The 115343-nt window shown below is 60.7% G+C and carries 94 protein-coding genes and 1 tRNA gene (1 of these 95 running past the window's edge); 54 read left to right on the top strand and 41 right to left on the bottom strand.

The features are described 5' to 3' along the window. The 9 genes from EI290_RS16045 to EI290_RS16005 all read left to right on the top strand — a co-directional run. Positions 1-653: the 3' portion of a hypothetical protein gene (locus EI290_RS16045; RefSeq protein WP_125432453.1), read on the top strand. 1537 nt of this gene lie to the left of the window's left edge; only the last 653 of its 2190 coding nucleotides appear in the window; its start codon lies beyond the left edge, outside the window; the stop codon is at positions 651-653. After that, entirely contained in the window at positions 653-2464 is a 1812-nt protein-coding gene (locus EI290_RS16040; protein WP_125432451.1) for a hypothetical protein, read from the top strand. The genes EI290_RS16045 and EI290_RS16040 overlap by 1 nt, the downstream gene beginning before the upstream one ends. Before the next feature lie 5 nt (positions 2465-2469). Next, positions 2470-5343, top strand: a complete 2874-nt coding sequence (locus tag EI290_RS16035; protein WP_125432449.1) for a fibronectin type III domain-containing protein — start codon at positions 2470-2472, stop codon at positions 5341-5343. A 140-nt stretch (positions 5344-5483) separates the two neighbouring features. After that, entirely contained in the window at positions 5484-5762 is a 279-nt protein-coding gene (locus EI290_RS16030) for a hypothetical protein (RefSeq protein WP_125432447.1), read from the top strand. Positions 5763-5774: 12 nt separating this feature from the next. Continuing rightward, positions 5775-6473, top strand: a complete 699-nt coding sequence (locus EI290_RS16025) for a hypothetical protein (RefSeq protein WP_125432445.1) — start codon at positions 5775-5777, stop codon at positions 6471-6473. After that, on the top strand, positions 6470-6862 hold the full coding sequence (locus EI290_RS16020; protein ID WP_125432443.1) for a hypothetical protein: 393 nt from the start codon (positions 6470-6472) through the stop codon (positions 6860-6862). The genes EI290_RS16025 and EI290_RS16020 overlap by 4 nt, the downstream gene beginning before the upstream one ends. 1 nt (position 6863) lies before the next feature. Beyond that, on the top strand, positions 6864-7421 hold the full coding sequence (locus EI290_RS16015; protein WP_125432441.1) for a glycoside hydrolase family 108 protein: 558 nt from the start codon (positions 6864-6866) through the stop codon (positions 7419-7421). A 19-nt stretch (positions 7422-7440) separates the two neighbouring features. Continuing rightward, on the top strand, positions 7441-7830 hold the full coding sequence (locus EI290_RS16010) for a hypothetical protein (protein WP_125432439.1): 390 nt from the start codon (positions 7441-7443) through the stop codon (positions 7828-7830). Then, complete coding sequence (locus EI290_RS16005) at positions 7830-8387, top strand: hypothetical protein (RefSeq protein ID WP_125432437.1); 558 nt, start codon at positions 7830-7832, stop codon at positions 8385-8387. The genes EI290_RS16010 and EI290_RS16005 overlap by 1 nt, the downstream gene beginning before the upstream one ends. A 77-nt stretch (positions 8388-8464) precedes the next feature. On the opposite strand, the gene EI290_RS16000 is transcribed toward EI290_RS16005, so the two are convergent. From EI290_RS16000 to EI290_RS15985, 4 genes are all read right to left on the bottom strand, one after another. Next, positions 8465-9778, bottom strand: a complete 1314-nt coding sequence (locus tag EI290_RS16000; protein ID WP_125432435.1) for a site-specific integrase — start codon at positions 9776-9778, stop codon at positions 8465-8467. A gap of 340 nt (positions 9779-10118) precedes the next feature. After that, a complete protein-coding gene (locus EI290_RS15995) occupies positions 10119-11726 on the bottom strand; it encodes a SulP family inorganic anion transporter (RefSeq protein WP_125432433.1) in 1608 nt (535 codons plus the stop codon). A 187-nt stretch (positions 11727-11913) separates the two neighbouring features. Beyond that, positions 11914-13320 (bottom strand): sensor histidine kinase, encoded by a 1407-nt coding sequence (locus EI290_RS15990; RefSeq protein WP_125432431.1) that lies wholly within the window; start codon positions 13318-13320, stop codon positions 11914-11916. Between the two features lie 99 nt (positions 13321-13419). After that, positions 13420-14097 (bottom strand): response regulator transcription factor, encoded by a 678-nt coding sequence (locus tag EI290_RS15985; RefSeq protein ID WP_125432429.1) that lies wholly within the window; start codon positions 14095-14097, stop codon positions 13420-13422. A 342-nt stretch (positions 14098-14439) separates the two neighbouring features. Here EI290_RS15985 and EI290_RS15980 point away from each other — a divergent pair, with 342 nt between their 5' ends. From EI290_RS15980 to EI290_RS15915, 14 genes are all read left to right on the top strand, one after another. Continuing rightward, on the top strand, positions 14440-15156 hold the full coding sequence (locus tag EI290_RS15980) for a polysaccharide biosynthesis/export family protein (RefSeq protein ID WP_246008975.1): 717 nt from the start codon (positions 14440-14442) through the stop codon (positions 15154-15156). A 55-nt stretch (positions 15157-15211) separates the two neighbouring features. Then, on the top strand, positions 15212-17605 hold the full coding sequence (locus EI290_RS15975) for a GumC family protein (RefSeq protein ID WP_125432427.1): 2394 nt from the start codon (positions 15212-15214) through the stop codon (positions 17603-17605). A gap of 274 nt (positions 17606-17879) precedes the next feature. After that, positions 17880-19499: a lipopolysaccharide biosynthesis protein gene (locus EI290_RS15970; protein ID WP_185817029.1), complete on the top strand. Its 1620-nt coding sequence runs from the start codon at positions 17880-17882 to the stop codon at positions 19497-19499. 2 nt (positions 19500-19501) lie between these two features. Then, on the top strand, positions 19502-20659 hold the full coding sequence (locus EI290_RS15965) for a glycosyltransferase family 4 protein (RefSeq protein WP_125432425.1): 1158 nt from the start codon (positions 19502-19504) through the stop codon (positions 20657-20659). Further along, a complete protein-coding gene (locus tag EI290_RS15960) occupies positions 20656-21948 on the top strand; it encodes an O-antigen ligase family protein (RefSeq protein WP_125432423.1) in 1293 nt (430 codons plus the stop codon). Before EI290_RS15965 ends, EI290_RS15960 begins: the two co-directional genes overlap by 4 nt. 39 nt (positions 21949-21987) lie before the next feature. Further along, on the top strand, positions 21988-23016 hold the full coding sequence (locus EI290_RS15955; RefSeq protein ID WP_185817028.1) for a nucleotide-diphospho-sugar transferase: 1029 nt from the start codon (positions 21988-21990) through the stop codon (positions 23014-23016). 104 nt (positions 23017-23120) lie between these two features. After that, positions 23121-24416 (top strand): glycosyltransferase family 4 protein, encoded by a 1296-nt coding sequence (locus tag EI290_RS15950; RefSeq protein ID WP_125432421.1) that lies wholly within the window; start codon positions 23121-23123, stop codon positions 24414-24416. 29 nt (positions 24417-24445) lie between these two features. Beyond that, a complete protein-coding gene (locus EI290_RS15945) occupies positions 24446-25285 on the top strand; it encodes a glycosyltransferase family 2 protein (RefSeq protein ID WP_125432419.1) in 840 nt (279 codons plus the stop codon). A 52-nt stretch (positions 25286-25337) separates the two neighbouring features. After that, a complete protein-coding gene (locus tag EI290_RS15940; protein WP_125432417.1) occupies positions 25338-26540 on the top strand; it encodes a hypothetical protein in 1203 nt (400 codons plus the stop codon). A 597-nt stretch (positions 26541-27137) separates the two neighbouring features. Then, positions 27138-30590 (top strand): Ig-like domain-containing protein, encoded by a 3453-nt coding sequence (locus EI290_RS15935; protein ID WP_125432415.1) that lies wholly within the window; start codon positions 27138-27140, stop codon positions 30588-30590. 231 nt (positions 30591-30821) lie between these two features. Further along, positions 30822-31934 (top strand): GDP-mannose 4,6-dehydratase, encoded by a 1113-nt coding sequence (gene gmd, locus EI290_RS15930; protein ID WP_125432413.1) that lies wholly within the window; start codon positions 30822-30824, stop codon positions 31932-31934. Positions 31935-32062: 128 nt separating this feature from the next. Further along, positions 32063-33019 carry a GDP-L-fucose synthase family protein gene (locus tag EI290_RS15925; protein ID WP_125432411.1) on the top strand — a complete coding sequence of 319 codons (957 nt, stop codon included), beginning with the start codon at positions 32063-32065 and terminating at the stop codon, positions 33017-33019. Positions 33020-33079: 60 nt separating this feature from the next. Further along, positions 33080-34324 (top strand): glycosyltransferase family 61 protein, encoded by a 1245-nt coding sequence (locus EI290_RS15920; RefSeq protein ID WP_125432409.1) that lies wholly within the window; start codon positions 33080-33082, stop codon positions 34322-34324. Between the two features lie 27 nt (positions 34325-34351). Then, positions 34352-36313, top strand: coding sequence for a glycosyltransferase family 2 protein (locus EI290_RS15915; protein ID WP_125432407.1), 1962 nt, complete (start codon positions 34352-34354; stop codon positions 36311-36313). Positions 36314-36532: 219 nt separating this feature from the next. Here the strand turns inward: EI290_RS15915 and EI290_RS15910 are convergent, their stop codons facing one another. The 10 genes from EI290_RS15910 to EI290_RS15865 form a co-directional block, all read right to left on the bottom strand. Further along, positions 36533-37909, bottom strand: coding sequence for a glutamate-1-semialdehyde 2,1-aminomutase (locus EI290_RS15910; protein ID WP_125432405.1), 1377 nt, complete (start codon positions 37907-37909; stop codon positions 36533-36535). Between the two features lies 1 nt (position 37910). Continuing rightward, complete coding sequence (locus EI290_RS15905; RefSeq protein WP_125432403.1) at positions 37911-38843, bottom strand: hypothetical protein; 933 nt, start codon at positions 38841-38843, stop codon at positions 37911-37913. Positions 38844-38882: 39 nt separating this feature from the next. After that, a complete protein-coding gene (locus EI290_RS15900; protein WP_221766270.1) occupies positions 38883-40208 on the bottom strand; it encodes a DUF4910 domain-containing protein in 1326 nt (441 codons plus the stop codon). Between the two features lie 57 nt (positions 40209-40265). Continuing rightward, a complete protein-coding gene (locus EI290_RS15895; protein WP_125432401.1) occupies positions 40266-41609 on the bottom strand; it encodes a class I SAM-dependent methyltransferase in 1344 nt (447 codons plus the stop codon). A gap of 49 nt (positions 41610-41658) precedes the next feature. Beyond that, entirely contained in the window at positions 41659-42999 is a 1341-nt protein-coding gene (locus EI290_RS15890) for an NAD(P)H-dependent oxidoreductase (protein ID WP_125432399.1), read from the bottom strand. Between the two features lie 105 nt (positions 43000-43104). Then, positions 43105-43659 carry a dTDP-4-dehydrorhamnose 3,5-epimerase gene (gene rfbC / locus EI290_RS15885; protein ID WP_125432397.1) on the bottom strand — a complete coding sequence of 185 codons (555 nt, stop codon included), beginning with the start codon at positions 43657-43659 and terminating at the stop codon, positions 43105-43107. A gap of 50 nt (positions 43660-43709) precedes the next feature. Further along, positions 43710-44804: an NAD-dependent epimerase/dehydratase family protein gene (locus tag EI290_RS15880; RefSeq protein WP_125432395.1), complete on the bottom strand. Its 1095-nt coding sequence runs from the start codon at positions 44802-44804 to the stop codon at positions 43710-43712. Between the two features lie 143 nt (positions 44805-44947). Continuing rightward, complete coding sequence (rfbF, locus tag EI290_RS15875) at positions 44948-45841, bottom strand: glucose-1-phosphate cytidylyltransferase (protein WP_125432393.1); 894 nt, start codon at positions 45839-45841, stop codon at positions 44948-44950. Positions 45842-46104: 263 nt separating this feature from the next. Beyond that, positions 46105-46887 carry a WecB/TagA/CpsF family glycosyltransferase gene (locus tag EI290_RS15870; RefSeq protein WP_125432391.1) on the bottom strand — a complete coding sequence of 261 codons (783 nt, stop codon included), beginning with the start codon at positions 46885-46887 and terminating at the stop codon, positions 46105-46107. A gap of 143 nt (positions 46888-47030) precedes the next feature. Continuing rightward, positions 47031-48434, bottom strand: coding sequence for an exopolysaccharide biosynthesis polyprenyl glycosylphosphotransferase (locus EI290_RS15865; protein ID WP_125432389.1), 1404 nt, complete (start codon positions 48432-48434; stop codon positions 47031-47033). Between the two features lie 356 nt (positions 48435-48790). Here EI290_RS15865 and EI290_RS22875 point away from each other — a divergent pair, with 356 nt between their 5' ends. Next, a complete protein-coding gene (locus tag EI290_RS22875) occupies positions 48791-48916 on the top strand; it encodes a hypothetical protein (RefSeq protein ID WP_262706461.1) in 126 nt (41 codons plus the stop codon). Positions 48917-49413: 497 nt separating this feature from the next. Continuing rightward, the gene (locus tag EI290_RS15860) at positions 49414-49839 is read left to right on the top strand and encodes a Fur family transcriptional regulator (protein WP_125432387.1); all 426 of its coding nucleotides are present in this window, start codon (positions 49414-49416) and stop codon (positions 49837-49839) included. A 238-nt stretch (positions 49840-50077) separates the two neighbouring features. On the opposite strand, the gene phbB is transcribed toward EI290_RS15860, so the two are convergent. Continuing rightward, positions 50078-50824: an acetoacetyl-CoA reductase gene (gene phbB / locus EI290_RS15855; RefSeq protein WP_125432385.1), complete on the bottom strand. Its 747-nt coding sequence runs from the start codon at positions 50822-50824 to the stop codon at positions 50078-50080. A 227-nt stretch (positions 50825-51051) separates the two neighbouring features. On the opposite strand from phbB, the gene purU reads away from it, so the two are divergent. Both purU and EI290_RS15845 read left to right on the top strand, forming a co-directional pair. Continuing rightward, on the top strand, positions 51052-51885 hold the full coding sequence (gene purU / locus EI290_RS15850) for a formyltetrahydrofolate deformylase (protein ID WP_125432383.1): 834 nt from the start codon (positions 51052-51054) through the stop codon (positions 51883-51885). Between the two features lie 142 nt (positions 51886-52027). After that, positions 52028-54577 (top strand): alpha-amylase family glycosyl hydrolase, encoded by a 2550-nt coding sequence (locus EI290_RS15845; protein WP_125432381.1) that lies wholly within the window; start codon positions 52028-52030, stop codon positions 54575-54577. Positions 54578-54762: 185 nt separating this feature from the next. Here EI290_RS15845 and EI290_RS15840 read toward each other — a convergent pair whose 3' ends face one another. From EI290_RS15840 to EI290_RS15825, 4 genes are all read right to left on the bottom strand, one after another. After that, a complete protein-coding gene (locus EI290_RS15840) occupies positions 54763-55038 on the bottom strand; it encodes a hypothetical protein (protein WP_125432379.1) in 276 nt (91 codons plus the stop codon). Positions 55039-55084: 46 nt separating this feature from the next. Continuing rightward, positions 55085-55426 (bottom strand): hypothetical protein, encoded by a 342-nt coding sequence (locus EI290_RS15835; protein WP_125432377.1) that lies wholly within the window; start codon positions 55424-55426, stop codon positions 55085-55087. A 37-nt stretch (positions 55427-55463) separates the two neighbouring features. Then, positions 55464-55730 carry a hypothetical protein gene (locus EI290_RS15830; protein ID WP_125432375.1) on the bottom strand — a complete coding sequence of 89 codons (267 nt, stop codon included), beginning with the start codon at positions 55728-55730 and terminating at the stop codon, positions 55464-55466. Positions 55731-56033: 303 nt separating this feature from the next. After that, positions 56034-58592: an excinuclease ABC subunit UvrA gene (locus tag EI290_RS15825; RefSeq protein ID WP_125432373.1), complete on the bottom strand. Its 2559-nt coding sequence runs from the start codon at positions 58590-58592 to the stop codon at positions 56034-56036. A gap of 126 nt (positions 58593-58718) precedes the next feature. Here EI290_RS15825 and EI290_RS15820 point away from each other — a divergent pair, with 126 nt between their 5' ends. The 3 genes from EI290_RS15820 to EI290_RS15810 all read left to right on the top strand — a co-directional run bounded on the left by EI290_RS15820 (position 58719) and on the right by EI290_RS15810 (position 61364). After that, entirely contained in the window at positions 58719-59714 is a 996-nt protein-coding gene (locus EI290_RS15820) for a PDDEXK nuclease domain-containing protein (protein ID WP_246008974.1), read from the top strand. A gap of 382 nt (positions 59715-60096) precedes the next feature. Then, the gene (locus EI290_RS15815) at positions 60097-60771 is read left to right on the top strand and encodes a hypothetical protein (RefSeq protein WP_125432369.1); all 675 of its coding nucleotides are present in this window, start codon (positions 60097-60099) and stop codon (positions 60769-60771) included. Continuing rightward, entirely contained in the window at positions 60768-61364 is a 597-nt protein-coding gene (locus tag EI290_RS15810; protein ID WP_125432367.1) for a hypothetical protein, read from the top strand. Before EI290_RS15815 ends, EI290_RS15810 begins: the two co-directional genes overlap by 4 nt. Before the next feature lie 12 nt (positions 61365-61376). On the opposite strand, the gene EI290_RS15805 is transcribed toward EI290_RS15810, so the two are convergent. The 3 genes from EI290_RS15805 to msrB all read right to left on the bottom strand — a co-directional run bounded on the left by EI290_RS15805 (position 61377) and on the right by msrB (position 64232). Further along, complete coding sequence (locus EI290_RS15805) at positions 61377-62102, bottom strand: hypothetical protein (RefSeq protein ID WP_125432365.1); 726 nt, start codon at positions 62100-62102, stop codon at positions 61377-61379. 61 nt (positions 62103-62163) lie between these two features. Beyond that, on the bottom strand, positions 62164-63666 hold the full coding sequence (locus EI290_RS15800; protein WP_125432363.1) for an NCS1 family nucleobase:cation symporter-1: 1503 nt from the start codon (positions 63664-63666) through the stop codon (positions 62164-62166). A 119-nt stretch (positions 63667-63785) separates the two neighbouring features. Beyond that, positions 63786-64232 carry a peptide-methionine (R)-S-oxide reductase MsrB gene (msrB, locus tag EI290_RS15795; RefSeq protein WP_125432361.1) on the bottom strand — a complete coding sequence of 149 codons (447 nt, stop codon included), beginning with the start codon at positions 64230-64232 and terminating at the stop codon, positions 63786-63788. Positions 64233-64322: 90 nt separating this feature from the next. Between msrB and EI290_RS15790 the strand changes: the two genes are divergently transcribed. Next, complete coding sequence (locus tag EI290_RS15790) at positions 64323-64715, top strand: hypothetical protein (protein ID WP_125432359.1); 393 nt, start codon at positions 64323-64325, stop codon at positions 64713-64715. 144 nt (positions 64716-64859) lie between these two features. Here the strand turns inward: EI290_RS15790 and EI290_RS15785 are convergent, their stop codons facing one another. Continuing rightward, the gene (locus EI290_RS15785) at positions 64860-66467 is read right to left on the bottom strand and encodes a protein adenylyltransferase SelO (protein WP_125432357.1); all 1608 of its coding nucleotides are present in this window, start codon (positions 66465-66467) and stop codon (positions 64860-64862) included. 232 nt (positions 66468-66699) lie between these two features. On the opposite strand from EI290_RS15785, the gene EI290_RS15780 reads away from it, so the two are divergent. Further along, positions 66700-67545, top strand: a complete 846-nt coding sequence (locus EI290_RS15780) for a universal stress protein (protein ID WP_125432355.1) — start codon at positions 66700-66702, stop codon at positions 67543-67545. A gap of 212 nt (positions 67546-67757) precedes the next feature. Here the strand turns inward: EI290_RS15780 and EI290_RS15775 are convergent, their stop codons facing one another. Together EI290_RS15775 and EI290_RS15770 are read right to left on the bottom strand one after the other, a co-directional pair. Then, positions 67758-69566 carry a M61 family metallopeptidase gene (locus EI290_RS15775; protein WP_125432353.1) on the bottom strand — a complete coding sequence of 603 codons (1809 nt, stop codon included), beginning with the start codon at positions 69564-69566 and terminating at the stop codon, positions 67758-67760. 120 nt (positions 69567-69686) lie between these two features. Continuing rightward, positions 69687-70469: an XRE family transcriptional regulator gene (locus EI290_RS15770; protein ID WP_125432351.1), complete on the bottom strand. Its 783-nt coding sequence runs from the start codon at positions 70467-70469 to the stop codon at positions 69687-69689. Positions 70470-70662: 193 nt separating this feature from the next. Here EI290_RS15770 and EI290_RS15765 point away from each other — a divergent pair, with 193 nt between their 5' ends. The 8 genes from EI290_RS15765 to EI290_RS15730 all read left to right on the top strand — a co-directional run bounded on the left by EI290_RS15765 (position 70663) and on the right by EI290_RS15730 (position 82358). After that, the gene (locus EI290_RS15765) at positions 70663-71076 is read left to right on the top strand and encodes a CesT family type III secretion system chaperone (RefSeq protein WP_125432349.1); all 414 of its coding nucleotides are present in this window, start codon (positions 70663-70665) and stop codon (positions 71074-71076) included. 152 nt (positions 71077-71228) lie between these two features. Continuing rightward, the gene (locus EI290_RS15760) at positions 71229-71933 is read left to right on the top strand and encodes a PspA/IM30 family protein (protein ID WP_125432346.1); all 705 of its coding nucleotides are present in this window, start codon (positions 71229-71231) and stop codon (positions 71931-71933) included. A 73-nt stretch (positions 71934-72006) separates the two neighbouring features. Then, positions 72007-72666, top strand: coding sequence for a hypothetical protein (locus tag EI290_RS15755; RefSeq protein ID WP_125432344.1), 660 nt, complete (start codon positions 72007-72009; stop codon positions 72664-72666). 228 nt (positions 72667-72894) lie between these two features. After that, positions 72895-75054 carry a flotillin family protein gene (locus tag EI290_RS15750; protein ID WP_246008973.1) on the top strand — a complete coding sequence of 720 codons (2160 nt, stop codon included), beginning with the start codon at positions 72895-72897 and terminating at the stop codon, positions 75052-75054. Positions 75055-75216: 162 nt separating this feature from the next. Beyond that, positions 75217-75726 carry an endonuclease domain-containing protein gene (locus EI290_RS15745; RefSeq protein WP_246008972.1) on the top strand — a complete coding sequence of 170 codons (510 nt, stop codon included), beginning with the start codon at positions 75217-75219 and terminating at the stop codon, positions 75724-75726. Between the two features lie 93 nt (positions 75727-75819). Next, positions 75820-80826, top strand: coding sequence for a DNA repair ATPase (locus EI290_RS15740; RefSeq protein ID WP_125432342.1), 5007 nt, complete (start codon positions 75820-75822; stop codon positions 80824-80826). A gap of 12 nt (positions 80827-80838) precedes the next feature. Beyond that, complete coding sequence (locus EI290_RS15735) at positions 80839-81264, top strand: DUF3592 domain-containing protein (RefSeq protein ID WP_185817027.1); 426 nt, start codon at positions 80839-80841, stop codon at positions 81262-81264. A gap of 668 nt (positions 81265-81932) precedes the next feature. Continuing rightward, positions 81933-82358, top strand: coding sequence for a DUF3592 domain-containing protein (locus EI290_RS15730; protein WP_125432338.1), 426 nt, complete (start codon positions 81933-81935; stop codon positions 82356-82358). A 234-nt stretch (positions 82359-82592) separates the two neighbouring features. Here the strand turns inward: EI290_RS15730 and EI290_RS15725 are convergent, their stop codons facing one another. Together EI290_RS15725 and EI290_RS15720 are read right to left on the bottom strand one after the other, a co-directional pair. After that, a complete protein-coding gene (locus tag EI290_RS15725) occupies positions 82593-82934 on the bottom strand; it encodes a DUF5615 family PIN-like protein (protein ID WP_125432336.1) in 342 nt (113 codons plus the stop codon). A 6-nt stretch (positions 82935-82940) separates the two neighbouring features. Continuing rightward, positions 82941-83174 carry a DUF433 domain-containing protein gene (locus EI290_RS15720; RefSeq protein ID WP_125432334.1) on the bottom strand — a complete coding sequence of 78 codons (234 nt, stop codon included), beginning with the start codon at positions 83172-83174 and terminating at the stop codon, positions 82941-82943. Between the two features lie 101 nt (positions 83175-83275). Here EI290_RS15720 and EI290_RS15715 point away from each other — a divergent pair, with 101 nt between their 5' ends. Both EI290_RS15715 and EI290_RS15710 read left to right on the top strand, forming a co-directional pair. Then, positions 83276-83812 (top strand): pyridoxamine 5'-phosphate oxidase family protein, encoded by a 537-nt coding sequence (locus EI290_RS15715; RefSeq protein WP_125432332.1) that lies wholly within the window; start codon positions 83276-83278, stop codon positions 83810-83812. Between the two features lie 210 nt (positions 83813-84022). Beyond that, complete coding sequence (locus EI290_RS15710) at positions 84023-85108, top strand: fatty acid desaturase family protein (protein ID WP_125432330.1); 1086 nt, start codon at positions 84023-84025, stop codon at positions 85106-85108. Positions 85109-85146: 38 nt separating this feature from the next. Here the strand turns inward: EI290_RS15710 and EI290_RS15705 are convergent, their stop codons facing one another. Next, the gene (locus tag EI290_RS15705; RefSeq protein WP_125432328.1) at positions 85147-85494 is read right to left on the bottom strand and encodes a DUF3140 domain-containing protein; all 348 of its coding nucleotides are present in this window, start codon (positions 85492-85494) and stop codon (positions 85147-85149) included. A gap of 156 nt (positions 85495-85650) precedes the next feature. Here EI290_RS15705 and EI290_RS15700 point away from each other — a divergent pair, with 156 nt between their 5' ends. Further along, the gene (locus EI290_RS15700) at positions 85651-86970 is read left to right on the top strand and encodes a flavin monoamine oxidase family protein (protein WP_185817026.1); all 1320 of its coding nucleotides are present in this window, start codon (positions 85651-85653) and stop codon (positions 86968-86970) included. Positions 86971-87262: 292 nt separating this feature from the next. On the opposite strand, the gene asnA is transcribed toward EI290_RS15700, so the two are convergent. From asnA to EI290_RS15665, 7 genes are all read right to left on the bottom strand, one after another. Beyond that, positions 87263-88270: an aspartate--ammonia ligase gene (gene asnA, locus EI290_RS15695; RefSeq protein ID WP_125432324.1), complete on the bottom strand. Its 1008-nt coding sequence runs from the start codon at positions 88268-88270 to the stop codon at positions 87263-87265. A gap of 442 nt (positions 88271-88712) precedes the next feature. Then, on the bottom strand, positions 88713-89429 hold the full coding sequence (locus tag EI290_RS15690; RefSeq protein WP_125432322.1) for a PD-(D/E)XK nuclease-like domain-containing protein: 717 nt from the start codon (positions 89427-89429) through the stop codon (positions 88713-88715). 427 nt (positions 89430-89856) lie between these two features. Then, positions 89857-90837, bottom strand: a complete 981-nt coding sequence (locus EI290_RS15685) for an NADP(+)-dependent, decarboxylating phosphogluconate dehydrogenase (protein ID WP_125432320.1) — start codon at positions 90835-90837, stop codon at positions 89857-89859. 217 nt (positions 90838-91054) lie between these two features. Next, positions 91055-91678, bottom strand: coding sequence for a cyclase family protein (locus EI290_RS15680; RefSeq protein ID WP_125432318.1), 624 nt, complete (start codon positions 91676-91678; stop codon positions 91055-91057). Between the two features lie 213 nt (positions 91679-91891). Next, complete coding sequence (locus tag EI290_RS15675) at positions 91892-94534, bottom strand: MGH1-like glycoside hydrolase domain-containing protein (RefSeq protein ID WP_125432316.1); 2643 nt, start codon at positions 94532-94534, stop codon at positions 91892-91894. A gap of 108 nt (positions 94535-94642) precedes the next feature. Further along, positions 94643-95461, bottom strand: coding sequence for an SDR family oxidoreductase (locus tag EI290_RS15670; protein WP_125432314.1), 819 nt, complete (start codon positions 95459-95461; stop codon positions 94643-94645). Positions 95462-95623: 162 nt separating this feature from the next. After that, positions 95624-95696, bottom strand: a tRNA-Lys gene (locus EI290_RS15665). A gap of 176 nt (positions 95697-95872) precedes the next feature. On the opposite strand from EI290_RS15665, the gene EI290_RS15660 reads away from it, so the two are divergent. Beyond that, entirely contained in the window at positions 95873-96490 is a 618-nt protein-coding gene (locus EI290_RS15660; RefSeq protein ID WP_125432312.1) for a hypothetical protein, read from the top strand. A gap of 156 nt (positions 96491-96646) precedes the next feature. Here the strand turns inward: EI290_RS15660 and EI290_RS15655 are convergent, their stop codons facing one another. From EI290_RS15655 to EI290_RS15645, 3 genes are all read right to left on the bottom strand, one after another. After that, the gene (locus EI290_RS15655) at positions 96647-97072 is read right to left on the bottom strand and encodes a luciferase domain-containing protein (RefSeq protein ID WP_125432310.1); all 426 of its coding nucleotides are present in this window, start codon (positions 97070-97072) and stop codon (positions 96647-96649) included. A gap of 354 nt (positions 97073-97426) precedes the next feature. Then, on the bottom strand, positions 97427-98338 hold the full coding sequence (locus EI290_RS15650) for a helix-turn-helix domain-containing protein (protein WP_125432308.1): 912 nt from the start codon (positions 98336-98338) through the stop codon (positions 97427-97429). Then, a complete protein-coding gene (locus EI290_RS15645; RefSeq protein WP_125432306.1) occupies positions 98335-99306 on the bottom strand; it encodes an NADP-dependent oxidoreductase in 972 nt (323 codons plus the stop codon). Before EI290_RS15645 ends, EI290_RS15650 begins: the two co-directional genes overlap by 4 nt. A 238-nt stretch (positions 99307-99544) precedes the next feature. Between EI290_RS15645 and EI290_RS15640 the strand changes: the two genes are divergently transcribed. Continuing rightward, a complete protein-coding gene (locus tag EI290_RS15640) occupies positions 99545-99976 on the top strand; it encodes a (R)-mandelonitrile lyase (protein ID WP_125432304.1) in 432 nt (143 codons plus the stop codon). A gap of 76 nt (positions 99977-100052) precedes the next feature. On the opposite strand, the gene EI290_RS15635 is transcribed toward EI290_RS15640, so the two are convergent. The 3 genes from EI290_RS15635 to EI290_RS15625 all read right to left on the bottom strand — a co-directional run bounded on the left by EI290_RS15635 (position 100053) and on the right by EI290_RS15625 (position 102209). Then, positions 100053-100541, bottom strand: a complete 489-nt coding sequence (locus EI290_RS15635) for an SDR family NAD(P)-dependent oxidoreductase (RefSeq protein ID WP_125432302.1) — start codon at positions 100539-100541, stop codon at positions 100053-100055. 20 nt (positions 100542-100561) lie between these two features. Further along, positions 100562-101317: a TerC family protein gene (locus EI290_RS15630; protein ID WP_125432300.1), complete on the bottom strand. Its 756-nt coding sequence runs from the start codon at positions 101315-101317 to the stop codon at positions 100562-100564. 85 nt (positions 101318-101402) lie between these two features. After that, positions 101403-102209 carry an SDR family oxidoreductase gene (locus EI290_RS15625; RefSeq protein WP_125432298.1) on the bottom strand — a complete coding sequence of 269 codons (807 nt, stop codon included), beginning with the start codon at positions 102207-102209 and terminating at the stop codon, positions 101403-101405. A 216-nt stretch (positions 102210-102425) separates the two neighbouring features. Here EI290_RS15625 and EI290_RS15620 point away from each other — a divergent pair, with 216 nt between their 5' ends. From EI290_RS15620 to EI290_RS15580, 9 genes are all read left to right on the top strand, one after another. Further along, positions 102426-104669, top strand: a complete 2244-nt coding sequence (locus EI290_RS15620) for a GEVED domain-containing protein (protein WP_125432296.1) — start codon at positions 102426-102428, stop codon at positions 104667-104669. A gap of 72 nt (positions 104670-104741) precedes the next feature. Next, a complete protein-coding gene (locus EI290_RS15615) occupies positions 104742-109352 on the top strand; it encodes a T9SS type B sorting domain-containing protein (RefSeq protein WP_125432294.1) in 4611 nt (1536 codons plus the stop codon). 94 nt (positions 109353-109446) lie between these two features. Then, positions 109447-111759 carry an erythromycin esterase family protein gene (locus tag EI290_RS15610; RefSeq protein WP_185817025.1) on the top strand — a complete coding sequence of 771 codons (2313 nt, stop codon included), beginning with the start codon at positions 109447-109449 and terminating at the stop codon, positions 111757-111759. A gap of 105 nt (positions 111760-111864) precedes the next feature. Next, on the top strand, positions 111865-113274 hold the full coding sequence (gene rlmD / locus EI290_RS15605) for a 23S rRNA (uracil(1939)-C(5))-methyltransferase RlmD (RefSeq protein WP_185817024.1): 1410 nt from the start codon (positions 111865-111867) through the stop codon (positions 113272-113274). Positions 113275-113282: 8 nt separating this feature from the next. After that, positions 113283-113651, top strand: coding sequence for a hypothetical protein (locus tag EI290_RS15600; RefSeq protein ID WP_125432290.1), 369 nt, complete (start codon positions 113283-113285; stop codon positions 113649-113651). 19 nt (positions 113652-113670) lie between these two features. Continuing rightward, on the top strand, positions 113671-114030 hold the full coding sequence (locus EI290_RS15595) for a hypothetical protein (protein WP_125432288.1): 360 nt from the start codon (positions 113671-113673) through the stop codon (positions 114028-114030). Between the two features lie 48 nt (positions 114031-114078). Continuing rightward, complete coding sequence (locus tag EI290_RS15590) at positions 114079-114612, top strand: hypothetical protein (RefSeq protein WP_221766269.1); 534 nt, start codon at positions 114079-114081, stop codon at positions 114610-114612. Between the two features lie 4 nt (positions 114613-114616). After that, positions 114617-114820: a hypothetical protein gene (locus tag EI290_RS15585; protein WP_125432284.1), complete on the top strand. Its 204-nt coding sequence runs from the start codon at positions 114617-114619 to the stop codon at positions 114818-114820. A gap of 8 nt (positions 114821-114828) precedes the next feature. Then, entirely contained in the window at positions 114829-115203 is a 375-nt protein-coding gene (locus EI290_RS15580; RefSeq protein WP_125432282.1) for a hypothetical protein, read from the top strand. The last annotated feature ends 140 nt before the right edge of the window (positions 115204-115343 follow it).

Here is a 115343-nt window from a genome sequence, read left to right as displayed (position 1 = left end):
ACGCCACCCGCGAATGGGCACTCCCCCTGGTGCAGCCGCAGGCCACCTACGATGCCGTGGGCAACTACATTACGGCTGGCTTTTACCTGGAAAGCACCCGCCGGCAGCGCTACGATGCCACCGCTACCACTGATACCGGCAGCGACAACGAGAACTTCCTGATCTGCCTGCTGCGGGCCCCGCTGGGTACGTTTCAGACCGAGCGCAACCAACTGTTTGCCGAGGTGTCGGGGCTGTATTCTCCGGATACCGCCTACAACCTACGCCTCTCCCCCGCCCGCATGTTGCGCCGCCACGGCCCTGCTCTGGCCGCCGGACTGCGCTACCAGCAGGGCCGCCGGCTGCGCTTCAGCTTCGGGGAAGGCAACAACACGCTCAGCACCCGCTTGCCGGGCGAAACAGCAGTAGCCGAACACGCTGACATCCCGGTAGCCGCCCTCGGCGAGCCGTTGTGGCGGGCGCAGTCCTGGGAGTTTACCGCGCCCTGTACACGGGCCCAGGCCGCCGCTGTGCTGGCTAATCCACGGGGCCGGGTGCGGTTCCAGGATGAGCGCGGGCAGTGGCAGGAAGGCTGGCTGCTGGATTTCAAACACACGCTGAGCCGCGAGCAGGCTGATTTTACCCTGCTGCGCTGCCATACCCCTTCCGCGTAATGGCTTACAAACGCTACCGCACCGCCTACACCTTTGATCAGGTCGTGCAGGACCCGGACCCGCAGATTTCCTCCGAACTCTACTTCGTCGAGACGTGGGACTTCGATACGGTTACGCGCACCATACTGTACCGCGACGGCAGCCAGAACCCGCGGTTTTCCCGCTATACCGGGCAAGGTAGTACCGACCCGATTCCGGAAGATGTTGAGGTGCTGGGCGAGGTACATGCGGAATGCTTCGGCACCACCCGCCGGGCCTATATCCACGTAGGCGGCGGCCTCATCACCCCGCAGGATACCCCGAACGCCACCGAGTGCGGCTTCGGCGCGCTGGCCTGGGAACGGGTAACGCCGTTTTCGCCGGCTCCAGGCCAGACCACCGGCCGGGTGCAGCTGGACACCACCGGCGGCACGGCCCCGCTGAATTACGAAATCATTGGCCCCGGCCCGGCCCGCACCGGGCAGCTCAACAACGACGGGTGGGTAGAAGTAACCGGCCTGACCGCGCCGGCCACCTACCTGGCCCGCGTAACCGACAGCTCTGCCCCGGCCCAGATCCTGGAACAGGAATTTCGGCTGGTAGCCGCCGTTGTCGGTGGCTGCACCGACCGGGCCGCCAACAACTTCAACCCAAACGCCCGCTACGAGGATGGGAGCTGCACCTACGCCCCGCCGGTACGCAAACCGGTCTTCAGGGTGCCGCGCCTGAACCCGCTCCGGTTCGTGCTGGAGCAGGCTACCGATACCTGCGCAGTGTTTGAGACGCTGGATAATACGCTGTTCTGCCACCAGACCCGTCCTGGCCAGCAGCTGCGGCCGTTGTTCCGGCAGAAAGTACAGTTCTGCGACCTGCTTGCCCTGCAGGTGCACACCGATTTTACGGCGGTTCAGGCCGAAATCTACCGGCCCCAAACCGGCCAACTGGTGCGTACCCAGCCGCTGGTACTGGTACAGCGCCTGACTGGGCTGTCTGATCCATTGGCTGTATCGCTGCGCGAGTATAGCGGTGGGCTCACCGCATTGATAGCCGAAGCCGGGGCGCTGCCGCCGTCGTTGCGCCGAGCCGGGCGGCTTACGCTCAACGGTGGTGCATCGGGCACCTACCGCGTGCGGGAAGTAGCTTGGCTGGATGGCGAGCAGGTGTTGGTGCTGACTCGCCCATGGGCACCGGCCGCCGGCGACATCAGTGCCCGCTGGCAGCTGGACATTGTGGACTTCAACGTCTGGGAAGCGGTGCTGAACCTATCCGGGCTGGCCGCCGGCGACTACCAGGTAAAGCTGCGGGGCACCGATGCGACCGAAGCCGACGTAGTAGCCGTCTCCGAACCGCTGCACCTGGCTGCTGAGCACCACAACACGGTGGTAGTAGAGTACCGCAACCGCGACAACGCCTTCGGTATGGTGTGGACAACCGGCATGCAGGGCCGGTTGCGGCTGCCGGGGACCTTTTTCCGCCGCAAGCCGGCCAGCGACGCCACCGTGCACCGCTCCAGCAGCGGGGTACCGACGATGCTTTCTTCCGCGGTGCGACGGCAGCTGGTGCTGGAAACGGCCGGGCTGCCAGACTGGCTACATGAGCAGCTTACGCTGGTATTCCGCCTGGATGAGGTGCGGGTGCAGGGTCGGGCCGTGCTGGCGCCCGATGCCTATGAGGCCACCGAACTGCGCAACTACCCGCTGTCGGCGGGGCAGGTCACACTGGAACTGCTCGACGGCTTCGGCACGGGCAACAGCACCGATAACGGGGCGCTGCCAACCACAGATGATTCCTTACTGGAGCTGCGCCAAGGCGGGTTCCTTAAACTCCATTAAGAACCATGGCCAATCAGTATCTGGATTCTCTTGCTCCGTGGCCTCTCAGCACGCCCTTGCCGGACGATGCTGTTTTTATGATGGGCGTGCCATCGGAGGCAAAAGAATACCGTATCGACAAGTCGCAGTTGCTGGCCGGCGCCGCTACCGCGGGTACGCAGGCGGCTCCGCTGTATGTACAGGCCAGTCGCACCGATTTGCTGGAAGCCGTTGATGCAGGCAAGCTTACGCGGGGCACCACCTACCAGGTAACCGGCCGGGGCGTGGGCAAGCTGCCGGTGGTGCTGCAGGCCGTCAGCCGCACCCAGCTGGCCGCCATTGGCACCCGGCTGGAATCCAATGGCTCGGTAACAGCTATTGCCTATAACCTGGTTACGGATACTGATACCGCCATTGGAGCGGGCGGGGCGGAACTGACGGCACAGCTGCTTAATGCGGTAGTGGAGGCTGGGTCGGGTATCACCATTTCGGTAGTCAATAATAAGCTGCGGATTTCGGCTGCCACAGTAGCACAGCCGGAAGCTCCGCGCAATCCGCAGACGGACGATGTGAGCAACATCTTCTCGCACTCGCTGGTCGCTGGTTTCCCGTCAGCATCTGAGTATGAGCTGGAAAAATCAACGGAAGCAGCTGGCTATTCGGTTCGCATCGATGCCTACGTGCAGAACGGCCGGGTGTATTTCCCCGGCATTACCGGCCCGCATGGGGTTGGCACGGTGCGCAGCCGGGTGGTGGCCAGCGGCAGCCGGCCAGCTGGCTTCAGTGTGAGCAATGCAGTGGCTTTTACCGGTCCGGCGGAACCCGCCGCTACCGCCCCAAGCGCGGTGACGCAGCTCGACACCGCAGCTGGCAACGGGCAGGTAGTGGTGACCGTAGAGGCCCCGGCCAACGGCGGTTCCCCCATTCTGAGCTACCGCTACGAGTACCGCCCAACTGGCGCGACCAGCTGGAGCGTGGCCGGTACCACGGCGAACCTCAGCTTCCCGATTACGGGCTTGACCAACGGTATGCCGTACCAATTCCGGGCGTTTGCCACGAACAGCATCGGCACCAGCCTGGGCGGTACGGTGGTAAGTGCCACGCCACAGGCAGCGGTAAAAGATCTGCAGTTTATCGTCGATGGCAACAGCATCAGCACGGAAGACTACGCAACCGGGTGGCATGCTGATTTCGAAGCGAAGGTTGCTAGTGCCCTGGCTGCCAAAACCCCGCAGCAACTAGCCGCCGCCGGCCTGAGCGGCGGCCTGTCGTTTGACTGGAACGGGATTAGCGGCCAGACCAGCGACGAGATGAACAGCGTCGCGCAGGACATCGATACGCAGTTTGATGCGACCAAACGCAACGTGGTGCTGACCATCGGTGAGCCGTTCAATATCTTCCGCCCGCCGTACGCAACGACCACCGCGCAGCAGGGCGCGGATTCATTCAATGCCTACTGCCTGAACCGCAAAGCCGCGCATCCCTCCCTGGGCATTGTAGCCCTGCTGGGCTTTCCGGACAACTTCCGCGACTCCACCAACGCCACGTACTACCCGCCCCGGGCCGATTTTCCGCAGGTCATGGCCGAATGCGTGAACATTTTGCAGGCCAAGAAAACTGCGGGCACGGCGGGGTTTGACGTGCTGACGCTGGTTGATCCGGCGTATGATGCCACCAACCCTGAGCTGTCCGGCGACGGGGTACACCCCACCGTCGCCGGCTACGGCGCGGGCGGAAATCTGATCAACCGGCTGGTAGCCGGCATTATGCAGTACCTGTTCGGTACCGCCCAGCCGTCCCCGGTGCAGCCGCCTGCTCAGGCCGGCAACTATGCGGCTGGTGCCCAGGCGGTCACCTACCCCACCCAGGTAAACCAGGTGATTCAGGCCGGCGTGATTACCTCGGCGGCTACGGCGGCGGGCTACGGGGCGACGGGCCTGTCAGGCTACAAACTGCCCGCTGGTGGCACCGGCTGGGTAGGTAGCAAGATTACCGCCGGCGCACAGGATGCCATTGTGGGCGTAAACACGGATAACAGCCGCGTGGGCTATGCCGCTATGGAGGCGGCGGTATGGCGCAGCAGTGACGGCAAGATATACGTAGTCGATAATGGCGGTGCCGCGACTGATACCGGCTTTACTGTTGCAGTCGGAAATTTTCTTCGCCTGTATCGAAACGGCACGGTGCTGAAAGCCCAGAAATCCACCGATGGTAGTAGCTGGACGGATGTTTACACCTACACCTATGCCAGTGCTGCCGACCTGTACCTGGTATCCGATATTGAGAAAAGCGGCAAGCTCACCTATCCGCAGGGCGCGGGCCTGGTGCTGGCCACCTCAGACACTAACGTAACGTTGATACCGGGTGCTACGGCGTTATCGGCATCGAGCACCTTCGTACAGCAAACGGATGCCAAAATCGTCGCCACCACCGGCAAACCGTTCGGCTTCTACGGCGGGGCAGGCCTGACCAATATGAAGATGGTAGGCGACGGCTGGGTAGCAATGAAATTGAGCCAGCCGGATGCCTTCGACGCTGTATTAGGTTTGAAAACCACCAACACCATTGAGTTTGACAGCAACGGAAACTTTTACACCAACTTCCAGGCAGGTATCTGGAATGCCAGTTACGACGCGGGCGGCGGGGATGGGAAGTTCCTGTACGCCTTCGATGGCGGCAATGGTGTTGCGCTAAACCAGTCGGGTTCTCTGGGCCTGTTCGCGCGCCTACGGCGAGCCGGCTCGGTTATTTACTCAGAAATCTCAGTGGACGGGGGTAGCTCGTGGGTGCTGAAGCGCACCCATACCAGCAACAGCTCCAACATACTGTATGTAGCAGTGGATATAAGCGGCCCCGGGGCCATGTATCACCTCCAGGGAGTAGGCCTCACACCAGCGTAATACACAACTGCCTCGCCCATCTAACAGGGCTTTTGCTTTCCTCAACTTATTGTATGTATTTTACATACAATATTATCAGCTTGATACGCCGCCGATCCTCCATGCCCGCTGAACAAAAACCCTCTTTTCCGCCGTGGATCATGCCGCTATTGAGTCTGCTGGCAGGTGTCATCGGCTCACTGGCCACTTTCTCCTACAAGTACGGAGCCCTGGAAGGCAAAGTAGCGGCCAACGCCGACAAGATTGAAACGCTCCGCACCGACCTGAACGCGCTCCGCACCGATTACCAGGCCGATAAAGCCAAGCGCGAAGCCGAAGCTGCTGCCAGGCTCGCCTCCTACGAGCAGGCCCGCGCCGCCAAACTGGCCGAAATGGAAGCCCAGATCGACCGCCTGCAAAAGATTCCTGCGCCCCGCTAACCAACACCTGCCATGCAACGACTCCTCCTCTTCTTCGCCTTCCTGCTGCTGCTTGGCAGCTGCTCACCTGAAACGCGCCGGCTTCGGCAGTGGAACAAGTATTTGAAGGACCTCAAACAACAGCCAGTGGTGCCCCCGGATACCAGCACCGGCCGCTACGCGCCTGGGGTGGAGCTGGACGTACTGGATCAGCTGCTGCGCAAGTACCCCGGCCGGGCACTTACCCGCACCATCACCCGCACTGAAACCAAAGAGATACCTGGTAAAACGGTGTATGTCGAGGTGCCAGTGCAGGCAGATACCGCCCGTAACCGTATCGAACGGGATTCGCTGCTCCAGGCCCTGCAGCTGCTGGTGCAGTCGGAAAAAGCGGATAGCGAGCTACGGGCGGAAGTTGCCCGGCTCCGGGCCAAAGTGCTCCAGGCCTTCAATGCCCGGGCCTGCCTGCCGGATACCCTGGTGAAGTTCCCCGCCTACGGCATCACTTTCAAGATTGAGCGGGGCGCCACCGGCAAATATGGCTTCTCTATCGTCGAAGCCCCGCAGAAAGTGGAATACCCCTCGCATGTCACCGAGAATGTACACGAGCGGCTGGTCTACCTCGATAGCAAATTCTGGCAGTTCTGGCAGTTCTGGCTGGCCGTGGTAGTGGCCGGCCGGGGGCTGCTGTGGAAAGCAATTCTTCTCCTTAAATCCTTGGTATTTCCATGAGCATCAACCTGCCTACCCTACCCGATTCCTTCTTTCTCTATGCGGTGCGGCTGCTGGTTGTCCTGCTGCTCTGGCTATGGCTGCGCAAGGAGCTGACACCTAAGAAATTTCTCAGCATCTGGGAGACCAACAGTGTACTGAGCGCCCGGCAAATTCTGGCTTGGGTGGTCGCGCTGTTCGGCCTGTTTATGCGGGCCGCCGACCGCATCGATAACGATGCCCTCTCCCACTGCTTTGAGTGCAGCTTTATCCTGTTCGGTATCGGGGGCGCGGTGCAGCTGGCCAGCAAGATCAAGCCGGCTACGACCGTGAATGCCAAGGTAGATGCGGAAAACCTGAACGTCGGAACTACTCCGGAGGCTGAACAACCAGCACCTAAAGTCTACTGATATGGCTGATTTCAAGATTGCCCACGCTATTACCGCCAAGAATGAAGGTGGCTACGCCAACAACCCCGCCGACCGGGGTGGCGAAACTCACCTTGGCATTGCCCGCCGATTCCATCCGAATTGGCCTGGCTGGCAGATTGTAGACACGCTGAAAAAGCAGGTAGGCTTCCCCGGCACAGCCAACAACAGCGCACAACTTAAAGCCTTAGCGGCCAACTTCTACAAGGTCCAGTTCTGGGATATATTGAAACTGGATAGCGTAGCAGATCAGCTGCTGGCCAACGCCGTGTATGACTTCGGCGTGAATGCCGGGCCCGGTCGGTCGGCTACGCTGCTGCAACAGGCAGCGAATGTGACCAACCGTAACTCTGGTACCAACCTAGTAGTGGACGGAAAGATTGGCCCGGCTACCGTGGCCGTATTGAATGCCCACCCTACTCCGGCCCTGCTCCGCAAAGCCTTTGCCATCAAACGCGGCAGCTTCTATCTGACCCTGGCCGAAAATAGCCCTACGCAGGAAGTATTTGTGGCCTCTTGGCTTTCCCGCATTACACTTTAACCACTTACTACTTACCGCTATGAAAGACTGGTTTGCCCGTATTTCTCTGTTTTTGCTACTCGTTGCCGTTGGTGCGTGGTGGCACCATGCTGCCCAGAGCGAATACTACGGCTCGATAGAGCAGACGTGGTACCTCGTCGGTTTCCTGTTCGTACTGGCTATCAACGTGGTCAATGCGGTACTCGACTACCGGAAACGCCCGAAAACGCTGAATGACAAAGCTGGACAGAACCGTACTTACTCTGTCATATTGCTGCTGATGGCAGCGAGCCTGGCCGCTGTAGCGTGCCGGAATACGCCAAGTACGGCCGTCAGTCCCGACCCCGAATACCTATTCCCTACCCCGCGTATGGTTACTGACTCCAACGGCTGGGAAGTAGTCGATACCGCACTGGTTGCCCGCCGCTGATGCTCTGGCTGCTACTTACTCACCCGCTGGCTTGGCTGCTGACGTATCTGCACCCGCGCATCTGGGTAACACTCGATGTGCGCCGATTCATCAAAGCCGGGGCCGTCGATACGCTGCTGCGCACTTTCCACCGGCAACGCGCTACCTGGCGTGGTATCGTCATGGTGCTGATTGCGGTGCTGGCCAGCTTGCCCGCCTGGGGCTATTGGCTGCCGTTCGGCCTGAGCGTTGCCGGCCTACTTATTCTGCAAGTAGCCTACTGGCTCTACGACTTCAACCCGCGTCTGAATAAGGCCCGCAACCTTCCCTGGGTGGGCAAGTACCACGTCAGCTGGAATCCCAACGCCGCCTACTTTCCGGACCGCTACGTATGGCGACGGGCCTGGGAACAGGTTCGCGCCCCGGATGAAACCGCGCCGCCGGCCTACGAAGACCGGCAGGTGGTGGAAGCAGCCGGTCCGCTGCTGAAGCAACTACTACAGAACCTATTGGTGAATGGCTGTGTGACCTATCTGCTCACCCTGATCGGCATTGGTGTATGGGCGTGGTTAAGTTAAAGCGACGGGCCCGCCCCGGCTGGTACCGGATTCGCACCTAAAGAAAAATCCCCGACCTGTCAGCAGGCCGGGGATTTTTATACCAGATCAGTATCGTAAAACTCGCCCAGCACCTTTTGCCAGGCCTGCAGCAGCAGCGGGGCAATGCGGCGGGCCTTGTCCTTTGCGTAGATACCCGTAGTTGTACCCTGCACGTGCCCCAACACGTAGGCGGCCAGCGACTCATCCCCACCGGATACTTCCAACAGCAACGAGCCGGCGGTGTGGCGGGCGGTGTGGGTGCCGATGATTTCCCAGGCTGGCCGGTAGTTATCGGTCACCTTGCCCCCACTGATTTTCGCATCGTTGAACAGGCGGGTGATGCCAGCGGCTTTGGCTACCTGCTTGAGCAGTACGTTGCGCTGCCGGTTGCCCATGGCCGGCAGTTGCCAGTTCCACCGCTCCCCAATCCGGATAGCCAGCGGAGGGAGTGGTAGCAGTACTTCCGTAGTTACTTTCTGCTGATGGTGGCGCAGCGCCGGTACCCGGCTGCCGTCTTCTATGGTCAACTCCGTAAGCTGCTCCGGACGTAGTACGGTCAGGTCAGAATAGCGGCGACCGGTGAGCAGCTGCATCATCCACCGGTCGCGCTCCTGCTGCAGCCGTTCGTCGGCTCCCAGGTCTGCCCGCAACAGCGCGTGCAGCTCATCCCGGGTCAGGTCCAGTTGCGCCGCGTTTACCTCCTTGTATTTGAGCCACGGCAGTTTGGGATTCACCCCGATACGCCCGGCCAGAGTGCGCAGCCATTTGAAGGAATTGGCAATGGAGCCGTCGGCGGCTTCCTCGCGTACCAAATGCTGCTGCCAGGCCCGGACCATCTTTTCTGTCAGCAGCTCCCCTACCGGCAGCTTCGGCTTCCAGTCGTGCAGTTGCCCGCTCAGGTATTTGGCCTGCTTCAGATACGACGTCGATAAAATACCCTCGTTTTCAGCCGCCCACTGTGCGTAGTGTTCTAGCACCGTCAGTTGCACCGGCTCTACTACGACAACAGGCGCGGCGTCTTTTGCCAGCATCTTCTTCCACATCGCATCACTGGTTACCTGCTGCTTGCCCAGCGGCCCGGCCAGTGCGTGAAACGCTTCTGTAATATCCGTCTCGCACTTCAGCAGCTCCGCATTGATAGCGGCGGCGTTCGGATGCGCATCGGTTACGCGCCGGGTTTTCGGCTCCCACAGCTGGACCAGCTTCCGGCCCACTTTCTGTTTAGGCAGAATCAGGATACCAGGTGAGATGGAAAATTCATCTCCATGAAACCGGGCAATCAACCGGACATGGTAATACCCGTCGGCATTGGGCCGGCGCAGATACGCCCGGATCGTTAGTTTATTATGGAAGGTAGAGCTAACAGGCATAAGCAGGCTGGGAATATACTGTGAGGTTTTTGGACATGGTTTTGGGCATAGTTTTACCTGAATTCTTTCCAAAAGCGTTAAAATTCGGATGCGTATACACGCAAAAAACCGCCCTACCCAATGGATAGGACGGTTCCACACATCGAAAGCGCACTCCCCTCAGACTACGCCCGATGATATTGCGCTACAGCAGGTTAAAGAACCTACGGCAGCACTGGTTTCTGCTTATAAGCCGTGACTGCCTTTCCTGGTAGCCATACAGCGTTGGGTATGTATGTAGTGGTTAGCTCCCTTATGCAGAGCGCTGCCTCATATCAGGAAGGCACCCCGGCAGGCTGGGTTAATGTCCCAGCACCTGCACCTGCGGAATATCCCGTAGCTCCAGCCGAATGCCTCGCTCGGGGGCAGCCAGCCGGAAGTTTTCAATAGCCTCCAGCACGTCATAGTCAATGAACGAAGAGTTGGTACCATCAATGAGCACCTGCGTATCGTCGGGCAGTTCGTCGAGCACTTTCACAATGCTGGCTTTATTGAGAAAGGTGACCTGCTCCGAGAGCTTGAGGTGAATAGGCCCGGCCTGCATGGCCGCGGGCTTGCTCAGGTAGTAGGCCGACTCGTAGTTGGCCTTGAGAATGTAGAAAATTCCAATGGCCAGCCCTACGGATACGCCCTTCAGCAAATCAGTGAACAGAATGGCCAGGATGGTAATGATAAAAGGCAGAAACTGTTGCCAGCCCAAACGCCATTGGGTAACATACAGCGCCGGTTTGGTGAGTTTATAGCCCACCACCAGCAACACAGCCGCCAGCGCCGAATATGGTACTTGGTTGAGCACCGACTCCAGAAACAACAGGCTCACCAGCAACAATATACCGTGAAAAAAAGCCGACATGCGCGTTTGACCGCCGGAGTTGATATTGGCTGAACTGCGCACAATAACGGCCGTAATGGGCAGGCCACCCAACAAGCCACTAACAATGTTGCCAACCCCCTGAGCAATCAATTCCCGGTTGGTGGGCGTTACGCGCTTATGCGGGTCGAGCTTATCCACTGCTTTTACGCTCAGCAACGACTCCAGGGAGGCTACAATGGCAATAGTAAACGCCACCGATACAAAGCCTGGTCGTTGCAACGCGCTCCAATCGGGCCGGGAAAAAGCCCCGATAAAATCCTGCCAGGAGGTAATATCGGGCAGATTGACCAAGTGCTGCGGCCGGATACGCAATACCGGGGCGGCGTTGTCCAGCAGATTATTGAGGCCAATTGAGAGCAACACCACCACCAGTGCGCCGGGAACCAGCCGCAGAAAACGGATGCGCTTGGTCACGGTCTGGTCCCAGAAGAGCAGAACCCCCAGTGACACCAGCCCTACCAGGGCCGAACCGGCCCCGATACCTCCTAGTGCTTTCTCGATGGCCGAAAATGTGTTTTGTCCATCGAATTGCAGGAAGGTCATATCCTCAAAATAGTCGGCATCAGCCCCAACCAGGTGCGGAATCTGCTTGAGGATAAGCGTGAGGCCAATAGCGGCCAGCATACCCCGAATAACAGAGGTGGGAAAGTACATGCCCACAATACCCGCTTTCAGCACGCCCATTAGCACCTGAATGGCCCCAGCCACCACCACCGCCGCCAGTACTGCCTGAAACGATTGAAGTGTTGCCAATGAAGCCAGCACAATGCTGGTAAGGCCAGCGGCCGGACCGCTTACACTCAGGGGAGAATTGCTGACCCAGGATACCAGCAGGCCGCCCACAATACCAGCAATAACGCCAGCAAGCAGCGGAGCGCCGGAGGCCAAGGAGATGCCCAGGCACAGCGGTAGTGCCACCAGGAACACCACCAGACCAGCAGGCAGATCTTTACTGAGGTATTTCCAGGGCGAGGAAGGCACCCCTACCGGGGTGCGGGCCGTGGAGGTTGCGGCAGACTCGGCAACTTCTAACATACAACGAGGGGAGGTAGGGAAGGACAGGCACCCGCCGTAGTGCACATGCACCCGCCGGATTATCTGCAATGCTACACTCGCCTCGTTAAGACCTAATTAAAAGAAAATTAAAAACTAATTAAAAACACAATTATCTGATAATCAATTTACTACTTAATCACAAATTTCACTTTGCAAAGGCAACGCCTTAAACCGTAGCCGTGGGCAGGCTCAGGGTTACGGCCGTGCCCTGGGCCAGTTCACTCTCAATGGTGATTTCGCCCTCGTGGAGCTCCATAATTTTGGCCGTGAGGGGCAACCCAATGCCGTGGCCGGGCACCGTGCGCACGGAGTCGGCCCGGAAAAATGGCACGAACACCTGCTGCCGGTCGGCCTCGCTCATTCCCAGCCCCCGGTCGCGCACGGTAAGGCGGACCCGGGTGCGGGAGGTAGTGAGAGTGGCCACCACAGGAGCGGGCGAGCCGGCCGAAAACTTGCAGGCATTTTCCAGAATATTCAGAAACGCCGAGAGCAGCAGGGCTTCGTTGCCAAGCACCCCATAGGGTACGCGGCGCGGCGCATCCGGCGCCTCACCAAAATCCAGGTCGATGCGGCAGGTGGGGTGGCGGCGGTGCACTTCCTCATGGGCCAGCAGCAGCAGCTCGTCGAGGCGCACCAAGGTGCGCGGCACCTGGGAGGGGTCGTCGGAGGCACGGGCAATCTGCAGCAGGCCATTGGTAAGATCTTTAAGCAGCCGGGCTGCATCGAGGGTGCTCTGCAGTACCCGGCGGTATTCCTGGGGGCTGCGCTCCTGTTGGAGCAGGGCCACTTCCAGCTGCCCGATAATGGCCGCCAGCGGGGTCCGGAGCTCGTGGGAGGCGTCGCGCACGAACGTCCGCTGGCCGGCAAAGGCCGTCTCGAGGCGGTTAAGCAGGCTGTTGAAGCGCTGGGCCAGCAGCGACACCTCATCCTGCCCATCAGCCTGGGAAAGACGGCGGTGCAAATCGGAAGCCGTGATGCTGTCTACTTCCTGAATAATGCGCTTCATGGGCTTGAGGGCCTGCCCGGCGAAAAACCAGCCCCCAATACCCACTATCACAAACGAAGCCAGCAGCCCAAAGGAAAGCACCGTAAGCAAATCCTGCAGCTTCTGGTGGCTATCGGCATCCACGGAGGAGGCAACTACCACAAAGTCGCCCCGCACGGCGTCGCGGTAGCGCATACCAATGGTCTGGCGGTAGTTGTCTTCCAGCACTACCTCCCGGCCGTCGGTGCGCACGGCCCGGAGCAGGCTCAGGGGCACAGCCTCGCGGCCGGCCAGTCCTTCCTCAAATACTACTTGGTTGCGGGCGTCAAACACCCGTACCTCTTCTTCGGGGAGCGTACGATAAAACTGTCGCAGGTAGCGGCGGTACGTAGCCCGGCTTGCTTCGTCGCTGCGACGGGTGCCATCCAGGTACACGTGAGCCACAATGCGGGCCCGCGCAAACAGACTTTCACTGAACGCCTCCCGCCGCGACTGGTAGGTAAAAAAGTAAATCACGGCCGCAAACAGCAGCAGCGTCACAACCAGAATAGCCACGAACTGCAGCGTCAGGCGGGTGCGGATGGACATTGTTTAGTTGCTAGTTGCTCGTTGCTAGTTGTCAGTTGCTGGCTGTCAGTTGTCAGTATAGTTCTGACAACTGACAGCCAGCAACTGACAACTCATTCCCTATTCTTCCTTCATCACGTAGCCCATGCCTACCAGGGTATGAATGAGCTTGGGAGTAAAGTCTTTGTCGAGCTTTTTGCGCAGGAAGTTGATGTACACGTCGATGACGTTGGAGCCGGTATCGAAGGATGTTTCCCAGACGTGCTCCAGGATATCCACCCGCGACACCACCCGGTTCTGGTTGCGCAGCAGGTACTCCAGCAGGGCAAACTCGCGGGCCGTGAGCTGAACGGTTTGGCCGGCGCGCTGCACCACTTTCCGAATGGGGTCGAGGGTGAGGTCGGCCAGGCGCAGCACGGCATCGGCGGAGGGCGACTCGTGGCGGCGGCGCGTGAGGGCTCGGATGCGGGCCAGCAGCTCCTGAAACGCAAAGGGCTTCACCAGGTAGTCGTCGGCGCCGGCATCCAGACCCCGGATTTTATCGTCGGTTTCACCCAGGGCCGTGAGCATCAGAATAGGTACGCTGGTATCCTGGGTGCGCACCTGCCGACATACTTCCAGCCCACTCAGCCCCGGCAGCAGGGTATCCAGAATAATCAGGTCGTAGGTATTGGATTGCGCCAGCCGCAGCCCCAGCAGCCCATCGGCGGCTAAATCGACGGTGTGGTGCTGCTCGGTGAGGCCCTGATGCAGAAAGGAGGCCACTTTCGGTTCGTCTTCAACCAACAGAATCTTCATGGGTGGGCAATACACTGGTTCAACGCTGCCAAGGTAGTGCGCCCCGCCTGATGTAACAGGGTTTCGGCAGAAAACCTTGCTGACTGCCAGAAAACCGGCATCCTTCTATCAATGCAAATAAATATCCGAATAATTTAAAAATAACTTGACTTTGCGGCTTCAATCCAATACGTTTATGGAAATATTCAATACAAGTGCGTAGGTAGCGACATGCCGTGCTACCCACTTTCTGGACTTCTTCCACTGAGTTCATCAGTTGCTCTGCTCCGCCCTATGGTCCTGTCTCGCTTTTTCCGTTGTGTGCTGTTGTGGTTGCCCGCGCTGCTTGCCCTGGGCAGTTGTGTGTCGCAGAGAAACCTGCCCTACCTGCAAGGCCAGAGCTATAACACCCGCACAGCGGTACTGGTCGACAACGCCCGCCAGCAGTACCGCATTCAGCCCGGCGACGTGCTCAGCATTCGGGTGCAGAGCGTACAGACCCAGCTCAACGACATGTTTAATACCGTGGATGCGCGGGCCGTATTCAACGGCGACCCGGGTAACCTGTTCCTGACGGGGTACTCCGTGGACGAAACGGGATTCATTAACCTGCCCACGGCGGGGCGCCTGAAGCTGCAGGGCCTGACCGTGGAGGAAGCCCAGGTGGCGGTGCAGCAGCAGGTGAGCAAGTTTGTGCGCGACGCGAATGTGCTGGTAAAGCTGCTCTCCTTTAAGGTAACAGTGCTGGGTGAGGTACGCAGTCCGGGCCGCTACTTTGTGTACAACGCGCAGTGTACGGTGCTGGAAGGGCTGGGCCTGGCCGGCGACCTGACCGAGTTTGGCAACCGCCAGAACGTGAAGCTGATTCGCCAGACGGCCAAGGGCTCGGAAGTAGTGCTGCTGGACCTCACTGACCCCGGTCTGCTTACTTCTCCCTACTTCTACCTACTACCCAACGATGCCCTGTACGTGGAGCCCATGCAGGCCCGCACAGCCCGGGGCAATGCCACCAACCTGGCCCTGGTGTTCTCCGGCATATCGGCCGTGGTGCTGGTGCTCAACTACCTGAAAGTACTCTAGCCTGCTTATCCGCCGCCGTTGCTTTTGCCCTCATCCTATTCAAACGCCTATCGGAATGGAACAACGCCCTCACCACTCTCCCGACGAACTTGACCTCCATGAGCTGTTCTTCCGGTTGCGGCACCGCTGGCCGCTGTTCCTGATTTCGTTGCTGGTAGCCGGGGCCGCCGCCTTCTTTTACCTGCGCGTGAAGCAGCCGGAGTATGCTTTCCGCTCCACTATGCTGCTGGGCGACCAGGGCACCGGCTCAAAACAAGCCCAGGAGCTGCTCAAGATTTTGGAGGTGAAGGACAAAGGCACGAAGATGGAGGATGAAATTGGCCTGATTACCTCCGCCGACATGGTGCAGCAGGCCCTGCGGCGGCTGCCCTTTGCCACCGCTTACTATGCAGCCCCAACCACCTGGCTAAACTCCCTGAAAGATATTCAGGTGGAGGAGCGGCCAGTGGGGGCCGTACCCTTCCGGCTGCTACCGGACCTGAACTCGCCCCAGCTCACCGGCGTGCGTATTTATGTAGAGCCCTTACCCGATGGGCGCTACCATGTGCAGGCCGATGCCGACAAAGGCAAGCTCTATAACCTGACCAGTGGTGAGCTGGTCCGGGAAGTGCGCAACCCCCACATTAACGAAACGGTACGACCCGGCGACACCCTGCGCACTCCCCTGCTCACGGCGGTGGTGCAGCAGGAGCCCGGCTACCCGGCTCAGAATGCGCTGGAGCGGTATTTTGTAACCCTACACGACCAGAATAGCCTGATTGGCGAGTACCAGCAGCACCTGGCTGTGCGCCCCATCGACCGGGAGTCGCGCATTATTGAGCTGACCAGCAAAGGCAAGGTACCCCAGAAGGAAATTCAGTTTCTGGATACGCTGATGCGGGCATACGTGGAGAATGACCTGCACGATAAAAATGTAACGGGTCAGAAAACAGTGGCTTTTCTGGACAAGGAAATCGGGCATATGTCGGACTCACTGCGGCGCTCTACGGCGGCCCTGAGCTCGTTCCGGGCGGCGCGCGGGGTGGTGGATGTGGGGGCCCAGTCGGCCAGCGGCATTCAGCAGCAGGGCGAGCTGGAAATGCTGCGGGCCAAGGTGAGCACCAACCGCAAGTACTACCAGAACATGCTGGCCTACCTCCGCTCCCACCAGGGCGCGGGCCAGCTGGCCGCTCCCAGCAGCATTGGTATCGAGGACCCCGTGGTGAACAACCTGATCCTGCAGCTTACCGACCTCAACAGCCAGCGGGCCGCCCTGGGCGTGAATGCCAGCCTGGAAAATCCCATGGTCACTATTCTGGACGAGCGGATTCGGGTGGCCAAGGAAAGCCTGACCCAGACCCTGACCAACATGACCCGGGCCGCCGACATTGCCCTGCGCGACCTGGACGGCCAGCTGGGCAAAGTGCGCGGCACCATGAGCCAGCTGCCCGAAAACGAGCGGCAATTGGCCACCCTGAAAAGTAAAACCGATTTCAACGACAAGAATTATCAGTTTCTGATTGAAAAGCGCGCCGAAGCCGCCATTGCCCTGGCCACCAACGCCACCGATAAGAAAGTGGTGGACGTAGCCGCCATGAACGGCGACGGTCCCACGGCCCCCAAGCCAGGCGTGGTGGTACTGATTGCGCTGGTAGCCGGCCTCACGCTGCCGCTGGGCATTTCCCTGCTCATGGACAAAGCCAACCGCCGCATCCAGAGCAAGGAGGACCTTTCGCGCATTACTACTATTCCGATGCTGGGTGTGGTGGCCCACGGCAGCAAGCACGATAAGGAAACCATGCTCACGGACCCTAAAGGCCCCATTGCCGAGTCGTTCCGCTCTATTCGGGTTAACCTGCAGTACCTCTCGGCCGGCCTCGACAAGAAGGTAATTGGCGTAACCTCCTCTATACCGGGCGAAGGGAAATCATTCTGCGCGGTGAACCTGGCAGCTGAAATGGCTCAGAGCGGCCGCAAGGTGCTGCTGCTGGAGTGCGACCTGCGCCGCCCTACGGTGGCCAGCTACTTTGGCCTGCAGGCGGCCTGCGCCGAGCATGGCCTGAGCAGCTACCTGATGGGCCTGAGCACCTTTGAGGAGTGTCGCCACCCTTCGCTGGTGCGCAACCTGGATGTACTCTGCTGCGGCCCCATTCCGCAGAATCCCACTGAGCTGCTGGAAGGCTCCCGCATGGAAGAGCTCATGCAGCGCCTGCGCGGGGAGTATGACTACGTGCTGGTGGATACCCCGCCCACCGGCTACGTAGCCGAGTTCTTCATGCTGCTGCGCCACCTGGATGCCAACGTGTACGTGGTACGCCAGAACTATACCGATAAGGGCCTGATCAGCCAGATCAATGAGCTGCACCAGCAGCAGAAGGTGAAGCAAATCTACATGATCATCAACGATATGCACTTCACCAAAACCTACGAATACCGCTACAAGGAAAAGGCCTACACCTATGGGTATTAGGTAGTTGGATAAAGGATAAGGGATGAGGGATAAGGGATAAAGGATGAGGGACGGTCTGCCGGAGCTTGTTCGGAACTCCCTTCAAAACAGCCTCTGCTATCCTCTGCGCATCCCTCCGCGAACCTCTGCGAGAAAGCTCGTCGCACTGGCAGCGGGCCCTTCGCCAGCCCAGCATAACCGTCCCTCATCCTTTATCCTTCATCCTACTACCTACTACCCAAAAATTCCCCGCTCTACTTCTTCTGCCTTTGCACCTTTTTACCCGGATGGCTTCATGGCATCTTCTGCTCCTAACCTGACAACTGCCGCCGTGCACGGCGTAAAGTGGACCACGGCGGCCACCCTCATCACGGCCGTGCTGCAAATGGGCTACACTGCCACTATGGCCCGCCTGCTGAGCCCGGCGGCGTTTGGCCTGGTAGCCCTGGCCGGGGTAATTCTGCGGTTTGGCTCCTACTTCGCCCAAATGGGTATGGAGCAGGCCATTATTCAGAAGCCGGAGCTGACCCGCGCCGATATTCGGGCGGCCTTCACCTCGTCGGTGGCCCTGGGGGTGCTGTTTGCGGGTTTGCTGGTGCTGGCGGCGCCGCTGGCGGCCGGCATAGTGCGCCAGCCCGAGGTGGTGCCGGTGGTGCGGGTGCTGGCCGTGGGCCTTTGTCTTACCGGCCTCAATGCCACGGCTCTGAGCCTGCTGCGTCGGCACATGCGCTTCCGTACTTTAGCCATTATTGAGCTGGTTTCTTACATTCTGAGCTACGGCGGGCTGGGCATTGTACTGGCCTTTCAGGGCTGGGGGGTATGGAGCCTGGTGGCCGCCACCATTGGCCAGGGGTTGCTGACTACCTTACTGAGCTACCTGGCCGAGCGGCACGCGGTGCAGCCTCTGTTTCATTGGGAAACGTACCGGCCTCTGGTTGCCTACGGCAGCCGCATGTCGGCCATCAGCTTTCTGGAATTTGTAACGGGCTCCCTGGATACCCTGCTGATCGGGCGGCTGCTGGGGGCGGCGGCGCTGGGCATTTACAGCCGGGGCTGGATGCTGATTGGCCTGCCGGTGTACCTGCTCACGACCAGCGTATCCAAGGTGGTATTCCCCTCTTTCAGCCAGGTACAGGCCGACCGGCCCCGGCTGCGGGCCGTGTACCTGAGCAGCATTACGCTGATTGCGGCGCTGGTTATTCCGATTTGTGCGGGGGCCGCCGTGGCTGCACCCGAAATTGTGCGCGTAATGCTGGGCCCCGACTGGGGAGCGGCGGTACCCATTCTGCGGGTGGTGTGCGCGGCTTTTGGCATGAGCATGGTAACCATGTTTGCGGGCGTGGTGTGTGATGCCACGGCCACCCTTACGCCCAAGCTCTGGCTGAACCTGTTTTACGCGGTGCTGCTTACCGGCCTGTTTTACGGCTTGAGCCGCTACGGCCTGCTGGGTGTGGCCGCCGCCGTGGTGGCCGGCGAAGTAATCCGCACGGTGTTGTACCTGCTGCTGATGCGCCGGGTGCTGGCCGTAGCTACGGCCGAAGTAATGGGGGCCTATGTGCCGGGCCTGCTGGCCGGGGCACTGGTGGCAGCGGGCATTGCGGGCACCCGCCTGCTGCTGCCGCCGGGCACCGTACCCGCCGCGGCCCTACTGGTAACTGAAATGCTGGCCGGTGGTCTGCTGCTGGCAGGCTTTACGGTGGTAGCGCCACCAACCCGCCTCCGGCAGGTGCTGTTGCGCCTGCTGGGCCGCCTCCACGAAGGCAACGCCGCGGCCGGCCCGCTGGCTACCCTGCTCACGGCCTTTTCTGCCCGGCTGGCTTACCTGAACCGTGACGCTGCTCCCGCCTTCCCCGCTCCTGCAATCCGCCGTTCCCACCCTGCCCTGCTGCCCGATCCTGAAACTGAACTGGTATAGTCATGCGCGTGCTGTACGACCATCAGGCCTTTACTCTCCAGGACTTTGGAGGAGTATCCCGCTACCATCATGAGCTGCTCTGTCACGCCAATTGGCAGTCGGAGCTGGCGGTGGCCTTGAGCAACAACCTCTACCTGCGGGACCGGCAACACTCCCGGCACCACACCTTCCTGCCCGATTCGTCGTTGCCGGCCCGCTGGCGCGTGATTCGGTACTTCAACCAGCGCGCCTCCCGCCGGGCGCTGCAGCGCGACAACTTCGACGTGTTTCACCCCACCCTGGCCGACGACGACTACTTTCTGGAGCTGCTGCCGGCCGGCCGCCCCCTGGTAGTCACCATCCACGATATGATTCCGGCCTTGTTTCCGGAACATTACCCAGACCGGAATGGGGCCGTGCTCAACCGTATCGTGCAGCGGGCTACCCGCATCATTGCCGTTTCTGAGCATACCCGGGCCGATTTACTACGACTGTTGCCGGTGGCTCCTGAAAAAGTGCGGGTAGTGCACCACGGCTACACCGAGCGGGAGTTTACCGCGGCGGGTCCGGCCCTGCCAATGCCCGAGCGGTACGTGCTGTTTACGGGCAGCCGGGCACTGTACAAAAACTTTGGGGTGCTGGCGGAAGCCCTGGCCCTGCTGCCGCCCGCCCTCGGGCAGGACCTGCACCTGGTATGCGCGGGTGGGGGGCCATTTACTGCCGCCGAGCGGGAGCTGCTGGCCGCTACCGGCTGGGCGGCACGGGCTCACCAGTTCGGGCCGGTATCCGATGCCCAACTCAACCAGCTCTACCGGCACGCGCAGGCTTTCGTCTTCCCTTCTGAATACGAGGGTTTTGGCTTACCCATTCTGGAAGCCTACGGCCAGCAGTGCCCGGTGCTGCTGAGCGAAGCTTCCTGCTTTCCGGAAATAGCCCGCGAGGCGGCGCTGTACTTCCCGGCCACCCAGCCGGGAGCCCTGGCCGAGCAGCTGGCCCGCGTGCTCACCGACGCGGCTCTGCGCCGCAACCTGATCCGGCTGGGCCAGCTGCGGCTGCTCGACTTTACCTGGCAGCACACTGCCCGCCGCACCCGCGCCGTGTACGAGGAGGCCTGCCACACCACTCGTATGCACCCGCTGCCGACTCAGCCCGGCCCGTATATACCCGCCCTGGAGCTATGAAAATAAGTTTCCGCTTCCGCCATGTGCTGCCGCTGCTGCTGGTTCTGCTCACCGACCGGGCTTTTACCGAGTTTGTTATCAAAGATGACGACGACCCGGCCCTGGGCCTCTACAACTACGCCATTACCGGCCTGGCCTTGCTGCTGATAACTTGTTACTTCCGCTACCTGAGCCCTACCATGCGCAAGTGGCTGCTGGTGGTAGTGAGCGTAACCGGGGCGCTGGCGCTGGAGTCGTACAACGGGTGGGGCACGGCCTTCGTGTACCCCCACGTATTCGCGAAGCTGCTGGCCATTCTGCCCGTGTTTGCCATGTACGCCTACTACCGCCGCCACCCACTGCCCATGGGCCTGCTGATGGTTCTGGTGCTGACGGGGCTGGCCCTGAGCATGGCTCTGTACCACCCCGATGCGCTAAGCCTCACGGCCTTTCTGGAAACGGAGCGGGGCTTCAACGTCACGTCGGCGTATATGCTGATGCTGCCGGCCTTATACTACTTCAACCAGTACATGACGCGGGGTGGCCTGCTGCGGCTGGCGCTGTTTTTCGTAATTCTGGCCCTGATAGTATTCCTGCAGCACCGTACCGTATGGCTCACCATGGCGCTGGCACTGGTGGTTAACGGCCTGTTTATAGGCCTGGGCCGGGTAGAGGGCACCCGGGTGCATTTCAACCGGTTGCTGCCGGTTCTGCTGATGCCTCTGCTGGCCGGGCTGCTGGGGGGCACGGCCCTGGTGCTGGACAACCCCCAGGTGCTGCGTAAGCTGGAAACCAACGTGGAGGACATCACCCACGCCGACAAGCAGGGTACTGGCAGCTGGCGCCTGAAGCAGTGGGAAGCTTACGAGTCGTTTGTGCAGGAGTATCCGGTGGCGGGTATGCGGCTGGAAGGCTTCGAGCTGCCCATGCAGTTTTACGGGGATGGTGACCACCCGGTGTGGGCCGACCGCACCGGCCACCACTTCCACAGCTTCTACCTCGACCGGCTGTTCTACTTCGGTATTTTGGGGGTGCTGCTGGTAGTGCTGGTACCGCTTTGGCAGCTGCTGAAGCGGGCATTCCAGCCGGTGCCATTTAGTGCCGCCACTGCTGTGCTGGTCAGCTTCACCAGCACGGCCCTGCTCTACGGCATTTCCTACGACTGGCCTCCGTACCTGTATGGTATCGTTGGCATTACACTGGCCGTAGCGGCACCCCTACCCGTGGCCGCTGCTCCCCCACGGGCACCTACCCCGGCCGCCCCGCCACCCCTGCCGCTGGTGCCCACTACGCTGGGCATATCCGCCTGATGTTCCTGTCTTCTCCCGGCCCTTCCATTTCGCCATAGTATGCTGTCCTCTTCTGCTCCTGCCAGTACGCCTCCCTTACGTACGGCAGTTCTGCTGCTCATCTTCAACCGCCCCGATACGACCCGGCGCGTGTTTGAGGCCGTGCGCCGGGCCCGCCCGCCCCGGCTTTACATTGCCGCCGATGGCCCCCGCTCCTCCCACCCCGACGACCAGGCCCGCTGCACCGCCGCCCGTGCCATTGTGGCCGACATTGACTGGCCCTGCGAAGTATTCACCCTGTTCCGGACCACCAATCTGAACTGCGGTGTGGGCCCGGCCTCGGCCATTGACTGGTTTTTCCGGCAGGAAGAAGAGGGTATTATCCTGGAGGATGACTGCGTGCCGGCCCCTTCCTTCTTTCGCTTCTGCGAGGAGCTGCTGGCCCGCTACCGCACCGATACCCGCGTGATGCACATCGGAGGCAACAACTTCAGCCGGGAGGCGCAGCGGCCTCGCCCCGTGGCCGCCGAGTCGTACTACTTTTCCACGCAGGTGAATAGCTGGGGCTGGGCTACCTGGCGCCGGGCCTGGCAGCTCTACGATTTTCAGCTGAGCCAGTATCAGGAGCTGCGCGCCCAGGGCAAGCTGGCTGGCCTCTACAGCAGCTGGCTGGAAACCCGCTACCGCCTTGGCAAAATCGAGAGTGTGCTCGACCTGCCCCAGCCGCCCGATGTGTGGGACTACCAGTGGCACTTTACCATTGTGGCCAACTCGGGGCTGTGTATTGTGCCGGCCACTAACCTGGTAGGTAACATCGGGTTTGGCGAACAGGGCACCCACACGCTCAATGCCACCGACGAGTTTGCCAACGTGCCAACTACCAACCTGGCGTTTCCGCTCTGTCACCCTGCCACGGTGCTGGCCGACCGCCGCCGCGACCAGCGCCGCTTCCGCGAGTTTCTGTGGGGGCGGGTGGTGGCCAAAATCCGGCAAGTACTCCGGCGGGCCCACCCGGCACCCCGTACTGCCCGGACCGCTGCCCCGTTTACCGCCCCGGTACCGGCATTTTCACCGGCCACGCACGCCTGAAGGTGCCCTCTTGCCTCAGTACCCGCTCCTGATTATCCGCTAATCTTTTTTTCACCTCGAGCCCAGCTGCTCCCGCCCGCCGGCGCTTCCCTTCTTTTCTGCTCATGAACGTTCTGCTATCAGCCTACGCCTGCAACCCGGCGCACGGCGGCGAAGATGGTTTCGGCTTCAACTGGACCTGGCAAACCGCCCGGCAAGGTCACCGCGTGTGGTGCATTACCAACCCCGACGGCCGCAACGGCATTGCAGCCTTCCTGGCCGAACATGGTCAGGAGCTCAGCCCCGACCAGCTGCAGTTTGTATTTGTGGCAGTGCCGGCCTGGGTACAGTTTCTGCACCGCTGGCAGTTTGGCGTGTACCTGCACTACATGGTGTGGCAATACCTGGCCTGGAAAGAAGCGGCCCGCATCAGCCGGACCGTAGACTTTGACTACGTGCATCATGCCACCTACGGCAGCCTGCAGATGGGCTCTTGGATGTGGCGTCTGGGAAAGCCCCTCATTTTTGGGCCCGTTGGCGGTGCCCAGCGCGCACCCCGCGCCTTCCGGGCCTTCATTCCCGACTGGTTTAAGTCGGAAACCATGCGCAACGTTGTGGGCTGGCTACTGCTCACGTTTGACCCCAACGTGCGCCAGACGCTGCGCCACGCGGCCCTGGTGCTGGCCACCAACTCCGAAACCGCCGCGCTGGCCCGCCGCCTGGGCGCCCGCCGCGTAGAGCTGTTCCTGGATTCAGGCCTGCCGGATTCGTTTTTCCCTCCCTCCTTCCCGCAGCGGGAGCCCGCGCCCACTTTTCGCCTGCTCTGGCTGGGCCGCCTGTTTCCGCGCAAAGCACTATTGCTGGCCCTCGATGCCCTGGCCCGGGTGGACCAGCAGATTCCTTTTCATTTAACCATTGTGGGCGACGGGCCACTGGGGCCGCAGCTGCCGGCCATTATTGCCCGCCACGGCCTCCAGGATCGGGTTACCTGGCGCGGGGCCGTATCCTGGCAGGAGGTGCGGGCCGCCTTCCTCTCCCACGATGCCTTCCTGTTTGGCAGCCTGCGCGACTCCTTTGCCTCCCAGTTTCTGGAAGCTATGGCCACTGGCCTGCCCATCATCACCCTCGACCACCAGGGCGCCCACGATTTTGTTCCGGACACCGCTGGCTGTAAGGTGCCGGTAACCACCCCGGAAGCTACGGCTACGGCTTTGGCTAGGGCCGTGGAATATTTCTACCATCAGCCGGATGCCCGCCTGGCTGCCGGGCAGGCAGGCTACCACTTTGCCTGCACTCAAACCTGGGCCAGGCGTACCCGTCGCCTGCTGCAGTTGGTACAGCCCCTGCTGCCGCCGCCGCTTACCCGCCCCCTGCGGGTTCCGGGCCGGGAGCCCGCCGTTGCTACTCTGGCTCAGGTGTAGTTTCTCCTCATAATTCACACTGCTTGGCTATGCTCTACATTGTTATTCCTGTTTTCAACCGCAAGGAATTCACCCGCGCCTGCCTCCAGTCGCTGCAGCAGCAAACCGTCCAGGGGTTTCGGGTGGTGGTAGTGGATGATGGCTCCACGGATGGCACCGGCCGTATGCTGCGGGAGGAGTTCCCGGAAGTGCGCATTGAGGAAGGCGACGGAAACCTGTTCTGGACGGCCGGGGTGAACCTGGGCATCCGCCGGGCCCTGGCCGAAGGAGCAACCCATGTGATGACGCTCAACAACGACGTGCTGGCTGCCCCCGATTTTGTGGCCCGGATGCTGGCCAGCGCCGAACAGCACCCCACGGCCGTACTGGGCGCGCTGGAGCTGGATGCAGAAACCAGCCTGCCCGTGTACGGAGGCGAAACCCTGGACTGGCGCACCAATACCCGCCGCGACCTGCTGGAAATCCTCCCCCCCGAGCGGCAGCAGGGACTGCACGCCGTTACGTACCTGCCCGGCCGGGGTCTGCTCATTCCGCGGCAGGTGCTGGAAACCATCGGCCTCTTCGATGAAAAGCGCCTCCCCCACTACCTGGCCGACTTCGACTACACCAGCGTGGCCCGCCGCCACGGGTTTCCGGTGTACTGCAATTACGACGCCCGCCTGAGTACCTACCCTGAGGAGAGTGGTCAGGAAATAACCCGCCGCCAGCGCAGTCTGCGGGGCTACTATCAGCATTTGTTCGGCATTCGGGGAGGCGGTAATCTGCGCAACTTCACCTGGTTTGGCCTTAAAAACTGCCCCCGTCCTTACCTGCCTTACTTCCTGCTGAATGGGTATGCCCGGCGCCTGGTTGGCTACTTCCTGCACTAACTGTAAGGGGGTAGCCTCGGAATAGCTCCTTAATTTTAACCTCCGCCCGACTATGGCCAACTTTACGCTGCTGCACGCCCTGCTGGGGGGTGCCACTCTGCTGATTAGCGCCACCTGTGCACTGCGCCCGGCCCAGGAGGCTGTGCTGGTTATCCGGGAGGGCGGCACGTATTCCGGCCGCTACGAAAGCGTCAGCTCCGACCAGGCCTGCATCCGGGTAGAAACCACCGAGCCGGTTATTCTGGATGGCTGCGAGCTGAGAGGGCCGGGGCCGCTGATAGATGCTACCACCGGCGGAAGCCAGCTTATTGTGCGGAACTGCCGGGCCTATGGCGCTTCCCCAACTGCCGACAACCGGGCCCAGGGCCGGTTTTTAGAAGTGAATGATGGCGTGAGCCTGCTGGCCGAAAACAATTACCTGGAGCACACGGCCGGAATACTGGTGTACCGCTGGCAGGGCGATGGATCAGCGGGCCAGAGCATTACGGTACGGCTCAACCAGGCCCGCAACATAGATGGCCGCTTCCGCAACGGCGGGGGCGCGAAGGTGAGCTTTCTGCAGCTTAACGAGATTCATGGTTTGGGCAACATTGATATCAGCTGGAATGAAGTCATCAACGAGCCCGACCAGAGTTTGGTAGAGGACAACATCAACCTGCATAACTCCTCCGGTACCCCCAGCAGCCCGTTGCGCGTCCACCACAACTATATCCAGGGCGCGTACCCGGTACCGGCCACGGCCCCCACTTTCACCGGTTCCGGCATTACAACCGATGGTGATGCCACATCGGCCCAGCTAACGACTGCCTACGTGGAGGCATTTGCCAACACGGTGGTAAGCACCGGCAACGCTGGTATGAACATTGCCGCCGGCCACCACAACCATTTCCATCATAACCGCATCGTTACCAGTGGGTTGCTGCCCGACGGCAGACGCCTACCCTCCAGCTACGCCGGCACGGCCATATTCAATGGGTACCGTAAGCCGGCCACCGTATTTTTTGCGAACCGCATGACGGGCAATACTATTGGTTTCGTCAGCTGGGGCCGCCGCAGCCCGTTTCCGGACCGCCACGACCTAAGCACCGATGCCTGCAGTACCTGTACGGGTACCATCCATCTGCCCCCGCCCGTTACACGCCAGACCGAAACCCGGGAGTACGCTGCCTGGCAGCAGCAGGCGCGTGCTGCCACCCGGCGGCCAGGTCCCGAAAAGATGCTCCGCGCTACTACCACCGTGAGGCTAACTAATTGACCAGTAAAGCGTACATTATTTTGCCATTTGCTTCAAGCAGCAAAACTGCCCGTCAGGTTCTGACGGGCAGTTTTGCTTTTGGCCATTCCTAACAGTTAGAAGAATAATACTATTTCAAATTTTTTCACCTGACTTTGCATATTCAACTCTTTTTATACATTTGCAATGAACCTCAGGCATCAATCTAGTACTTTTCTTAGTTATAGATTGATCAGGTCACCCACTTATCTTTCCATACGCCTCAGTTTACAGGATTTGGATAGGATGGAAAAGGGAACCGATAGTTCAGTGGGTTGTGTACAACCCCTGGTGGCTGCAGATGGAACAGTGCGGAGCGATAAACAGGTTTGCCACAAGCTTTTAGGCCAGTTCTTACTATCCAACATCTTCGTTGGCGGTGGAGCATACAACCGGAAACAGCCAGATGCAAGGTGCCATGCACTTGGCTCGGACGGCCTACAAGCACTTCCTCAGGAAGACAGAACAGCAACTTTCATCAATAGCATAAATTTTATCCAGCCATCTGGAACAAATTGACTTAGGGATGTGGTTAGCGTCATATTCCTATATAGTTTTTTTCTTTTAAAGGCTCACAGAATGCAAAAAGCCCTCAGCACTACGTTTCACCTGATGACTAAAAGCACCCGCTCTGGCGCCCGCCTGCTGTCGTTGTCGGCAGCCATGATTTCCTTTTTCGGTCTGCTACCTGCCACTTCCCAGGCCCAGGGCCAGTACCCCACCAACATCACGTACTCTGCCCCCATTACCATCACGCAGGGGGGAACGTATACCGGAAACTTCCGCAGCACCGATTCGAACACGCCCTGCATCCGGATCCAGACCACGCAACCGGTTACAATTACGGGTTGCACGCTGGTAGGAGCCGGCGACCTGATAGACGCCAAAAATGGCGGTTCCACGCTGGTGATTACCAATAATAAAGGATATGGTACCCAGCAAAGCATTGATAACCGCCGCCACGGCCGGTTTCTGGAGGTAAACTCCGGCCGCTCGGTGCGCGTGGAGAATAACTACTTTGAGCACACCTCGGGCATTGCTGCTTACCAGTGGAGCGGGGATGGCTCGGCCGCCCAGACGCTCACAGTCCGCTACAACCAGGCCAAAAACATCGACGGCCGCTTCCGCAACGGTGGGGGCGAGTACGTGCAGTTCTGCGGCCTGAACCAGGTGCGCAACGTGGGCAACATCGAAATTGCCTGGAATCAGGTGATCAACGAGCCCAATAATAGCCTGGTAGAAGATAACATCAACTTCTACAACTCGGGAGGAGTGCAGCAGAGCCCCGCCCGCGTGCACGATAACTACGTGCAGGGTGCCTACCCCTACCCGGCCAACGGAAATAAGTTTACCGGCACGGGTATGACCACGGACGGCGACGGTTCGTCGGCTTCCACCACGGCTGCCTTCATTGAGGCATATAACAACCAGTTCATCAGCACGTGTAACGCAGCCATGAACATTGCTGCCGGCCACGACATCTACTACCACGACAACCGGGAAGTTACCAGTGCCCTGCTGCCCGATGGCTCGGCTCTGAACGCTACGTACGCCGCTACGGCTGTGTTCAATGCCTACCAGCAGCCTGGCTCGGTGTTCTATAACAACCGGATTGCCAACAACACCATTGGGTTTGTGAAGAATGGCTACAACGTTCCGTACGCCAACCGCCACGACCTGAGCACCGGAGCCTGCTCCTCCTGCACCGGCACTAACCACCTGCCCAACCCGATTACGCTCCAGACCGAGCAGAACGAGTTTACCCTTTGGGGGCAGAAACGCCAGCAGAACAACATCACCATTGGTGCCGGGGGCACCAACACGGGTGGCACTACCACTACGCCTACCACGCCCACTACCCCCACGCAGCCGGTAACTACCAGCCCGTTGCCAACGCCGGCCAATGCTACGTTTGTGCGGGCTATCAACCTCAACGGGGGCGCAGCTACTATTGATGGCAAGAGTTGGGAGGCCAGCAGCGGTGCTAGCGGCTTCCAGATCAATGGTACGCCATTTGCCAACCAGGGTATTGCCCTGAACCCTGCTACCGATGCCGCCCGGGCTGACCTGATTCGCTCCTCGGTGTATGGCAACGCGCTGACGGCTACTGTAACCGTAGCCAACGGCACCTATCTGGTGTACACCTACGTGTGGGAAGACAACAACCCCGAAACCTACAGCCTGGCGCTGGAAGGCCAGACGGTGCAGAACAACTTTAACAGCGGCTCGGCCGGCAGCTGGAGCCGCCTCGGCCCCTTCACGGCCAACGTAACCGACGGTAACCTCACGCTGGTTTCCTCGGGTGGTACTATCAACCTGTCGGGCATCGAAATCTGGAAGTCGAATACGGCTGCCCAGAACCAGGCCCCGACGGTGAGCCTGTCGGCAGCCAGCTCCTCGGTCACGGTGAATACGGCCCTGGCCCTGACGGCCACCGCCGCCGACGGCGACGGCTCGGTGAGCAAGGTGGAGTTCTTCAACGGCTCGACCAAGCTGGGCGAGGACACCTCGGCTCCCTTCCAGCTGAGCTGGACGCCCACGGCCACCGGCCCGGCCTCGCTCACGGCCAAAGCCACTGACAATGCCGGCGCCGCCACTACCTCCGCCCCCGTTACCGTTACTGTGAATCCGGCTACTACCACCACGCCTTCGCCTACCTTCACTGGTCCGGCCAACGCTACGTTCTTCCGGGCTATTGACCTGGGTGGGCCGGCTTCTACCCTGGATGGCCACAGCTGGGAGGCTTCGGCCGGCGCGGCTAACCTACAGGTGACCGGTATGGCCTTCAGCAACACCTCCACCACGCTGCAGCCCAGCACCGATGCGGCCCGCGCTGCCATGCTCACCACGGCCCTGGGCGGCACCAATGTGGGCGCTACGCTTAGCAACGTGGCCAACGGTACGTACAGCGTGTACGCTTACATCTGGGAAGATAATGGCCCGGAAACGACCAACATTGTACTGGAAGGCCAGACGGTGCGTGCCAACTACAACACAGGCGCGGCCGGCCATTGGGAGCGACTGGGGCCGTACCAGGTTAACGTAACCGATGGCAACATTGTACTGGCTACGTCGGGTGGTCATCCGAACCTCTCGGGTATTGAAGTGTGGAAACACAATAGCACCACTCAGAACCAGGCCCCGACGGTGAGCCTGTCGGCAGCCAGCTCCTCGGTCACGGTGAATACGGCCCTGGCCCTGACGGCCACCGCCGCCGACGGCGACGGCTCGGTGAGCAAGGTGGAGTTCTTCAACGGCTCGACCAAGCTGGGCGAGGACACCTCGGCTCCCTTCCAGCTGAGCTGGACGCCCACGGCCACCGGCCCGGCCTCGCTCACGGCCAAAGCCACTGACAATGCCGGCGCCGCCACTACCTCCGCCCCCGTTACCGTTACTGTGAATCCGGCTTCGGCTGCTACCGCCACGTTCTATCGGGCCATCAACCTCAATGGGGCTGCCACCTCCCTGGATGGCAACGCCTGGCAGGCTAGCACGGCGGCCAACTACAGCACCAACGGCACGCCCTTCGCTAACCAGGGCGTTACTCTGAACCCGGCCACCACAACGGCCCGTGCGCAGATGATTCGCTCCTCGGTGTATAGCCGTAACCTGACCTTCACGATGACCAGCGTACCCAACGGAACATACGAGGTGTACGCATATATCTGGGAAGACAATGCGGCCCAGACGGTGAGCATTGCCCTGAACGGCCAGACCGTACTGAGCAATTACAACACCGGTTCGGCCGGCAGCTGGAAAAAGATTGGCCCGTACGCTGTTACGGTTACCAATGGCTCCATTCAGCTAACCAGCAGCGGCGGCGACCTGAACCTCTCCGGAGTGGAAGTATGGAGCAAATCGGGGGGTACGGCTTTCCAGCCCTTCACGCCCTTCCAGCCAGCCGCTTCGGCCATGGCCGCGGTACTGAACCCAGCAACGGGCGCTACTTCGGCTCCGGTGGCCCTGCGCCCCACTCTGGTTGCTGCTCCGGTTTCAGTTGCGCGTCAGCGCGTGGCTACCCGCCTGATTTAAGCAGTAGAATAACCAACTCGCAGCGTCTGGCTGCAGTAGGGTAGAAAAGCCCGGTTTCTTCGGAAGCCGGGCTTTTTTGCGTTTTTGCTTGTTTTTACTTATTCAATATTAAAAATAAATATTTTTATAGATAGGGTTGGAATTATAGTTTATAATACAATAATTTGTCGTAAAAGTTCTACACGCGGCTACCGCGTGCTCTCTGCTGTATCACTCCTCACTTCACTTCTTATGAAGCGCGCACTTATTACAGGCATCACGGGCCAGGACGGCTCTTATCTGGCCGAGCTTCTTTTGAGCAAGGGCTACGAAGTACACGGTATCAAGCGCCGCTCTTCTATGTTCAATACCGAGCGGATTGACCACCTCTACCAGGACCCCCACGAGGAGCACGTGCGCTTCAAGCTGCACTACGGCGACCTAACCGACTCCACCAACCTGATCCGGATTATGCAGGAAGTGCAGCCCGATGAGGTGTACAACCTGGGGGCCATGTCGCACGTGAAGGTGAGCTTCGACACGCCCGAGTACACGGCCGACGTGGACGGGGTGGGCACGCTGCGGCTGCTGGAAGCGGTGCGCATTCTGGGCCTCACGCACAAGACGCGCATCTACCAGGCCAGCACCTCGGAGCTCTACGGGCTGGTGCAGGAAGTGCCCCAGCGCGAAACCACGCCCTTCTACCCCCGCTCGCCCTACGCCGTGGCCAAGCTCTACGGCTTCTGGATTACGGTCAACTACCGCGAGGCCTACGGCATGTACGCCTGCAACGGCATCCTGTTCAACCACGAGAGCCCGCAGCGGGGTGAAACCTTCGTGACGCGCAAGATTACCCGCGCCGCTGCCCGCATTGCCCTGGGCCTGCAGGACAAGCTGTATCTGGGCAACCTGGACGCCCAGCGCGACTGGGGCCACGCCAAAGACTACGTGGAAGCTATGTGGCGTATGCTCCAGCAGCAACACCCCCGCGACTACGTGGTGGCCACCGGCGTAACCACCACCGTGCGCGAGTTTGTGCGCCTGGCTTTTGCCGAGTTAGGTATTGAGGTGGGCTTTAGCGGCAAGGGCGTACAGGAAACCGGCGTTGTGGTAGCCTGCCACCATCCTGATTTTCAGCTGCCCCTGGGGCAGGAAGTAGTAGCCGTGGACCCCGCGTATTTCCGGCCAACCGAAGTAGAGCTGCTTATCGGCGACCCTACCCGCGCCAAGACCGAGTTGGGCTGGGAGCCTCAGTACGACCTGCCCGCCCTGGTACAGGATATGGTGCAGGCCGATTTACGCCTGTTCCGCCGGGACGCCGTCTTGCTGGAAGCCGGCCACCAGATTATGTACCACGATGAGTAAGCGGTAACAGGGTGAGGTGGTGAGTTTAACGGGCTGTTTGCGCCACTTGCGCCACTTGCCCTGATATGACCACCAGAACATCAAACTCACCACTTCACCACCTCACTATTTCACCTATTCTCTCCCTCATGGAACACAATGCCAAAATATACGTGGCCGGCCACCGGGGCATGGTGGGCTCGGCCCTGCTGCGCCGGCTGAAGCGGGCCGGCTACCACAACCTGGTAACGCGCACCTCCCAGGAGCTGGACCTGCGCGACCAGGCTGCCGTGGAGGACTTCTTCGCCCTGGAAAACCCGGAGTATGTCCTGCTGGCCGCCGCCAAAGTAGGCGGCATTGTGGCCAACAACACCTACCGGGCCGATTTCCTCTACGACAACCTGATGATACAGAACAACATCATCAGCCAGAGCCAGCAGCATGGGGTGCGCAAACTGCTGTTTCTGGGTTCCTCCTGCATCTACCCCAAGCTGGCCCCGCAGCCCATCCGGGAGGAGTACCTGCTCACCGGGCCGCTGGAGCCCACCAATGAGCCCTACGCCATTGCCAAAATAGCCGGCCTCAAGCTCTGTGAGGCTTACCGCAGCCAGTACGGGTGCAACTTTATTTCGGCCATGCCAACTAACCTCTACGGCCCCGGCGACAACTACGACCTGCAAAACTCGCACGTGCTGCCGGCCTTGCTGCGCAAGTTTTCCGAGGGCGTGGACCGGGGGCTGCCTCGGGTGCAGGTGTGGGGCACGGGCACACCGCGCCGCGAGTTTCTGCACGTGGATGACCTGGCCGATGCCTGCCTGCATCTGCTGCTGCACTACAATGGGGCCGAGCCCGTGAACATTGGTACCGGCCGCGACATCAGCATTCAGGAGCTGGCCGACCTGGTAGCCGAGCTAACGGGGTATGCCGGTGAAATTCTGTTCGATTTCTCCAAGCCCGACGGCACCCCACGCAAGCTACTGGACGTGACCAAGCTACGCAGCCTGGGCTGGCAGCACGCCATTGGCCTGCGCGAAGGTATTATGAGCGTGCTCCAGTCGGCGGAGTGGCAGCAGGCCACCCGGCTGCCGGAGCCGCAGCTGGTTTGAGCAGGGTACGGCCAGCCAAACTGCTTGCTGAGGTAGTATTACTTAAACCGACTGGGGGTTATGCATGATGCCTTACTCAGAGCCCGCCGCAAGGCAGGTCGCCTGCTCCGCGAATGGGTGCCTTTCAATAGCCAGTACCGGCCCACCGGCGTGCATACTAGCAGCTGGGTGCTGGCTACCCTGCCGGGCAGCACGGCCGCTTACTACGGGGTAGTACCGCCTTACATTTCGCGTTTGGTGGTGCCCAACGATTTTTACGAGCAGGCCTCCGTGTACGAGGGCCTGCACGATAAGCCTCACCGGGAAGAGTCGGTGCCGGAGGCATTTGTGGTAGCCCTGCGGGATGGACGGGTGTATGCCGATAACTTCAACAGTGTTGCCATTATTGCGGCCGATAATAAGCTGGTGGGGGATGCATCCTTCCAGTACAGCAAGCAGCATTGGGACCTTACAGCCCCCCAGGACAACAACATTTTTCAGCAGCGGTATTTTGTGCCCCCGCTGGATGTACCGGGCACGGTGTGCAGCCTGCTTTCGGGGGGAGGCGCGGCCAGCGGCAACTATTACCACTGGCTTATCGACTCCCTGCCCAAGCTGTACCTGGTGCGGGAGGCCGGCCTCCTGGACACGGTCGATTATTTTCTGGTCTACGACAAATCGAAGCGGTTTGTCGTGGACTCGCTGGCGGCGCTGGGCATCGGGCCCGAGCGGATCCTGGATATCAGCACCACACCCCATATTCGGGCACGCAGGGTATTGGCTACCTCAGGAGTACGAGGGCGGCTTACGCACACGCCCACATGGGCCTGTGATTTTCTGCGCAGCATTCTGCTCCCACCCCCGCCCGTGCAACGCTCCTTCGGGCCCCTGCTCTATATCAGCCGCCGCGATGCACCGGGCCGGCATGTTCTCAACGAGCCTGAAGTGGAAGCACTGCTGCAGGAATACGGATTCGAGACGCATGTTCTCACGCCGTACACCCAGGACGAGAAAACTGCCCTGTTTGCCCAGGCCCGCATTATTGTTTCGCCGGTGGGAGCCGGTCTGGCCAATATTGTGGTGAGCCCACCCGGAGCCGAGCTGATTGAGCTGTTTCCAACCAGCTTCGTGGTGGCCGATTACCTTGAGTTCACGTCCCGCCTGAGCATTCAGCACCAGTATCTGGTATGTGAAACACCCCACGCCAGCACCACGCGCACCAATGCCCAGCGCGACGACCTGCGGGTGGATACGGCGGCGCTCCGCCATTTGGTTGAGAAAGCCCTCAGCCGGCAGGGGGCGGCAGTGGTAACCTCTGCTTCCTGACTCACTCGTCTTCTGATTTGATTTGCCATGCCTACTGCTTTACTTTCCCTGGTAACCTGGAATAGTGCCGAGAGCATTGAAGCCTGCCTGGCATCTGTGCTGGCCCAATCATACACCGATTTTGAGGTGTGGGTGGTAGATAATGATTCGTACGATGATACGTGCAGCCGGGTGGCTGCCCTGGCCGCCACCGATGCCCGCCTGAGTCTGCACCAACTGCCCCGTAATACGGGTTTCTGCGGAGGCCATAACTACTCCCTCGACCGCACCACCCATGAGTTGGTATTGCTGGTAAACCCCGATGTAGAAATGGCCCCCGATTATCTGGAGCGGGCGGTAGCTGCCATCCGGCAGCATGAGCAAATTGGCACTGTGTGCGGTCTGCTGCTGCAAAGCTCCGAGGAAGACCCCCGCATTGATAGCGCTGGTATGCAGGCGCTGGCAGATGGCCGCTTCGGCCTGCGCCTGCACGGCCGGCGCCTGAGCGAGGTGGGGGCCCTTGCGCAAGCGCACGTGGATGGCGCCGACGGTGCCCTACCGTTGTTTCGGCGCGAATTTATTGATGACTTGCGGGTTCAGGGCGAGTTTTTTGATGCGCGCTTTTTTGCGCACAAGGAAGACTGGGATATTGCCTGGCGTGGCCGCCTGTACGGGTGGAAAACCTTGTTTGAGCCCGCTTGCCGGGCCCTGCACCCCCGCCAGTTCCTGCCGGCCAACCTGCGCCTGCGCCGCCGCCTGAGCGGGGCCATTCGCACCGATGCCGTAAAAAACCAATGGCTGCTGCTGCTGAAGAATACCACCTCTCGGCAAGCGCCTGGTTTGCTGCTCAGAGCCCTTCCCCGGCAGCTGGCTATTTTGGGCTATGCGGCCCTGGCCGAGCGGGAATCGTTGCAGGCAGTACGCTACCTCTGGCAACACTGGCGCGATGTACAGGCTACCCGCCAGCTGGTGCAGCTTCGGGCCCGGCAGCCCTGGCTTCCGCCAGCCCAACCAGCGGGGGTTACTCCGCTGCTGAGCATCTGCGTCCCTACCTACCACCGGCCGGAACTGCTGGCCCGCGCCCTGCGCTCTATTGGTCCGCTCCCGGCCGAGGTGGAGGTTATCATTTCTGATAACTCCACCCACAACGACTTCAGCGAAAAGGTTAGCGCCCATGTGCTCCACAACCAGCCCGGGGGGCGCTGGCGCTATTACCGTAACCCCGCCGGCGGCAGTGCCGCCACCAATTGGGTAGCCTGCGTGGAAAGAGCCCGGGGGCATTACATTCTGATGCTCCACGATGATGATTATCTGCTGCCCGGCGGCCTGTTAACCATGCTGCACACGCTACGCCGGGTACGCCAGCAGCAACATGCGGTATTGTTTGGGGTAAGCGTAGTAGATGGCAACCGCCAGGAGTTGCAGCGCCAGGTGCCCCGGCACACCACGTACTTACCCCCCACCCAGGCCGTAGAGGCCCTGCTGACCGACTCAGCCCTGGTGCGGATACCGGCGCTGGTGGTGAGCCGGGAGGCTTACCTGCGCACAGGCGGCCCCGACCCCACCCAGCGCGACACCGACGACACGGACCTGTGGCTGCGGGTATTTGCCTACGGGGGCGTGCTCCAGGTACCAGCCGTAACGGCCGCGTACTCCGTGCACGACGGGGCCCTGACTACCGGCATGTTTCAGGAGCAGAACATTCAGCTGCTGCTACGCATTTTCCAGAAGGCCCGTACTCATAATCTGCTGCCTGAGTCGCGCCTGCGGCAGGCCGAGTCCCACTTCTTCCATCAGTTTGTGCTGGCTGGTGCCTACCGGGCCCTGCGCCAGCATGATGCCGCCGGGGCGCGCAAGGTGCTGCAGCTGCTGCAGTTGCCCGCCCTGCGCCACTTGCCGGTTTCCCTACGCTGGCTTCCCGTGCGCTGGGGCCTGCACCTGCTAACCCTAGTCAGATGGAGCCCTCCTACCCCACCCAGGCTTGTTTCCTGGCTTCGGCCCAGCCTGTAAGCCCGTGTACAAGCCCATGAGCAGGTGCTCTGCTTAGCAGTAGCACCGGCCTGTTGGCCACCCCGGAAGCAACCGTAGCCCGGCCGTCCCTCCTCCCTGGCATTGCCAACAGGAAGGGGCGGCCGGGCTACCCGTTACGGCACCCGTTGCCGGTTTCCGCTTCAGTACCAGAGCTGGCACCATGCCCTCTGCTTGCCGGTGATTCCCTGGCAAGCGACGCTAGTTGTAGCGCCGGTACACAATTTTGAGCGGGCGGCCGGTCAGGTAGTTCTCCACTCCTTCATCCAGGGCCCGGCGGTAAATGGCCAGCACCTCGAACAGGCTGTCGATGGTCTGGTCGATGATGTCGTTGGTCATGGAATAGTTGGTCACGAAGGACGGGCACAGGATACCGCGGCGGGTGGTTTCCTGCAGAAACAGGGCCCGCATGGCCTGAGAAGGAATTCCATCCTGGTCGCGGGTGGCGTAGGTGAGGCAGCAGGGCTTGCCCAGCAGTTCCACGTAGGGCTGCAGCTCGTACTGCGCTACGGCCTGCCGGAAACCAACCGCCAGCCGCTCCCCCAGCGCGTGTAGCTTTTCTACCACCGGCTCCTCCTGATAAATCTGCATGACGGCGCGGGCGGCAGCCAGGGCGTGGGTTTCGGCCCCGTACGTGGTAGAGAGCAGAAATACCCGCTCGTGCGGGTGGTAGATGCCGCCCCGCTCCATCAGCTCGCGGCGCCCCGTGAGGGCCGCCAGGCTGAATCCGTTAGCAATGGCCTTGCCGAAGGTAGATAAGTCGGGCTGAATGCCGTGCCGGTACTGGGCTCCGCGGTTGTCCCACCGGAAACCGGTAATTACTTCGTCAAAAATCAGGATGACCCCTTCCCGGCGGCACAGCGCCTGTACACCGGCCAGGTAGCCGGGGGCCGGTTCCTGGTCTTTTTCTACTTCCATAATCACGCAGGCCACCTTACCCGCGTGGGCAGCCAGCAGGGCTTCCAGCCCTGGCAGGTCGTTGTAGCGGAATTTCAGGCTCAGGGCCTTGGTAGCTTCCGGAATGCCGCCCTGCACGGGCGTGGTGCCCATAAACCAGTCGTCGACGGAGAAAAACGGATGATCCTGGCACAGCGCTACCAGGTCGCGGCCGGTGTAGGCCCGGGCCAGCTTGATGGCGGCACTGGTTACATCGGAGCCGTTTTTGGCAAATTTCACCATTTCGCCGGCCTGGGTGCAGGCCAGAAACTCCTCGGCCACCTCCAGCTCCAGCAGGGCCGGCCGGCCGAAGTTGGTGCCCAGCTCCATTTGCCGCTGGGCAGCCTCCACCACCGGGGCATAGGCGTGGCCCAGCGTAACGGAACGCAACCCGGCGTTAAACTCCACAAACTGGTTGCCATCCACGTCCCAGACGTGGCTACCCTTACCCCGCACGATGTAAGGGGCCATAAACTCCGGAAACTGGTCGTCGCCTTTGGCATACGTGTGGCCCCCACCCGGAATTACCTCGTTAAACCGGCGCTTCAGCAGATTGGAGCGGGTAAAATTGCGGGGCTGATGCGCAAATGAGGTGGCCGGGGCAAGAGGGGCAAGAGGAGCAACAGTGGAGTCGTGCAGCATATCAGAGGGGCTCCGACTGGAGCGTTTGGGGTGCGTAGGTAACTGATTCGAGCGGCGTGCCGGCCTCATATTCCGCAATCAGCTCCGGCGGGAGCCGGCGGAGGTCGGCGAGGCGGTAATAGTCGGCCAGGGTGGTGCCGGTACAGGCGGAGTCGTAGTTGGGAGCGCCACGGTGGGCCAGCAGGTCGTCCAGGTTCACGGTTCGGAAATCAATGCTGAACCGGGTTTTTCCGGTGTGGTTGGGCACGGTGGAGTGCATCTGGGCGGCCGAAAAGACCGTAATACCGCCCACCGGGGAAATTACCCGCAGCTGCGGATCGAGGCGCAGGGCCTGCACCGGCTGGGGCCGCTGCCGCCGGTCGGGTACGCCGGGGTTCTGCGCCAAGCGGGCGCCTTCGGTGTACCACTCGTGGCAGTTGTAGCCCTCGGAGCCGTTGGGCACGGGTTGCGCCCAGTACTCGGGGTGAAAGGCCATGGTATTGCCCGATTCGTGCTCATAAATCGGGAACCACCAGTTCACTTGGCACAGGGGTCCGGAAAACCAGGTGTCGCGGTGCGCCTCGAACGAATAGGCAATACCCCGGCTCAGAAACTGGTTGCTGGTAGCCGTGCGCATGCGGGGCACATCGAAATAGGTTTTCTCCGGGTCACACCCCATTTCCAGCAAAATGGCCTGCACCAGCTGCTTGGAGCGTGCATGGTTGATGAACGCCGGCTTGAAGCTGTTGAGCAGGGCCTCATACTCGGGGGCCGTGAGCTGATGCTGGGCCGTTACGGGGTCCAACTCGCCGAAGGCTTCCTCAATCATAAAGCGGGCAAACTCTACCAGCGCCAGCGCAGCGGGCCCCGGAGGGTAGACGCAGATCTGGCCATCAAACAGCCGTTTCCGGCGTTCATCATCGGAAAGAGCAGGATCAACATAGAGCGTATTCATACAGCATAAAATTGAGGGGAGAAGCAGATGATATTCGGATCACGAAGCGTGCAGCAGCCCTACGCCTTCCAGTGCCACGGCGGCCCGGTGCAGCAGCGGTACGGGCAGGGCTGCCTGCTCGGCAATGGCAAGCAGGCTGTGCTGCCCATCAGAGAGGTTGAGCACCCAGAGCAAAGCCAGCTGCCAGTCGGCCCCTTCCTGCCCCCCGCCCACACCCTTGTACAATCCCCGGCGGCCCAGTTGCGGCTCCCCGTAGGGTTGCAGGTTGCGGTAGGTGCGGTTGCTTTCCAGGGTCAGGCACAGGGCTTCCAGTACACTCAGGCTTTCGGCCAACTGCTCTGGCGCTACAAAATCCAGGTTATCAGCGGAGGTATGGTACTCGGCAAACTCCCCGAAAGGGGTACGCGAGAAGCAGCCCACCGGCAGGTTAAAGCCCGGAGAGCAGTACTGCCGCTCATCGTAGCCATAAGGCAGCCAGGGGCGCAGGGCGTGGGGCACTTGGGCATCACGCAGCACCAGGGCCATGGCGCGGTCCACCTCGGCAGTGGCGCGGCGGCTTTGCTTGTAGGTAAAGTGCCCGGCCCCACCCAGCAGCGTGAGCACCAGCCCGTGCCGGATCAGGCCCACCGTGTCCTGGTGGCGGCTCAGCCATACAATGGACCCGATGGTGCCGGGCACAAACACAAACCGGTAAGTGTAGCGCCGGGGCGTGCGGGCCAGCTCGCGGGCCAGGAAAGTGGCCACTACCAGCCCCGACAAGTTGTCGTTGGCCAAGGACGGATGGCAGCAGTGGCAGGACAGCAGCACCTCCTCCTCGGAGGTACCTGCCAGCACCAGCTCCCCGTAGGTGAGGGTGCCGTGCTCGTCCAGGGTGCTGTCGATGCAGACCTCGTAGTACTCATCCTGGAGTTGCTGGCGCTGCTGGTGGCTGAGGCAGAAGCCCCAGTTAGGCTGGTAGTAGCTGGTGCGGTACGGAATGAGGTGAGGCTGCTCGGGCAGGGAAAACAGATGATCCTCCAACTCCTGGCGCGAAAACCACCCGTGCACCGGGGTGCTGTACTGTAGTATATGCAGGTTGTGCTGGCGGAAATCAATGACCCGCTCCCCGGCCGCATTTTTCACCCAGGCGTCGCGGATGTTCCATTCGGCCGGCACCGTCCAGTCGAGGGCTGGGGTGCCGCTGGGCACCTCGTGCACCCGCAAAGCCGGCAGATACTCGCGCAGGATGGCCAGCGTCTGGCGTACTCCGTTGCCCGTGAGGCTGCGGCAGATGGGGTAAAGCCGCTCCATCAGCGCGTGCATGGCCGCCCCCGGCGTGGGAGCCGCCAGCGGAGCGGACGTAACGGGCAAAGTAGCAGCAGGCATAAGCGAAAGGCAGGAGCACAGGAAGGGTTACTAGCCAGCGAGGATGGTGGGCAGGCACTACTCGTACACCTGCACTTCCGGAATGGGTACCACAAAGCGGCCGCCCCACTCCCGGATATCCTGCATCTGCTCCATAATTTCCTCCCGCAGGTTCCAGGGCAGAATCAGCACGTAATCGGGGCGGGTCTGCCGGATCCGGTCGGGGTGACAGATGGGAATGCGCGTACCCGGCAGGAAGTTGCCCTGCTTATGGGGACTGACATCCACGGTATAGTCCAGAAAATCGGTACGGATGCCGCAGTAGTTGAGCAGGGTGTTGCCCTTGCCGGGGGCCCCGTAGCCCACCACCGTTTTGCCGGCCCGCTTGGCCTCCACCAGGAATTCCAGCAGCTTACGCTTGGTTTCCTTGGCATTCTCCTCAAAATCGGCGTAGTACGCCAGGTCGGTTACGCCGGCGGCCAACTCCCGTTCCCGCAGCTCCCGCACCCGGCTGGTTACGGGGTGGGTAGCATCGGCGGCGTGGCGGGCAAAGATGCGCAGGGAGCCGCCGTGGGTCGGCAGTTCATCCACATCAAAGAGGGTAAGCCCGTGGTGGGCAAAAATGCGCTCCACCGTGTAAAACGACAGGTAGCTGAAATGCTCGTGGTAGATGGTGTCGAACTGGTTGCCCTCCATCAGGCGCAGCAAGTGCGGAAATTCCATCGTAATCACGCCGTCAGGCTTGAGCAGGATGCGCATCCCGGCCACGAAGTCGTTGATATCGGGTACGTGGGCCAGCACGTTGTTGCCCAGCAGCAGGTCGGCCTGCCCGCTCAGCTCGGCCACGTAGCGGGCCGTATCGCGCCCGAAAAACCGCACCAGCGTGTTAATGCCTTTGGCCTGGGCGTAGCCGGCCACGTTGGCAGCCGGCTCAATGCCCAATACCGGAATTTCCTTTTCCAGAAAATACTGCAACAGGTATCCATCATTGGAGGCCACCTCTACCACTAAGCTATCCTTGTGCAGGCCAAACCGCTCGGTGGCCATGTCGGTGTAGCGGCGGGCGTGGCGCAGCCAGGAGGCCGAGTAGGAAGAGAAGTAGGCGTAATCGTTCTGAAAAATTTCCGCCGAGGTAACAAACTCATCCAGCTGCACTAGAAAACACTCCCGGCATACCCGGGCGTGCAGGGGGTAAAAGGCCTCGGCCCGGTTGAACTGGTGCGGGCGCACATGGTCCTGGCACAGGGGCGAGGTCCCCAGGTTTACAAACGTGAAATCGAGGGGAGTGCCACAAAACCGGCAAGGGCTGGCAGGCGGCTCCACCGGGTGGCGCTGCAGCTCCGTAACGCCAGCTGCTAAATCGGGTTGCACACTGATTTCAGCCAGTGAAGAGGTGGGCGAGAACGAGGACAGCTGTTCCATAGCCATATTAGGGAGAAGTAGATAGAAGGTCGGATCAGGCGGAATGCGCTCAAACCACGGCCTGGGTGGCGGTATGTGCCCCAGCGGGGTACGCTACGCGGAAATACTCTTCCTGCTCGCGGCGCAGCCGGTCAATCAGCCGGCCTTCGGGCAGCAACACGTCGTCGTAGGTAAGCACCTGGTCCTGGGGCACATCGTGGCGCAGGATGCAGCCCTCGGCTACCCCAATGGGCAGCAGGTTGTCGAGGCGGGTGGTATCGGCGTTTTCGGCCAACCCATACGTATGGTAGTGCCCGATGCCATCCAGTACCTGGCCGGCATGCAGGGGCACTTTGGCGGCCGTTACTACCTCCACGCACATAGGCCCGGCCGGGGCTAGGGCCGCATCCTGAAACAGCACGGCCCGCGCCACAGTAGTGGGCGTTTCGAAGTGACAGAGGTGGTAGGGAGTGTAGAAGCAGTACAGCGGCCCGGGGCCCAGCTTATACAGCTTGAGGTAGTGCTGCTGCACCGGGTCGTCGATGGTACCCAGTACGAACACGCCCGGCCCGGGCTCGGCGCCTACCACGTAATCCACGATACCGGGGCCACCGTTGAGCAGCAGTTCCTGGGGGTACCACTCGGCCGCTTTGGTAACGGGCGTGCCCGGCGCCACGGTGGGGCCCAGCATCCCGCGCCGGGCTACCTGCATACCCAGGGCATTGGCAATTACAGCCTGCTCGAAGCTGATTTTGCTGCCGTCGGCGAAGCTGGTAACCATGCTGGGATTCTGGCCCCACTGCCGGGCAAACCCTTCCTGAGTGGTAGGGTTGCGGTAGGGGTCGTGCAGGCCTTTGATGTTGCCACAAAGCACCGGCTTTACGCCCAGCCCCTTCACGAAGCGGGCCAGGTTGAGTGTCACGCCCGGCTGGTCGCCATCGGCCACGGTGTATACCACCCCGGCGCGGTCGGCGTACACCTTCAGAATGGGACCCACCGTACCGTCCAGCTCGGCATTGAGCAGAATGATGTGCTTGCCGTGCCGGATGGCCTCCAGTACTACCTGGGCCCCGTGCTCCACGGCCCCGGTTACCTCAATTATTGCCTCAATACCAGCGGCCCGGCTCAGTAGCAGAGCATCGTCGGTAATGGCCGGGCGCCCTTGCTCCAGGCAGGCCTCCAGCTGGGCCACGGTACCTACTTCCACCACATCGGCCACGCCGGCTTCGGCATAAATAGCCCGGGCCTTTTCGGGGGTACGGTTGGCAATGGCTACCAGCTCCATGCCGGGCACATAGCGGCAAATCTGGCGGGCTACGCCCCGGGCCATAAAGCCGGCCCCCACCATGGCTACCCGGATAGGCCGCCCCTCGCGCTGGCGTTTCTGTAAGGCAGTATCAATAATCAGCATGAGCTTCAGGGTTACAGAGTGAGTTGGCAGCGCCGCGGGGTAGTGGTGGGTGAAAGGGAGGAGTTTTTGCCTCCCCGACTACTCCCCGGTACTGGCCGGGCTGGGCTAGCCGCCTACTTCCATGGGCACCTTCAGGAAGAAATCCGGGTGCTGCTGGTCTTTGTCTGAGATGAGCGTGGGCGCAATAGGCCATTGAATCCCAATGGCGGGGTCGTTCCAGCGCAGGCCCCGCTCGTGGCCGGGCGCGTACTTGGCCGATACCTGGTAGCAGACGTCGGTATGGTCCTGCAGGGTAAGAAAGCCGTGGGCAAAGCGGCCGGGCACAAACAGCATCCGGAACGAGTCGGCCGTTAACTCCACGCCCAGCCACTGTCCATACGTGGGCGACTCCTCCCGCAAATCCACAATTACATCGTAAATGGCACCCCGGGTGCAGCGTACCAGCTTGGTTTCCTCGTAAGGAGGGAGCTGAAAATGCATACCGCGCAGGGTGCCGCGACGGGGATTGGAGGACACGTTGGCTTGCAGAGGTGGCATCAGAATGCCGTGCGCCGCAAACTCATCTTCGCACCAGGAGCGGGCAAAGAAACCTCGCTCATCGGCCATGCGGTCAACATCGATAATGAAGGCGCCGGCCAGTTCGGTTTCGGTAAAAATCATAGTGGTAGCGGTTGGAGTGGTCGAACGGTGGATACAGGGCAGGCAATAGGCTAGTGCAGCGCCGGCACGGGCACCGCGGCGGCTCGCAGGCCGGCGGCCCGCGTCCAGCCCAGGTCGTCGCCCAATTCGTGGGAGTCGCGCAGGGCCGTTAGCACCCGCAGGCGCATCAGCTCCGAGGAGCGGAAGGCCGCATCCCGGAAGTTCATGTTCAGCAGCCCGTCGCGCAGCTCCACAATGGCATCGGCCAGGGTCCGGCGGGGCTGGTGGGCAGGTGCCAGCTCCTGATACAGGCTAAAATCGACGCGGTAGGAGCGTTTGTCCGGAGGTGCCTCCGTGTTCAGCGTCACGCGGGTGCCGGGTAGCGCTTCGGCCACGGCGTAGGCCAGGTCGCGCACCTGGTAGTTCCATTGGTCGGAGCCCGTATTCACGGCCAGGAAGTTGCCACCTACCTCCGTCGGGCGGCCAATGGCCCACTCAATGGCCCGGGCCATATCCTGCACATGAATAAGCGGCCGCCAGGGCGTACCGTCGCTCAGAATACTGATTTCGCCGGCTGCTACAGCACCGGCCACAAAATCATTCACTACCAGGTCCAGCCGCAGCCGGTCGCTCCAGCCGCAGGCCGTGGCAAAGCGCAGGCAGGTTACTATAAAGCTGTCATCGGCCAGGGGGCGCAGGTCCAGCTCGCTCAGCACTTTGGAGCGGGCATAGGCCGTGAGGGGATTAAGCTGGGAGCTTTCGGTTTTAGCTCCTTCGCCCCCAGCCCCATACATACTGCAGGAGGAGGCAAACACGAAGCTGCTCACGCCGGCCGCTTTGGCCTGACGGGCCAGCTCGAGGTTGGCCCGGTAGTTCACGTCCAGCGTCGCTTCCTCATAGGTCTGACCCATGGGGTCGTTGCTGATGGCGGCCAGGCTCACCACGGCATCAATACCATCGAGTAAACCAGTGGGCAGGTGGCGCACGTCGCCAAAAATCTGGCGGTCCAGGCGCGACTCGGGCAGGCGCCGAGCCCCGGTGAGGCAGTGCGCAAAGTAGCCCATATCATAGCCAATCAGCTCGGCCTGTGGAAACTGCTGCCGCAGGTGGCGCACGACGCCGGGCCCCACGTAGCCCATATTACCCGTGATAAGAATGCGTTGCATACGGCGAAAGGTGAATTTGTGAAGTGGTGAAATGGTGAGTTTGCTGTTCGGTGGTGGATCGGGCATAGTCTAGGGTTGGAACGACGTACATGGGGTAGCCTGCGCGGCAAACTCACCATTTCACCACTTCACAAATTCACCGCTTAGTCGGCGGGCATGATGGTGGGGGCGGCCACCCGCTCGGTGGGTGGGGCTACCAGCGGGGAGGCCAGAATTTCGGCCAGCACGGGGTCGGGCTCCACGGGCTCCGGGGCGTTGTCCCACACCTTCCATTTGGCGCGGCCCTGCTGCCACATTTCCTCCAGCATATTTTTGTCGCGCAGCGTGTCCATGGGTTGCCAGAAGCCGGTGTGGCGGAAGGCAGCCAGGCGGCCCTCGGCGGCCAGGCGCTCCAGCGGGGCCTTTTCCCACACGGTATCGTCGTCGGTGATGTAGTTGAGCACTTCGGGCTCCAGCACAAAGAAGCCCCCGTTAATCCAGGGCGTTTCGCCACCCTCGGGTTTCTCCGTGAAGCTGCTCACGCGGCTGCTGGCCTCGGAGAGGTTAAACACCCCGAAGCGGCCGGGCTGGCGCACCGCCGTGAGAGTTGCCAACGCGCTCTGCTGGCGGTGGTAACGCACGGCCGCCCGAATGTCCACGTCCCCTACCCCGTCGCCGTAGGTCAGGCAGAACGGCTCACCCGGCGTCAGGTAGTCGCGCACCCGGCGCAGGCGGCCGCCGGTCATGGTTTCCTGGCCGGTATCCACCAGTGTCACGGTCCAGGGCTCGGCGTGGTTGCGATGAATCTGCATCTCGTTGCGGTCCATGCGGAACGTCACGTCGGAATTGTGCAGAAAGTAATCGGAGAAGTACTGCTTAATCATGTGCCCCTTATAGCCGCAGCACACCACAAAGTCGCGGATGCCGTGGTGGGCATAAATTTTCATGATGTGCCACAGTATGGGCTTACCTCCTATTTCCACCATGGGCTTAGGCCGGACGCCGCTTTCCTCACTGATGCGGGTGCCATAGCCGCCCGCCAGAATTACTGCTTTCATAGGGGTCAGAAGTTGAGAGTTATGCTACCAGGAGAAAAGATTGACAGAGAAGCTCAATTCACGTTTCTGGGGCACATGCACGTTGAGCTAAGGTTTCTGAAATGTAGCAATTATTATAATCTTGTCAATATTTTTTATTACTATTTTTTACAATAAGTAAAATTTAGATTCTTATTATCCTGTAATTTCAACACGCGCACCTGACCGGCCATAAAATGGTTGCTTAACGAGGTACAGAAGGAACGGTGGGAGGCAGACGGGGCCTAAACGGCCGTGCGGGGAGCGGGCCGGCCGGCTAGTTGGGCTAGCACGCGGCGGCCCAGCAGGTACACAAACCGGGTATTGGTAACAAGGTAGCGGCGCCACAGCCGGCGGGGCTCCAGCCAGAGCCGGTAGGCCCACTCCAGCCAGAGTCGGCGGGCCCAGGCCGGTAGCCGGCTTTCCAGGCCAGCGTACACTGGGAATGCCTGCCCTACGCCCAGCATACAGGCCCGGATGCGGCTCCGGTGGGCAGCCATCCACCGCTCCTGGCGTGGACAGCCCAGGGCCACAAACAGCAAATCAGGGTCGGCAGCGTTGATGGCAGCTACTTCGGCAGCATCTTCCTCGGGAGTAAGCGGGCGGAACGGTGGGGAGCAGGTGCCGACAATGCGCAAAGCCGGTAGCTCGCGCCGGGCCCGGGCCACCATAGCCGCCAGCACCTCGGAAGTGGTACCATAGAAGTACACCGACTGCCCACTGGCCGCCGCGCCTTCCAGCACAGCCGGCAGCAAATCCATGCCGGCTACCCGGGGCTGGGGAGTGGGAGCCTGGTTCAGCCACTGCACGGCAGCCGCTACGGGGCTGCCATCGGGGGCTACCAGGGCCGCCTCGTCCAGAATGCGGCGGAAGCTGGCATCCTGCTGGGCCTCCACCACCATGTGCACATTCGCAAAACACACGTACGCCGAGGTGCGCAAGGCACCAAGCTCCAGAATAGCGGCCACAAACTCCGCCACAGTGCCAGTCGAAATCCAGGAATCCAGAACGGGTAGCTTGGGGAGCATAGAGCAGCTGAGTAAGGGAGTACCTGAGTAAGGCGAGTAACTGAATAAGGGAGTAGCTGAGTAAGGGAGTAACCGTTCGGGCGGTACAAGCGGCACCAGCAGCCCAGAACAATTACTCAGCTACTCAGGCTCTCAGCTACTCTTTAGTAGGCGTTTTTCTCGCCGCGCACCATGTTCCATACGGTCAGCCCGATAATTTTCATATCGAGTCCAAACGACCAGTTCTCCACGTACTTCAGGTCATACTCCACGCGCTTCTCCATGGTCCCGGCCTCGCGGGTTTCACCCCGGTAGCCATTCACCTGGGCGTAGCCCGTAATACCGGGCGTTACGGCGTGGCGCATCTGGTAGGTACGAATGTGCTTGCTGTACTCCTCCAGCTGGGAAATCATATTGGGGCGCGGCCCCACCACCGACATGTGCCCCAGCAGCACGTTAAAAAACTGGGGCAGCTCATCTAGGTTGTACTTGCGTAAGTACTGGCCCACCCGGGTAATGCGCGCATCGCCTTTGGTGGCCTGCAGCTCCGTTTGGCCGTGGTTGGTGCGCATGGTACGCAGCTTATAGCACGGAAACAGCTGGTTGCGCTTGCCCGGCCGCATCTGCTTGAAGAAGACGGGACCCGGCGAATCAAGCTTAATCAAGATAGCCAGCAGCGTCATCACCACCGGAAAAACCAGCAGAATTACGGCCAGCGAGAATATAATATCGAACACCCGCTTCACGGCCAGGTTGGCCCGGATACCCAGGGGCTCGTGCCGGATAGTAAGAATGGGCAGGTGGTCGTAGAAGTACACGTTCACATCTTTGCGGACCGTGCCGCGAAAATCAGGTACTATTCGGAAGGACAGAAAATGGTCGTCGGCAAAGCGCGAGAGGTCTTCAATCAGCTGGCGCCGGTCCAGGGGCATGGCAAAGTAGATTTCGTCGATCTGGTTGTGTAGGCAATACGTTTTCAGGTCGGCCAGGCGGCCGTGTACCAGGGGTCGTAGCTCCAGGGGCAGGGTGGCTGGCGTATCGGTAAAAAAGCCCCTGAACTGGTTGGCAATGGGGTCGTGCGACTCCAGGAAGCGGTACAGCTCCTGGCCGCTGGGGCCGGCACCTACTATCACGAAGCGGCTGTGCGGCCGGGCCAAATGCTGGTGGTAGGTGCGGTACAGGAACGTTATTAGGAAGCGCCCCGCTACCACTGCAGTTACGGCAAAGCTATACACCGCAAACAGGTACTCGGCGGGGGGCCAGTACAACTGTAGCACCGGAATAGCCAGCAACACTACCCCGGCGTGCAACACAAATGTGCGGATAAGGTAGAGCAGCTTTTCCGGGTAGGTAATCAGCCGGTCGGTGCGGTATAGGTTGGCAAACTGCCCGGACAGGATCCACCAGAGCAGGGCAAAAATGGCGTAGAAGAACGGGTAGTAGCCCCCAAACTCCCAGTTGCCCAGCTGCTGGTATCCTGCCAGCCGGAAGGCGCCAAAAATAAGCAGCACATCTACCAGAGGCAGAATGATGCGGGAGGTGTCAGTGTAATGCCGGTAACGTTCCATGTGGCAGGATGTGAGGTGTGCGCAGGAAACTCAGACAAGGCAGGTGGGAACAGATCAGAGCGTGGCAACTTTCGTTTCTACAAAGGAAGCATAATCTATGTTTTAAACAATAATTTATATGACTATTTTAAATAAAAATTCTAAAATTCATCAAAATGATACATTAAACAAGGTTTAGCTACCGCAGCGGAAGCAGAAACCCATCATTCTAACTAGGGTGCGTACCCAACCCGGAATGCAACCTTCCTACTACTTGCTACAAAGGGGCTGTTTATCCATTAAGTAGGTTTTGGCTGGTGATGCTCCTGGACTCTGGCAAATTGGGCTGCTTACCGCACAGAGAATTACCCACCCCGATGCCCAGGACACCCAAATTTGGCCTTATCAAGCCGCTCAACTCCCTGAATCAGGTAGATAAGATGTTGGCTACCTATCAGGCCATTCTAAGAATCGATGAGCAGAATACCCAGGCAAACTACTGAATGGGTGTCATCTACCTCAACCGAAAGGCCTACACTCAGGCTGCCCGCTATTTTGAAAAGTGGTGAATCTGTATCCGTTCGATTACGATGCGAATGTCTCCCTGGCTTGAACGTATCTGAACCTGGGCAGGAAAAATGAAGCTCGGGTGCTGTATAGCAAGGCCCTGTTGATTCGGCCAAACGATGTTACCGCCACGGCCGGCCTAAAACGAGCCCAGTAAGGCGCGGTATTCACGTTAAACATTCACTACTCCGTACACGTCTGACAATCAGATTATAATAAATTTCTTTAATGTATTTTATCCGGATAATACAACGTTCTGACGAGGTTTTACGTAGCTTCGTCTTGCCAGGCAGTTACAGGTGTGTGTCTGCCGGCAAGAGCTTCCTATTGCAACACAAAGCCCCGGCTGACGAGTCGGGGCTTTTCTGTGGCCACCCGGCCCAGGAATCGGCGTAGTGTGTAGGCGGCCGGCAACCCCGTATCTTTGCCCTCTATGGCTAGCCCCGACCGTATTTCACAAACGCTTACCCGGCACAAGCTGCGCCACACGCCCGTACGCCGGGCAGTGCTGCAGGTATTGTCGGCCTCTCCCTTTGCGCTATCAGGCCACGAGGTTGAGCAGCAGTTAAGCGGCGACCTGGACCGGATTACGCTGTATCGTACCCTGAAAACCTTCGAAGAAAGCGGCCTTATCCACCGCGTAATCGATACAACCGACACGGTGCGTTACGCGGCCTGCACCATGGAGTGCACTGCCCATGGTCACTTCGACGACCATGTGCATTTCAAATGCACTACCTGTCAGCACATTTACTGCCTCAATCAGGTAGCTATTCCGGCCGTTACGCTGCCCGCCAACTTTCAGGCCCAAACCCGCGACTATCTGCTGGCGGGCGTTTGTGAGGACTGCCAGCGGTAATTCCTGCGGCCTGCATTGGCGGGCGCTAGAAAATGCCTGGCCGCTCCGGCTGTACTGATGCGGGGTGTGGCCGGAATGCTACAGTGCTTCGCGCTGCATCGTTCAGCAAGTACGTTGCCTGGGTGGCTACTAAATACTGCCGATAATCCACGACCTGCAAACCCACATAAAAACGCCCCGCAACTTATGCTGCGGGGCGTTTTGTACAGTAGCCTTAAATAATTGGCGCGGGCCTGCCTTACGACATATGCTGCCCGCCGTTGATGGCCAGGTTGGAACCCGTAATGAAGCCACTGGTATCGGAAATAAGGTAGGCAACGGCCTCGGCAATTTCCGTAGGACCACCTAACCGGCCTACCGGAATCTGGGCAATAATCCGCTCCCGAATGTTTTCCGGCACGGCCATTACCATTTCCGTTTCAATGTAGCCGGGCGAAATGGTATTTACCGTAATGCCATATTTAGCCACCTCCAGGGCCAATGACTTGGTAAAGCCGTGCATACCTGCTTTAGCCGTGGAGTAGTTGGTTTGACCGTACTGGCCCTTCTGCGCATTAATGGATGAGATATTGATAATCCGGCCAAACCGCCGTTCTACCATACCCTGAATTACGTGGCGCGTGCAGTTGAATACGCTGTTGAGGTTGGTATTGAGCACTTCATCCCAATCAGCTTTGCTCATCTTCACGAAGGATGTGTCGCGGGTGATGCCCGCGTTGTTGATGAGGATATCGATGGGGCCGATAGTTGATTCTACCGTTTGCACCATCTCGCCCACGGAGTCGAAGTTGCTTACATCGCCATGTACCAGCTCAATATGGTGGCCGTCTTTGTCCAGCTCCTGTTGCAACAAAGCCGCTTTTTCCTCATTACGGAAGTTGCCAACCACCCGGTAGCCGGCCTCACTTAGCTTGCGACACAAGGCGGTACCTATGCCGCCGGTGCTTCCCGTAATCAGGGCAATACGCTGGTTTTTCTGGTTCATTTGCTGAAATAAGTTGAGAAAAGACTGGTTCTCGCCCCACCCAAACCGGGGCGAATAACCTTATACAGGAGGTAACACCGGCCGTACTGGACTGCCGCCGCTTTTGCCGCCCAAAGAACGAACAGATACTGCAGCTTTCATACTATAGTTCCGGGCTTCCGGCTAATTTCCGGCTTGGCCGCGCCTTTGCCCGTATCTTGCACCCCGTATTTTTCTACCCCACCCGCATGGTTCATTTTCTGTTGATTGACTGCCCCGATGAGCCGGGGCTGGTGTACCGTATTACGGAGGTGCTGTACCGCCACGGCCTGAACGTGCTGCGCAATGGCGAGTTTGTGGAGCGGGAGGACAGCCACTTTTTCATGCGCACCGAGTTTGAGGGTCCCTGTGAGCCCGAGGCCTTGCTGCACGACCTGCGGGCGGCCCTGCCCATAGCGGCCCGCATCCGCCTGCGCGACAGCCGGGCCCGGCGCATAGTAGTATTGGCCACCAAGGAGCACCACTGCCTGTCGGAGTTGCTGGTGCGGCATTTCTTCGGGCAGCTGCAGGCCGATATTCTGGCCGTAATCAGCAACCACGACAACCTGCGCGAGCTGACCGAGCGCTTGAATGTGCCCTACCATCACATCGGCGCCGAGAGTATTTCCCGGGAAGCGCACGAGGCGGCGGTGCTTCGGCAAATTGCGCTCTATGACCCCGAGTTTGTAGTATTGGCCCGCTACATGCGGATTTTGTCGCCGGAGTTTGTAGCTCATTTCCCGGAGCGACTCATCAACATTCACCACAGCTTTCTGCCGGCTTTCATTGGGGCCAGCCCCTACGCCCAGGCCTATGCCCGGGGCGTGAAAAGCATCGGAGCCACGGCCCATTTTGTCACGGATCAGCTCGACCAGGGCCCCATTATTGCCCAGAGCGTCATTCCCACGGACCATACTCAAAATGCCCACGACATGGCCCAGGCCGGCCGCGACGTGGAAAAGCTGACCCTGGCCCGCGCCCTTACCCTGGTATTTCGGGAGCAGGTGGCAGTACACCGCAATAAAACAATCGTGTTTGAGTAGGCAACCGCAGGCGCACTCGTCAGCTGCAAAGAAGCCCACTTGGTACCGGTAAACTACTGGTGCCGGGTGGGCTTTTTTTTTGCGGCTAGCCAACCTGGTTTACTGGTATCTTTACAATCTTTCATTTTTTGCTATTCCCCGCATGAAACACCTTTTACTCTTTGCCCTATTGCTCAGTAGCCTGGGGTCCCGGGCCGTGCAGCTTACCTTCCGGGTGGATATGCGCCAGCAGACGGTGGCCGCTGGCGGGGTGCACGTAGCCGGCAACTTCCAGGCCGCCGCCGGCTACGCGGCCGACTGGAACCCGGCCACCACCCTGCTCACGGACCCCGACAACGACCGGGTGTATGAGGTGACGGTGAACGTGCCGGCGGGTACTTACCTCTACAAATTTGTGAACGGCAACGCCTGGGGTGGAGCCGAGTTACCCCCCGCCAGCTGCGGCGTTACCGATGGCAGCGGCAACGTGAACCGGCAGGTAGTAGTGGGCGGCAGCACCCTGCGCCTGCCCAGCCTGCTGTTTGGCGGTTGCAATACGCAGGTGCGCTTTGCCGTGAACATGCGCGGCCAGACCGTGGCCCGGACCGGAGTACACGTTGTCGGTAATTTTCAGCCCCTGGCCGGCTACGGCCTGGAGGGCGACGCCACCGCCCTGCCCCTCTCCGACGACAACGGCGACGGGGTGTACGAGGTGCAGATTGCCCTGCCGGCTCCCGTCCGGTTTCAGTACCGCTTCGTAAATGGCAACGCGCTGAGCGGCGTGGAAACCGTGCCGGCTACCTGCGGCACCCCCGATGCCAGCGGTGCGTTGGCCCGCGTATATGAGGCCACGGCCGCCACCAACACCATGCCGGCCGTGTGCTTCGGCAGCTGCCAGACCTGCACGCCTGGTCTCACCGACTACACCACTCACTGGTGGAATGATGCCGTATTCTACGAGGTGTTTGTGCGCAGTTTTTATGACAGCAATGGGGATGGCAAGGGCGACTTTGCAGGCCTCACGCAGAAGCTCGATTACCTCAACGACGGCAACCCCACCACTACCACCGACCTGGGCATCACCGGTATCTGGCTGATGCCCATGATGGAAAGCCCCAGCTACCACGGCTACGACGTGACCAATTACAAAGCCACCGAGCCCGATTATGGCACCATGGCTGAGTTCGAAGCTTTTCTGACGGCAGCACACGCCCGGGGTATCCGGGTGATTATTGATCTGGTGCTAAACCATTCCTCCGACCAGCACCCCTGGTTTCAGCAGGCGGCCAGCGGGCCCGGCAATACCTACCGTGACTGGTTTCGGTGGTCGAATACGGTGCCGGGTACGGGGCCGGGCGGCAGTACGGTGTGGCATCCCCGCAATGGCAGCTACTTCTACGGCGTGTTCTGGAGCGGCATGCCCGATGTGAACTGGCGCAACCCCCAGTTGAAAGCCGCCATGTGGGATGCCTCCCGATTCTGGCTGCGCAAGGGCGTGGATGGCTACCGGCTGGACGCGGTGAAATACCTGGTGGAAAACGGCAACACCCTGGAAAACACGCCCGAAACATTGGGCATTCTGGAAGAATTTCACGACTCGGTGCGGGCTGTAAACCCCAGCGCCTTTACCATTGGGGAAGCCTGGACGAATACGGCGGCCGTGGTGCCCTACGTGCTGAACCAGCGCCTCGATGCCTGCTTTGAGTTCGATCAGGCCGCGGCCATCATCAGCAGCCTGAATGCCGGCAACCCCGCCGCCCTGCGCACGCAGCTGGCCACCGTGGACCGCTCTTACCCCAAACTGCAGTACGGCACCTTCCTCACCAACCACGACCAGGACCGGGTGCTCGATCAGCTGGGCGGCAACCTGGCCCGCATGAAGCAGGCCGCGGCCCTCTACCTCACGTTACCTGGGGTACCCTTCCTGTACTACGGCGAGGAAATAGGTATGCTAGGCGCGGGGGTAGATGAGAACAAGCGCAAACCCATGCAGTGGACGGCCGGCTCCCAGGCTGGCTTTACTACCGGTTTGCCCTGGCGCGCCGTTAATAGCAACTACGGCCAGTACAACGTGGCTACCCAGCAGGCCGACCCGGCCTCCCTACTTAATCACTACAAGCAGCTTATCCGCCTGCGCAACACCCACGAAGCCCTGCGCAAAGGCTACCTGCTGCCTGTTTCTGCCGCTGGCAGTGTGCTTGGCTATGCCCGCGTACACCAGCAGCAGGCGGTGCTAACGGTAGCCAACCTGGGCACCTCACTCAGCCCGGCGCTTTCCTTACCCCTCTCCACCCTGCCCGCCGGCGTATACCAGGCCACGGAGCTCCTCACCGGCCAGCCAGCCGGCACCGTCACCCTCGATGCCCAGGGCGGTTTCAGCAGCTGGACGCCGGGCCTGGGGGCACTGGGCACCAACCAGACCTGGCTGCTCCAGCTCGTCCCCACTCAGATAACGGCTACCGCTACTGCCACCGCCGAGGCCACGCTCCGGCTCTATCCTAACCCCACCACCGGGCAGGTTACGCTGGCACTTTCAACAGCCGAGCCGGCCCAGATACTGGTATACACGATGCAGGGCCAGCTGGTGCACAGCGTGTCGGTAAGTGGCCGCCGCCCCACCCTCGATACCAGCACCTGGACCACTGGTACCTACCTGGTACGCATTCAGGTTGGAACTACCGTAACGGTGCAGCGGCTGGTGGTAGCCCACTAACTCCTGATGCAACTTTGCCGGAACGCGCACTACCCCAGTTGTATTCGCAACTGGGGTAGTGCGCGTTCCGGCAAAGTTGCATCAGGAGTTAGTGGGTGGGTACAAATGAGTCCGGTTACCGATGCGAGCTGCGCCTCTTCCGGAAGAGTCGGCAGGGCTGGCTGAAGCCAGTCCTGCCGACTCGATCAGGGCCGGATAGAAATGTAATGTTCGTCAATAGCCCTATCCAACTCCTGGCGAAAGGTCAGCAGCAAGCGGCTACGCTCCTGCTCAGGCATGCTTTGCAAAGCCAGCTCGAACGTGAGGCGGTACACGTGGGCCATGAAAGCAGCCCCATAGGTAGTAAAAAACCCATCGTGCACCTTAGCAAAGGCCTCTTTTTCAGCGGAGGAAATTGACAGGGAAAGCGCTAGCCACTCCTTGGCATTATTGGCCAAGCTTACTTGTAAATCGGTATCCATGAATGAATTAGAAAAGACAGTGAAGGTAGATGCAGATGGCTTCGCGTTACAGCTTGCGCCGAAAGGGGCGGAATACATTGGGAACAGCACGAGGGGCGGCCACCCCTACCCCACCGTGCGCCGTGAAAAACGCCTGAATAGCCGCTTCCAGCCCCGGCCGGTCGTGCAGGTTCACGGTGGCGGCGATATCTTGGGTTGCTAATGGTGCCGCCAGCAGGCTGAGCCGGCAAGCATCAATACCCAACGGATGCTCAATAAACAGGCGGCTACCATCGTTGGCCAGGCTGTCGTGCTGGTAGCGCCAGGCCTGAGCAAAGGCCGGACGCTGAGCGCCCTGGCTGTCGTCGGTGGTCGTAAAGCCGAGGCTTCGCAAGTAAGAATCGGTCATGAGTGAGAAAAAGGCAGAAAAGGATGAAGGGGAATATTCAGGCGCGCTGTACTTCAGCGGGCCAGTTCACTTGCCGCAGCAGCACACGCAGCTCCGCCTCCGAGGCTAGCCGCCCCTGAAAGCAGTATAGCAGCTGGCCATTCACGGCTTCGAGCAGCGTAAGCTCTCCGTCGGTGTAGAGCACTATAGTTTCCTGGCCGCACTCACTGGGGCGGCTGTAGCGCACCTGCCCCGCCGGAGAGGCAAACTGCGTGAAGCCAAACGCCTGTAACAGCGGGGCTTCGGGCTGATAAAACGAGGACATGGAAGAAACCCGTGAGTGGGACGCCGGACCGGAAGGCGGGGCGGAGTGCGCAGCAGCTGTCAGCCGAATAATTGAACGGCGCAAGGCCGCCTTGGCAAAGCTGGAGCCCTGGCAGAAGCAGGGCTTTTCTCCAAGGTACGATTTATTATGCCGACAATAGCCAGCCTACCCCGGCCCACCAGCCCCCATCAGCCCTGGAACCAATACGGGCACATTTTTCACCACCAGTTCACGGTTCGTTGTGATGATGGCCCGATGTCGTTGCAGCCGGCACGGGGTGTACCGCCTGCCAAGCAGGCGCTCCTACCCCGCCAAAAACCGCCGCAGAAACGGAGCAGTTTTGCTGTTCTGGTTGGCCGCTACCTTGGCGGGCGGGCCCTGCACTACTACCTGGCCACCTTCGTCGCCGGCGCCGGGGCCCATGTCCAGCACCCAGTCGGAGGCGGCTACCACGCGCATATCGTGCTCTACCACGATGACGGTGTTGCCGGCGTCGGTGAGGCGCTGCAGCTGCAGCAGCAGGCGCTCCACGTCGGCGGGGTGCAGGCCGGTGGTAGGCTCATCGAGCACGTAGAGGGAATTGCCCCGGCCGGGGCGTTGCAGCTCGGTGGCCAGCTTGATGCGCTGGGCCTCGCCCCCGCTCAGTTCGGTGGCCGGCTGGCCCAGGCGCAGGTAGCCCAGGCCCACTTCGCGCAGCACCGTGAGGGCCCGGTGCACGGCGGCATCGTCCTGGAAAAACTCCCAGGCCGCGTCCACGGTCAAGTGCAGCACCTCGGCAATATTCTTCTCCTGATATTGGATTTCCAGGGTTTTGGCGTTGTAGCGGGCCCCGTGGCACACCGGGCAGGGCGCGTACACGCTGGGCAGAAACAGCAGCTCCACCATCACAAACCCTTCGCCCTGGCAGTTCTCGCAGCGGCCCTTGGCCACGTTGAAGCTGAAACGCCCGGCGTCGTAGCGCCGCTTGCGGGCCTCGGGCGTGGCCGCGAACAGCTTGCGCACGTGGTCGAAGAGGCCGGTGTAGGTAGCCATATTGGAGCGCGGCGTGCGGCCAATGGGCTTCTGGTCCACCCGAACCAGCCGCCGGATGCTCTCCAGCCCCGCCACAATCCGGCCCTCTGTGGAATGAGCAGGGAGCAATGAGGAATTAAAAATGTCTTCGTCAGAGTCATCCACCTCAATTTTTAATTCATCATTCTTCATGTTTAATTCCTTTCCCACCAGCTCCACCAGCACCTGACTCACTAGGCTGGATTTGCCGGAGCCCGACACGCCCGTGACGGTAGTGAGCACGCCCAGCGGAAACTGCACGTCGAGGCCGGCGAGGCTGTTGCGGCTGATGCCTTCCAGCCGCAGCCAGCCCGCCGGCTCCCGCACGGCGCGGGCAGCGGCCGGCCCGGTGGCGGCCGGGTACAAAAAGCGGCGGGTCTGCGAGTTTTCCACGCTGGCTAGCCCCGCCGGCTCCCCGCTGTACAGAATCTGCCCGCCCAGTTCCCCGGCCGCCGGGCCCACATCCACCAGCCAGTCGGCCTGGCGGATAACGTCGAGGTTGTGCTCCACCACGAACAAAGAGTTGCCGGCCTGGCGCAGTCCGGCCAAAGCTTTTAGCAGCGCCTGAGTATCGGAAGGGTGCAGGCCAGCCGAGGGCTCATCGAGCACGTACACCACCCCGAACAAATTGGAATACAGCTGGGTAGCCAGCCGCAGCCGTTGCAGCTCCCCCGGCGACAACGTGGGCGTGCTCCGCTCCAACGACAGATACCCCAACCCCAGATCCAGCAGCACGGCCAAGCGGGCGCACAAGTCCTGGGTGATGCGGCGGGCTACCTCGGCTTGCTCAGGGTGGTCCTGGTCGTGGGCCTGGGGTTGGGCGTGGCCCTCGGCAAAGGGCCGGATGAGGGCCTCGACCCGCTTGAGCGGCAGCCCCGAGAAATCAGCAATGTCCAGCCCGGCAAACGTCACGCTCAGCGACTCACGGCGCAGGCGCTTGCCCTGGCAGGTGGGGCACTGCTGGCTGAGCATGTACTGCAAGGCCCGCTTTTTCATGAGCGGACTTTGGGTGGTGGCGAAGGTGTGCAACACGTGCCGCCGGGCGCTGGTGAAGGTGCCCATGTAGTTCGGCGGCTCCTTGCGCTTGAGGGCGCGTTGGGTTTCCTGGGGCGAGTAGCCGGGGTACACGGGCACCACGGGCTGCTCCTCGGTGAACAGAATCCAGTCGCGCTGCTGTTGGGGCAGCTCGCGCCAGGGTACGTCCACGTCGTAGCCCAGGGTCACGAGGATGTCGCGCTGGTTCTGGCCGCCCCAGGCTTGCGGCCAGGCGGCAATGGCCCGCTCCCGGATGGTGAGCGAGGGGTCGGGCACCATGCTGTCTTCCGTCACTTCGTACACCCGGCCCAGGCCGTGGCAGGTCGGGCAGGCCCCTTCGGGCGTGTTCGGGGAAAAAGCTTCGGCGTAGATGATGCCCTGCCCCGCCGGGTAGTCGCCGGCCCGGGAGTACAGCATCCGCACCAGGTTGGAAAGCGTGGTGACGGAGCCTACTGAGGAGCGCGTGGTGGGCGTGCCGCGCTGCTGCTGCAAGGCCACGGCCGGCGGCAGCCCGTCAATGGACTGTACCTGGGGCACGGCCATCTGGTGAAACAGCCGCCGCGCGTACGGCGACACTGACTCCAGGTAGCGCCGCTGGGCCTCGGCGTACAAGGTCCCAAACGCCAGGCTCGACTTCCCCGACCCCGACACGCCCGTAAACACCACCAGCGCATCCCGGGGAATGTCTACGTCCACGTTCTGGAGGTTGTGTTCCCGCGCCCCGCGCACCCGCACGAAGCCGTTGAAGTTGGGGGTTGGTTGAGTGGAATCGGGCATAGGAAAGCGGGGAAAATTGGCTAAGTATACGGAGCCGGCGGGCAATCCGACGACGCGACGTGAGGCATTCCGGTTATCTTCGCTCATGCCCAACCTCTCTCCCCGGCCCCGCCGCTCTTCGCCCATGTGAAGGCCCTTATCGATGCCTCCCGCCAGCGTCTGGCCATATCCGTCAACGCCGAGCTGACGATGCTGTACTGGCAGATTGGCTGGGCCATCAATACCGATGTACTGCAACAGAGCCGGGCCGACTACGGCAAGCAAACCGTGCTGGCTTTGGCCAGGCAGCTGAGTGCCGAGTACGGCGGCAGTTTCAGTGAAAAGAATCTTCGTCGGATGATGCAATTCGCCGATGTTTTTCCAGAAAAGGAAATTGTCGTATCACTGATGCGACAATTGAGCTGGACTCATTTGCTGGCGTTAATCCCCATCAAAGACCCGCTGAAACGCGCATTCTACGCCGAAATGTGTCGGCTCGACCGGTGGAGCGTGCGGGCGTTGCGGCAGCATATTGATGCCATGCTTTACGAGCGCACGGCCGTAAGCCGCAAGCCCGAAGCGGCTATTGCCCAGGATCTGACTACCCTGCGTGAAACTGACCAACTCACCCCCGATTTGGTTTTCCGCGACACCTACGTGCTGGATTTTCTGGGGCTGCCGGCCGCGCATTCCGAAGCCACCCTGGAAAAAGCCGTTGTGGGGCGGTTGCAGGAATTTATTCTGGAAATGGGCCAGGGCTTTTCGTTTCTGGAGCGGCAGAAGCGCATTTCCGTGGATGATACCGACTACTACCTCGACCTGCTGTTCTACCACCGCAAGCTGCGCCGCCTCGTGGCCATCGACCTGAAACTGGGCAAGTTCCGGCCCGAGCACAAAGGCCAGATGGAGCTGTACCTGCGCTGGCTCGACCGGTACGACCGGCAGGAAGGCGAACTGCCGCCCATCGGCCTGCTGCTGTGTTCCGAAGGCAACACCGAGCACGTAGAGCTCCTCCTACTCGACCAATCCGACATCCGCGTGGCCCACTACCTTACCGAGCTGCCCCCGAAAGAGTGGTTTGAGCAGAAGCTCCACAAAGCCATTGAGCTGGCCCGGCAGCAGCTTGACCAGCACAGCCTCTAGCCTGACGGTTAGAATCCGTCACACATCCTCATTTCAATACACCCGCATGAAGCCGGTGTGTGTTGGGGGAGGGTGAGAGGCTTCAGACAAATCGGGCGCATGCTTTCTTTGTAGCGGGCTTATACTTCCCATGACTATGCGCTTCGTGTTTCTCCTTGCTATCAACATATTAAACGGCTGCTTACCTGTTCGGCGGCTGACTTCCACGCTTACCCATACAAACGCAACCCGTTCAGAGCCAATCAGTGGCTACGTGCTTGATTCGCTCACGCGGCAACCGGTGCCGGGGGTGCTGGTATGGCCCAGGGCGCTTACCGACCAGCAGGGGCATTTTTCAATACTTGGCAAAAGCCTATACCCAGCAGGGCCGTACCACCTATCTGTGTCAACGCTGGCTTATCGGGGCCACACCCTCGTTACGGATGATATAGCCCAAAATGTAACGCTACTGGTAAGCCGGCGGCAGCAACCGTATCAGGCTCGCCCCGACAGCTGCCGGTCGGCAGCTGATGTGCGGCGCACTAATCCATATGCCACTCCCACGCTGGCCGATGGAATGCCGGGCACGATGTACGCCATTTTTATGCAGAATGGCCACCGCTCCGCCGCGGCCACCATCCGGGCAATAACCATTCGCCCGGCAGAATTGCGGCAATACATGTCTGATCCTGGCTTTCCCTTCCGATTACGGGTTTTCTCCGTGGATAGCCTTACGCAGCAGCCTGCGCAGGACTTGCTGGAGGAAGCGGTGATACTGTGTCTTTACAGGAAAAATCAGACCAGCACCATCGACCTGAGCCAGTATGCCATATCAGTGCCCCGTCAAGGGTTTTACGTGGCAGTTGAAATGCTCGTACAAGGTGACCCTTTCTACACTTGCCCGGATGAAATACCCGATTACCGCCCGGTTGGTCCCCTCCTACGTGGCCCTTGTGCCTTTTCCAATTCTCACAGTTGGCAATATGTATATCCGGAGTACAAATGGATACCTACGCCGCCCGCCGAAAACTGCTGGCCGCTGTACGAGGGCCTGTTTGAAGTGGAAGTAACGCCATGAATCTGCGGCCACTCTTCCGCCGGTGGTGGCTGTTGCTGCTGCCCCTCGTGCTGCCGCTGGCAACGGGTCAGGCCCAACAGCGAACCACGGCGGCCACCCAGGTGCCAGCCTATACTGCGCCAGACTGGCAGTTTGCCTTCTGGGTAGAAAATCCCGCGCCGGGAGTTACGCGGCAACTGCGGGCGGTTCGGCTGCGCGTGGGGGCGAAGGGCCTCCCCAACTGTCCCCTACGGCTGCGGCTCTATGAGGCGGCCGGGCCCCGGCAGGCACCAGGGGAGGATATTCTGACTGAAAACGTATTCATCTGTCCGGCACGCTGGAACGGGTGGTACTGGTTTGATGTGCAGCCCTACCAGCTGAGGGTTCCGGCCCAGGGCTTTTTTGTGGCGCTGGAGCCCGTTCTGGGCAGTGACAACTTCCATTGCTTCCCCAGCTCGCCCGCCTACCAGCCCACCGGCCCGCTGCTGAGCCCGGAGCAGCCGGGCGCTGCCTGCTGGGCCAGAACCACCCGCACCGCCTGGCAGTACCTACCCGATTCGACCAGTCGCCCCCGGTACGAGCAGTTCGTGCAGCTGGAAGTAGCCGGTCAGTAAGCAGTGGAGCCTTTATTTCAGTGTCACGTCGAAATACAGCCGCTTGGGGGCGGGCACTTTACCGTCGGCCAGAACGTCCTGCAACCTGGCAATTTCCAGTCGCACTGTTTTGGGAGCAATCCAACCGCCGCTTACCACGAAGTAGTTCTTCAACCGTGCCTCTTTAATGAGCTGGAGCACCCCTTTATTGATGCGCCACAGCTGGAAGCCGGGGTAGCAGTCTTCAAACATCATGTAACACTCATTTTGCTGGGCAAAGAGCAGGGTGCTGGTTAGGTTAAGCTGGGGCTCGTTAGCTATTTCAACTTCTTTGCCGGTAGCCTCGCTGATCAACAGCGTCTTGGTTTCCTCGTACAGCTGCCGGGTTACCCAAATCAGCTGGTTACGCCAGTCCGTGCCCCGGTAGCGGTAGGTAGACACACCCGTTTCTTCCTGCTCGGCACGGTCGTTCCGCAGCACCAGCAGCCGCTTGTCATCCAGGCTGATGTGGACGCCCGCGGCGGTTTGCTTTACTCCGGGGTTGAGCTGGCTGAAAGCAGCCTGCTGAAACGCCGCCGCGCCTTTCGCCGGTACCGCCGTAGCCGTTGTGCCCAGGGCCTGCCGCAGCTCGGTTAACGCGCCAGCCGCGGAAACTGCGGCTTTTTGGTGACTACCGGCGGCAACAGGCTCCTGGCCCACTGCCAGCGTGATGGTGAGAATAGCCAGGAAAAACGTGGACGTAAAACGGAGTATCGGCATACGGGTGAATGAGCCGGGAAACTACAGCTTCTCCGGCTCATTCACTTGCTTATTTACCAGCTCAGCGCACAACCTCCGGCAACATTCTCCCACTCACCGCCCGCCGCATGAGCAGCACGTAGAGCCCGCCCGCGAGGAAGAAGCCCACGAACCAGGCGTAGCTGTAAAGGCCGGCCAGCCAGGGCCACACCGCGCCGGCCGGCACTGCCCCCACGGCCTGCAAAAACCCTGGAATATTGGGTAGAATCCCGATGACCAGGGCCAGCACGGCCCGGCGGTTCACGCCGTTCTGGTAGGTGTAGCGGCCTTCGGTGCGGTAGAGGTCGGGCACATCGAGCTGCTGCTGGCGGAGCAGGTAGTAGTCGGCTATGAGGATGCCGCCGATGGGACCCAACAGGGCCGAGTAGCCCACCAGCCAGGTGAAAATGTAGCCCGAGGGGTCGGCAATAAGCTTCCAGGGGAAAATGAGCAGGCCGAGTACGCCGGTAATGTAGCCGCCGGTTTTGAAGCTGATGCGCTGCGGATTCAAATTGGCGAAGTCGTTGGCGGGACTGACGATGTTGGCGGCAATGTTAGTAGCCAGGGTGCTCAGGGCCACGGCCAGCATGGCCACGCTCACCAGGCCCCGGCTCTCGAACCGGGCCGCCAGCACCACCGGGTCCCAGATAGTTTGCCCGTAAATCACCAGCGTAGCCGACGTAACTACTACACCCACAAACGAAAACAGCGTCATGGACGAGGGCAGGGCCAGGGCCTGTCCCAGCACCTGGGCCCGCTGGCTCACGGCGTAGCGGGTAAAATCGGGGATGTTCAACGACAGCGTGGCCCAGAAGCCTACCATGCCGGTGAGGGCCGGGAAGAAGTAGGCCCAGAACTCTGCCGACGAGGCAAACCGGGCCGGCTGGCTCAGGATCGGGCCCAGGCCATGCCCCGCAGCAACGGCCCACCACAGCAATGCCACAGCCGCTACCGGCAGGAAAAACGCCTTAAATACCAGCAGCTTCCGGATGCTCTCCACGCCCAGGTACACCACCACCATATTCAGGACCCAGAACAGCAGGAATACCAGCGCTGGCCCGGTAGCCAGGCCCCAGCTTTGCGGAAACACCGGTGGTAGCTGCCCCAGGCCCGGCACCCACAGCACTGCCATCTGGTACAAAGCATAGCCGCCAATCCAGGTCTGGATGCCAAACCAGCCGCAGGCAATAACGGCCCGCAGCAAGGCTGGCACGTTGGCCCCGCGCACCCCAAACGAGGCCCGCGCAAACACCGGAAACGGAATACCATACTTGGCTCCGGCGTGCCCATTGAGCAGCATGGGCACCAGCACCACCGTATTACCCAGAAAGATGGTCAGCAAAGCCTGCCACCAACTCATACCGCCCCCAATCAGCGAGCTAGCCAGCATATACGTCGGGATGCAGAGGCTCATACTGATCCAGAGGGCGGCGTAGTTGGCCGTAGTCCAAGTGCGGGCCCTGGGCGGCACGGGGGCCAGGTCCTCGCTAATCAGGCCGGCACTGGGCGGCCCGGCGGACTGCACGGTGGTAGTAGTCTGGCTCATAGGCAATCAACGCAAACAGGTTCTTGCCTAAAGTACTGGTATTCTATGGTTGAATAGATAGGATGTTGAATTGTTGGATACTATAGATGAGCGGACTGCTGAAACGGTGAAAAGGCGGGCTATTCTGCCCGCAGTTCCAGACTTGCCGAATTGATACAGTAGCGCAGACCGGCCGGGGCCGGACCATCGGGAAAAACGTGGCCGAGGTGGCCGCCGCACACGTTGCACAAGGCCTCCATGCGCTGCATGTGGTGGCTGTCGTCGAAGGCGTAGCGGATGCAGTTTTTGGCAACTGGCTGGGTGAAGCTGGGCCAGCCGGATATGGCGTGGTACTTAGTGGCGGCTTCAAACAGGGCAGTGCCGCAACCGGCGCAGTGGTAGCGGCCGGGCGCGTAGGAGCGGCAGTAGGCGTTGCGGTAGGGCGGCTCAGTGGCTTTGCCCCGCAGCACGGCAAACTGCTCCGCCGTGAGCAAGTGCTGCCAGCGCGCCTCCGGGTACCGGATCTGCTGCGGAGGCTCCGGGTTGCCATATCGGGCAAATAACAGTACGTCGATCCAACGGAGCATCTGATTTCGTAGGTGTATTGCTTTTCGCTTATCTTCCGGTACTACACACCTGCCCTGGCCAACTGGCTTCTTCTCTCTCGCCGCCCCATTATGGAGCAACTATACGATACCTCCTCCCTATCCATTGCGTACGACCCAACCCATGCCTGGCTGTACGTAGAATGGAAAGGCGCACACAATGCGCACTCAGCGCGGGCGGGGGGCGAGTTGGTACTGGACTACCTCCAACAGCGGCCCTGCCACAAAATGCTCAACGACAACAGCCAGGTTACCAGTGACTGGGAGCAAGGAGCGCGTTGGGTAGGCACCGAGTATTACCAGCGGCTGGCCCAGCAGGGCATGCATACGGTTGCCTGGGTATGCCCGGCCTACTGGCCGGCGCGCAAGTCCATGGAAACGGCCATGCGCTTCATTACCCGGCCGGTAGTAGTTTTGTTCGACGACGTGGCATCGGCCTATACCTGGCTTCTGCGGCAGGCGTGAGGATGTGGATTGCTGCTTGCTGACTGTTCCGCCATTCTGAGCAGCGCAAAGGACCTTATTACGGTTGAACGACTACCATAGCGACGACTCGTTCCAGCGTGGCAAGGTCCTTCGCGCTGCTCAGGATGACGGAACAACTACCAATCAGGAGCTGCACGAGAGGGTGGCACTGCCGGGCTTGGTGCGGGCCCAGTCGGGGCGCTTGGCGGCCAGGTCCTCGTAGGCGGGATGCTCGTCGAAGGGAGTTTTGAGCACGTGGTAGAGCCGCTCCAGATCCGTCAGGTCGCCGGCTTCGGCGGCTTCGATGGCCAGCTGCGCCAGGTAGTTGCGCAGCACGTACTTGGGGTTGGCGGCCAGCATACCGGCCCGGATAGCTTCGGGCGCGGCGGATTCCTGGCCCAAGCGCTGCGCGTACTGCTCCAGCCACTCCTGCAACGGCCCGTGCACGGCTCCCGCCGGGTTGTAGCTCACTTCTTCAATCAGCTGCTGTACGGCTGGCCCGCTTCCAGTTGCCTCCGTCAGCAGCACCGGCACCAGGTGCGACAACCGCCGGAAGAACAGCGTCATGTCGGCTTCGGCGGTTTCCAGGGCCGCGTGCAGGGCTTCCGTCAGGGCGTAATCGGGCTGGCCATCGGGTTGCGGGGTGAGGCCCAGCTTACGCAGGAGCATGGCCTGGCGCGCTTGGTTAAAGGTGGTTACGTAGGTATCCAGCGCGGGGCGCAGGTCCGCATTCGGCTCCGACACCAGCGGCGTGAGGGCCTGGGCCAGCTGCATCAGGTTCCAGAGGGCCACCCGGGGCTGCTGCCCGAAGGCGTAGCGGTAGGTACTGAAATCGGTGGTGTTGGGCGTCCAGCCGGGCTCGTAGGGCTCCAGCCAGCCGTAGGGCCCATAGTCGATGGTGAGGCCCAGGATGCTCATGTTGTCGGTATTCATCACCCCGTGCACGAAGCCCACCGTCATCCAGTGCGCCACCATAATGGCCGTACGCCGGCACACCTCCGCAAACCACTGCGCGTACACTGCCGGGGAGGGCACACCCAGCTCCGGAAAGTGGTGGCGAATCACGTAGTCGGCCAGCTGGCGCAGGTTGTCCAGCTCCTGGTGGGCCAGCAAAATCTGGAAATTGCCGAACCGCACGAACGAGGGAGCCACGCGGCACACAATGGCCCCCGGCTCGGGGCGGGCATTGCCGTTATAAAACATGTCGCGCACCACCTCGTCGCCGGTGCCCACCAGGCTCAGGGCCCGGGTGGTAGGTACGCCCAGGTGGTGCATGGCCTCGGAGCACAGAAACTCCCGGATGGAGGAGCGCAGCACGGCCCGCCCATCGGCCCGGCGCGAATACGGCGTGGGGCCGGCCCCTTTTAGCTGCAACTCCCAGCGCGAGCCGTCCACGGCCCCCAGCTCACCCAGGGAAATTGCCCGCCCGTCGCCGAGCTGCCCGGCCCAGTTGCCAAACTGGTGGCCGCCGTAGCGGGCGGCGTAGGGCTGCATGGTAGTTGCCACGCGGTTGCCGGCCAGCAATTCCACGGCCGGGCCCCGCTCCGGGGGCCGCACCAGGCCCAGAAAAGCCGCCAGCTCATCCGACCAAGCCAGCAAATGCGGGTCCGGCACCGGGGTGGGCTGCACCGGCGAGTAGTGGTAACCGGGCACCTGCCGGGGCACATTCTCCTGGGAAGGGTCGCCGAGCAGCTCCTCCACAAAAGAGTTGGTGAATATGGTCTGCTCGAGGGGTTGGGGAAATATCTGCATAGCAAGGAAACACCGGTTAGCGGTAAAAAGATGCCGACTCGGTGCTGCCGGCCAGGGCGCAAGTTAGCAGCCCGTACTCGCTCCGGCCGGGCCACTCCCCCGCTTGATTGTAAGCTGATCAGTAAAATTTGGATTTCAACAATAAAACCAGTATATTATCCGATGTAGCACACTACCGCCCAATCAGTTACCTGAAGGCAGTAGCCGTCCGCCCGTTTTCAGCCCTACGCTCATGAAAAATCTGCTTGTTCCCACCGATTTTTCCCCGGAGGCGCACTATGCCTTCGAGGCTGCCCTACAGCTGGCCCACCGCAGCGCCGGCCACGTTACGCTGCTGCACGTAGTAGATGCGCCTCCGGCCGCTGGTATTGCCACCTCCGGGGGCCGGGTCGGTACCGATGGACTCAACAATGTGTATATGCTCAAGCTGCTACAGGCCACCAAGCGCCGGATGCACGAGTGGATGGCCGAGGCCCACAGCCTGGTACCCGACGTGCCGGTGCGCGACCTGGTGCTCACGGCCGAGTTTGAGCCCGCCGTGCTGGAAACCATTCAGGAACACCAGATTGATTTGGTAGTAATGGGGGCCCACGAGCATACTTCCTGGACGCGGTTTTTCCTGGACTCGCACACCGAGCGGGTGATGCGCACGGCTCCTTGCCCGGTGCTCACCATCAAGCACCCGGCCCCCGATTTTGAGGTGCAGCACCTGGTGTTTGCCTCCGATTTTACGGCCGAGGCCGACCGGGCCGTGCCGGGGCTGCGGCAGTTGCAGGCCCTGTTCCCGGAAGCTACCCTGCACCTGCTCGACGTGGTGCCCTCCGCCGACCGGCACGGCGCGGCCCTGCACTCCATTGAGGAGTTTGCCCGCCGCCATCAGCTCACGCACTACGAAGCCGATGTATTTGACGCGCCCCGCGTCAGCACCGGCATTCCGCGCTTTGCCGAGCGGGCCCACGCCGATTTGGTGGTTATGCTCACCCACGGCCGCTCGGCCCTCAGTCACCTGTTCCAGAGCAGCACCTCCGAGGCGGTAGCCCTGCACGCCCCCCAGCCCGTCATGACGGTACACGCCTGACGACTCGGCAGTATTTGCACAAAAAAGCCTTCATACACTGCGTATGAAGGCTTTTTTTGTGCGTAACACCCAGGTTTCGCCCGTGGTTATCCGGCCATGTGTAGTCGCGCGAACTTTGTAGTGCGCGTATCCTTAACGTGCCGCGCAACAACTCGGGAACACGCGAACTGCAAAGTTCGCGCTACTGCGTGCTACCGCAGGGCCGCCGGTAGCTACAGGTTCTTCAGCCACACCGCGCGCAGAGTCAGCTGGTCGGGCGTGGCGGTGGGGTTTTGGGTGAATACGTAGCGTTTCACCTCCTCGGTGCTGCCCAGCTTTACGCGCACCGTTTGCTCCTGGCCGTTGCGCACAATGGTGAGGGGCAGCTCGGAGCCAGGGGCCCGGCTGCCGGCCCGGCGCAGGCCCGTGAAGTCGTTGCGTACCCCATCCACGGCCACCAGCTGGTCGCCGACCTGCACGCCGGCAGCGGCCACCGGCCCAGCTACCCGGGTAAAGTACACGTTGGTTTCCCGCGGGGCCAGCCCCACGGCGCCCACGGTGGCTACCTGCTTGCCGGTGTGCACAATGGGCTGATAGGTGATGCCTAGCTTAGCGTAGTATTCGGCCAGGGGCAGCGGCTCGGCGCCCTGCACATAGCGCCGGAAAAAGTCCCTAATTTCCGGATACGTCAGCTTAGTGAAATCCTCGAAAAAGGTTTTTTCGCTGAAAGGCTTGTTGGGGCCGTACTGCTTGGCCAGCTGCAACAGCACGTCGCGGAGGCCCCGCTTGCCCCCGCTCAGTTCCAGCAGGCGAATATCGAGCAGGCCGGCTGTGAGGGCCCCGCGCTGGTAGATGTTGCCGTACTGGCGCTGCCCTTCATCCGAAAACGAATTCAGGCCCAGGCGGCTAAGGCTGTAGGTGGTATCGGTACGGGTCCGGTCGTACTGCACTTTGTCGTGCAGGGTGCTCAGATACTCCTCCAGCGGCACCAGGCCTCCGCGCAGCTGCATCATGTGCGAGGCCCATTCGGTGGTGCCCTCGTACAGCCACAGGTGCTCGGAGCCAGTAGGCTGCACGAAGTTGAAGTGCTCAATCACCTCGGAATGGATGTTGAGCGGGGTCATCACGTGGAAAAACTCGTGGGCGGCAATATCCACCACGCCCTGCGCCGACTCGGGCGTGAGCGGCTGCTCGGGCAGCACGTACTCCGAGCTGTAGGAATGCTCCCAGGCCCCGGCCGAGCGGTCGGCGAAGTGGTAGAGGAAGGCGTAGCGCTGCACCGGCAGCTGCCCCCCAAAAAAGCTCTGGGCGGCGGTCAGCATCTTCTGCATGTAGCCCAGCAAAGGCTCAGCCTGCACCTTATCGGTGGCCGAGTAGCAATATAGAGCCACATCGGCCGCGCCCAGCTTGGTGCTGGCCTCGGTGAGGCGGCCCAGCAAAATGGGTGAATCCACGGCGTGGTCGTAGTCCTGGAGGTGGAAGTAGCCGTCCTTGTCGGCTTGCAGCACCGTGCCCACTTTCCAGCCGCTGGGATACTCCAGCTTCAGGCGTAGCGGGGCCGCCTGCAGGCCCTGGGGGAAGCCCAGCAGCGTCTGCCCGTTGAGCAGGGCATGGTCCGCTTCCAGTGACGAGCCGCACATGCGGTAAATGCTGTGCTCCTTCACCGGCGTGTCCCAGGTTTCGGCAATGGTGTAGCGGATTTCGCGGGTTTTGTCGGGCTGGCTGAGCTGCCACTGATTGATGGTGAGCTGCTTCACTGCCAGCGGCTGCCCCTTGGCATCAAAGGCCTGGAAATTGCTCACGAAGCGGCCCATATCCATCACCTGGTAAGTGCCGGGAGCCGTGGCCGCAAACTGGTAGATGGCCTGGTCTTTTTTGAGCTTGGTGGATTTGGGCAGCTCCAGCTTCACCTGGAAAGCGTTGCTGTTGGTGGCCGGGTCCATGCTCACGGTGTAGGTCAGCTCCTTGGGAGCTTTGGCCAGCGCCGGGGCGGCCAGGCCCAGCAGCGCCGCCAGGGCGGCCGAACGGAAAATCGGATGCATAAGGGGAATATCGGGTGAAAAGTGCGCTAACAGACACGGCCCGTCCGGGCCGGTTGCGCTGTGGCAGAGTGGGAGCCGCAGCGGAATGGGTGGATTTGGTTTGGTAGGGCAGCGGAAACATCATGCTCCCAACCGGGCCAGCAATTCCTCTACCTGCCGCTCCAGCCGCGTTACGCGGTCCTCGATGCGGGAAGGTGGGCGCAGGTGGGTGGTGAATACGGCCTTCACTTCCCAGATTTCCAGGGCCTGGTCGAGGGCAAACTCCTGGGCGCCATAGTCGGGGTTGTCGGCCCGGAGTTTGAGCACCGTATCCGACAGGCGCTCAGCCAGGCGGCGCACCAACAGGCTGTTTTGCGTTACGAAGGCGTAGATACGGCCCGTACGCAAGCTGGCGGCGGTTTTATCTGCGCGGCAGCACAGCACCACATCCTGGTGGCGCAGGCCCTGCTGCTGGTGCTGCATTTCGGCCCCCACTATCTCAAAAGCCCGGGTAGCGCCCCCTAGCTGGTGCGGAAACGTGAGCGAAGGAAGCGCCGCCACAAAATCGGTGCTGTGGTGCTGCACGATGTACTCGAGCAAGCGGGCAGCCGGCACGAAGGGCGTCAGGGCCGCCTGCTTAGCGGCTTCGTTGGTAGTGTCAGCCGCCGGAGCAGGCGTGCTTTCCTGTTTGAAAATATCGAAGTGATACAGCTCATTTACCGTCAGCTCTTTCGTAAGTAGCAAGTCTACAGACAAGCCAAAATGTTGAGCAATCTGAATGAGCGTCTCCATTTTTGGTTCCGACCGGCCTTCTTCGTAGGCGCCCACGCTGGGTCGGGCCAGGCCAAATAACTCGGCAAAAGCCGCCTGGCTCAGCTTCTTAACGGTTCTGATTTTGCGAATGTTTTTTCCTACGTAGGACATGCGGTAAAAAAATTTTCGCTCAAAGCTTGAGCACATCTAAAACTTTGAGTACACCTGTATCGTAAAGCTAGTACAATAGTATCCACCGCTTGCTAGTCTCCGCTATTTTTTTGAGCTACCTACGTTTACCTACCTGGGCTTGCTGCCGGTCTTTGCTTACCTTTTGGCCTCTTCCCGTTCTAGCTACTCTCGTATGGCCAATTCTTACTATCTGAAGATTCAGACTTATCTGCTGGAGCTGGGCTTCGACGTGCAGCACCAGGACCCGGCCAACAACCTGCTGGTGGTGAGCAAGCCGGAGCTGGGCATCGACCACCTGGTGCTGGGCTGCGGAGAGCCACTCCTGATTCTGGAGCAGTACCTGCTGGATTTGCCCGTTCCCAACGGCGCCATCTACCAGCGCCTGCTCCAGAAAAACCGGGACATTATTCACGGGGCTTTCGTACTGGACGAGTCGGGCCGCAAGGTAATTTTCCGCGACACCCTGCAGCTCGAACACCTCGACCGGCCCGAGCTGGAAGCCGTGTTCAACTCCCTGGCCCTGCTGCTGAGCGAATTCAGCGACGAGCTGATTGCGTTTTCAAAATCGGGTTACGAAGACGCCTGAACGTCATGCTGAGGGCAGCCGAAGCATCTCTACCGCTTCGTTGCAATAATGAGTAGTTAGCCAGCGGTAGACATGCTTCGACAAGCGGACGCCAGATAGAGCATGACGTTCTGATATTCCTCAATACCTTCCAAACCAAGTTCCCAACAGCCATGAACCTCTTCAACCGCATCTTTAAAATCGGGCAGGCGGAAGCGCACTCGGCCGTTAATCAGCTCGAAGATCCCATCAAAATGACCGAGCAGGGCCTGCGCGACCTGCGCCAGGACCTGGACAAGGCCTTACACGCGCTGGCCGAGGTGAAGGCGCTGGCCATCCGGAGCCGCAACGAGGCCGAAGCCGAGCGGGGCCGGGCGCTGGAATACGAAAACAAAGCCGTGCTCCTGCTCCAGAAAGCCCACCGCCAGGAACTGGAAACCGCTGAGGCCGACCGCCTGGCCACGGAAGCCTTGCTCAAAAAAGCCCAGCACGAAGCCCAGGCCGACCGCGCCACCCAGGAGCAACAGAAGTTTGAAGCCTCAGCCCAGCAGCTCGACCAGAACGTGCAGCAGCTGAAAAGCACCATCTCGCAGTGGGATAATGAGCTGCGCACCCTGAAAGCCCGCGTAACGGTGAGCACGGCCACCAAAACCATCAACCAGCAGCTGGCCCAGCTGGATTCGTCGGGCACGGTGGCACTGCTGGAGCGCATGAAGGAGAAAGTAGCCACCGAGGAAGCCCTGGCCGAATCGTACGGGCAGATTGCTCAGGAAAGCAAGACCGTCGACCAGGAAATCGACCAGGCGCTGGGTAAGGACGGCACCGGCCAGGCCGCCGCCGACTTGCAGGCGCTAAAGGCTAAATTGGGGCTGGGATAAGCTCCCTGTCTTCCCCTACTGTTCGGCGCTGGCACCCCAATCTCCCGCTTCATATTCCTGCCCTTCTCCGCCCATGACCGAACTTCTCCGCGCGGCCGTTTCGACTCCTAACCTAGTGCCTACTACCCTGCTGGTATTCGTGCTGCTGTACTGGCTTACTGTTATTCTGGGTTTGCTCGATTTCAAGACGGTAGACCTGGATACGGACCATCAGTACGAGCTGGGGCACGACACGCACGCCGCCCCCGATACCGCCAGCATGGGCGTGAGCTGGCTCAACCACGCGCTGGCCTTTTTCAACCTGGGGCGGGTGCCGCTGATGGTATTCGTGAGCTTTGTGGCCCTGCCGCTCTGGATTGGCAGCATTCTGCTGAACTACTACCTGGGCAACACGTCGTGGCTGCTGGGGCTGGGGTTGCTGGCCCCGCTGGGTATCGGGAGCCTGCTGGTTGCCAAAGTACTGACGCTGCCCTTCGTGCGCCTGTTTGCAGCCATGCAGCAGGACCACGACACGGGGGCCAGGCCGCTGGGGAAAATCTGTACTGTGCTGCTGCCCACCACGGCCTACCGCCTGGGCCAGGCCAGCGTGCCGGTGCTGCACGGGGCGCCGCTGGTACTCAACGTGCACGCCGCTTCTCCTACCGCCGAGCTGCGCAAAGGCGACACCGCCCTGATTATTGATTACGATGCGGCCCGGCGCTGCTACCTTGTGGAGCCCTACGACGCGCCCTGAACGCTGCTCAGGACAATGCATGGTGTAGAGGCGCGACTCTTTTGCGTCTCATCGTTGAACGACCGGACTAGTGCCAGCTCAACAACATCAGCAACGACACGACGCGAAGTGTCGCGTCTCTACATCACCCGATATCGGCTCAACTGTCCTGCTTTTGCTAACGCGGCAGCTACCAGTATTTTTCTCTTCTTCTCTCCCAATTTGCCATTACTTCTACTTTCTACGTCCATGTTAGAACAACTTTCCCTGGCGGTAATCGTCATCGTCGCCGTCCTATTGCTGGGTTTTATTGCCATTGTGGCGCGCATGTACCAGAAGGCCGTGCAGGGTGAGGCCCTGGTGCGCACCGGTATGGGCGATACGCAGGTGTCGTTCAGCGGCATTTTTGTGGTACCGGTGCTCCACAAGCTGGAGGTGATGGACATCAAGCTGAAAACCATTGTTATAGCCCGCGCCGGCTCCGAGGGGCTGGTGTGCAAGGACAACATGCGGGCCGACGTGAAGGTGAACTTCTTCGTGCGCGTCAACAAAACCCACGACGACGTGCTGAACGTAGCCCAAAGCATTGGGGCCCACCGCGCCTCCGACCCGGCGGCTCTGGAAAACCTCTTCGATGCCAAGTTTTCGGAAGCCCTGAAAACCGTGGGCAAGCACTTCGATTTCATTGAGCTGTACAACTCCCGTGAGCAGTTCAAACAGGAAATCCTGCGCATCATCGGCACCGACCTCAACGGTTACGTGCTCGACGATTGCGCCATCGACTACCTGGAGCAAACCCCGCTCACGGCGCTCAACCAGGACAATATCCTCGACGCCGAGGGCATCAAGAAGATTATTGCTCTGACTTCGGAGCAGAAAATTCAGGCCAACTCCATTCAGCGGGAGCAGCAGAAAACCATCAAGAAGCAGGACGTAGAGGCCCAGGAAACTATTCTACAGCTGGAAAAGCAGCTGATTGAAAACCAGGAAAAGCAGAAGCGCGAAATTGCCAACATTAAGTCGCGGGAGCTGGCCGAGACGGAGAAGGTGATGCAGGAAGAGCGCCTTAAAGGGGAAAAAGCTCGCATTGCCACCGAGGAGGAAGTGCGCATTGCCGAGCAGAACCGGGACCGGCAGGTGCTGGTGGCCGAGCGTAATAAGCAGCGCACCGACGCCGTGGAAACTGAGCGCGTAGCCCAGGCCAAAGCCCTGGAAGCCAACGAGCGGGAGCGGATTGTAGCCCTGGCCCAGATTGAGAAGGAAAAAGCCCTGGAAGAAGAGAAAAAGAACATCCAGACGATTATCCGCGAAAGAATTACGGTGGAGAAAGCCACGGTGCAGGAAGAGGAAAAAATCAAAGACACCCGCGCCCAGGCCCAAGCCGACCGGGAAAAGCTGGTAGCCCTGACGGCTGCTAAGCAGCAGGCCGAAGCCGCCACGGTGGCCCTGGTCGGTAACGCCGACATGGAAAAGCAGGCGGCCGAGTTCCGGGCCAAGCAGGTGCTCATTGATGCCGAAGCTGAAAAGGCCGCGTCGGAGTTCCGGGCCCAAGCCATCCGGACCCTGGCCGAAGCCGAGGCGTCGAAAGCTGCCGCCGTGGGCCTGGCCGAGGCCCAGGTGATGCAGGCCAAAGCCACCGCCCGCCAGAAGGAAGGCGAAACCCAGGCCACTGTGCTCCAACTCACCGCCACCGCCGAGGCCCAGGCCATTCAGGCCAAAGCCGGCGCCCAGGCCGAAGCCGACGAGAAGCTGGGAATGGTAGCGGCCAGAATCAACCGCGAAAAAGGCCTGGCCGACGCCGACATCATTCAGGCCAAAGCCGACGCCGACCAGAAGAAAGGCTTGGCCGAAGCCGCCGTATCGGAGCAGAAATTCGCGGTGGAAGCCAAGGGCATTGAAGCCAAGGCCGACGCCATGAAAAAGCTCGACGGCGTGGGCAAAGACCACGAGGAGTTCAAGCTGCGCCTGGACAAGGACAAGTCGGTGGAACTGGCCCAGATCAACATTCAGAAGGACATTGCCGCCAGCCAGGCCGAGGTGATTGGCGAGGCTCTCAAAGCCGCCAAAATCGACATAGTGGGCGGGGAAACCATGTTCTTCGACCAGATCATCGGCTCCATCACCAAGGGCAAGATGGTGGACCGCACGGTGCACAACTCCGAGGTGCTGGGCACCGTGAAGGACGCCTTTTTCTCAACCGACGGGGGCGGCGACTTCAAAACCAACCTCCGCCGCTTCGTAGACCAGTTCGGCCTGAGCGCGGAGGAAGTCAAAAACCTGAGCATATCGGCTCTGCTGCTCAAAATGCTCAACAAAGCCGGCGACGATGCCACCCGCGCCACTATCACGCAGCTGGCGGGCACGGCGCAGGTGCTGGGGATTGGGGAGAAGAAGGTGGGGACGTTGTAACCTCACCCCCCGGCCCCCTCTCCTCCGGGAGAGGGGTAGCCACGGTGGCGCGGTAGTGGACCTCACCCCCCGGCCCCCTCTCCTCGGGGAGAGGGGGAGCCTGACAATTTTTATGTGAGAGTGGATTTGGTTGGAGTCATTTACGCTATCTGTATTTCAGCTATGAGCACGCCTGATACCGATGCCATTTTGGATTCAAACACCGAGAATAACGCAGACGACAAAAATCGTCAGGCTCCCCCTCTCCCCGAGGAGAGGGGGCCGGGGGGTGAGGTCCACTACCGCATGTATACTACTGATGCCGTCCGCTGGAAAAAACACCTGAAAGACTACGCCCGAGCCAACCGCCAGCAGCCTACCGAAGCCGAAAGCCACCTCTGGCAAGTGCTGCGCAACCACAAGTTTGGCATCCGGTTTCGCCGTCAGCACGCTATTCAACAGTTCATCGTTGATTTCGTGTGTCTGGAGGCTTGGCTGATTATTGAGGTTGATGGCAGCATCCACGCCGACGCCAGCCAGGTCGAATACGACGGAGGCCGTACGCATGATTTGCAGGAAGCCGGATTTTTAGTGCTGCGCTTCACCAACGAGCAAGTACTGCGCAACACGCCCCAGGTACTCCAAACCATTCGGGAGCACCTACAACTACTGCTCCCAGCTTCCCAAGGCTAACCCAGCAGCTTGCCCAACAACAACCTAAATCATCCGCGCCGCCGTGGCTCCCCCTCTCCCGGAGGGGAGGGGGCCGGGGGGCGGCCCCCCCCCATGAACCAACTCGAAACCGGCACCTACGAAATCCTGCGCAACCGCCTGCTCAAAAGCAGCACCGACCTGCGCCAGCGCCTCGATAAGCTGAATACCGAGCGTAAGCAGGTGTTCGGGGCCGTGGATACCCGCCTAATTGGCACGGGCCGCATTACCACCGAAAACAACTGCGTGCCCTGGGATATGGTGCCGGTGGGGCAGCGGTTCATCTTTGGGTATAATGTGGTGCTGGGGCTGAAGGCCGAGCCGGACCTGGCCGACGTGTTTGGGGTGTACGAGTACCAGGAGCACGACTTCCGGCCGCTGGGCCTGGAGCTGCTGCAGCACCCGCAGTTTCTGGAGGAGTTCCGTAACCTGTACCGCTACTACAAGAACACCCAGTTCGTGAAGTTCGCCGTCATTGGCGTGCACCTGTTCATGGTGTTTCGGGTGGGTAAGAGTGCTTCGGATGTAAAGACGTTTAAGTGGCTGCTGCAGGGCGACACGCTCACCTACCTGGACAACCGCTCCGACCACGAGTACACCTTCCCGCCCCAGCATGAGTTTCAGTGGAAGCGCGCCACCCGCGACATGCAGCGTGGCGGCAAACACCCCCACATCAGCATCGAGGAAAAGGTGTTTGTGGAAACCGTGGGCGGCGACCTGACCATCAAAGTAGAGGATAATACCAGCACCGGCCAGGGCATTCTGGCCGAGCCGGTAGACGACAAGGACCAGACCCTCGACGACTCGGAAATCTACTTTGCGGTGGTGGGCAACCTGATTCTGCTGAAGATCCGCCCCTACCAGGAGCAGCAGTACCGCTACTTTATCTTCAACCACAAGCTCAAAACCGCCCAGCGCCTCGATGCCCTGGCCGATGCCTGCGTGCTGCTGCCCGACGGTCAGGGCCTGATTTTTCCGCACGGCTTCTACCTGCAAACCGGCGACAATAAGCTGTTCGACAACGGCCTGCGCGACATGCTGTTTGAGAAGCGCGTAGTGTCGCCGAACGGGGAGGATTTCCTGTACGTGTTCTTCAACAAGGACCACGGCACCTACCTGCTGCTGAGCTACAACCGCATTGCTCAGCGCGTGGACAACCCCATTGTGTGCCACGGCTACGCGCTGTTTGAGAACGGGGAGCTGTGCTACTTCCGGGCCGACGACGAGCCTAAGAAGCACCACGCCGTGCAGATCTGGCAGACGCCCTACACCGCCCCCGATTTCCAGCTGCCCGTCACCTCCGACTCCTACCTCTACAAGCTGGGTAACAAGGAGATAGTGCGGGCTATGAGCGAGGTGCAGGAGGTGCTGACCCTCGCCGGCAAAGACGACAGCTACGCCGGCCTCTACCTCGACCTGATCCGCCAGACCACCGCCCTCACCGACGCCTACCACTGGCTGCGCGAGCCCGCCGCCCAGGCCCTGGCCGAGCCGCTGGCCGAAATCCGGCAGACGGCCACGGCGGCGGTGGAGGAGTTTGAGAAGGTGCAGAGCCTCCGCAAGAACACCGCCCAGCAAACGGCCACCGTGTTCCAGAAAGCCGAGGAGCTGACCGGCCGCATCCGCCGCTCGGCGCCCGATTCCGTCACGGAGTTCGTGCAGTTGCTGGGCGAATTGCGCGGAGTGCGGGGCGAGGTGATTTCGCTCAAGGAGCTGCGCTACGTAGAGCTGCCGGCCGTGGAAAAGCACGCCGCTGACCTCGAAGCCCTGAGCAAGGAAGTGGCGCTGCAAACCGTGGATTTCCTGCTTCGGCCCGATGCCCTCCTGCCCTACTCTCAGCGCGTGCAGGCTATTGCCGACGGCGTGGAGCAGGTGCAGAAAACCGTGGAAGCCGACCAGCGCGAGCAGGAAACCGCCGCCGTGGCCCAGGAGCTGGAGCTGCTGATTGAGGTAGTCAGCAACCTGCCCATCCCCGACCCCACCCAGACCACGGCCATCATCGACAACATCTCGACGGTGTACGCCCGCTTCAACCAGATTCGGGCGGCGCTGAAGCGGCGGCGGCAGGCCCTGGCCGGCACCGAGGCCCAGGCCGAATTTACGGCCCAGCTGAAGCTGCTGGAACAGGCCCTCACCAACTACCTCGACCTCTCGGACACTCCCGCCAAGTGCGACGAGTACCTGACCAAGCTGATGGTGCAGCTGGAGGAGCTGGAAGGCAAGTTCCCCGACTTCGACCAGTTCATTGAGCAGCTCACCACCCGCCGCGAGCAGGTAATAGAGGCGTTTGAATCAAAGAAAACCGCCCTGGTGGCGGCCCGCAACCAGCGCGCCACGGCCTTGCTGCAAAGCGCCGAGCGGCTGCTGAAAGCGGTGCAGAGCCGCGTCAGCCGCCTCGAATCGGTGGCCGACATCAACGGCTACTTTGCCGCCGACGTAATGGTGGAGAAGGTACGCCAGACCGCTCAGGAGTTGCTCAACCTCGGCGACTCGGTGAAATCGGACGACGTGCAGAGCCGGCTGAAAACCCTGCGCGAAGACGCCGTGCGCCAGCTCCGCGACCGGGCTGACCTCTTCGCCGACGGCGGCCAGACCCTGCGCTTCGGCTCCCACGCCTTCACGGTGAACACCCAACCGCTGGAGCTAACCGTGGTACTGCGTGACGGTGACCTGCACTACCACCTCACCGGCACCAACTTCTTCCAGAAGATAACCGACTCCGCCCTGCTGGCTTCCCGGCCCGTGTGGGAGCAAACTGTGGTGTCGGAAAACCAGGACGTGTACCGGGCCGAGTTTCTGGCCTGGCGCATTCTGAAGGCCGCCCACCACCCTGCGCCCGCCAACCCCGAGGCCGGCCGCCCCGCCGTGCTGTCGGTGCCCGAGCTAACCCACCTCGGCCCCGCCGAGCTGCTAACCTACGTGCAGCAGTTTATGGCCGCCCGCTACCAGGAAGGCTACCTCAAAGGCGTCCACGACCATGACGCTACCCTGCTGCTCACGGCCCTGGTGCGCCTCACCCGCACAGCAGACTTACTCCGCTACCCCGCAGATACCCGCGCCGCCGCGGCGCTCTACTGGCTGCGCTTCGCCGACCCCGACCAACGCGCCCACTGGGAGCGGCAGCTACAGGGCATCGGAGTGCTGCTGCAGGTCTTCCCCGATTCTCAGGAGTTCGACCAGCTGAAAGCTGAGCTGCAAGCCGCCGTCGAGACCTTCGCCGCCCAAACCGGCCTCTTCACCCCCGATCAGGTGCAGGAAGCTGGCGACTACCTCTTCCACGAGCTGACCCACACCGGCACCTTCATCATCTCCCAGGAAGCCGCCGACCTCTACCACCAATTCGAAAAACAGCTCCAGGAGCGCCGCGCCACCGACCTGTTCCAGCAGTCCATCCAGCAGCTCCAGGAGCAGCCCGTAGCGCAGTTCCAGCTGGTGCGGCAGTGGGTGCAGAGTTGCCTCACCCCCCGGCCCCCTCTCCAGGGGGAGAGGGGGAGCCAGTCGATAAATAACGGTGCTGGCCTAACTCAAACCCAACTACAAGAGTCATCCAACGATGTCAATCGTCAGGCTCCCCCCTCTCCCCCTGGAGAGGGGGGCCGGGGGGGTGGGGTCCTCGAAGCCGCCGTCCTCCTACTCACCCAAACCTACGACTCCGCCCGCGTGGTGCACACCCCCACCACCGAAACCCTCGCAGGCTTCCAGGGCACCCACCCGCGCATCATCAACGACCGGACCTACCAGCTCAACTTCCCCGAGTTCCGCCGTCGGCTGTTGCACTACGACCGCGCCACGGTGGCGCAGTACGAACAGTTTCAGGAGGTGAAGAAGCAGCTGCTGGCGCGGGCGGCCGAGGAGTTGCGGCTGGAGGATCTCCGGCCCCGGGTGCTCACGTCGTTCGTGCGCAACCAGCTGATTGACAAGGTATATTTGCCGTTGATTGGAGCCAACCTGGCCAAGCAGATCGGCACGGCCGGCGAGGGCAAGCGCACCGACCTGATGGGGTTGCTGCTGCTCATTTCGCCGCCCGGCTACGGCAAAACCACCCTCATGGAGTATGTGGCGAATCGGCTGGGGCTCATCTTCATGAAGATCAACGGGCCGGCCATCGGGCACGCCGTGACCAGCGTAGACCCCGCCCAGGCCCCCAACGCCGGGGCGCGGCAGGAGCTGGAGAAGCTAAACCTGGCCTTCGAGATGGGCGACAACGTGATGATTTACGTGGACGACATCCAGCACTGCAACCCCGAGTTTCTGCAGAAGTTCATCTCGCTCTGCGACGCCCAGCGCAAGATTGAGGGCGTGTACCAGGGCCGCCCCCGCACCTATGACTTCCGGGGCCGCAAGGTGGCCGTGGTGATGGCCGGCAACCCCTACACCGAAAGCGGCGACGTATTCCAGCTGCCCGACATGCTGGCCAACCGCGCCGACATCTACAACCTCGGCGACATCCTCACGGCCGGCTCCGAAGACGCTTTCCGCCTCTCCTACCTCGAAAACGCCCTCACCAGCAACGCCAGTCTGGCCCGCCTCGCCACCCAAAGCCCCCAGGACGTGCCCGCCCTCATCCGCCTCGCTGAAACCGGCCAGCAGGACGGCCTCAGCTTCGAGGGCAACCACTCGCCCGAGGAGCTCAGCGAGTACGTGGCCGTGCTGCAAAAGCTGCTGCGCCTGCGCGACGTAGTGGCCCGGGTAAATGCCGCCTACATTGCCTCTGCTGCCCAGGCCGACGCCTACCGTACTGAGCCGCCGTTCAAGCTGCAGGGCTCCTACCGCAACATGAATAAGCTGGCCGAGAAAGTCCGCCCCGTGATGAACGACCAGGAAATAACCGACCTGCTGGCGGCCCACTACGAAAGCGAAGCCCAAACCCTGACCAGCGCCACCGAAGCCAACCTGCTCAAGCTGCGCGAGCTGCTCGGCTGGCTCACGCCCGAGCAAGCCGCCCGCTGGCAGCAAATCAAGCAAACCTACCTCGACAACCTCCACCACTCCGGCAACGGCCAGCTCCTGCAGATGCTGGAGAAACTGGAAAGCATTGCCGGCGGGTTGAGTGGGATTCGGGAGGCGCTGAAGCGGGAGTAATCTATGTTTGATATGAGCCTTGAACTTCAAGTATTCATGTGGTTTGCTCTAGGAGCCGCATGCTTACTGTCCGGTAACACGTTGCGCAATAAATATCAGCGTCTAACTCGAAACGGCAAACTAGCTACAGGCATTGTTAACGGTGTTATCGACGATTCTTGGCTAAAGATTTTTGGTGATAATGGCATCTATCATCACTCTATTCGATTTATTACCGCTGACAAACGCTGGATTTCGAAAAGCTACATCAGCTTACTTGATGATCTAGAGAAACGTTATTCTGAAGGAGAGTCAATTGACGTAATTTATAATCCTGCTGATCCGGAGGAGTTTATCGTCGGCTCATCACCCAATAGTTTAGGACCTATAGTATTCATGCTTATTGGCTTGGGACTTATCATGTACTCTATATGGATACTTTTGAGTGGCTATATATAAAGGATATGATTATTTATTCGCTCGCGCTTAGCGCATACTATCTACTATAGATGCTGGACAGGGTCTTAGTAGTATAGAGTTACAATAGGAATACGCCCACCTCTTTCAGGTATGTTCGACACAGTATTCATCTTATTCTCTACTATAGTAGTCAGCATCATTGTAGTACTTATTTTCTTGAATAGGGGGCAATACAGCAGAATAGAGATTCTGAGGCGAGGCGTACGCACGCAGGGAGAGGTGATAGATCTGGACTTCTATGGATTAGACCTACTCTACCGCTTACCTACTGTGCGCTTTAAAATTCAGAACGGGCAAGTTGTAACCTTTACCTCGTCCGCAAAAACCCTGTGAATGAACTCAGAAAAGGCCAGAAAGTGGAAGTATGTTATCTTCCGATAGCACCAGAGCAGTTTGTAATTGTTTCGGGACTGGATGTCTTAATTAGACCAAAGACTCAAGCGACCAAAAGACCCTATCGACTTACCAAAGGGGAAGAACCCAGTTCAAGAAGACATGGGTAGTAGCTTGATAACAGCAAATATGTTGAGTGGTAATTGTTGTAGCGCCGATTCGAACTTACTTGTACCAGCTACTCATTCCTGACCGCCTAGCATCATACATAAGGCGTTAGAACTAGAGTAAGCGTAATCTAAATATTGACATAAATGCCTACCAATTATTTAGCAGTGGCCGGTGTATCAGTGGTCCTTCTAGGTATCAGCGTTTACAAGGTACGTGAAGCTTTGCAGCAACTAATCCTCCGGCGGCATGGAGTTACAACTATTGCTGTTGTGCTTACAGTTCAGCGGGTTGAACAGAAGAATTCGCCTATGTTTCATCTAACAGTTACTTACCTCGATGCTGAAAAGAACCGGCACCAAATCCGACTTACTGCACCGAATTCAGAGGACCGTTTTTATGATTATAAAACGGGCGACGAAGTATTAGTTTGCTATCATCCACAGCATCCAGACCAATGTGAGCTAGCAGAAGTATTGGATATACCCTGGTGGAGCGGGCCATTAGTACCAGCCATTTTTCTAGGTGCCACTGGTTCATATTTCCTACTAAAAGCTCTTCCTTGTATCTAACAGGCCATAATTCGTGCAAACCCATAGCATTATAGTCTTGCTCACTCGCTAAACCCTTCTACCGCATGGGCAAGCACTACCCTGCTATCAGCGCCGACACTCAGGCCTTTATCGAGCGGCAGCACGTGTTTTTCGTAGGCACGGCTGCTGCGGATGGGTGCGTCAACATCTCGCCCAAGGGCCAGGATACTCTGCGCGTGCTTGGTGCCAACCGCGTAGCCCATTATAATTGCCTCACCCCAGCCGCAGCAACAACATTCCGAACTCCATCTGCGCCCCCAGAAACTCGCGCAGCTGAGGAAGCCGCGCCAGCAGAAACTCAGCTAGTTTTGCTACCGGCACCTGCGCGTTCTGCACGGCCACGACGCGGGGCGGAAATCCTTCGGCCAGTACCAGCCGCAGAAAATCTTCATCCTTAGTTAGCACATCGTAGCCCTGCTGCCGGGCATAGCGCCAGATGGTCGTATCCGAACTGTTGTCCAGGCCAATATCCCGGACGTGTATTACCTCCGCGCAATAGGGGCGCAAGTAGGCTACAAGCCGCCACGATATATTCTCGTCGAGCAGTAGGCGCATGTCAACTTAGGCTACCGACAGCAGCACTACACTTTCCTTATAGGCCGCATACAGCAGACAGGCCCGCACCTGCTCCGGCCCAATAGCCGGAAAATCTTCTGCTATATCGGCCGTGTTCATGCCGTTAGCCAGCATTTCCAGCACCTCTGCCACCGTCGTGCGGGTTCCTTTCACAATGGGCTTCCCGAAGCGTACCTGCGGGTTCAGCTCGATATAGGCTGTAATAGCGGCGGTATCCATGGCAACGGAACGGAGAAAAAAGGTATACGTCAAAAGTAACGAAAACACCTAACTGAAGCACAACACTCCTACCTTGCTTGCCCGCTAACCCCCACTTCCTCATGGGTAAGCACTACCCCGCTATCAGCGCCGACACTCAGGCCTTTATTGAGCAGCAACACGTGTTCTTCGTGGGCACGGCTGCTGCGGATGGGCGCGTCAATATTTCGCCCAAGGGCCAGGATACCCTGCGCGTGCTTGGTGCCAACCGCGTGGCCTGGCTGAACCTAACCGGCAGCGGCAACGAAACCGCCGCCCATTTGCGGGAGGTAAACCGCATCACGCTGATGTGGTGCGCCTTCGAGGGCCGGCCGAACATTCTGCGCCTCTACGGCACCGCCACCGTGTACCACCCGCGTGATGCGGAGTGGGCCGAGCTGCTGCCGCTGTTTCCGCCGTTGCCCGGGGCCCGGCAGGTAGTGGTGGTTGAGGTGGACCTGGTGCAAACGTCCTGCGGCATGGCGGTGCCCTTCTTCGAGTACCAGGCGGAGCGCAACGAGCTAAACCGTTCCATGGAAAAGCGCGGCCCCGAGCAGGTAGAGCAGTATTGGCACGACCGGAACACCCGTAGCCTCGACGGCAAGCCTACCGGTATCTGAGCCGACCCGCCAGCAGGCCCTGGGTTTGCCAGTTGCCCCGCAAACGGAACGCATAGGCAATTAACCTGGTTGAAGAGAGAAACGTGGCTCGTGCGCCTGCGGGCTGCCGCCCCTTACTGCCGCTCCCTGGCAAAAAGCCGTAGGTTTACGTTTTCATACATTCATAGCCGAAGCGGTCCGGACTGCTCTAGCGCAGCCAACCACTTCCTTATGCGTGCCACCCTCAAGTTTACCAACGTCGCCCGTTCGACGTTCTTCGCCACCGTGCGGCAGCGGGCCGATGCCTACTTCGCCAGCCGGCAGCTCTCCCGCCACGCCAACGCGACCATGTGGGCCAAGGCGCTGTTTTTCCTGGGCAGCTTCGGGCTGCTGTACTGCCTGATACTGTTTGGCTCGTTTGGCCCCCTGGCCCTGCTGGGGTTGGCCGGGCTGCTGGGTGCCTGCTGCGCGTTCATCGGCTTCAACATCTGCCACGACGCCTTGCACCACGCCTTTTCGGCCAACAAGCGGGTGAACCGTTTTTTTAGCCTGCTCTTCAACCTGATTGGGGCCAACCCCTACGTGTGGACCATCACGCACAACGTGGTGCACCACACCTACACTAACATTCCCGGCCACGACGAAGACATTGAGGTAGCGCCGGGGTTGGTGCGGCTGTCAGCCGAAGAGCCGCTCCGGCCGTGGCAGCGCTACCAGCAGCTGTACGCTTTTCCGCTGTACGGGCTGGCCTCCCTCTCCTGGGTGCTGCGGAAAGACTACGTGAAGTTCTTCCGCCGCAAAATCGGCGAGCATCCCACGCCCTCCCACCCGCGCCGCGAGTACATCAATCTGTTTGCTTACAAGGCCCTGTACTACCTGCTCTTTATTGTGGTGCCTTTGCTGGTGCTGGATATTACCTGGTGGCAGTTTGTAGTGGGGTTTCTGGTCCTGCACTTCGTGGAGGGGCTGGTGCTGGGGCTGGTGTTCCAGCTGGCGCACGTGGTGGAAGGCACGGCCTTTCCCCAGCCCGATGCCAGTGGCGACATGCAGGAGGCCTGGGCCGTGCACCAGCTGCGTACCACAGCCAACTTTGCCCCGCGTAGCGCCCTGGCCAGCTTTCTGTGCGGGGGCCTGAACCGGCAGATTGAGCACCACCTGTTTCCCAACGTCTGCCACGTGCACTACCCGGCGCTTTCCCACATTGTGCGGGAAACGGCCCGGGAGTTTGGATTGCCCTACCTGGAAAATCCTTCATTTGCCGCGGCCCTTCGCTCCCACTACCGTATTCTGCACAAGCTGGGCCGGCCGGCGGCGTAACCGGCAGCGCCGGCGGGGTGCGCCAGCGCTGCCAACGGCTACTTTTTCAGCGGGTCGTGGCCCCAGTTCATGAGGGAATAGCGCCAGCGGGAGGTTTCTACGTCTTTTTTATCGTGGGGGCCCTGGGCCAGGTGGCGGCTGATGTAGCTGTGCACCTTGTGCATGTGCTCCTCGTCGGCGGCAGTGAGGTCGGCTTTTTTCTTGTGCAGAATCCGGATGATTTTCTCGCCCGAATGGTGGCCGATGCTGCTTCCGTCGCCGCTGTCCTGGCCCACCGACTTCGACTCCTCGGTTTTCAGCCATTTCTCCAGCTCGGTGGCCGTCATGTTCACCTCCTGCTTGAAAGAGGTATAAATATCATCGGGGGTTGATTTGGAAGTAGCCATTGGTAGAGGTGGTTAGGTAGTAGGTGGATGCTACCGGCAAACGTATGCCCGGCCCGATGGGTTATCGGGTGGCGGCGTACTTTGCATTCGGGGTGGATGAGGCCCACTCTCCGCCCCGCCGTGTTGCCGGCCTGTTTTTCCCCCTATTCCTCTCTTGTGTTTACTTCTGATATTCTGATTCTGGGAGCCGGCGCGGCCGGTTTGCTGGCGGCCCGCACGCTGGCCCAGGCCGGCCGGCGCGTTACGGTGCTGGAAGCTCGCTCCCGCCCGGGCGGCCGCATCCTCACCTTGGGCACCGAGGCTGGTTTTAGCGCCCCCACCGAAGCCGGGGCCGAGTTTCTGCACGGCGACGTGCCGCTCACGCGCCAGCTGCTGCAAGCCTACGGCATCGGCTGGCACGATACGGCCGGCACCACCTACGAGGTAGCCAACGGCCAGGCCCGCCCCGCCGAAATGTTTCTGGAGGACCTGCCTCTGCTGCTGGAAAAGCTCGGGCAATTGCCCCAGGATATACCGCTGGCCGACTTTCTGGAGCAGTATTTTCCGGGTCCGGAATATGCGGACCTGCGCCGGCAAGCCACCAGCTTCGCGGAGGGCTACGATGCGGCCGATGCCCGCCGGGTCAGCTCCTTCGCCCTGCGCGAGGAATGGAGCGGCAACGGGGCCCAGGACTCGCCCCGGCCCGAGGGCGGCTACGCGGGCCTGGTAGCCGGTTTGGTAGGCGAGCTGCGGGCGGCGGGGGGTGAGCTGGTACTGGATGCGGTGGCGGCGCGCCTGGTCTGGCAACCCGGCCAGGCGCAGGTGTGGTGCCAGGATGGGCGGGTATTCGAGGCCCCTCAGGTACTCCTGACGGTACCGCTGGGCGTGTGGCAGGCCGCCGAAGGCCAGCCCGGCCACTTCTCCCTGGAACCCGAGCTGCCCGGGCACCGCGCCGCCGCCCAACAGCTGGGATTCGGCCCGGTTATCAAGTACCTGCTGGAGTTCCATGCGCCCATCTGGGAGCAGCTTTCTGCTGAGATAGGCCAAGCCCTGCCCGAGGTAGGCTTTCTGTTCTCGGATGCCCCCGTGCCTACCTGGTGGAGCCAGCAACCCAGCCCCCGGACCCTGCTGACGGGTTGGGTTGCTGGTCCGGCCGCTGCCCAACGCCAGCACCTCTCCCCCGCCGAGCTGCTGACCGAGGCGCTGAACTCGGTGGCCTACCTGCTGCACGCCAGCCCGGAGTACGTGCGGCAGCAGCTACGGGCGCACCAGGTAGTCAACTGGGGTACCGACCCGCTGGCGCTGGGAGCCTACTCCTATGCCGTAGTGGATGCCGCCGCCCACCGCGCCACGCTTTCCGCGCCGGTGCAGCATACGCTGTTTGTGGCCGGCGAGGGAGTGTACACCGGTCCGTACACGGGCACGGTAGAGGCGGCTTTGGTGACGGGTGCCGCCGCGGCCCGGCGTATGCTGCACGCTCCTCTGCCAGCGGGGTAAACAACGCATCAACAGCCCCATCCCCGGCAAATAAGGACGAGTCTATTCTCTTTGGATGCCGGGCAGCCTCAGCGCGGTGGCTGGGTAAGGGGCGGTGTTTTCGGTTGGGTTATTTGGTCGGGCGTTTCGGCCGGGAGCCAGTATGCGGTGCGCGCCCGGGCCACGTGAGCAACCCGCCGGGTGGCAGCTGCGGCCCGATGCCGTACCCGCGCAACCCGAAAAAGGCGGGGAAGCTACGGCCGCCAAACCTGCTTCCCCGCCCTGCCGCACTACGCAGCATTTCCGGCCGGCCTTACAGCAGCCCTACTCCGGCCTCCGCCAGCTCCTTCCGCACCGTTTCCGGCCAGATGCTTACCTGCACTTCCCCAATGTGGCCTTTGCGCAGCATGAACATGCACACCCGGCTCTGCCCAATGCCCCCCCCGATGCTCTGGGGCAGCTCATCCTGTAGCAGGCGGGAGTGAAACGACAGTTCCTGCCGGTCCTGGCAGCCTCGCAGGGCCAGCTGCCGCACCAGGGCATGCTTATCCACCCGGATGCCCATCGACGATACCTCGAAGGCAGTTTGCAGCACCGGATGCCACAGCAGAATGTCGCCGTTGAGGCCGCGGTAGCCGCTTTCGGTTTCCGTGCTCCAGTCGTCGTAATCGGGGGCGCGACCATCGTGGGGCTCCCCGTGGCTTAGCTCCCCGCCAATGCCCATCAGAAACACCGCCCCGTACTGCTTCACGGCCTCGTGCTCCCGCTCCTTGGGCGTGAGGGTGGGGTACCGCTGCAACAGGTCTTCGGCGTGCAGGAAGGTAATGTGCTTCGGCAGCACCGGCGTAACGTCGGGGTACTCGGCCGATACTTGGGCCTCAGTGGCGAGCAGGGCCGCGTAAATCTGCTCCACGGTAGCCCGCAGAAATTCGGGGGTGCGCTGCTCCGGGCCGATATGCTTTTCCCAATCCCACTGGTCCACGTAAATAGAGTGGATGGGCGAGTAGTCCTCATCAGGGCGCAGGGCGCGCATATCCGTCAGCAGGCCCCGGCCCGCCGCAATGCCCAGCTCCTGCAGGCGCACCCGCTTCCACTTGGCCAGGGAGTGCACCACCACGGCCCGGCGCTCAGCCAGCGCCTTTACCGGAAAGCCAACCGGCCGCTCGATACCGTTCAGGTCGTCGTTGATGCCGGTACCATCCAGCACCGCAATAGGCGACGACACTTTACTTAGTTGCAGCCGTGAGCTGAGTTCTTTTGCGAAAATTTCTTTTACAAAACCAATGGCCTCTTCGGTTTTTAATAATTCCTGCGCAGTCATGATGAGTGTTTATTTTACGTGTTTATGAAAAAATGTATTTCAAAAAAGGCACACGAATTCCCCTCTCCCCCGCGGGAGTTTTTTCAGGAAATTCATAAATTATTTGTGCGCTAAAAACGGGTGGCTGCCGGTTTCGTTATGGGCTTACCCGGCCCGTGGGCACAAAAAAAGCCTTCCGGGTTGCGGAAGGCTTTACAAGAAAATCAATGCTTGATTTTTCAGTTCTCCAATGGAGCAATAGCCTTCCAGTCCCGAATAAGATTATTCGAGTTATTATTCTGGAAATTATTGCGGAAATGACGCATGGTCGAGGTCAGTTGTTCGTCAGATGTATGCAAGTATAGAAATCCTGATTTACAATTACAAGAAATACGACAATTTATTTTCACTGTAATTGATTCAATAATTCCATTTTCCGGCATTACGCCACCGCAGGCAGGATTTATTCGGTTTCGCCGGTCAGGGCGTCGCGCACCTCACGCACGGCCTGTACCACCGATAAGGGCACGGGAGCATCGGCCTTGAGCAGGCGCAGCAGGCGCAGGTACTTGGCCCGGCCCTCGTTGCGCAGCAGCGGGGGCACCTCATACACAAACACTTTAAAAGGCTCCACCTTCTGCACCCCAACCAGCAGGAAACGGTCGGCCTGTAAAGCATCGGCGTAAAAAGCAGCCTGCCGGTCGTAGTCGTACTGCGAGCATTGCTCCACGAAGTGGTTATGGTCGCGGGCCATGGTGGTTTTAAAGTCGATGATGGTGTAAGGCTGACCGGGCTGGTCCACCACCAGGTCGGCGCGGAGCTTACAGAGCGTATCCGTGACGGGCTCGGTAAAAATGCAGCTAGGCTCGGGCGTACCGGTTTCCAGCAGGGCATTCACCTCGGGGTTCAGCTTCACGCCTTCCACCATCCACCACACCAGCGTATCGTTGATGCCCGGCTCACCGGGCTGGTACAGCTCGGGCTCCAGCAGGGCCGTATGAAACGCCGTACCCAGGCCCAGGGCCCCGCCCACGCTGGTGTGCGGGCGCGGAGGCCGGCCATTCAAGGCGTCGCGGAGGCGGGAAAGGTCGGAGTTGGCAATGGCCGGCAGGGCGCGGTAATCATCGTAGGGGATGCGCAGCAGATCGGGACGGGCGGGGGTAGCAGTTGATTCAGTCACGTAAAAAGAACAACGAAGCCCGGCAAAAGGCTCCGAAAAAGGACAGGTTGGGCATTTGAGTACGGAGTATACGACTTTTTGCCGGATAGGACGCCGTCAGAACGTGTACCCCGGAGCTGTGCTCCGGCCCGCGCCTGGGGGTAATTAACTCAAATTGCAGCCTATTCTAACTAGGGCTAGCAGCTAGTTCCCTTCCTTGGAAAGGAGGGGTTAGGGGTGGTTGACGTAGTTGAACGAGAGTTAGAAATTGGCTCTAAAATTCGTTCTAGCGTCAGTCCACCACCCCTAACCCCTCCTTTCCAAGGAGGGGAACTAGCTCTCTAGTTCTAACCTTCAGTACTCCGCAACTTAGGTTAATTACCTTCTCACGCGGGCCGGAGCCCAGCTCCGGGGTACACGTTCTGGCGGCGTCCGGGGTGCCCTGCTCCTACTCTTTCTCGGCCCGCTCACCGGTTTCGGGGGGCATTTCGTACTCGCCCACTCGGCCGTACTGCCGCTCCCGCTGAATGCCCTTGTCTTCGCCGTAGGGGTGGCCGCCGAAGCCGTGGCGCATCATGGCAATGGCCTTGGCCCAGGTGGGGTCCTGGTCGCGGGAGGTAAAGAGCTGCATGACGGACTGGGTAATGACCGGAATGGGCACCTCCATGTGCAGGGCGTCGGCCACCAGCCAGTTTACCTCCCCAGTATCCTCAATATAGCTGGGCACGTTGAAGCCGGCTTCCTCGTCGTACATTTTCTTCATCAGCTCCACCAGCCAGCTGCGCACCACCGAGCCGTTGTTCCAGAGGCCCAGAATGGCGCTGATATCGAGCTTCTCGCGGAAGTGGGTGAGCATACCCATACCCTCGCCGATGGCCTGGAGCATCCCGAACTCGATGCCGTTGTGCACCAGCTTCACGTAGTGGCCGGTGCCGGCCGCGCCGGTGTGCAGGAAGCCGTTGGGTACGGCGGTTTCCACGAAAAAGTCTTTGAGCTGACTAACCGCCGCTTCCTCGCCGCCCACCATGTAGCAAGCCCCGGTGCGGGCCCCGCCGGGGCCGCCGCTGGTACCGCAGTCAATAAAATACAGGCCGTTTTCCTTGAGCCGGGCCGCCCGCCGGATGGAGTCGCCCCAGTAGGAGTTGCCGCCATCCACGATGATGTCGCCTTCTTCCAGGTGGGGCTGCAGCTGCTCGATGAGGCCATCCACGGCCACGCCGGCCGGAATGTAGAGGAACACCTTGCGCGGGCGATGCAGCCGCTGCGCCAGTTCCTCAATGCTGCTGACAACGTGCAGATTTTCGGTTTCCAGGTCGGGGCGCGGGTGCAGGTCCATGCCCACTACGGGGTAGCCTTTTTCGGCGGCCTGCCGGGCCAGGCCGGCGCCCATCTTGCCGAGGCCGATGACGCCGATTTGGGTTTTGCTCATGGGGTTGGTTGTTGAAGTGACGAGGAAATGAGGTGATGAGGTGATGAAGGGATAAGTGATAAGGGAAAAAAGAACGGTCATGCTGAGCGAAGGCGGAGCCGTAGTCGAAGCATCTCTACTGAGGGTAATCCAAAGAATTAGCTAGAGGTAGAGATGCTTCGACTTCGCCTGCGGCTGCGCTCAGCATGACGGGCTACCTCATTCCTTCATCACCTCATCACTTGTCACCAATAAACCGGGCAATAACGCGGGCGGGGGCTCCGTCGGCGCCTGCAATTTTCAGGGGCAGGCATAGCAGCTCGTACTCGCCGGGCTCGGCGTGTTGTAGGGCCAGGCCTTCGATGATGCTGATGCCGGCTTCGAGCAGGATGTGGTGGGTATCGGCGGGGCCCACCGACAGGTAATCGACCCCTACGCACACCACGCCCTGGTCGCGGAGCCACTCGGCCGCATCAGCGCGCACCCGCACAAAATCGGGGTCGAAGGGCCGGGTGGACCACTCACGCCGGGAGTTGCGGGTTTTGAACAGCACCCGGCTACCGGGCCGCAGGGGCAGGTGCTCAATTTCGGGCTTCGTGATGAAGTGCTCATCCTGAATATCCACCACCAGAGCCGGGCCCATCAGGGTTTCCAGGGGGAGGCGCGTAACATCGGCGCCGTCCCGAAGGAAGTGCAGCGGGGCATCCACGTGGGTGCCGGTATGCACACTCAGGCTCATTTCCGTGACGTTGGCAGCGGCACCGTGGGCCATACTCAGCGTTTTACGGATGCGCACCGGGGCATTGTCGGGCCAGTAGGCCATCCCGTCGGATATCGTGGTGGTGAAGTCGAGCCAGATCATTTTTTGGGATGAAGGACAGGGGATTAGGGATGATGGATAAAGGATGATGGATGATGGATAAAGGATGATGGATAAAGGATGATGGATAAAGGATGGAGGAAGCAAATGTTGATAGTCGAGTACACGCTGGTATTGCCTAATCCTTTATCCTTTATCCTTTATCCTTCATCCTTCATCCTTCATCCTTCATCCTTTATCCTTTATCCATCATCCCTAATCCTGCTGGCGGGGCTGAAGGAGCTTGGCAATGAGGCCGGTCCAGCCGGTTTGGTGGCTGGCGCCGAGGCCGCAGCCGGTGTCGCCGTGGAAGTACTCGTGGAAGAGCAGGTAGTCGCGGAAGTGCGGGTCGGTTTGCAGCTGTCTGTCCTGGCCGAAGCAGGGCCGCTGGCCATCGGCATTCCGCAGAAACAGGTTGGTGAGCCGCTGCGTGAGGGCCTGCGAAATTTCCAGCAGCGTGCAGTAGCGGCCCGAGCCGGTCGGGTATTCCACCTTAAAATCGGGGCCGTAATAGTGGTAAAACCGTTGCAGCGACTCAATCAGCAGGAAGTTCATGGGCAGCCAGATGGGGCCGCGCCAGTTACTGTTGCCCCCGAACAGGGAAGTGGTCGATTCCCCGGGCTCATAGTCCACCACGGCATTTACGCCCTCCTCCCGCTGGAATACAAACGGGTGCTCCAGGTGGTAGCGCGACAACGCCCGGATGCCGTATTCCGACAGGAACTCGGCCTCATCCAGCATCCGGCGCAGCAGCAGCTTCATGCGGTGGCCGCGCAGCAGGCTCAGCAGGTGGCTCTGCCCCTTACCCGGCTCCTGCCAGCGGCTTACCAGGGCCGCCAGCTCGGGCCGGTGGTCCAGAAACCAGTTGAGCCGGTGCACAAAGCGGGGCACATCCTGCAGCGTATCCATATCCAGCACCTCCACCGCGCACAACGGAATCAGGCCTACCATGGAGCGGATGCGCAGTGGAAAGCGGCCGGTTGCGGGTGCGTTCAGCACATCGTAATAGAAACCGTCCTCATCATCCCACATGTCAATCCGCTGGTCGGCCATGTTGGTCATGGCGTGGGCAATGTAGAGGAAGTGCTCAAAAAACTTACTGGCCAGGTCCTGGTACACCGGGTTGGTGCGGGCCAGTTCCAGGGCAATGCGCATCATGTTGAGGGCAAACATGGCCACCCAGGCGGTACCATCGGCCTGCTCAATGTGGCCACCGGTAGGCAGCGGGGCGCTTCTATCGAACACCCCTATGTTATCGAGCCCCAAAAAGCCACCTTCGAACACGTTGCGGTTGTCCCGGTCTTTGCGGTTTACCCACCAGGTAAAATTGAGCAGCAGCCGGTGGAAAATACCTTCCAGAAAGGCCGTATCGGCCTGTCCCCGCTGCTTTTTCTCCATTTTGTACACCCGCCAGGTGGCCCAGGCGTGTACCGGCGGGTTCACATCCTCCAGCTTCCACTCATAGGCCGGCAGCTGGCCGTTGGGGTGCATGTACCAGTCGCGGCACAGCAGCTGCAGCTGGTTTTTGGCGAAGTCCACGTCAACCTGGGCCAGCGGAATGCAGTGAAATGCCAGGTCCCAGGCCGCGTACCACGGGTACTCCCACTTATCCGGCATGGAAATAATGTCGGCATTGTTGAGGTGGGGCCAGGTGTGGTTGCGGCTTTGCCAGCGGCTCGCGGGCGGGGGCGGCAGGGCCGGGTCGCCGCGCAGCCACTCAGCCACATCGTAGTAGTAAAACTGCTTGCTCCAGAGCATCCCGGCCAGGGCCTGCCGCTGCACGTTGCGCGCATCCGGACTATCAATACCGGTTTGCAGGGCCAGATAATAGGCGTCGGCCTCGGCCTTGCGTTGGTTGAGAATGGCCGCAAAATCGGCAAACGGCTCCGCAAGGCCCGCGGCGGCCAGCCGTACCCGCACCACTCTACTCTCGCCGGGCGGTACCGTAAGCTGGTAATGTACCGCCGCTTTGGTGCCCTGCCGGGCCGGGTTGATGGCTGCCGCCTGCCCATGCAGCAGGTAGTCGTTGATGCCGTCCTTGCAGAAGGCGGTGGAGTTGGTGGCCCCGTACAGGCGGCGGGCGTTGGTTTCGTTGTCGCAGAAGAGCAGCTCCGCCTCCAGCCCTTCGGGCTGCTCGTAGTACAGCTGCAAACCCGGCAAACTGCTGTGCTCCACCACAATGCTGCCCTTCGCGGGGGCGCTCAGCCGGGGCTGGTACGCAGCAGTACCCCAGGCCCAGGTATTGCGGAACCACAGCTGGGACAGTACGTGCAGCGGCGCTTCCTGGGCGCCGTGGTTGTGTACCGTTATCTGGAGCAGCAAGTCGTCGGGGCCGGCTTTGGCGTACTCCAGAAAGATGTCGAAGTACCGGTCTTCCCGGAAGATGCAGGTATCAGAAAGCTCAAACTCGGGCTTGTACCGGCCCCGGCGGGCGTTTTCCTGCACCAGCCAGTCGTAGGGAAAAGCGTGCTGCGGGTACTTGTAGAGCATCCGCATGTAGCTGTGGGTGGGCGTGTTGTCGAGGTAGTAGTACAGCTCCTTCACGTCCTCGCCGTGGTTGCCCTCGGGGCCGCTCAGCCCAAACAGCCGCTCTTTCAGAATAGCATCCTGTCCGTTCCAGAAGGCCGGGGCCAGGCACAGCAGCTGCTGATTGTCGCAGATGCCGCCAATGGCCTCCTCGCCCCAGCGGTAAGCGTAGCTGCGGGCCATGTCGTGGGTGGTATAGGTCCAGGGCTGAGAGTCGGCTGAGTAGTCCTCGCGGACGGTGCCCCACTGCCTATCCGATACGTAAGGTCCAAACCGGTGCCAGTCGGCCTTTCCCTCCCGCGCCGCCTGCTGCCGCTGCTGTTCTTCGGTCATATCTGTTTTTATAGAGTTGCTGGTTTCTGGTTGCTGGTTTCTAGTTGTTGGTACAGACTACCGCTGATAACCAGAAACCAGCAACCAGAAACCAGTAACTACCACCCATCATCCATTATCCGCGAAACCGGGGTACAGCGTCATGCCCCCATCGGCAAACAGAGTGGTGCCCGTCACGTAGTCCGACTCGTCGGAGGCCAGCCACACGGCTACTTTGCCAATATCGGCGGGCTCCCCGATGCGGCCGTAGGGAATGAGCGTGAGCAGGCTTTTCTCCTCCTCGGGCGTGTCGCGGGCCGTCAGGTTGATGGGCGTGGCAATGGCCCCCGGCCCGATGCTGTTCACGCGAATCCGCTGCGGAGCCAGCTCCTGGGCCATGCTTTTCATCAGCTGCATAATGCCGCCCTTGCTGGTAGCATAGTTGACGTGGCCGGCCCAGGGAATCACCTCGTGCACCGAGCTCATGCAGATAATTTTGCCGGTGGCCCGGGAAATTTCCGGCTGTGGCCCCCGGCGCACAAACTCCCGGGCGGCCTCCCGGGCACACAAAAACTGCCCCGTTAGGTTCACATTGATGACGTGCTGCCATTTTTCCAGCGACATATCCAGAAACGGCGAGTCGTCCTGAATGCCGCTGTTATTGATAAGAATGTGCAGCGTACCGCACTGCCGCCGAATCTCGTCGAACATGGCCAGCACCTCATCCTCCTTGCTCACGTCGGCGTGCACGGCAAAGGCTTTGCCCCCGGCGGCTTCTATCTTCTTTACTACTTCGGCGGCCCCATCGGGGCTGTGTGAGTAGTTTACAAACACCGTGGCTCCCTCAGCGGCCAGGGCTTCTGCCACGCCGGCCCCAATGCCGGAACTGCCGCCCGTTACCAGGGCAATCTGGTGGTGTAGTCGCTTTACAGATGCAGGAGTGGCCATACTGATGGAGAATGTGGTTTCTCTATCTAGACTGCCAACCCCAGGCTTTAGTTACATGAATTTATGATGAAGCATTGATAATCAAGTAGTAACAATAAAAAATAATTGAAATTACATGTATAGATAACAAAAAAGCCTCACCGGGAAGGCGAGGCTTTAAAGTGATTCCGCTGGGATTCGAACCCAGGACCCATACATTAAAAGTGTATTGCTCTACCAGCTGAGCTACAGAATCAGTTTCTTTGTACCAGTGGGCATTTCCCGCTGATTGTGGCACAAAAGTAGAGGCCCCAACCTAACCGTGCAACTGTTTTGCTGAAAAAAGCACTCCTTTTTTTTCTATTCCTACCGGTATTTTCCCAATCCGTTCAGGCCCAAAAAGTTAGTCCGGCCCTCCAAAAAGCCGATTCTTTGTTTCAGGCAGGCCAAGTAGAGCAGGCGTATCCGCTGTACCGGCAGGCTCGGGAGCAGGACCAGCAGCAGTCGGCCCGGCAGCTGCTGCGCATGGCCTACGTGCAGGAAGGCTTGGGGCATTATCCGGCGGCGCTGTACTACCTGAGCGTAGCGCAGGCCTGGCAGCCGCGCCAGGCTACCTGGCGCAAAATGGTGAGTCTGGCTCAGGAGCACCGCCTGACCGGCTACCCCGATACGTGGCGGCAGAACCTGCTGATTACGGTGCAGCGCTACTACTACCCGCTGCTACAGGGCCTGCTGATTCTGGCCGTGGTAGGCGGCACATTGCTGCTGATCCGGCGGCGCACCGCCGACCGGGCCTGGTGGGCCACTTACGCGGTATATCTGGTACTGACGGGGCTGTTTCTGAATGTACTGGCCCCCGGCCGGGTGGGACTGGTGGCCCGCCCCCGTGCCCCCCTGATGTCCGGCCCCAGCGCCGGCGCAGCCTGGCTGACTACCGCCGCCGCCGGGGACCGGTTTGAGGTGCGCGGGCAGCAGGATATCTGGTTTCGGGTGCAGTGGCAGGGTCGCGACGCCTACATTCGCCGGCCCGATCTGCTGGTGGTCGAGTAGCGCGGGCGGGTAGTTGCATTGGTTCGTTAGGGCAAATACGCCCACGTGTTACCGACCAGCCAGTGCTACCTTTTTATGCCTCGCTCCCCGCTTGCCACTGTTACTGCCCTGCCACCGCCCCCGAAACCCAGCTCCTTCCGGCAAAGTAAGCGGGTGTTAGTACTGTAACGCTACTATTTCCGCCACCAGTTCGGCCTCGGCACGGCCGCGCAGGCGCTGGTAGTTCCGCTCTAGCAGCCAGGTGGCGTGGGCCGCGTCGGCGGTAGTGCCTACCGAAAACTCCGTCCAACCCCGGTATGCGGCCCCGCCCCAGCGCAGCGGACGAGCCAGGCCACCCGCCACCAGTGCCTGACCCAAGGCGGCACTGGTGGCCAGATGCACCTCGCCGTTCAGATGAATGTGCCCCAGTTCTTCCTCGCCCACGTAAAAATCGATGCCGTCCACCACTTCGCCCACTCGGAACAAGTCCCAGTGAGCCGCGGCAATAACGCCTGCCCAGCCCTGAACGGCCTGGGAAACCGGTTCGAGTAGCGTACTTAGCGCCTGAGCAACAGCCAGGGGGCCTTTTTCGGAGAGTTTCATAATGGGCAGCTGTTAAGTGGATGAGTACGATATCCGAGGTGCGGACAACAGCCAGATGCTGGTTCCCCTGCTCTGATGATTCCGCAACGTGGATTAAGTAGTTATCGAACTGGTATTAGTGGGGTACTGTTTTCGTGAGGCCACTCGGTTTGCGGGGCCATGTGGCAAGCCGTACCGGACAATGTGGGGGGTAAGGCAACAAAACTCTGGTTGCAGTAAGCCTGCTGTTTAGTGCGAGTGAGTGTGTGTACGGTTGCTACACGTCAGGGCCAGCCACCACTCCATCATGCAGCACTCGTTGGACTGAAAACTGGGGTAGCGCAACCCCCCATCACTCAGCCCGCCAACTCTCCTTCAGGTAAAGGAAGCCCGGAATTCCAGGGGCGAGAGGCTGGTTTTGGTTTTGAACAGCTTACTGAACGATTGGAGGTGCTCGAACCCCAGCTCGTAGGCAATTTCGCTTACGGTGAGGGTGGTGGTGGAGAGCTTTTCCTTGGCCTTGGCAATCAGCCAGGCATGGATGTGCTGCTGGGTGGTTTGGCCGGTAGCCACGCGCAGCAGGCTGCTCAGGTACTTGGGCGAGAGGTGGAGTTGGTCGGCCACGTACTGCACGGTGGGCAGGCCTCTTTCGACTAGGGTAGCCTGGTTGAAATACGTTTCCAACAGGGTCTCCAGCCGGGCCAGCACCTCATGGTTGGCTTTTTCGCGGGTCAGGAACTGGCGGTGGTAGAATCGGTCGGCGTACTGCAACAGCCCATCAAGCTGCGCCACGATAATCTGCTTGCTGAACCGGTCGAGGTTGGCGCTGCACTCCTGGGCAATGGCGGCCACGATGCCCAGGATAGTATCTTCTTCCCGGGCCGAGAGAAACAGGCTTTCGGTGAGGGCATAGTCCCAGAAATCGTGCTGCTTGATGGTGGCCGCCAGGGGCGTGTTCCACAGGAAATCCGGGTGGATGTACACCACCCACCCGGATTTTTCTACGGCGGCGGCCGGGTCGGCGGCCGCCACGCTAAATACCTGGTTCGGTGCCATAAACGAGAGCACGCCTTCGTTGAAGTCGAACGAGTGCTGCCCGTACTGCGCCCGCACGTTGCGCATCCGCTTCACGGCAATAGAGTAAAATTCCAGCACCAGGCTGGTAGGCGGCTCGTCGTCGGCGCGGTGGGGCACGGTGCCCACGTCCACCACGCTCAACAGCGGGTGCGGGGGCGGGGGCATTTGCACGTACTCATGAAACGCGCTTATCGTGGCGAAGCGCTTCATGCCGGCTCGTCGTCTTTTCTTATTTCCAGCACCAGCTTACCACGCACGTGCCAGGTCTGGCTTTCGCGGTGGGCCTCAGCTACTTCGGCCAGCGGATACACTTTGCTGATGAACACCCGTACCTGACCGCCATCAATGAGCTGGGCCATTTCGGCCAGCCACTCCTGTCGGGGCTGGTTGGCGGCCAGCTCGCCGGTGGCTTTTTTGTGGGCCAGGGCCGCCTCCACGGCCTCGTCGAAGGGAAAATCGGTGTTGACGCTGACGAAAATGCCGCCTTCCTTCAGGAAAGCCACGGACTGCACCCGCACGGCATTGTCGCGCACTGGCGAGCATTCCAGCACCACGTCTACGTCGCGTACCAGCTGGGCCAGGTTTTCGCTCCGGTAGTCCAGGGCCTCATCAGCCCCCAGCTGGCGTACGTGCTCCAGGTTGCCGGCCGAGGCCAGCCCGATAACGTAGGCTCCTTTGGCTTTGGCAAACTGCACGGCCAGGCTGCCCACGCCGCCAGAGGCCCCCTGCACCAGTACGCGCTGCCCGGCCTGCACCTGGCCGTAGGCAAACAGGCCCGTCCAGGCCGTGAGGCCGGCCAGGGGCACGCCGGCCGCTTCGGTAAAGCCAAGGCTGGCGGGTTTGCGGGCAAACTGGCTGGCCTTGGCCACGCAGTATTCGGCGTAGCTGCCGTCGCCGGGGAAGTTGGGCACGCCGTATACGGCGTCGCTTTTTTGTAGCCCTGTCACGTGCTGGCCTACTTCCTCTACCACGCCGGCCGCGTCCCAACCCAGGGTCAGGGGCAACGTCAGGTAGTTTCGTAGCACGTTGCTGCCCTCCCGGATTACCCAATCGACAGGGTTGACGCCGCTGGCGTAGAGCTTGACCAGGATTTCGTCGGCTGCCGGCACCGGCCGGGCCACGTCTTCGAGCTGCATTACTTCGGGTCCGCCAAAGGCGTGGATTCTGACTGCTTTCATCTGCAATACGGGTTAGTTGCTGAACGCAACAAAGGTCAGCGGGGCCCGGCGGGCGGGCTTAGCCAAAACACGTTTTGGTGTAGGCAAAAGGAAGACGCTCCCGACCGATCCGTTCTATAAGTAAAAAAGCAGCTGCCCCGAAGTCAGCCGGCATTTCGGCTGAGCCAAACCGTGTTCAGGCTACACTGCCCGTTTGCGGCCGGCCGACCTTTGCCCCCATCCTTAACACCCCCAACCCATGCCAGCACTGAAAGTTTACCCGGCCGGTCACTTCCCCACCGTCCAGGCCCCCGAAAGCTCTTTTACGGGCGAGGTCGTTATCAGCAACTATTTCGAGCGCCCCGCTCCGAGCCGCCTGGTTAGCGCCACGGTTGATTTCGCGCCGGGAGCCCGCACGCCCTGGAAGGTGAACCCGCGGGGGCAAACGCTGCTGGTGCTCAGCGGCACCGGCTGGGCCCAGGCCGAGGGCGAAGACATCGTGGAAATACGGGCCGGCGACATGGTGTGGTGCCCGCCCGGGCAGCGGCACTGGGAAGGGGCCACGCCCACGCAGCCCATGACCTACCTGGCCATGCAGGAGTTCGAGAACGGACGCTCGGTGGAGTTCCAGGGAGCCGTCACGGACGAGGAGTACCTGCGGGGGCCGGCCGGAGCCGCACCCCGGCCCTGAAACCGGAAACGCTCCGCCCGGCCCCGACGCTTCACGCAGCGGACGACGGGGGCCGGGCGGGGCTATTTGCCAATGCTTACCAGGGAATCTCGCCGGTTTCGGGGTTATTCTCCTCGCTGAAGAACTTGCCGTTCGGGCCGTCCTCGCCGATGAGGGCGTACTTTACCAGGCGGGCTCCTGCCTCTTCCACCGTGCCGGTGCCGCAGTGGTTATTGAAGTTGGTGGCCGTAAAGCCCGGGTCCACGGCGTTGACTTTCACCTCCGTGTCGCGCAACTCGTAGGCCAGGATGATGGTGTACATATTCAGGGCCGCCTTCGAAGTGTAGTAGACGGCTCCTTTATTAGGATAGTACTTCCAGGTGGGGTCGGTGGGCAGGCTGAGCGAGGCCATACCCGAGCTGACGTTGACGATGCGCGGCTGCTCCGACTTTTGCAGTAAATCCAGGAAGGCCTGCGTGAGGGCGTGGATGATGACTTGCTTGAAGCCGGCCGAAGTATAGGAGTTGAGCAGCGTGGCCGCAGGCGAATTAACCTTGGACGAATGCACCCCAGGTATTTCATGCACGCAAGGTAAGCAGCACTACCTCACCGCTTCACCACCCGCCGCCGGAGCCAAGCCATAAGCAGGGGCACGGCAAATATGGCAACCGTCAGGATGGTGAGGCCAGCCTCGGCCGTCTCACTGCCCAGAAACTGGCTTACTGGGTGCCTGGGCAGAAAATGCTCCAGCAAGGAGAGTAGCAGCTTCAGGCCCAGAATACCGATGACGATGAAAGCCGCCGTTTCCAGAAACGGGTAGCGCCCCATCAGCAGCACGAAGGCCTGAGCCACCAGCCGCATGGCCAGGATACCGATAAACACCCCGGTACAAATCAGGATGAGATTATCCGTGAAGGCCACCACGGCAAACACGTTGTCGATGGAGAAGGCCAGGTCCATGAGCTCGATGAGGGCCACCGTAGCCCAAAACTGCCCAAAAGCGCCCAGCGTACGGCGGTAGAGCCAGTTTTGCTGTTTGTCCACATCCTCGCCTTCTCCCCTGGCCTTCGGACGGAAGTAATCGAAGGCCAGGTAGAGCAGATACAGCCCCCCCAGCGGCTTCAGAAACCAGATTTCGACCAGATAGGAAGCAAACAGAATGCAGATGCCCCGGAATACATACGCCCCGATAATGCCGTAGCGCAGGGCCTTCTGGCGCTGCTCCTTGGGCAGGTCACCGACCATGGTAGCCAGCACGGCTGCATTGTCCACCGAGAGCAGGCTTTCGATGATAATCAGGTTGCCGACGATGGCCAGGGCGGCCAGGGGATTATCGAGAATTTGCTGCAGGTGGCTATTCATGCACGCTGGGTAAGGGTGGAATACCGGCTGTTACGCAGTGCTCGGTAGGGTTGGACAGGCATAATGCGCCCCCGCAGAGCGGCTCCTACAACACAAAATCCGGCTCTTCCTTGCGGAAATGATTGAGTACGAGGGTATCGGCCAGGCCGGGCAGCCATTTGTTCAGAAAGACGGTGAGCTTGCCCTGGCGGGTAAGCACCAGGTCGCGGCGGCGCTGGCGCACGGCCTCCAGCAGGTGCTGGGCCACGGCCTCGCTGCTCATCATCTGCTGCTCGTTGCGCGGCGACTCGCCCTGCTGGGAGCCATCGGCGGCCAGGGCCACGTTGCGGATGTTGGATGCCGTAAAGCCCGGGCAAGCCAGCAATACGTGCACGCCCTGGGGCAGCAACTCCGTGCGCAACGCTTCCAGGAAGCCGTGCATGGCAAACTTGGAGGCCGAGTAGCCCGTGCGGCCCGGCAGCCCCCGGTAGCCAGCAATGCTGCTGATGCCCACGATGGAGCCCTTGCTCTGGGTGAGGTAGGGCAGGGCAAACTTAGTAGTGTATACCGTGCCGAAGAAGTTGGTTTGCATCAGCTGCCGGATGACATCGAGGCTGGCGTCGCGGAACAAGGCCCGCATACTGATGCCGGCGTTGTTGATGAGCACATCCAAGCGGCCAAACGCGGCAATGGTTTCGCGCACGGCACGCTCCGAATCGGCCTCCACGCCCACATCGGCGCGTACAGTGCGGTGCTGCACGCCCAGGCGGGCCAACTCGTGGGCCGTTTCCTGCAGCCGGGCCTCGTCGCGGCCGGTAATAACGACGCGGGCACCGGCCCGGCCAAACTCCAGGGCGGTAGCCCGGCCAATGCCGGAAGTACCACCCGTAATGAGAACTACTTTATCTTTCATACGCCGAAAAAAGCCTGAAGAATACCCCAAGGGCAAGAAGCAAAACTACGGGTATTTTCGGCAGACCATCGGCGGGAATTCCGGAATTGCCGATTTCCGGGGAGCTGATATTTTCCGCTGCTTTATATTGAATCCGCAGCCGAGAAAATTGTATTTTGCCTCGGCATACCGGTATCTTCGGCGCTTTCCTACCCTGGCCATTTATCTTGTTTTTGTATGAGTAAACCCTTACGTAGTGTGATGGGTGAGAAAGTGAGGATAGCAACCGGTTTGCTGGCGTTGGCCCTGCCGCTGTTTTCACTGACAACAACCGCCCAAACCTGCCCGCCTGCTCCCAGCGCCTGCACCCCAGGCGGAGCTCCGGCGGCTAACTATCCCTACGCCATGGGGATTTTCAACGTAACGCTGGGCACCATCAACAATACCACTGCCGGCGTGCAGGATGGCTACCGTGACTATGCCTGCCTGGTAAATCCGGCTACCCTGACCATTGGCGTGGACGCTCCTATCAGCATTCGGACCAATGCCAACGCCGACGAGAACGTGCGCGTGTGGGCCGATCTGAACAATGATGGCACGTTTAGTCCGAGTACAGAACTCATATTCAGCTCCAATGCCAAACGCCAGCACACGGGCACCGTACGGCTGCCTATTGGCACCGTTACGGGTGTGCGCCTGCGCCTGCGCGTGGCCGCCGATTACGTAAACGCCTCCGTGCCGGCCCCGTGCTCCACGCCGCAATACTCCCAAACCGAGGACTACGCCGTTGTGGCCGCGGCCAGCGTGCAGGCCCCAGTAGCTGATTTTGGGGCCGACCAGACGCGCACCTGCTCGGGCACGGTACAATTCACCGATCAGAGCCAGAACGGGCCCACCAGCTGGTTATGGAATTTTGGGGACGGTACTACCAGCATTCTGCAGAACCCCAGCCACCGCTACACCACCGCCGGCACGTTTACCGTGTCATTGACGGCGGCCAACAGCGTGGGCAGCAACACCAAAACTCGCACCTCCTACATTACCTACGACAACGTGGTGCCGGTGGCCGCTACCTGCACGCCCGCCACGGCGGCCTACTGCTGCGGCTACGGCATCACGCAGTTTGCCCTGGGATCTTTCACGCAAACCTCCGCTAACGGGCAGGCGGGCTACGAGGACTTTACCTGCACGGGCAAACTGGAGGTGATGGCCGGCGGGCGGTATTCGCTGAGCCTGCTCACCGGCCCCAGCAACCCCCAGGATACCCGTATCTGGCTGGATGTGAACAACGACGGTACGTTTGCGGCTACCGAGCAGGTGTTTCAGGCTCTGAACACGACCAACCCCAGCGGCACGTTTGTGGTGCCGGCTGCTGCCCCACTCAACCAGCCGCTGCGCCTGCGCGTGGCTTCTGATTACGTGGGCTCGGCGTTTACCGCCTGCGGGGGCATTCAGTACGGACAGGCCGAAGACTATACCGTGACGGTGCGGCCTAACACCCTGCCCCCGGTGGCCAACTTCACCTCCGACTACGTGGCGGGTACCTGCCAGACCCGCATTCAGTTCACGGATGCCAGCCAGAACGTGCCCACCAGCTGGCTGTGGAATTTCGGGGATGGGGCCACCAGCACCCAGCAGAATCCCAGCCATACCTACGCCGCCACGGGCTCCTACACCGTTACCCTCACGGCCACCAACGCCTTCGGCTCCAACACTGTCACCCGCTCCAATGCCATCGTCGTGACGGTGCCCTGCCTGCGCTACTGCGCCGTTACCGGCGACAATGCGGCCTTCTGGATTACCAACGTTAGCCTAACCACCCCGCAGACTACCACGTTTACCAATGCCTCCGGGGCCGATGCCAATGGCTACGGCAATTACGCCGGCCGCGTGATGACTATGCGCCAGGGCCTGACTTCCGGCCTCACCGTGACAACTAATGCCACCTTTCAGCGGGTTACTACCGTGTGGGTCGACTGGAACCGGGACGGCGTTTTTGGCACCACTGAGCTGGTTTCTAACCAGATTACCTTCAACCCGGCTGGTATTGTCATTGCTGTGCCCTCGGCCCAGAGTGTCGTGGGCTTCACCCGTATGCGCATCATTGTTCGCCTGAACAACAATGCGCCCTATTCCTGCTCCACCACGGCCCAGCCCAGCACCGAAATTGAGGACTACAGCGTGCAGGTAGTGCCGGCCACGGCAACGCTGGAGGCGAAGTCTCTGCCAGCTCTCACGGTATTTCCCAACCCGACGGCCGATGGGCAGCTGCACCTGCGCCTGGCCGATGCCAGCGCTGCCGACACGTACCAGGTGGAAGTGGAAAATACCCTGGGAGCCTGCCTGTACCGGGGCCAGCTGCGCCTGGGAGCCACCGCCGACGCCAGCCTGGACCTGAGCCAGCTGCCGCGCGGCCTCTACGTGCTCCGCCTGCAGGGTAGCCGGGGCCAAAGCGCCGTGCGGCGGATTCTGCGCGACTAAGTTCTACCTGTACAAAATCATGTACCGACGGTGGGCCTAGCCCACTGCCACTCCCCTTTTTTACCTCATTCTATGCGCACACCCCTACTGCGTACGTGTTTGTTGCTACTCATCATTCTGCTGGCCGGAGCCCGTCCGGCGGCAGCTACCCACCTGCTGGGCGGCGAGATGAACTATAAATACCTGGATGCCAATGGCCCGAGTAGCGCCCCGTTCCGCTACCAGGTAACGGTGCTGGTGTACCTGAATAAAGAAGCCGGCTCGGCGGCCCCCGACGGCCGCCCCACGGTCGACATTGTGTTCTACAATAAGTCGCAGGGTGGGACGCGCATTCTGAACGTCACGGTGCCCCGTACCAGCTTCGCCGAAATTACGCCCCCCTCGCCCGGGGGCTGTACGCTCCCGAACAGCCAGCCCCCGCGCGTGACGCTGGCCAAGTACGTTACCATCGTGAACCTGCCGCTGTCGTTTGACGGCTACTACGCCGTGTACACCGACACGGCCCGCAACGTGGACGTTACCAACCTCTCCAACCCCGGCGGCACCAACATGACGCTGTACACGGATATGGCCCCGCCCCTGCTGCCAAATACGTCCCCGGTTTTCTCGGACACGGCCGTGGCTGTTATCTGCCAGGGCGACACCAGCATCATCATCAACAACGCTTATGATGCCGACGGGGACCGGCTGATTTATTCCTTCGGCACGCCGTATCAGGGGCAGGCACCGTTTGGTGCCTTTACTCCCCCGCCCCCACTGGTAAACTACGCCAGCGGCTACAGCGTAACCCGACCGTTTGGGCAGGGTACGGGCAGCTACGCGGCCCTGAACGCCAGCACCGGCCTGAGCTACTACGCGGCCCCCATTCAGGGCAAGTTTGTGGTGGCCGTGGATGTGAAGGAATACCGCACCATTAACGGCCGCGAGGTGCTGGTGGGCACCACCCGCCGGGATATTCAGCTGGTATCGAGGCCCTGCCAGCCCAACCAGGCTCCGGTATTCACGCCGCCTTCGGTGGTGGTGAAGGACTACACGGTGGAAGAAGGTCGCTCCATCAATTTCAGCGTAACCTCTACTGACCCCGAGGGCCAGTCGTTGACGATGAAGGTGAATAGTGCGCTGCTGGATGGGACCGGCCCGTTTGATTTCAGCATCAATGGCAACCAAGGCACCGTGCCTGCAGGCAGCCCCACGGGTAGCGCCAACGTAACGGCTACGGGCAGCGTCACGGGCAACTTCGTATTCAATACCCGCTGCGGCAACGCCCGCGCTACGCCCTACGACGTGGTGGTGACGGTAAGCGACAATACCTGCGGCAGCAAGAGCATTTCGGAGGTATTCCGTATTACGGTAACCCGGGCAGCCGGCCCCAACCGGATTCTGGGCGACACTATCGTGTGCGACCGGACCCAGGCTCTCACGTACACCGCCGCCGGCCCCACGGCCAGCTCCTACCAGTGGAAAGTACAGGGCGGCACCATTCAGGGCTCGGCCACGACCAGCACGGTACGGGTAGTGTGGGGCGCGGCGGGCACGGGCCGCCTGTCGTTGCGCGGGGTTTCCAGCCTGGGCTGCCCCACCGACTCAGTAGCCCGCACTGTGGATGTGCGCAACGCGGCCGTGCTGACTGTCAGCCCCAACGTGAGCATCTGCCCGGGAGCCAGCACCACGCTCACGGCCGGCGGGGGCCAGAACTATGCCTGGACCAGCAGCAGCGGCCAGACCTTTACCGGCGCCAGTATTACGGTTGCCCCGGCCCAGACCACTACCTACACCGTGCTGACCACGGACGGCACCTGCACCTCCAGCAAACAGGTAACAGTGACTGTTAATCCGGCGGCTGTGGCCAACGCCGGCCCGGCCCAGACCACCTGCTCCGGCGTGCCGGTTACGCTAGGCTCGGCCGCCCTGACGGGCTACACCTACCAGTGGGCCCCGGCTACCGGCCTGAGTAGCGCGGCCACGGCTCAGCCCGTATTCACCCTTACCAACACTACCACCGCCGCCCAAACCTACTCCTACACCCTCACGGCCACCACGGCCCAGGGCTGCGTGGCCACCAGCACAGTAACGGTAACTGTTAATCCCGCCGCCATAGCCAATGCCGGCACCGACCGGGCGGTTTGCTCGAACACAGCCCTTACGCTGGGTACCTCGGCTCTGACGGGGTATACTTATCAGTGGAGCCCGGCTACCGGCCTGAGCAGCAGCACGGCCGCCCAGCCGGTCCTCACGCTCAGCAACACCGGCTCCGGCCCGCAGATTTTTAACTACGTAGTAACGGCCACCACGGCCCAGGGCTGTGTGAGCCGGGATACGGTGCGCGTTACCATCAACCCGACGGCCGTGGCCAACGCGGGCAGCAACCGGGCCGTGTGCTCTGCGGAAAGCACCGTACTGGGCGCGGCTGCCCTGACGGGCTACACCTACCAGTGGGCGCCGGCTACCGGCCTGAGCAGCAGCACGGCCGCTCAGCCCACTTTCAGCCAAGTAAATACCGGCACCACGCCCCAAACCTACACCTACACCCTCACGGCTACCACGGCCCAGGGCTGTACCAGCACCAGCACCGTTACGATTACCGTAAACCCGGCCTCCGTGGCCAATGCCGGTCCCGATGCCGCCCTGTGTGACAAGAAACAGGTAACCATAGGCACTACGGCGCTGGCGGGCTACACTTACCAGTGGAGCCCAGCCACCAACCTGAGCAGCGCCACCACTGCCCGCCCGGTGTTTACGGCCCGCAACGCAACCCAGTCGCCCATTACGCTGACCTATGTGGTAACGGCTACTACCGGCCTGGGCTGCGCCTCCCGCGACACGGTACGCCTCACCGTGAATCCTCGGCCCCTGCCCGACAGCATTCAGGGTTCGGTATCGGTGTGCCCCACGGTGCAGGGCGTGACCTACAGCATCCGCAACCCGCGTAATACGGCCTACCAGTGGCAGGTAGCGGGCGGCACTATTACCAGCGGCCAGGGTACACCCAGCATCACCGTGAACTGGGGCGGGGCCACGGCTGCGGCCTCCGTAAAAGCCTTCCAGCTGAACTCCTTCGGCTGCTCCTCGGATACGGTAACGCTGCCGGTTCGCGTGAATCAGCTGCTCTCGACGCCCCGCCCGACGGGGCCGCTACAGGTGTGCCAGAACGCCGGCCCCTTCACCTACCAGACTCAGTACACCAACGGCTCAGTGTATGCCTGGCAGATTATCGGCGGTACCCAGGTGAGCACCAACCAGGCCTCGGTGCAGGTGAACTGGACGCGCACCGGGCTGGTGAAGCTCGTCGTGACGGAATCCAGCAACCCGGCCGGCGGCATCTGCCGGGGCACCAGTGACACGCTGTACGTGAACGTACTACCGGCCCCGGCGGCCAACCTGGCCATCAGTGGTCCCGCCCGGGTATGCGCCGGCTCCGGTAATGTGGTCTTCTCGCTGCCGGGTGCGGCCGGCTCCAGCTACGCCTTCACCCTGAACGGCGCTACCGTGGCCGGCACCGGCAACACCCTGACGGTGCCCGTACCGGCGGCCAGTGCAACGCCCTACACCGTTACCATCCGGGAAACCAACGCCAGCGGCTGCGTAGGCCAGCCTTACACCAAAACCTTCCTGGTGGTGCCGCCCCTGGCCGTTACCGGCCCGCCCAGCTACTGCCCCGAAGCCCGTACCGGCCTCTCCTACTCGGCTTCGGCCTTGGCCGGGGGGCAGTACCAGTGGACAATTACCGGCGGCACCATTACGGCAGGTCAGGGCACCGGCACGGTAACGGTTGATATACCGGCCGGCTCCGCCACCGCTACCCTCAGCGTAACGGAAACCACCAGCCAGAGCTGCGCGGCCACCTTCACCATCCGCCCTGATAACGCTGCCGTGCAGCTGAACACGGCCTCAGTGGAGGCCGCCGCCCAGGACCGCAGCATCACGCTGGCCCTGCAGGTGCCCGGCAACAGCGGCAACGGCAACCGGGTACAGATTCTGCGCCGCGACGCCGGCAGCACCGGCGCCTACACCACCGTGGGCACCGTGGCCAACTCGGCTACCGCCTTCACCGATACGGGCGTGGAGGCCGACCGCAAGGCCTATCAGTACCAACTCAACCTGACCAACGCCTGCGGCACCGTGCTCAGCAGCCAAACCCACACCACCATCCTCACCACCGCCACGGCCACCCAGAGCACCGGGGGCCGCAACGTGGGCCAGGTGCAGGTGAGCTGGAGTGCCTACCAGGGCTTCGCGGTGAAGGAATACCGCGTGAGCCGGGTGGCCGACAATGGCGCGGCCGAGCTGGTGGGTACCGTGGCCGGCTCGGTGCTGCGCCTGGAGCTGCCCACCAGCACGGCCGGCTTTGCCCAGTGCTTCCGGGTGCAGGCCGTCAGCACCGACGCCACGCCCCGCACCTCGGCCTCCAACGACGCCTGCGTGACCTTCGAGAACAAGCTGGACTTCTACAACATCATCACCCCCAACGGCGACGGTAAAAACGACGTGCTAGTTATCGACAACGTGGCCCTCTACCCGCGCAACACGCTCACCATCTTCTCCCGCTGGGGCAAGCAGGTGTACCAGACCCGCAACTACCGCAACGACTACGGCGGCCAGGAGCAGGCCCAGGGCATGTACTACTACCTCTTCCAGCTCGAAGACGGTACCAGCTACAAGGGCTGGTTTGAAATTGTGCGCTGAGTAATACTACCCAGTAGCAAAAGGCCGTTCGGACTATCCGGACGGCCTTTTATTTTCCTTTCTGCCATACTCTATGCGCTGCCTATACCTTCTCTTGTTCCTTATCTTAGGCCCGGCCATCGGATGTGCCCAGGCCCGGCTCAACCTCAGTTTTGAACCCGAATCCAACCAGCTTCAGCCCTTGCTGTTGTGGAATACCCGGGTTCCGGCCTTATCGGCGCGCGGGCTGCGGCTGGATACCCTCACCAAAGCCGCCAGCGGCCGGGGCAGCCTACTGCTGGATTTGAGTGCGGCCGAGGAGCCCGTGGGCGGGGCTATATATACCAGTATTCTACCCGTAGACTCTATGCGCGGGCAAACGGTTACCATCAGCGGGCAGCTTCGCACGCAGAATTTCACCGGCAAGGCCTTTCTGTACGCCCATGCCCAATCGGCCACAGCCGGCGAAAACCTGGCCAGCCACGACGACTTCACGACCCCAGCACTGCCGCCCAACTCGGAGTGGCGGCGCGTACAGATTCAGCTGCCGGTGCCGGCCGGGGCCACCGGTTTGCTGCTGGGCATGCGGTTTCTGGGCCAGGGGCGCGTGTGGCTGGATGATGTTCGAGTAGAATGGGGTCCCGGTCAACGCTACCATGACCAACTGCTGCCCGGCACCGAGCCGCTGCTGCTCAGCCCCACCGTCCGACGCCCTAACTGGGACTTCGAGCGACCCTCTGCCGCTCTGCCCGACCCGCGCTACCGTGCCCAACCTGACTCCATAGGGCCCGCCCACGGCCGGTACAGTCGGCGGCTGGAAGCCGGCCGCGCAGGTGCCCCCATCTATGCCTATCTAGGCCAGGCCCCGCTGGACTCGAGCCTGCGCGGCAAAACGCTGGTAGTACAGGGCCAGCTGCGGTACGCGGCGGCGCCGGTCCCCGCGCTGTACTACACCCTGCTGGCCGAAAGCAATGGTCCGGCAGGCCGGCGCGGCGGCCGGGGCCCCCTGCAGGAGCTGCCCCTGAACATCACCCCAGCCCAGGCTGGCGCCGGCTGGCAGCCGTTTCGGGTAGAAGTGCCGACCACTTGGAATGCCTACTACACGCAACTGGTGCTGGGGTTGCGCCTGGGGGGCACGGAGCCGGTTTGGGTGGATAATGTGCAGCTGCTGGTAGACGGCAAGCCCTATGCCTTTCCCCCCGACCCCGCCGCCCCACCCCTGCCCACGGCGGCGGAGCTGGCCTGGCTCCGGCAGGCTGCCGTGCCATTGCGCACCGCTCAGCCCGATGCCGGCGACACCAAAGATCTGACTGCACTGGGCACCCTGGTTGGCAAAGCGCAGGTTATCGGGCTGGGCGAAATGACCTACGGCTCCCGGGAAATTGCCCAGCTTCGTCACCGTTTGCTCCGCTACCTTATTGAGCAGAAAGGCCTGCGCACTGTGGCGTTGGAGGCCGATGCCGCCGCCTGCCTTGCCCTGAACAGCTACCTGCAGACCGGCCAAGGTACTCCACGCCAGCTGGTGCAGGCCCTGGGCACCTATAGCTCCCCCGAAACCCTGGCCTTGATACAGTGGCTGCGCGCTTATAATGAGCGCGCCACTATTAAGGTGCAGGTGTGGGGGCTGGAGTGCCAACAACCAGCTGCCCTTACTGCCTTTCTGCGCGAAATGCTGCCCGAACGTGCTACCACTTTACGGAATTGGTTAGATGAACTGGGCCGCCAGCTGCAACAACTGCCCGCTGCTGACATCCGCCTGAATCCCTACACCGAACCCGGCAAAACTGATACGCGGCTCACAACAGTGCGGGCTACACTGCAGCGGGTCCGTATGGCTTTGAATGAGCAAAACCGCCTGAGCGGCAGCCTGCTTCTGCCCGAGGTCGACCTGCAACGTCAGTTGCTATTGTTGCTGGAGCAGTTTGTCGGCCAGCATACTCTCGACCCCGATCTAAGCGGCACCTACCGCGCCAACGCCCTGGCCGAAAATATCCATTGGCTGCACCAGCAGGCTGGCGGGAGGCAACTGGCGGTACTGGCCCACAATTCGGTGCTGGCCGCTACCGATGGCAGCGGTCAGCGGCTGCGAGCCACCTACGGCTCCGGCTACGTGGCGCTGGGCATGGTCTTCAACACCGGGACTTTCCGCACAATGGATGGTAACGCAGGATTCCGCACAGCCGTAGCAGCGGCTGCCGGGCCGGGCAGCTACGAGCACTATTTCCAGGCGGCGCGGCTGCCCCTCTCCTACCTTAACCTACGCTCCGCCGACCTTTCAGCCGGCACCCAGTGGCTATACCAAAATCTGCTGCTACGTGATGTGGGCCACGCACTGCCCTTAACCCAATTTCTGCGCCACGACTTGCGCCGGGAGTTTGACGCCGTTTTGTTCCTGCCATCTACCACAGCCCTCCCGCCGCTACCGTAGCCCTTTACAAAAATTGTCCGGGCGTTCCGAATGGCCTGAACAATCGTCCACAAAATCCGGAGAGTCCACGGAAAATCCGTGAAATCAGTGGTTACCTTTGCTGCCGTGAGGAAATCAGTAAAAAACATTCCGGCGGAACTGCTCCGCGAAGTCGAAATTACCGACATGGTGGCCGAGGGCAAGTGCCTGGTGCGCCGCGAAAACCTAGTCATCTTTGTCACGCAGGTGGCCCCCGGCGACGTGGTGGATCTGCGCGTGACCAAGGCCAAAAAGAACTTCCTGGAGGCCGTACCCACGAAGTTTCATAAGTATTCGGAGCTGCGCGTGACGCCGTTTTGTGAGCATTTTGGCACCTGCGGGGGCTGCAAGTGGCAGCACCTGGGCTACGAAACCCAGCTCCGGTTCAAGCACCAGCAGGTGGCCGACACCTTGCAGCGCATCGGCAAGGTAGCCCTGCCCGAAATCCTGCCGATTCAGCCCAGCCCCGACCAGACCTACTACCGCAACAAGCTCGAATACACGTTCAGCCACAACGGCTGGCTCACCAACGAGCAGATTGCCAGCGGCCACAACTACGAGCGGCGCGTGCTGGGCTTCCACACTCCCGCCCGCTTCGATAAGATCCTTGATATCAACCACTGCTGGCTGCAGCCCGACCCCAGCAACCAGATTCGGCTGGCCGTGCGCGACTACGCCCTGGCGCACGACCTACCCTTCAACAACTTAGTCACGCAGGAGGGCTTTCTGCGCAACCTCATCATCCGGACAGCCAACACCGGCGACCTGATGGTGATTCTGCAGTGCTACTACGCCCACGACGCGCTGCTGCCGCTGCTGGATTTCCTGGCCGAGCGGTTCCCGCAAATCACCTCCCTCAACTACGTGCTCAACGACAAGGGCAACGAAACCTTCCACGACTTGGAGGTGGTGTGCTACCGGGGCGAGCCGCACATTCACGAGGAAATGGAAGGCCTACGCTTCCGCGTCGGCCCGAAATCCTTCTACCAGACCAACTCCGAGGGCGCCCACAACCTCTACAAAATCACCCGCGACTTCGCCCAGCTCACCGGCTCGGAGCTGGTGTATGACCTCTACACCGGGGCCGGCACCATCGCCAACTTCGTAGCCCGGCAGGCTAAGCACGTCGTGGGCGTGGAGTATGTAGAATCGGCCGTGAAGGACGCCTACATCAACTCCGAAATCAACGGCACCACCAACACCGAGTTCTACGCCGGCGACATGAAGGACGTGCTCAACGCCGAGTTCATTGCCAGGCACGGCCGCCCCGATGTCGTCATCACCGACCCGCCCCGCGCCGGCATGCACCCCGACGTAGTGGCCCGCCTGCTCGAAATGCGCGCCCCCCGCATCGTGTACGTCAGCTGCAACCCCGGCACCCAGGCCCGGGATTTGGAGCTGCTGGATGAGGCGTATAAAGTGGTAAAAGTGCAGCCGGTGGATATGTTCCCGCACACCCATCACGTGGAGAATGTGGTGCTGCTGGAGCTGCGGTAGAAACTTATATGGCTGCCAAAGAACAAATACATATTATCTGGCAGAATCAGGAAATCGGAACCCTTCTACATCCGGTGCCAGATATGTGGTATCTGGAAGGTTCCTGGGTTAGCAATAACAGTGTAGTTGCTGATTCCTTTGAGTCAGCAGCTAGAGCGCTGAATGAAAGAGCAGCCTTCAACAATTTAAAGGAGGGGATTGAGGTTTTATTACAGGATCATAAAGGCAGTCAGACACTCGCCATTGTTATTTCCTTAACTGACCCACATACGCTATTCCTACGAAGAATAAACAGCAGCTTACATGACGTATCGGCTAAGTCAACTGGAAATATTTTCAGTTTAATTCTTCGAAAAATCACTGCCTTGTTAACCTAAATGCAGTAATACGCTGAATATGGAATACACCAACAACCCCGAACTGAACGCTTCCGCCACGTACCAGTTCTGGTGTTGGAAGCATAAGCTTCAGGGAGTGATGCAGTTGCTTTCACTGCTTTCTGGTTATGTCTATTCCGAAGCAGATGCGGATACCGTGGCTTATGGGTTACACCCTACAAATGCCGATAAACATCAATCTTTCGAGTATGACCTCACTTCTACCCACGGCCAGTGTAGGGTGATACTTGCCTTAGATGAGAATAACCGGGACATTGTCTTTGTCGCAACCATTGCTTCAACTGCTTTACAGGAGCGAATACAGTTTCTTGCGCGTCTGCAGGAGTTACTGAAAACAATCGAGGTTGACTTTACCTAAGATGGACTACACCAACGCCCCCGAACTGAACGGCAAAACCTATCCATCGTGAACCGTAAGCACACTACGTTTCAGGAGCGAATTGATAAGCTTACCCGATCCATCGAAAACGCACAAACTGGCGAGTCTTTCCCGACACAGGTGCGGCCACTCAGTGCGCCAGAGGCACGCAAGCTGATGGGGAAAGGCTGGGCGTTTGATTGGGCGCAGGAAGTGCGACAAAGCAGCCGTCGAGTATATCAGTTGAATACAGTTGCCAATCCGCGTATCATTCACGGTCTTATTAGCCTCGAAGCTAAGCCCGGCCACGTATTTATGCATTTAGTCGAAAGTGCGACTTTCAACAAAGGCAAAAACAAAGTATATCTAGGCGTGCTTGGCAATTTGGTAGCTTACGCCTGCAGGTGGTCGTTTGAGTTGGGCTGTGACGGCTTTGTTAGCTTCGACAGCAAAAGCACGCTCAAAGCACACTACGTGCAAGTGCTGGGTGCCAGTGAATTGGGCGGCCTGCGGATGTATGTGGGAACCCCGGCTGCGGCAGCCCTCGTTACACAGTATTACCCCGACTTTTTCACAACTTAGCCACATGGTTACTACTGCAAAGCGTCGTCGGAAACTGGGCATCGAGCCACCGGCCATTGACCTGACACCTATTGCTTCGCACCCTTACACGGAAGTGGAAGCCCAGGAAATAACGGCTTTTTTTCAGCAGAAAAAGATCGAAAACGACAAGCTGCCGCAGATACTTGCGTTGCGTGAGGCAGTAAGCCGTCGGCAGAAAAATAAATAATACCTCCTTTGGACTACACCAACGACCCTGAACTGAACGGCAAATACCTCGGCACCATCACCAAGGACTTTGCCACCGTTGCCGATACGCTGAGCGAGGCTTCCTCCCAGATACGTAAGCGGGATATTTCCAAGTACCCGATTTTTGTGTTTGCCCGCCAGGAGGTGCCGCTGGGCGGCCTGCTCATCAACGCCGACGAGCTGAACCTGGAGTGGCACGTGTTTGCCAGCTACCTGGAGCTGTTCGTGCAGCAGGGCATTATCAGCCCCGATGGCATCGAAGCCTTCCAAAGTACCTACCGCGACGCCGACGAATACTGCTGCCTGTTCGTGCTCGACGAGGAGTTTACCAACTTCGTCTACATCCCCTACCCGGAGGACTAGCGTCAATTAAAAATTTGGCGGTGGTCTAAATCGTGGTTTTGCTATCTTGTGTGATGCTACAGACTACCCTTACCTGTGCTAAATGTGGGAGCACAGCCTTGCGCAAAAATGGGCATAGCCACGGCCACGCCAAGTATTTG

Source organism: Hymenobacter metallilatus (assembly GCF_003944705.1).
Lineage (GTDB): Bacteria > Bacteroidota > Bacteroidia > Cytophagales > Hymenobacteraceae > Hymenobacter > Hymenobacter metallilatus.
Note: the sequence above shows the minus strand (reverse complement) of the source record. Positions and strands in the feature narration are given on the sequence as shown.

What these genes read in the sequence shown, in the direction of transcription:
- EI290_RS16040 (WP_125432451.1), top strand. Translation starts at nt 653, where the DNA reads ATGGCTTACAAACGCTACCGCACCGCCTACACCTTTGATCAGGTCGTG.
- EI290_RS16035 (WP_125432449.1), top strand. Translation starts at nt 2,470, where the DNA reads ATGGCCAATCAGTATCTGGATTCTCTTGCTCCGTGGCCTCTCAGCACG.
- EI290_RS16030 (WP_125432447.1), top strand. Translation starts at nt 5,484, where the DNA reads ATGCCGCTATTGAGTCTGCTGGCAGGTGTCATCGGCTCACTGGCCACT.
- EI290_RS16025 (WP_125432445.1), top strand. Translation starts at nt 5,775, where the DNA reads ATGCAACGACTCCTCCTCTTCTTCGCCTTCCTGCTGCTGCTTGGCAGC.
- EI290_RS16020 (WP_125432443.1), top strand. Translation starts at nt 6,470, where the DNA reads ATGAGCATCAACCTGCCTACCCTACCCGATTCCTTCTTTCTCTATGCG.
- EI290_RS16015 (WP_125432441.1), top strand. Translation starts at nt 6,864, where the DNA reads ATGGCTGATTTCAAGATTGCCCACGCTATTACCGCCAAGAATGAAGGT.
- EI290_RS16010 (WP_125432439.1), top strand. Translation starts at nt 7,441, where the DNA reads ATGAAAGACTGGTTTGCCCGTATTTCTCTGTTTTTGCTACTCGTTGCC.
- EI290_RS16005 (WP_125432437.1), top strand. Translation starts at nt 7,830, where the DNA reads ATGCTCTGGCTGCTACTTACTCACCCGCTGGCTTGGCTGCTGACGTAT.
- EI290_RS16000 (WP_125432435.1), bottom strand. Translation starts at nt 9,778, where the DNA reads ATGCCTGTTAGCTCTACCTTCCATAATAAACTAACGATCCGGGCGTAT.
- EI290_RS15995 (WP_125432433.1), bottom strand. Translation starts at nt 11,726, where the DNA reads ATGTTAGAAGTTGCCGAGTCTGCCGCAACCTCCACGGCCCGCACCCCG.
- EI290_RS15990 (WP_125432431.1), bottom strand. Translation starts at nt 13,320, where the DNA reads ATGTCCATCCGCACCCGCCTGACGCTGCAGTTCGTGGCTATTCTGGTT.
- EI290_RS15985 (WP_125432429.1), bottom strand. Translation starts at nt 14,097, where the DNA reads ATGAAGATTCTGTTGGTTGAAGACGAACCGAAAGTGGCCTCCTTTCTG.
- EI290_RS15975 (WP_125432427.1), top strand. Translation starts at nt 15,212, where the DNA reads ATGGAACAACGCCCTCACCACTCTCCCGACGAACTTGACCTCCATGAG.
- EI290_RS15970 (WP_185817029.1), top strand. Translation starts at nt 17,880, where the DNA reads ATGGCATCTTCTGCTCCTAACCTGACAACTGCCGCCGTGCACGGCGTA.
- EI290_RS15965 (WP_125432425.1), top strand. Translation starts at nt 19,502, where the DNA reads ATGCGCGTGCTGTACGACCATCAGGCCTTTACTCTCCAGGACTTTGGA.
- EI290_RS15960 (WP_125432423.1), top strand. Translation starts at nt 20,656, where the DNA reads ATGAAAATAAGTTTCCGCTTCCGCCATGTGCTGCCGCTGCTGCTGGTT.
- EI290_RS15955 (WP_185817028.1), top strand. Translation starts at nt 21,988, where the DNA reads ATGCTGTCCTCTTCTGCTCCTGCCAGTACGCCTCCCTTACGTACGGCA.
- EI290_RS15950 (WP_125432421.1), top strand. Translation starts at nt 23,121, where the DNA reads ATGAACGTTCTGCTATCAGCCTACGCCTGCAACCCGGCGCACGGCGGC.
- EI290_RS15945 (WP_125432419.1), top strand. Translation starts at nt 24,446, where the DNA reads ATGCTCTACATTGTTATTCCTGTTTTCAACCGCAAGGAATTCACCCGC.
- EI290_RS15940 (WP_125432417.1), top strand. Translation starts at nt 25,338, where the DNA reads ATGGCCAACTTTACGCTGCTGCACGCCCTGCTGGGGGGTGCCACTCTG.
- EI290_RS15935 (WP_125432415.1), top strand. Translation starts at nt 27,138, where the DNA reads ATGCAAAAAGCCCTCAGCACTACGTTTCACCTGATGACTAAAAGCACC.
- gmd (WP_125432413.1), top strand. Translation starts at nt 30,822, where the DNA reads ATGAAGCGCGCACTTATTACAGGCATCACGGGCCAGGACGGCTCTTAT.
- EI290_RS15925 (WP_125432411.1), top strand. Translation starts at nt 32,063, where the DNA reads ATGGAACACAATGCCAAAATATACGTGGCCGGCCACCGGGGCATGGTG.
- EI290_RS15920 (WP_125432409.1), top strand. Translation starts at nt 33,080, where the DNA reads ATGCATGATGCCTTACTCAGAGCCCGCCGCAAGGCAGGTCGCCTGCTC.
- EI290_RS15915 (WP_125432407.1), top strand. Translation starts at nt 34,352, where the DNA reads ATGCCTACTGCTTTACTTTCCCTGGTAACCTGGAATAGTGCCGAGAGC.
- EI290_RS15910 (WP_125432405.1), bottom strand. Translation starts at nt 37,909, where the DNA reads ATGCTGCACGACTCCACTGTTGCTCCTCTTGCCCCTCTTGCCCCGGCC.
- EI290_RS15905 (WP_125432403.1), bottom strand. Translation starts at nt 38,843, where the DNA reads ATGAATACGCTCTATGTTGATCCTGCTCTTTCCGATGATGAACGCCGG.
- EI290_RS15900 (WP_221766270.1), bottom strand. Translation starts at nt 40,208, where the DNA reads ATGCCTGCTGCTACTTTGCCCGTTACGTCCGCTCCGCTGGCGGCTCCC.
- EI290_RS15895 (WP_125432401.1), bottom strand. Translation starts at nt 41,609, where the DNA reads ATGGAACAGCTGTCCTCGTTCTCGCCCACCTCTTCACTGGCTGAAATC.
- EI290_RS15890 (WP_125432399.1), bottom strand. Translation starts at nt 42,999, where the DNA reads ATGCTGATTATTGATACTGCCTTACAGAAACGCCAGCGCGAGGGGCGG.
- rfbC (WP_125432397.1), bottom strand. Translation starts at nt 43,659, where the DNA reads ATGATTTTTACCGAAACCGAACTGGCCGGCGCCTTCATTATCGATGTT.
- EI290_RS15880 (WP_125432395.1), bottom strand. Translation starts at nt 44,804, where the DNA reads ATGCAACGCATTCTTATCACGGGTAATATGGGCTACGTGGGGCCCGGC.
- rfbF (WP_125432393.1), bottom strand. Translation starts at nt 45,841, where the DNA reads ATGAAAGCAGTAATTCTGGCGGGCGGCTATGGCACCCGCATCAGTGAG.
- EI290_RS15870 (WP_125432391.1), bottom strand. Translation starts at nt 46,887, where the DNA reads ATGCTCCCCAAGCTACCCGTTCTGGATTCCTGGATTTCGACTGGCACT.
- EI290_RS15865 (WP_125432389.1), bottom strand. Translation starts at nt 48,434, where the DNA reads ATGGAACGTTACCGGCATTACACTGACACCTCCCGCATCATTCTGCCT.
- EI290_RS22875 (WP_262706461.1), top strand. Translation starts at nt 48,791, where the DNA reads ATGCCCAGGACACCCAAATTTGGCCTTATCAAGCCGCTCAACTCCCTG.
- EI290_RS15860 (WP_125432387.1), top strand. Translation starts at nt 49,414, where the DNA reads ATGGCTAGCCCCGACCGTATTTCACAAACGCTTACCCGGCACAAGCTG.
- phbB (WP_125432385.1), bottom strand. Translation starts at nt 50,824, where the DNA reads ATGAACCAGAAAAACCAGCGTATTGCCCTGATTACGGGAAGCACCGGC.
- purU (WP_125432383.1), top strand. Translation starts at nt 51,052, where the DNA reads ATGGTTCATTTTCTGTTGATTGACTGCCCCGATGAGCCGGGGCTGGTG.
- EI290_RS15845 (WP_125432381.1), top strand. Translation starts at nt 52,028, where the DNA reads ATGAAACACCTTTTACTCTTTGCCCTATTGCTCAGTAGCCTGGGGTCC.
- EI290_RS15840 (WP_125432379.1), bottom strand. Translation starts at nt 55,038, where the DNA reads ATGGATACCGATTTACAAGTAAGCTTGGCCAATAATGCCAAGGAGTGG.
- EI290_RS15835 (WP_125432377.1), bottom strand. Translation starts at nt 55,426, where the DNA reads ATGACCGATTCTTACTTGCGAAGCCTCGGCTTTACGACCACCGACGAC.
- EI290_RS15830 (WP_125432375.1), bottom strand. Translation starts at nt 55,730, where the DNA reads ATGTCCTCGTTTTATCAGCCCGAAGCCCCGCTGTTACAGGCGTTTGGC.
- EI290_RS15825 (WP_125432373.1), bottom strand. Translation starts at nt 58,592, where the DNA reads ATGCCCGATTCCACTCAACCAACCCCCAACTTCAACGGCTTCGTGCGG.
- EI290_RS15810 (WP_125432367.1), top strand. Translation starts at nt 60,768, where the DNA reads ATGAATCTGCGGCCACTCTTCCGCCGGTGGTGGCTGTTGCTGCTGCCC.
- EI290_RS15805 (WP_125432365.1), bottom strand. Translation starts at nt 62,102, where the DNA reads ATGCCGATACTCCGTTTTACGTCCACGTTTTTCCTGGCTATTCTCACC.
- EI290_RS15800 (WP_125432363.1), bottom strand. Translation starts at nt 63,666, where the DNA reads ATGAGCCAGACTACTACCACCGTGCAGTCCGCCGGGCCGCCCAGTGCC.
- msrB (WP_125432361.1), bottom strand. Translation starts at nt 64,232, where the DNA reads ATGCTCCGTTGGATCGACGTACTGTTATTTGCCCGATATGGCAACCCG.
- EI290_RS15790 (WP_125432359.1), top strand. Translation starts at nt 64,323, where the DNA reads ATGGAGCAACTATACGATACCTCCTCCCTATCCATTGCGTACGACCCA.
- EI290_RS15785 (WP_125432357.1), bottom strand. Translation starts at nt 66,467, where the DNA reads ATGCAGATATTTCCCCAACCCCTCGAGCAGACCATATTCACCAACTCT.
- EI290_RS15780 (WP_125432355.1), top strand. Translation starts at nt 66,700, where the DNA reads ATGAAAAATCTGCTTGTTCCCACCGATTTTTCCCCGGAGGCGCACTAT.
- EI290_RS15775 (WP_125432353.1), bottom strand. Translation starts at nt 69,566, where the DNA reads ATGCATCCGATTTTCCGTTCGGCCGCCCTGGCGGCGCTGCTGGGCCTG.
- EI290_RS15770 (WP_125432351.1), bottom strand. Translation starts at nt 70,469, where the DNA reads ATGTCCTACGTAGGAAAAAACATTCGCAAAATCAGAACCGTTAAGAAG.
- EI290_RS15765 (WP_125432349.1), top strand. Translation starts at nt 70,663, where the DNA reads ATGGCCAATTCTTACTATCTGAAGATTCAGACTTATCTGCTGGAGCTG.
- EI290_RS15760 (WP_125432346.1), top strand. Translation starts at nt 71,229, where the DNA reads ATGAACCTCTTCAACCGCATCTTTAAAATCGGGCAGGCGGAAGCGCAC.
- EI290_RS15755 (WP_125432344.1), top strand. Translation starts at nt 72,007, where the DNA reads ATGACCGAACTTCTCCGCGCGGCCGTTTCGACTCCTAACCTAGTGCCT.
- EI290_RS15750 (WP_246008973.1), top strand. Translation starts at nt 72,895, where the DNA reads ATGTTAGAACAACTTTCCCTGGCGGTAATCGTCATCGTCGCCGTCCTA.
- EI290_RS15745 (WP_246008972.1), top strand. Translation starts at nt 75,217, where the DNA reads ATGAGCACGCCTGATACCGATGCCATTTTGGATTCAAACACCGAGAAT.
- EI290_RS15740 (WP_125432342.1), top strand. Translation starts at nt 75,820, where the DNA reads ATGAACCAACTCGAAACCGGCACCTACGAAATCCTGCGCAACCGCCTG.
- EI290_RS15735 (WP_185817027.1), top strand. Translation starts at nt 80,839, where the DNA reads ATGAGCCTTGAACTTCAAGTATTCATGTGGTTTGCTCTAGGAGCCGCA.
- EI290_RS15730 (WP_125432338.1), top strand. Translation starts at nt 81,933, where the DNA reads ATGCCTACCAATTATTTAGCAGTGGCCGGTGTATCAGTGGTCCTTCTA.
- EI290_RS15725 (WP_125432336.1), bottom strand. Translation starts at nt 82,934, where the DNA reads ATGCGCCTACTGCTCGACGAGAATATATCGTGGCGGCTTGTAGCCTAC.
- EI290_RS15720 (WP_125432334.1), bottom strand. Translation starts at nt 83,174, where the DNA reads ATGGATACCGCCGCTATTACAGCCTATATCGAGCTGAACCCGCAGGTA.
- EI290_RS15715 (WP_125432332.1), top strand. Translation starts at nt 83,276, where the DNA reads ATGGGTAAGCACTACCCCGCTATCAGCGCCGACACTCAGGCCTTTATT.
- EI290_RS15710 (WP_125432330.1), top strand. Translation starts at nt 84,023, where the DNA reads ATGCGTGCCACCCTCAAGTTTACCAACGTCGCCCGTTCGACGTTCTTC.
- EI290_RS15705 (WP_125432328.1), bottom strand. Translation starts at nt 85,494, where the DNA reads ATGGCTACTTCCAAATCAACCCCCGATGATATTTATACCTCTTTCAAG.
- asnA (WP_125432324.1), bottom strand. Translation starts at nt 88,270, where the DNA reads ATGACTGCGCAGGAATTATTAAAAACCGAAGAGGCCATTGGTTTTGTA.
- EI290_RS15685 (WP_125432320.1), bottom strand. Translation starts at nt 90,837, where the DNA reads ATGAGCAAAACCCAAATCGGCGTCATCGGCCTCGGCAAGATGGGCGCC.
- EI290_RS15680 (WP_125432318.1), bottom strand. Translation starts at nt 91,678, where the DNA reads ATGATCTGGCTCGACTTCACCACCACGATATCCGACGGGATGGCCTAC.
- EI290_RS15675 (WP_125432316.1), bottom strand. Translation starts at nt 94,534, where the DNA reads ATGACCGAAGAACAGCAGCGGCAGCAGGCGGCGCGGGAGGGAAAGGCC.
- EI290_RS15670 (WP_125432314.1), bottom strand. Translation starts at nt 95,461, where the DNA reads ATGGCCACTCCTGCATCTGTAAAGCGACTACACCACCAGATTGCCCTG.
- EI290_RS15655 (WP_125432310.1), bottom strand. Translation starts at nt 97,072, where the DNA reads ATGAAACTCTCCGAAAAAGGCCCCCTGGCTGTTGCTCAGGCGCTAAGT.
- EI290_RS15650 (WP_125432308.1), bottom strand. Translation starts at nt 98,338, where the DNA reads ATGAAGCGCTTCGCCACGATAAGCGCGTTTCATGAGTACGTGCAAATG.
- EI290_RS15645 (WP_125432306.1), bottom strand. Translation starts at nt 99,306, where the DNA reads ATGAAAGCAGTCAGAATCCACGCCTTTGGCGGACCCGAAGTAATGCAG.
- EI290_RS15640 (WP_125432304.1), top strand. Translation starts at nt 99,545, where the DNA reads ATGCCAGCACTGAAAGTTTACCCGGCCGGTCACTTCCCCACCGTCCAG.
- EI290_RS15630 (WP_125432300.1), bottom strand. Translation starts at nt 101,317, where the DNA reads ATGAATAGCCACCTGCAGCAAATTCTCGATAATCCCCTGGCCGCCCTG.
- EI290_RS15625 (WP_125432298.1), bottom strand. Translation starts at nt 102,209, where the DNA reads ATGAAAGATAAAGTAGTTCTCATTACGGGTGGTACTTCCGGCATTGGC.
- EI290_RS15620 (WP_125432296.1), top strand. Translation starts at nt 102,426, where the DNA reads ATGAGTAAACCCTTACGTAGTGTGATGGGTGAGAAAGTGAGGATAGCA.
- EI290_RS15615 (WP_125432294.1), top strand. Translation starts at nt 104,742, where the DNA reads ATGCGCACACCCCTACTGCGTACGTGTTTGTTGCTACTCATCATTCTG.
- EI290_RS15600 (WP_125432290.1), top strand. Translation starts at nt 113,283, where the DNA reads ATGGCTGCCAAAGAACAAATACATATTATCTGGCAGAATCAGGAAATC.
- EI290_RS15595 (WP_125432288.1), top strand. Translation starts at nt 113,671, where the DNA reads ATGGAATACACCAACAACCCCGAACTGAACGCTTCCGCCACGTACCAG.
- EI290_RS15585 (WP_125432284.1), top strand. Translation starts at nt 114,617, where the DNA reads ATGGTTACTACTGCAAAGCGTCGTCGGAAACTGGGCATCGAGCCACCG.